We start from the raw sequence: 112,464 nt of genomic DNA, 5'->3' as shown, positions 1-112,464 counted from the left end.
GCGCCACGTCGCCTCGTAGCGTGCGAGCGTCGCGGCGGCGTCGACGTGATCGAGCGTTGCGGGCGGCGTGACCGCGTGGATACGCGCGAGCGCCGCGCCGCATTGGCGCGCCAGGTTCGGGCGGACCGCTGCGAACGCGGGATCGGTCGCAATCCGCTTGCCCAGCGTCTCGCCAGCTACGCGGTGCATCACATAAGCGTCGCCCAACCCGCCATGGCCGTCATCGCAGTCCGCGCAGACATGCGCGATGCGCGGCGCGGGCACGCCCGCCGCGACCGCGCACGCGATCACCTCGGCCTCGCGGGCGAGCGGTGCGGCCGACGGGTCAGCGGATGCGGGGGCGGGGGTGGCGGCGCGACGTCGCAGGATCAACGGTACGCGCCCGTCGGGTGTCACTGCGTCGAACGACCAGGTTTCCATGCTGGCGCCGCCGGTCAGTCGCGACAGATCGGCGATCGCGTACGCGCCGGGGGCGAGCCAGGGCGCGATCCGGCCGAGCCGCTCGGCGATGTCGTCCCTGCTCAGCCGCTCGGTCATCCGTGCTCCCGTAAAGGGGATGTAAAACCTGTGGACACGCGCTACGCAAGTTAAAAGACTCGACTTAAATCGGGAGAAGGCGATGGACTTCGATCTGCCGGCCGCACTGCGCGACTATCTGGGTACGCTCGATGCCTTCATCGAAGCCGAGATCAGGCCACTCGAGCAGGCCGACGACAACGTCCGCTTCTTCGATCATCGCCGCGAATATGCGCGGACCGATTTCGAGTGCGACGGTCTGCCGCGCCCCGAGTGGGAGGCGCTGCTCGCCGAGGCGCGGCGGCGCGCGGACGCGGCGGGGTTCCTGCGTTTCGCGATGGACCCGAAATTCGGCGGGCAAGGCGGCTCGAACCTCTGGATGTGCGTGATCCGCGAATATCTCGCCGCCAAGGGCCTCGGCCTCCACAACGACCTGCAGACCGAACATTCGATCGTCGCCAACAACCCGTTCGCGCGCATGTTCGACGATTACGGCACGCCCGCGCAGAAGGCGGAGTTCATCCCGGGCATGTTCGACGGCACGCGCCGGATCACCTTCGGGCTGACCGAGCCGGACCACGGATCGGACGCGACGCACATGGAGACGCGGGCGCAGCGCGAAACCCGCGACGGGGTGCCCGGCTGGGTGCTGACCGGTGAGAAGATGTGGACGACGGGGATGCATGCCGCGACGCACTGCGCCCTGTTCGCGCGGACGAGCGGGGAGGACGGGGCGGCGCGCGGGATCAGTTGCTTCCTCGTCCCCGTCGACCGCGCGGGCGTCGACATCCAGGAATATCTCTGGACCTTCAACATGCCGACCGACCATCCGCGGGTCCGTTTCGACCAGGTGTGGGTGCCCGACACCACGTTGTTCGGCGAACCCGAGAACGGCCTGCCGCTCGCGCAGAGTTTCGTGCACGAGAATCGGATCAGGCAGGCGGCGTCGAGTTTGGGCGCAGCGAGCTACTGCGTCGAGGAGTCGATCCGCTACGCCCGCGCGCGCAAGCCGTTCGGAGAGGAGCTGGCGCGCAATCAGGCAATCCAGTTCCCGCTGGTCGAACTCGCGACCCAGATCGAGATGTTGCGGCTGCTGATCCGGAAGACGGCCGCGGACATGGACGCCATGCCCCACGCCGAGGTCGAGCGCCGGCTGTCGGACAAGGTCAGCATGTGCAATTATTGGGCGAACCGGCTGGTGTGTGACGCCGCCGACCGCGCGATGCAGGTCCACGGCGGGATCGGCTATTCGCGACACAAACCGTTCGAGCACATCTACCGCCACCACCGCCGCTACCGCATCACCGAGGGCGCCGAGGAGATCCAGATGCGCAAGGTGGGCGCGTTCCTGTTCGGGTACATGGGCCCGCGGCGCGCCGAATTGTCGGCGCTCGACTGGTCCGACGTCGACTATCGCGCGCAGTCGCAGATCCGCCCGCGCTCGGGCGCGCAGGCATTGGGTTAGGCCGCGACGCACGGGGCTGGCACGGGCGAAATTAGCTCGACGCGAAGATTTGATCTGAAGGGAGAGGGAAGATGCTCAAGACGCGGTTCACCGAGGCGTTCGGGGTCGAACATCCGATTGCGCAGGGTGGCATGCAATGGGTCGGCAAGGCGCATCTGGTCGCCGCGGTCGCGAATGCGGGCGCGCTCGGGTTCGTGACCGCACTGACGCAACCGACGCCCGAGGCGCTTGCCGAGGAGATACGCCGCACGCGCGACCTGACCGACAAGCCGTTCGGCGTGAACCTGACGATCCTGCCGACGATCAACCCGCCGCCCTACGCCGAATATCGCCGCGCGATCATCGAGGGCGGGGTGAAGATTGTCGAGACCGCAGGCTACAAGCCGCAGGAGCATATCGACGATTTCAAAGCGCACGGCGTCAAGGTGATCCACAAATGCACCGCGGTCCGGCACGCGCTATCGGCCGAGCGGATGGGCGCGGACGCGATCTCGATCGATGGGTTCGAATGCGCCGGGCATCCGGGTGAGGACGATATTCCCGGGCTGATCCTGATCCCCGCCGCCGCCGACAAGGTACGCGTGCCGATGCTCGCCAGCGGTGGCTTCGCCGACGGGCGCGGGCTGGTCGCCGCACTCGCGCTCGGCGCTGACGGCATCAACATGGGGACGCGCTTCTGCGTGACGCAGGAGGCGCAGATACCCGACACATTCAAGGAACGCATGGTCGCCAACGACGAACGCCAGACCGACCTGATCTTCCGCACGCTCCACAACACCGCGCGCGTCATGAAGAACAAGGTGAGCGAAGAAGTGGTCGCGATCGAACGCGCGGGCGGCGCACAATTCGCCGACGTCCAGCATCTGGTCGCGGGCCGGCGCGGCGTCGCGGCGATGGAGCGCGGCGACACCGACGACGGCATCTGGTCGGCGGGGATGGTCCAGGGGCTGATCCACGACGTGCCGACGGTGAAGGACCTCGTCGACCGCATCGTCGCCGAGGCGGAGGCGATCATCGACGGTCGGCTGGCCGCGATGGCGGCGCGTTTCGCCGCGGCGGCCGAATGACGCAAACCGGGGCGGCGGGCAACGCTGCCCCCTAGCGGGCCGCTATTGTTCTGTTCTACAGCAGGGGGATAACGTGAACAGGAGCGGCGGTTGGCAGGCGACGGAGTGGCAGCGCGGGAGATGGGTGCGGCGGCTGACCTGGACCTGACCGCCTGCGACCGCGAGCCGATCCACATCCCCGGCGCGGTCCAGCCGCACGGGCTGCTGCTGATCGCCGACCCGCAAACCCTAACCGTCGTTGCCGGCGCCGGTGACATCGAAGGAAAACTGGCACCCGACTGGCTTGGCCGCTCCTTGTCCGAGCTTCTGGGGATTGATGTTGCGCAGGTGCTGGCGCGCGCCGTAGCCGGTCCGGGTGGGACCGTGATCGGCGGCGTGGTGGCCGGGTACGACGTCGCCTTTCACCGTTCCGGTGCGTACCTCTTGGCCGAACTGGAGCCGGTGGATCCCGACGCGCGCGGCGCGGCCGAGACGCTCGGCTGGCTCGATGCGACAGCCAACGGGTTCGAGCGGACCGCCACGCTCAAGGCCTTGTGCGAGCGCGCAGCGATCGCGTTTCGCGCACTGACCGGCTTCGACCGCGTGATGGTGTACCGCTTCCTCGACGACGAAGCGGGGTACGTTGTGGCCGAAGATCGCGACGCGTCGGCTGATTCGTTTCTGAACCACCATTTCCCGGCGAGCGACATTCCACGCCAGGCGCGTGCGCTGTACGTGCGCAATCGCACCCGCGTCATTCCGACGATCATCTACGATCCGCAGCCGATCCGGCCGACCGCGTTCAACAACGTTGACCTCAGCGACGTGGCGATCCGCAGTGTGTCGCCGATCCATCTGCAATATCTGCGCAACATGGGGGTGGGCGCTTCCGCGTCGATCTCGATCGTGAAGGACGGGATGCTGTGGGGGCTGATCGCGTGCCACCATCATGCACCCAGGCACTTGTCACGCGATGTGCGAACGGTGGCAGCGGCGCTCGCGGGTGGGCTGTCGCGGCAGATTACCGCGAAGGAGGAAGCCGAAAGCTACCGCGAGCGGCTGGCGCTGCGAACCGAGGAAGACACGCTGCTACCCTCGTTGTTCGACGACGAGCGGCTGGAGCGGGTGCTCGCCCGGCGACGTGAGGACATGCGTCGCATGATGGGCGCGGATGGCTTTGCCATCATCGGCGACCGGATCGAGACGACGGGGTTCTGTCCGACCGACGACAAGCTGCGCCTGTTGCGTGAATGGTTGGGCAAGCGCGAGGACGCGGGGGTTTTCTCCACCCGCGAGCTCGGGGTGGAGTGGCCCGACGCTCGCTTGCTGTCGCCGTTCACCGGCGTGCTGGCGATCACCTTGCCGCAGGAACGGCTGACGCTGCTGTGGCTGCGCGCTGAGCATGTCGAGGAGGTCGAATGGGCGGGCAATCCGCACAAGGCGGTCAAGCATGACCCGAACGCGACGCTGACGCCGCGTTCCTCGTTCGAGAGCTGGACGCAGACGGTGCGCGGCCGTGCGCGGCGCTGGACGCTGGAACAGGTCGAAGCAGCGCATCGCCTGCGCCGGATGCTGCGCGAAGCTGGCCTGCTAGGTGAATTGCGGCGGGTGAACGCCGACCTCAACCGCACGAGTGTGGACAAGGATGCCGCGCTGGCGCAGAAGGATCTGCTGATGCGCGAGGTCGATCACCGCGTTCAGAACAGCCTCCAACTCGTCGCGTCGTTCCTGATGCTACAGGCGCGCGCCGCGGGGCCGGGCGAGGTGGCGGACCAGTTGCAGGAGGCCCGGTCGCGGCTATCGGCGGTGGCGCTGGTTCACCGTCGCCTGTACCGGGACGATCAGATCGCAACGATCGACCTTTCGCGTTATCTGAGCGAGCTGCTGGACGACATGCGCGCATCGCTTGGTCGTGACTGGGGCGAGCGTCTTTCGGCGGAACTGGCGCCGGTGTTGATCCCGACCGACCGCGCAGTGAACGTCGGCCTGATCGCGGCCGAGCTTATCACCAACGCGACCAAATACGCCTATTCCGCCGATCATCCCGGGCCGATCGACATCGTGCTCGAACAGCATCGCAACAAATTGCGTTTGATCGTCGCCGATCAGGGACGTGGCAAGCAGGGCGACAATGTCGGGTTCGGCAGCCGGATGATGAGCGCGGTGGTGCAGCGGATCGGCGGCGAGGTCGAGTATCAGGACAATCAGCCGGGGCTACGCGCTGTTCTGACCGCCCCGATCGAGGAAGACTAGGCGCGTCGCTGACGCGTTCATCGAGTATCGGCGAGGGTGGGCAGCTCGCGACGTGCAGCCTCGGCATAGAGGTCGAACGTCGCCGTCGCGCCAGCGAGCATCACTTCATGCCAGGCTGTTGACTGACCCGCTCCTGCTGCGTCGATCGCCTCGCGTATCGCGCGCCATTGGCCGGGGCTATGCGCGGCGGCGAGGTAGCGTGACGGCAGATCGACGCCGACCGATCGCGCCAGCATCACCCCGCCCAGCCGCGAGCCCTCGATCACGTAGAGCGCGCCCCAGCGCGCGGCATCGTGACTGACGGAAAAGTGCAACGGCGGCGGCGGCGGCTCGCCCAGATCGGCGAGGTCGGACATCAACAAAGCGGTACGCGGCGGCAAGGTTCGCGCAAAGGTGAGCGCGCCGATCGCCGCCTCCGCTGCGGGCAGCGCGCGGGCGTGCGCGCGCAGGAACGCGCGATACGCGCGCCGATCCGACAAGTCGTAGTCGCCGAAGGCGGCGTCGACCGCGTCGTGCGACGCGCGGGTGGCGGCGCGCAGGCGTGCGACCGCGGAGGTGGTGTCAGTCGAGGCCGTTCTCCAGGAAACGTTCGGCAAGCGCGCAATGCATCGCGATACCCTTTGCCATCACCGCTTCGTCGATCGTCATGCGGGTGTTGTGGAGCGGCGGATTGGTGCGGGGATCGGTTCCCTCCGGCGCGACGCCGATGAACGCCATCGCGCCCGGCACCTCGCGCAGGACGTAGGAGAAATCCTCGCCGCCCATCATCGGCGCGGGCATGACGGACCAGCCGTGATCGCCGCTGATCTCAGCCGCCAGTGCGCGCATCAGTCCGGTGGCGCGCGGATCGTTCATCGTGACGGGATAGCCCTCCTCCAGTCCGACCTCGGCGGTGCAATCGTGCGCGGCGGCGACGTTCTCGCAGATCCGCGCGAAGGCCGCGCGCATCGCCTCGCGGGTCGCGGGCGACAGCGTGCGCAGCGTGCCCATCAGCTTGACTTCGCCGGGAATGATGTTGTGCGACGAACCGGCATGGATCTGCGTGATCGTCAGCACCGCCGGGTCCGCGACCGGCACGCGGCGCGCGACGTGATTCTGCAGCGCGGTGACGATCGCGCAGGCGACCGGGATCGGATCGACGCATTCATGCGGCATCGCGGCGTGGCCGCCGCGACCCCTGATCGTCGCGAGCACCGTATCGGTCGAGGCCAGCAACGCACCCTCGCGGCTGACGAACACGCCGGCGGGGGCATTGGGCGAGATGTGGAGCGCGAACGCCGCCTCGGGCCGGGCGACGTCGAGCAATCCGTCCTCGATCATCCAGCGCGCGCCGTGATGGCCTTCTTCGCCCGGCTGGAACATGAACACGATCGTCCCCGACAATTCGTCGCGACGCGCACACAAGGCCTTGGCCGCGCCGGCGAGCATCGCGGTGTGCGCGTCATGGCCGCAGGCGTGCATCGCGCCGGGGATGGTCGAGGCGAAGGGAAGCCCTGTTTCCTCGGTCATCGGCAACGCGTCCATATCGCCGCGAAGCAGCACCGTGCGTCCGTTCGAGCCCGCGCTGCCGGCACGACCGCCGCGCAGAATGGCGATGAAGCCTGTGGTCGAGGTGCTGTCGTGGATTTCGAGCGGGAGGCCGGCGAGCGCGGCCTTCGCCTTTTCCGTCGTGCGCGGGCAGTGAAGTCCGATTTCGGGCTCGGCATGGATCGCGCGGCGCAGTGCGATCGTGTCGGCGAGTTGTTCGGCGCCGAGTGCGCTCCAGTCGGTGCGGGTGGCGAGGGTGGCGGTCATGCGAACGGCTCCTTTGCGGCCGGTTCTAGGCGCAAGCGCCGGCCGCGCCAAGACGGCGGAAGGTCACGAACGTCACACCCCGACGCGTGCGCGCGCAGGCGCGGGTGCCCGCGCGAGCCCTATGATGTACGCGGTTATTCCGCATGTAGGACAGGGGGGGCTCGACCGCATCCGCGACTTTTTCCCTGACGGGAATGGTAAGCAGTTCTTCGGATCTAGCCACGATTGCCCACGCGCTCCCCTTCCCGGATCCGATCGGCCCGGGAAGGGGAGCGCGTCGCTCGCTGATCGAAGTAGCGTCAGCCGGTGCGCGTCAGCGTGGAAGCACGACGCAGCCGCCGCCCGCGCGGGAGCAGGCGCGCTGGGCGTCGGCCTTGTTGGCGAAGCCGCTGACCTGCAGGCGGGTGATGCCGCCGGTGCGCGCGAATGCGGGCGATCCGCCGACACGAGCACCGACACGCGACCATAAAGCGCGCGCATTGGCGTCCTCGGCGAAGGCACCGAGCTGGATGCGATACGCGCCGCCGCTAGCCTTGGGGGGCGCAGCGTGGGTGGGGGCTGGCGTGGGGGCGGGCTTGGCCGCGGCGCGAGCGGGAGCGGGCCGGGCCTGCGGGGTCGGCGCGGGACGAGCCGCGGGCTCGGGGCGCTCGCGACGTTCGCGCGGTTCGGCGCGCTCGGTCCGTTCGGGCCGCTCAGCTTGCTCGGGGCGGCCGGGTTGCGCGTAGGGGGCACCGGGGCGCGAGGCGGCGGGTGCCGTGCGCGCGGGCATCGGGCGCGTGCCGGGTTCGGCCAAGGCAACGGCCGTCGCGGGCGGAACACTGGTCGAGCGCGCGCGCGACTCGATCTGCTGCGCGAGTGCGATCCCCTGCCGGCGCTGCTCTTCGGGAATGTATTTGTCCATCTGCGCGAGGGTTTGCGAACCCTGCGGCAGCCCCTGCTGCGACGAGCGGGTGACGAGCGCGTAGGCGCGGGTCCAGTCCCGCGAAACGCCGTCGCCGTTGAACAACATCGTGCCGAGGACGAGCTCGGTGCGCTTTTCATCGCGCGCGGCCGATTTCTCCAGCCACGGCAGCGCCTCCGCCTTTTTGCCTTCCTGAAACAGCGACAACGCGTAATTGTCCGTCGCCTGCGGGTGGTTCTGCGCGGCCGCCTTGCGGAACCAGTCGGTCGCCTGCGCCTGATCGGCGGGGACGCCGCGGCCGAGCTTGTAGGCCTGCCCCAGATTGAATTGCGCGTCGGCGTCACCCGCGGCGGCGGGCGCGCGCCACTGCGCGACGGCGGCGGGATAATCACCGCGGCTCCACGCCTCGACCCCCGATTTCACGTCGGCGAACGCGGGCGTCGTCGCCATCATCGTCGCCGCCAGCATCATCAACCGCGTCTTCATCACCGCTGCCGCCCCTTTTCCTCACCGGCATCATGCCCGAGCCCGCGCGGCGGTGAAAGTGGGTTAACAACGCGCGACGACGTTAACGGTATATTGAGCCTGCGCTGGCATCCCCCTTGTCGACACAGGCGGGCGTTCGCGCCGTGGGCACGCCGCCCGCCCGGCAACCGATGAAGGCGCGCTCGCGGAGCCGAGCGCCCGGCATCGATGAAGCGGTGGGGACGATGATGGTGATGCTTTCTGCGAACGGACGCTCGGCGAAGAAATGGGCCGGGATCGGCCTGTCGGCGCTGCTGCTGGGAAGCGGCGGGCTGACGGTCGTCCAGATGATCGACCCCGCGGTCGCGACCCAGCGTACCGATCCGAAGAAGGCGGCGAGCTATGCGCGAAAGGCATCGGCGCTGCTGGGCAAGCAGAAATGGGACAAGGCCGTACGCTACGCCGAGGCGGCGGTGGTCAACAGCCCGGGCGATGCCGGCTACCGCATGATCCTGGGCAATGCGTATCTGCGTGCCGGCCGGTTCGAGTCGGCGCGCGCGACCTACGGCGACGTGTTGTCGCTGCAACCGGAGAACGGCAAGGCGGCGTTGAACCTCGCGCTCGCGCAGACGGCGCTCGGGCAATGGGATGCGGCGCGGCAGATGCTCGACGGACATGCGAGCGTGATCGCACCGACGGATCGTGGGCTCGCGATCGCGTTGGCGGGTGATCCGAACACCGCGATCGAGGTGCTGACCGCGGCGACGCGTGCGCCGGGGGCGGACACCAAGACGCGGCAGAATCTCGCGCTCGCACTGGCGCTTGGCGGACGCTGGCAGGAAGCGCGGACGCTGATCGGGGTCGACATGAGCCCGACCGAGGCCGATGCACGAATGGTCGAATGGGCGGCGTTCGCGCACCCGAGCTCGTCGGCGGCGCAGGTCGCGAGCCTGCTGGGCATCACGCCGGTGCAGGACACGGGCCAGCCGGTGGCGATCGCGCTCAACGCCGCCGTCACGCCGACGCGCGCGGCGGCCGCCGACCCGGTCGACCAGTACATACCGGGGCGCCCCGACGCCGCACAGGTGGCCGAGGCGATGCCGCAACCCGCCATCGGCGAGGTCGCCGTCGCGCACGCCGCTGCGCCTGTCACCCCCGAGCCGAAGCCCGAACCGGTGCGGATGGCCAATCTCATCGAGCAGCAGGGCAGCTACAAGGTGCGTAGCGGCGAACACGCCGTCACCGTGCATCAGCAGCGTACTGCACCACTCAAAGCGCCCGCTCCGGGACATTGGTACGTGCAATTGGGTGCCTACGAGAATGCCGCGGTAGCGCGCGACGGCTGGGCGCGCGCGTCGCGGCGCTACGCGGGGTTCGCAGCGCTCACCCCGGCGGGCATGTCGGCATCGGTCAAGGGCGCGAACTATTATCGCCTCTCGGTCGGCGGCTTCGCGCGCGCCGATGCGGACCGGATGTGCCGCGGGTATCGCATGAAAGGCGGGCGCTGCTTCGTGCGTCAGCAGGCGGGCGATCAGGTCGCCGCCTGGATCAAGGGCGGGCGGGGCGTACAGGTCGCCTCGCGCTGAGACGACCGGGCGGGGTGGTGCGAGCCGCCTAGAGCTCGCGGCCGCCCTTCCACACGCGCAGCACGCGCCCTTGCACGGGTAGGCCGTCGAACGGCGTGTTGCCCGCGGCGCCCGGAGTCGCGTCGGCATCGATCTGCCACGGGGCGTTCGGATCGAGCAGGATGACGTCGCCGGGCATACCGGGGGCGAGCGTGCCGGTCTCGACACCGAGCAGTCGCGCCGGCGCGAGCGCCAGCAATTCGGCCAGTCGTGTAAGATTCACCACGCCGTCGCGCACCAGCCCGAGCGCGAGCGGCAGCAGCGTGACCGCGCCCGCCGCGCCCGAGGTTGAATCGGCGAAGGGCAGGCGTTTCTCCTCCGGTCCGTGTGGATCGTGGCCCGAGCACAAGAGGTCGATCGTGCCGTCGGCGAGTGCGGCGAGCGCGGCGCGGCGATCGTCCTCGGACCTGAGCGGCGGGGAGAGATGCGCGAAGGTGCGAAAATCGCTCATCGCATTGTCGGACAGCAGCAAATGGGCGGGCGTGATGCCGCAACTGACGCGCACGCCGCGCGCCTTGGCGGCGCGGACCAGCGCGAAGCCGGCGGCGGTGGTGACCTGGCGGATGTGGAGCCGCGCGCCCGTTTCCTCGGCCAGCATCAGATCGCGCGCGATCGCGAGCGCTTCGGCGAGCGCGGGTGCGGCGGGCAGCCCGAGCCGGGTCGCCGTCTCGCCCGCGGTCGCGACCGCCCCGGCCGTCAGTCCGCCGTCCTCGGCATGGACGATCACCGGCAGGTCGAGGTCGCGCGCGTAGGTCAGAACGCGGTGCATGACGCCCGTATCGGCGATCCAGCCGCGCCCGGTGCCGACCGCGCGCGCGCCGGCGGAGGCGCAGATCGCCATCTCGGCCAGATCCTGCCCCTTCAGACCGCGTGTCGCGGCGGCGATCGGGTGGATCCACAGATCGGGGCGGCCGATGAGCGCGGATCGCTGGACGATGCCGGGTTCGTCGAGCACCGGCGACTGATCGGGCATCAGCGCGACCCGCGTGATGCCACCGGCGCGAAAGGCGGCGCGGTCGATCGTCGCGACGCCCACGTCGACGATGCCGGGCAGGATCAGCCTGCCGCCGCAATCGACGCGAACGGCATCGTCGGGGGCGAGACCGTCCGAAATGACGCCGTCGACGATCAGCAGGTCGCCGTTGCGCTCGCCCGTCGCCGGGCAGACGATGCGCGCGTTGGTGAGGTGCAGCGCGTTCATGCCCAACCCTCCACGCCGCGCGCGCGTCTGGTCAGCACGTCGAGGCACGCCATGCGGACCGCGACCCCCATCGCGACCTGCTCGGTGATCGCCGAACGCTCGACGTGATCGGCGACGGCCGAGTCGATCTCGACCCCGCGATTCATCGGGCCCGGATGCATGACGAGCGCGTCGGGGGCGTAGCGGTCGAGCCGTTCCATCGTGAGGCCATAGCGGAGGTGATACTCACGCACCGACGGCACATAGCCACCCGACATCCGCTCGGTCTGAAGCCGCAGCATCATCACCACGTCGGCGTGCGCGATCGCCTGATCGAAGTCAGTGAACGCGGTGACGCCCATCCGCTCGATCTCGGGCGGCATCAGCGTCGAGGGCGCGCAGACGCGAACCTCGGCGGCGAGCGCGGTGAGTGCGAGGATGTTCGATCGCGCGACGCGGCTGTGGAGCAGGTCGCCGCAGATCACGACGCGCTTGTTCGCGATGCCGCCGAGCCGGCGACGAATCGTCAGCGCGTCGAGCAGCGCCTGCGTCGGGTGTTCGTGGCGACCGTCGCCCGCGTTCAACACCGGACAATCGACCTTGTCCGCGATCAGTCGCACCGCGCCCGAGCTCATGTGGCGGATCACGATCACGTCGGCGCGCATCGCGTTCAGCGTCATCGCGGTATCGATCAGCGTCTCGCCCTTCTTCACGCTCGACTGCGCGGCGTGCATGTTGACCACGTCGGCGCCCAGACGCTTGCCCGCGATCTCGAAGCTCAACAACGTGCGGGTCGAATTCTCGAAGAATGCGTTGATCTGCGTGAGGCCGGCGAGCCGCTTGTCGGCGGTGGTCGGTGCGCGGTTGGCCTCGACCCATTGCTCGGCCTCGTCGAGCAGGAAGGTGATCTCGTGTGGTTCGAGCCCGTCGATCCCAGTCAGGTGACGGTGCGGGAACACCGCACCGCCGGGGATGAGGGTTCCGGGGCGGTGGTCCGAGTGTTGCATCGGGCGCGGTGATTATGGCGCGGGCCCGTGCGGTGCAAGGCTCGTGCGCGTCGGGCGGAGGAACGGGCGATGACGATCTACACGATCGGGTATGAAGGCGTGACGATGGAAGCATTCGTCGCGACGTTGCAGGCGGCAGGGGTGCGGCGCGTGATCGACGTGCGTGCGCTGCCGCTGTCGCGGCGCCCGGGCTTCTCGAAATCGACGCTCGCCGCCTCGCTCAAGGCTGAGGGGATCGATTACGTCCACCTGAAGGCACTGGGCACACCCAAGCCGGGGCGCGACGCGGCGAAGAAGGGCGACGTCGCGACATTGACTGCGGTATACGACGCGCAACTGGAATTGCCCGAGGCGCAGATCGCAGCTGCGCAAATGCTGGCGCTCGCCGACGAGGTGCCGAGCGCCCTGCTGTGCTACGAACGCGACCCGTGCCACTGCCACCGCACGCTGTTGCTCGGTGCGGTGGGCGAAGGCCGCGCGGTCGTCGACCTCTACGTCTAGCCGGCGACGGGCAGGCGGACGCTGCCGTCGTCGTGGCGATCGAGCGGCGAGTAGGCCACCGCGGTTTCCAGCAGCAACGGCGCGTAGAGGTGCGGGAAGAGCTGCCCCCCGCGTGACGGCTCCCACCGCAGCGCGTCGTCGGCGTAGGCGGCCAGATCGACCGCGACGATGTGGAGGTCGTCCTGCCCGGCGAAATGCTTGTCGATCGTCTCCGCCAATTGGTCGGCGGTGGACAGGTGGATGTACCCGTCCGCCAGATCGACTGGCGCACCCGCGAAGCTGCCGTCGCGTTCCAGCGCCGCCATCTGATCGCCGGTCAGTACCTTGTACGCGGTGAGGGGTTTGGTGTCAGCGTCGCTCATTCGCCATCCTCCGGTCCGGCCGCGGCATCGTCGCCGATCGAACCATCGTCCACCGGCGCGGTTTCCGCGACCCCGGCGAGTTCCTCCGCGACCATCGCCTCGGCCGCATCCTCGGGCTCGGGCTCCTCGTCGATCCGTGCGGCGGAGACGACGTGCTCGTCGTCGGCGACGTTGAACAACCGCACGCCCGCCGATCCGCGACTGATGATGCGCAGCGACGTCAGCGGCATGCGGATCATCTTCGCCTGATCGGTGACGAGCATCAGCTGGTCGGCCTTGCTCGCGGGGAAGCTCGCGACGACGGGGCCGTTGCGCTTCACGTTGTCGATGTTGGTGATGCCCTGGCCACCGCGTCCCGTGCGGCGATAATCATAGGCCGAGGAAATCTTGCCGTAACCGTTGGCGCAGACGGTCAGGATGAACTGCTCGCACCCGCGCAGCCGCTCGAACAGCGTCAGGTCCATGTCGAGATCGCCGTCGCGGTCCTTCCACGGCGCGTTACGCAGATATTGCTCGCGCTCCTCAGGCGTCGCGTCGACGCGGTGGAGGACGGAGAGCGAGATGACCGCGTCGTCGCCCTTGAGCGCGATGCCGCGAACGCCGGTCGAGTTGCGGCTCTGGAACTCGCGCACTTCCTCGGCGGCGAAACGGATTGCCTTGCCCTGCCTCGTCGCGAGCAGCACGTCGTCGCCCTCGTCGAGCAAGGCAACGCCGATCAGCCGGTCGTCGGCGTCCACGCCTTCGAACTTCATCGCAATCTTGCCGTTCGACGGCACGTTGGTGAACGCGTCCATCGCGTTGCGACGCACGCTGCCCTTGGCGGTCGCGAACATAACGTGGAGCTTGCCCCAATCCGCCTCGTCCTCAGGTAGGGGGAGGACGGTAGAGATCGTCTCGCCGGGCTCGAGCGGCAGCAGATTGATCATCGGGCGCCCGCGCGTCGCCGGGCCCCCTTCGGGCAGGCGCCACACCTTCATGCGGTAGACGCGGCCGAGGGTCGAGAAGAACAGCACCGGCGTGTGCGTCGAGGTGACAAACAGCTTGGTGACGACGTCCTGATCCTTGGTCGCCATGCCCGCGCGGCCCTTGCCGCCGCGCGCCTGCGCGCGGAACGCGTCGAGCGGGGTGCGCTTGATATAACCTTCGAGCGTGACGGTGACGACCATCTCCTCGCGCTCGATCAGGTCCTCGTCCTCGATCCCGTCGGCGGCGGCGGCGATCTCGGTGCGGCGTGGCTGCGCGAATTGATCGCGCACCTCGCGCAGCTCGTCGCGCAGCACGCCGTACAGCTTCACGCGGTCGGACAGGATCGCGAGCAGCTCGGCGATCGAGGCGGCGAGGCCTTCGAGCTCGTTGCCGATCTCGTCGCGGCCGAGCGCGGTCAGGCGGTGGAGGCGCAGGTCGAGGATCGCGCGGACCTGCGTTTCCGACAAACGGTAGCTGTCGCCGGTGACCTCGACGTCGGTCGCCTCGACCAGCCGGATATAGGGCGCGATTTCGGCGATCGGCCAGGCGCGCGACAGCAGCTTCTGGCGCGCCTCGGCCGGGCTCGCCGAGCCGCGGATGATGCGCACCATCTCGTCGAGGTTGGTGACCGCGATGACGAGGCCGAGCAAGATGTGCGCGCGCTCGCGCGCCTTGGCGAGCTCGAACTTCGAGCGGCGGGTGATGACCTGCTCGCGGAAATTCACGAACGCGGCGATGATGTCGCGCAGGTTGAGCAGCTCGGGCCGGCCGCCGCGGATTGCGAGCATGTTGGCGGCGAACGAGCCTTGCGCGGGCGTATGGCGCCAGAGCTGGTTGAGCACGACGTCGGGCGTCGCGTCGCGTTTCAGGTCGATGACGATCCGGACGCCCTCGCGGTTCGATTCGTCGCGAATGTCGCTGACGCCCTCGATCCGTTTGTCCTTGGCGGCCTCGGCGATCTTCTCGACCAGCGCGTTCTTGCCCTGCTGGTAGGGGATCGAGGTGAGCACGATCGAGCGGCGGCCTTCGCGCCCGCCGCGTTCCTCGATCGTGTGGCGTGAGCGCACGATGATCGAGCCGCGCCCGGTCTCATAGGCCGAACGCGCGCCGGCGCGGCCCAGGATGATCGCGCCGGTCGGGAAATCGGGGCCGGGAACGATCTGCATCAGCTCCTCGGTCGTGATCGCGCCGTTGTCGAGGTAGGCGAAGCACGCATCGATCACCTCGCCCAAATTATGTGGCGGGATGTTGGTCGCCATGCCGACCGCGATGCCGCCGGCACCGTTGACGAGCAGGTTGGGGAAGCGCGCGGGCAGCACGGTCGGCTCGCGTTCCGACCCGTCGTAGTTCGGTTGGAAGTCGACCGTGTCCTTGTCGAGATCCTCGAGAAGGAAGTTCGCCGCCTTCGCCAGCCGCGCCTCGGTGTAGCGCATCGCGGCGGGGGGATCGGGATCCATCGAGCCGAAGTTGCCCTGACCGTCGATCAGCGGCACGCGCATCGACCAGTCCTGCGTCATGCGCGCCAAGGCGTCGTAGATCGCGGTGTCGCCGTGCGGGTGGTATTTACCGATCACGTCACCGACGATGCGCGCCGACTTGCGATACGGGCGGTTGTAGAGGAACCCGCTCTCGTTCGCGGAATACAGGATGCGGCGGTGGACGGGTTTCAACCCGTCGCGCACGTCGGGCAGCGCGCGCGCGACGATCACGCTCATCGCGTAATCGAGATACGAGGTCTTCATCTCCTCGACGATGGAGATGGGGGCAATGTCGGACGGGTCGGCGAGGACGGTCTCGTCGGTCAAGGTGCTACGCTCTTCGCTGCTGCAATGGAAAGGCGGCAGCCTAGCCGAGCACGGCCTCCGTGACCACCCCCGCGCGCGTACGTACGTGCAGGCGCGCGCGCGGGAGCATATGAGGTCCGATCAGCGCTTGCAGGCTTTCTTGGTCGCGTTGCCGGTTTTCGAGCAATCGTAGGTCACGCTCTTGCCAGTCGAGGTCTTGGTGGCGACCATGCGGCCGCTGGTGCTGCCAGCAGCGGCTGTGCGCGTCGCTGCCATCGCCGGCTTGGTGGTGCTGGTCGCGGTGGTGCGGGCCTGGGTCGTCGTGCGGGTGGTGTGCGCTGCGGTGGTGCCGTGCGCCGACGGGGTTTGCGCAACCGCCATGCCCGCGGAAAACAGCGCGGCGGAGGAGAGGAGGGCGAAGGGCAGCGAACGGATCATGATCGTATCTCCTAAGCGTCCGGCGCTTCGACGTGCGCCTGATGCCGAATTAGAGACGCGCGCGTGACGCGGCGCTGTCGCGATCGTGACGATCGTGTAACCTCGCCATCGCACGCGGCGCCGCCCGCGATCAGGGCGCGATCTCGCTGCCGTCCCAGGCGAAGTGGCGCCCGCTGTCGGTGACTTTCAGACCGTCGATCACGTCGAGCAACTGCACCGCAGCGCGGTCGGGCTTGAACAGGTCGCGCCCCGACTGGCGGAACGGCTGCGACAGCGCGGTATCGACGGTGCCGGGGTGAAGCGCGACGACGAGCCCGCGATCGTTGCGGCGCTTGTCCTCGACGGCGAGGGTGCGGACGAGCTGGTTGAGCGCGGCCTTCGACGCGCGATAGCCGTACCAGCCCCCCAGTCGGTTGTCGGTGATGCTGCCGACACGCGCGGACAGGAACGCGAGCACGCTGCGCCCGGTCTTGGGCATGACGGGCAGGAAATGCTTGGCGACGAGTGCGGGGCCGATCGCGTTGACCGCGAACTGGCGTTGGAGCCACGCGGGGTCGAGCTCGCGGATCGCCTTTTCGGGACCGTGATCGGCATCGTGAAGCAGGCCCGTCGCGACGATCACGAGGTCGGGCGAGCCCGCACGCGCGGCGGCGGCGGCGATGCTCGCCTCATCCTCAAGGTCGAGGTGGCGCTCGCCCGGGAAGGAGCGCGCGAACGGCAGGGCGGGGACGTCCTCGTCCTCGAGTGCCCCAACCAGCGCCGCGCCGATCCCGCCCGAGGCGCCGATGACGACCGCGTTGCGGATCTCGCTCATGCTTTTTCTCCCGTTCGCGCGAAGGTCCAGCGATCGTCGCTGCTCGCCGCCGCGTCATAGGAATAGCCGTCGCTGTCGAACCCGCGCATCGCGTCCGGGTTGGTCACCTGATGCTCGACCATCCAGCGCGCCATCAGCCCGCGCGCCTTTTTGGCGTGGAAGCTGATGAACCGGCCGTCACCTTCGCGGAAGTCGACCGCGATGATGCGCGTGGCGGCGGGCAACTTGCCGTCGACCGTGGCGAAATATTCGTTCGAGGCGAGGTTGAGGATCGCGCCAGAGCCTTCCTCTTCGACGTCGGCGGCGAGCGCGTCGGCGATCCGATTGCCCCACCAATCGGTCAGCTTCTTGTGCCTTGGTGCCCAACGCGTTCCCATCTCGAGTCGATAGGGGCGCATCGCGTCGAGCGGGCGAAGGAGCCCGTAGAGCCCCGACAATAAACGCAGGTGATCCTGCGCGAAGCGGACGGCGGGCTCGTCGAGCGTCGCGACCTCGAACCCGGTGTAGACGTCGCCCGCGAAGGTGTAGATCGCGGGGCGTTCGGCCGCGTCCGCGAAGTCGCGGAAACGGTCGGCGTTGAGCTTCGCAAGCGCGGGGCTGATGTGCATCAATTCGCCGAGCTTCTTCTGCGTCAGATGCGAGGCGGCCTTCGCGAGCGTTGCGGCCTCGTCGGCGAAGCGCGGGCGGGTGGCGTCGAACGGCGCGGGCGTGTCGAGGTCGAGCGTCTTGGCGGGGGAGAGCAGGGCGATCATTCCCGACGCGCTAGCGGGCGGAACGAGCGCGTTCAATCACGGTTCAGCGCGTGCTGGGTACGTATCGTACCTTCCTTGAACCCGCGACGCAGGATCACTAGAGCATCGCGGCAGCAGGCACGCTCGCGGCCGTATCGGAGAGAATAGTCGATGAAGAGGTTCACCAACGCTTTGTTCGCAGCCGCCCTGCTCGCCGGTGGCGCGTCGATCGCGGTTCAGCCCGCGGCTGCGCAGAAGAAGGACAAGAAGGCCGAAGCGCCGGGGATGAAGCTGACCAAGGAGGTCCAGGTCCCCGCCGCCGCCGCGCAGACCGCGCTCGCCGCGAACGACCTGGCGGCCGCTGAGACGTCGATCGCGCAGGCCGAGGCCGCGGTGAAGACCGACGACGATCGCTATATCGCGGCCGCCCTGCGCCTGAACCTCGAGGCGAAGAAGATCGGCAACAACCAGGGCAGCGACGCCGCGCTCGCGGTGCCGCTGAAGGCGCTGGTCGCGAACCCGAAGACCCCGCCCGCCGATCTCGGCCGCTACAATTACGAGCTCGGCCGCATCGCGACCAACGCGAAGGACAATGCCGGCGCGGCGCAATATTTCGCGGCGGCGCAGGCAGCCGGCTACAGCAACCCCAACATGACGCTCCAGCTCGTCAAGTCGAAGGCCGATGCGGGCGACCTCGCGGGCGCGTCGACCGAGATGGACAAGGTCATTGCGGCGCAGGTCGCGGCCGGGCAGAAGCCGGGCGAGGACCTGTACCGTTTCATGATCGCGAAGAGCAATCAAAAGCGCAACGGCGCGCTGACCTACGCGTGGCTCAAGAAGTACGTCGAGGCGTATCCGACCGCCAAGAATTGGCGCGACGTCGTCACGACCTTCGGCCTGACTTCGGGGGGCGTCGCGACGCTCGACAAGGGGCAGAAGATCGACCTGTTCCGTCTGCTGCGTCACGGCAAGGCGCTGGCCGACCAGTATGACTACGAGATCTACGCGCAATATGCGTTCGACCTCGGTATTCCGTGGGAAGCCAAGACCGTGCTGAGCCAGGGCACGTCGTCGGGCAAGATCCCGTCGGGCAGCGCCAACGCGACCTCGCTGCTGGCGGCGTCGAACAAGTCGATCGGCAACGAAGGCTCGCTGTCGGGGCTGGAGACGCGCGCCAACGCGGCGGCCAATGGCAAGCTGGCGGCGAGCACCGCCGACGCGTTCTTCGGCACGGGCGACTATGCCAAGGCGGCCGGTCTGTACCGCACCGCGCTGCAGAAGGGGCAGGTCGACGCCGACGCGGTCAACACGCGCCTGGGGATCGCGCTCGCCTATTCGGGCGACAAGGCGGGAGCGCGGACTGCGTTCGAGGCGGTCAAGGGCCAGCCGCGCGCCGATCTGGCCGGTCTCTGGATCGAGTATCTCGACCATCCGCCGGTCGGCTGATTGGCTAGCATTCTGATGACATGGGAAGGGGCGGCCTGCGGGTCGCCCCTTTTCATATGCGGGTCAGGCGATCGGCACGCCGGTCTGCGCCTTGGCGGTTCGGATCGTCAGCGATGATTTGACGCTCGCGACATTGGGTGCCGCGGTCAGTTGCGTCGTCAGCAATCGCTGGAAGCTCTCGAGGTTGGGGGCGACGATCTTCAGGATGAAGTCGATCTCGCCGTTGAGCATATGGCATTCGCGCACCTCGGGGATGGTCGCGATATGCTCCTCGAACTGCGCGAGGTCCTGTTCCGCCTGGCTGCGCAGGCTGACCATCGCGAAGACGGTGATGGGATAGCCGAGCTTCGCGGGATCGCAGTCGGCGTGATAGCCGCGGATCACGCCCGCCTGCTCGAGCGCGCGGACGCGGCGCAGGCACGGCGGCGCAGTCAATCCGACGCGATCCGCCAGATCGACGTTCGTCATGCGACCGTCCTCCTGGAGCAACGAGAGGATTTCACGATCGATCTTGTCCAACGCCATAACCATTTCCTGTTTTCGCACGCACGATGACAAGTCGTGCACCGCGCGTCGCTATAGGATAATTGCGCGACAACGCAATTGTGCCATGCTGTGACATATGCGAACAAGCGTGCTGATGACGTGGACCGATCCACGGTGTAGTCGGTTACCTCGTCTGGTCGCAGCGCGATCGAGATCCATTCCGCTAGGAGGTCGCGTGCGGTTCGATGACAGTCTGAAGACGGTTCTCGCTGCCGACGTGTCGACTTCCTTCGGCGCGCGCGCCGCATTCCGCCAGCTGACCGACCTGATCGCGCGTGGTCGTGCGCCCGCCGACGACGTGCTGCTCGCGCGGTTGCGCGCGCTCGCCGACGCTGTTCCCGCGGCAACGCGTACGGCGGTGGCACGCGGGCTGGCGCTCGCCGATCCGCCCGCAGCGCTCGTTGCGCTGTTCGCACGTGACGAGCCCGAGGTAGCGGCGTCGGTGCTGCGCGCCGCGCGACTGTCGCCCGAGGATTGGGACGACCTCATCCCGCAATTGTCGCCGCTCGGGCGCAGCGTGCTGCGACAGCGCGGCGATCTGCCGCCGAGTGCGACCCGCGCGCTCGAGACGATGGGCAGCACCGATTTCGCATTGAGCGATCAGCGCCCCGCCGGTGCCTCGGTCGCGGCTGCGCCCGTCATAGCGCCCGTTTCGGCGCCGGTGGTCGCGCCCGTCGACGCAGCGGGCGACATCGCCGACGCGGCGGCCGCGCCGGGCGAGCGGTTCGAGATCGCCGATCTCGTCCACCGGATCGAGGAATTCCAGCGCGGGCGCAATACGCCCTTTCCGTTCGCGATGGCGGATGAGGCGCAGGTCGCGTCGTTCCGCTTCGAAACCGACGCCGACGGGGTCATCCGCTGGATCGACAGCGCGCCGCGCGGTGCGGTGATCGGGACGCATCTGGCGCACGCCGGGGTCGCGCGTACCGGGGTCGACGGTGTTGCCGCAGGCGCGTTTCGCAAGCGGGCCGCGTTCGCCGACGCGCGGCTGGTCATCGCAGGCGCGTCGCCGCTCGGTGGCGACTGGCGGATCGCGGGTGTCCCGGTGTTCGAGCGGAGCACGGGACGTTTTCTCGGTTATCGCGGCAGCGCGCGGCGCCCACGGATCGAGGAGGATGCGGCACGCTCCCGCCCCGCGCCGCCGGCGACGATCGACGCGCGCGGTGCCGAAGGGTTGCGTCGGTTGGTGCACGAATTACGCACCCCGACGAATGCGATCGCGGGCTTCTCCGAGCTGATCGAGCGCGAATTGCTGGGGCCGGTCCCCGAGACGTATCGCGAGCGCGCGGCGGCGATCCGCAGCCAGGTATCGGGACTGATCGGTGCGATCGAGGACCTCGACATGGCGGCGCGGATCGAGGCCGCGGCGCTCGATCTGCGCGCCGACGTGATCGCGCTGCAGTCGGTGCTGACGCAGGTGGCCGATGATCTGGCACCGCTGGCGTTGCGGCGCGGCGCCGAACTGCTGCTGCCCGACGCCGGTGACGTACGCGTCGCCGCCGATCCGATCGCGGTCGAACGGCTGCTGTCGCGGCTGACGGCGACTTTGCTCTCGGCAAGCGTCGCGGGCGAGGTAATGCGGGTGGTGGTAGCGGACGACGACGCCGACATGGTGCACGTCTCGATCGATCGCCCCGCCGCGTTCGTCGGGCGCGACGATCTTAGCCTGCTCCACCTCGACGATCAGGTCGACGACGCCGATGGCGCGCCGCTCCTCGGGGTCGGCTTCGCGCTCCGGCTCGTGCGCAATCTTGCCGCGCAGGTGGGTGGCCACCTGATGTTCGAGCCGGCGCGCCTGACCGTCGCGTTGCCGCGCGCGGCCGCGGCGCGCAAGGATGCGGCGCTTACGACGCATCCGTGACGCAGCGGTTCGCGACGCCAGTCGGCGCGACGCTACCCTGGCCCGCCTCATTCGGTCGTCGCTTCATCGTGACGATTGACACCGAGGAGGAATTCGACTGGTCGACGCCGGGCGCGAGCGACGATTTCGACGTGACCGCGATCGCGGCGCTGCCCGCGATGCACGATCGTCTGGCGGCGTTCGGGATCAGCCCGTTCTACATGGTTGATTACGTCGTCGCTGCGAACGAAGGGTCCGCCGCGGTTCTGCGCGATCTGCTGGCGCGCGACCCGGCGACGGCGATCGGCGCGCAGCTCCATTCCTGGGTCACGCCGCCACTAGGGAGCGGCGCGCGAATCGAAACATTCGCGGGCAACTTGCCGCGTGAGGTCGAAGCAGCGAAGCTAGACCGGCTGGTCGCGATGATCGAGCGTGCGCTCGGGCGCCGGCCCTGCATCTACCGCGCGGGGCGCTACGGTGTCGGGCCGAATACGTTCCAGGCGCTGGCGGCGCGCGGGTTTCGCGTCGACGCGTCGATGCGCGCGCGGTTCGATTATTCGCGCGAGGGCGGGCCCGATTTCACTGCCGTATCGCCGGGCGCGTTCGCGCTGAGCGACGACGTGCAGGGCGAAAGCGCGCTGGTCGAGATGCCGCTGTCGACGATCTACACCGGCGTGCTTCGCGCGCAGGGGCGGTGGTTGCACTCGATGCTCGGGCGCATTCCGCGCTCGCGCGGCGTGTTCGCGCGAAGTCGGCTGTTGTCGCGGGTTCCGCTGACGCCAGAGGGGACGTCCGCGCGCGAGGCGTGTCGCGCGATCGGCATCGCCGCGGCAGAGGGCGAGCGGATGCTGCAACTCACCTTTCATTCGCCGTCGCTGGTGCCCGGCCACACCCCCTATGTCCGCAACGCGCGAGAGCTGGCACGCTTTCACGCCTGGTGGGACGAGGTGCTGCCCTCACTGGCGCGGCACGGGTACGCGCCAGCCTCGTTGGACGATGTCCTGAGTGCGCTGGATGAGCACGCGGTGGGCCCGGCAGGACTCGAACCCGCAACCTAGCCGTTATGAGCGGCCAGCTCTAACCGTTGAGCTACAGGCCCTCCGCGCGCTGTCGGCAGGTAGCGTCACGCACGAGAGATTGGCAAGCGCGGACTTGCCGGAAGCGCCCGATCGATCCCTCGATCGCTATTTGCGCACGATTGCCGCGGCAGAGGACAGCACCGCCAGATCCTCCGCGAACCCCGTGGGCGTCTGACCATAACGCGGCAGCCACGCCATGCGGGTGCGCCAGCCGGGGTAGGACGCGACCACCGCGGTGACGCCACCGATCGCGGCGCCGATCCAGCGCCGGCGTTTCGGCACCAGCGCCGCGCCCGCGATCGCGGACGTGACGAAGCGCGCGGCGAGGCCGATCGGCACGATCCGGTCAGGGGCGGTCTTCTGCTTGTCGCCGGCGATCTCCCCGATCGCGAGCGCCAGCGTACCGGCGGCAACCAACGGGTTGGCGAGCAGCCTGGGCGCGCCATTGTCGGCAGGCAACTGCCCGCGCGCGGCCGCGATCGCAACGGTCGCGAGCGGGGTCATCGCGCGCTGGCCACCGATCAGGCCCATGAGGAAGGATTTGCGCATCTCGTCTCCGCCGTCGGTTTCCACCGCACACAACTCGGGGCGGGCGTTCCGGTTCAGCGACGCAAGACGGGATTGTAGCTTGTCGGGTATGAAGTGCCCTGACACGAAAAAGGGCGCCCAACGAACGGGACGCCCTTGATCAGCTGAACGGTGTTGACGAGCCGCGCTTCAGAAATTCGCGGCAGTGTCGGACACGTTGACCGTCTCCGATCCATTGTCGAACGTGGCGGCCGCGCCGGAGAGCGTCTGCCGCTCCGCCGCATTGGCCTGACCCGCCGCTTCCGCCTCCAGCTCGTTCGCCATCTGCTCGAGATTGGCGGACAATGCCTCGGCACCGTTCTCGATCGACACCGGTTCGGGTTTGCTGCAACCGCCGAGCAGAAGAAGCGCGGCGCCCGCCAGGGGAATGATCCTAGGCATCAGCACGACCCGAACCGGGCCAGATCACATGTTGGTGGTGGCGCCGTCAGCCGAGTCACGGACGTTGTCGGCCGCGTCGTGGATGTTCTCGGCAACCGCCTCGGCGTTGTCCTCGGCGAACGGGTTCGCCGTGGTGTTCGACATGTCGGCGACGTTGTCGGCCATCGCGTCCATGTTGTCCGCCATCATGTCGGCGTTGTTCTCGACCGCGGCGGCTTCCGGCGACTTCGAGCAAGCAGCAACGGACATCAGGCCGGCAGCAGCGGCAACGAGCAGGATCTTCTTCATTCGAATGCTCCCAAGCATCACAAAAATCGCGGCCGACCCCAACGCCGTCGCGAAACGCCCGAATACCCTAGCGGTTCAGGGGGTCAATAAGGAAAATTCATCGGGCGTACAGGTTGCGACGAGTGGTTGCCGACCCGGCAGCGTGCATTTGGTCACGGCCGGCTGACCGGTCCGATTTCCTCCGGCGCGTCGGCGACCACCGCGAGCATCGTCGTCCAGGCGGCGACATTCTGCTGCAATTGCGCGGGGTCGACGCGGTCGAGCGTGTCGTCGGGCGTGTGGTGGACGTCGAAATAGCGCAGCCCCGACTGATTGAGGTCGATCCCCGCCACTCCGGTCGCGATCGTCGCCTCGATGTCGGAGCCGTCGCCGCCGGGCCCCGTGCCGCGAACAATCCCGAGCGGCGCGAGCGCGCTGGCCAGGCGGTCGGCGACCGGCGTGGCCGACGATGGCAGAGTCGTCTCGAACCGCCAGACACGATCGGCGCCGAAGTCGCTTTCCGCCGCGATCGCGTGACGCTCAACGCCGTGCTTCTTCGCGTAATCCTCACCACCGAAGCCGCCGACTTCCTCCGCGCCGAACCACACGACCCGGATCGTGCGGCGCGGACGCCGGCCCGAGTCGAGAATACGCTTCGCGGCTGCGGTAGTGATCGCGACCCCGCTCGCGTCGTCGATCGCGCCGGTCGCGAGATCCCAGCTATCGAGGTGCCCGCCGACCAGCACGACGCCGGCATTCGGATCGGTACCGGGCACTTCGGCGATGACGTTGCCCGATTCGTGGCTGCCGGTCTGCTGGGGGGTAAGGACGAGGCGCATCCGGATCGGCTTGCCGCGCGACGCCATCCGCTCGATCAATTCGGCGTCTGGAACCGACAAGGCGGCGGCGGGGATCGCTGCGGTGCCCGCGGGAAAGTTGGTGACGCCGGTGTGGGGCAGGCGGTGCGTGTCGGTACCGATCGAGCGGATCACGATCGCGGCCGCGCCCTTCGCGGCGGCGAGCGCGGGCCCGGTGAAGCGCGCGGGGCCGTTCGCGCCGTAGCTCGACCCGTCCTGCGTCGGCTGCATCGAGTTGCCGATATAGACGATCCTGCCGCGGATCGCGGTGGCGGGTGCGTTCAGGAACTCGGTCATGCTCGGGAAGACAGCCAGTTCGGCGGTCAACCCCTGCGCGCCGGTCGATCCGGAATTGCCTAGTGCCGCCAGCTTCAGCTTCTGTGCGAACGGCTCAACGATCTCGGCTTCCTCGGTGCCGCGGACCCAGACGGGCATCTGGTACGTCTCGATCCGCACGTTCTTGAAACCGAGCGCCTTGAGCTTGGCCGCGCCCCAGGTGCGCGCGCGCGCTTCGGCCTCGGTGCCGGCGAGGCGTTGTCCGACTTCGGTCGTCAGGCCCTCGACGATATCATAGGCGACCTCGTCCTTCAGTGCGGCGTCACGCAGCGCGGCGACCCGCGCGTCGACGGGCGCTGGCGGCGTCGGCGCGGGGCGGGTGATCGCGGGCTGGCCCGCTGGCGTCGATGCCGCCGCGGTCTGCGCCGCCACGGGGGCGGACAGGGTGATGGCGGGCAGGGCGGAAGCGGCGGTCGCCGCGAGCAGGATGCGCTTCATGGAGCGAAGGCGTAACCGGCACCTGCCGGTTTGCCAACGCCGCACGGGGGCCTTACATGCGAGCGGAACGAATTTCCCCGCAGCATCATCACGCGAGAAGGCGACCCATGGCCGTCCAGTACACCTACGTCATGAAGGGTCTGACCAAGACCTTCCCGGGCGCGAACAAGCCCGTGCTCAACAACATCCACCTGCAATTCATCCCGGGCGCGAAGATCGCGATCATCGGCCCGAACGGCGCCGGCAAGTCGACGCTGATGAAGATCATGGGCGGGATCGACACCGATTTCGTCGGCGAGGCGTGGGCGGCCGAGGGCGTGCGCGTCGGCTATCTGCCGCAGGAGCCCAAGCTCGACGACAGCAAGACCGTGATCGAGAACGTGCGGCTGGGTGCAGGTCCGGTCGCCGACATGGTGGAACGCTTCAATGCGATCTCGGCCGAGATGGGTGATCCCAAGGACGACACCGATTTCGACGCATTGATGGAGGAGATGGGCGATCTTCAGGCGAAGATCGACGCCGCCGATGGCTGGTCGCTCGACAGCCAGCTCGAACAGGCGATGGAAGCGCTGCGCTGCCCGCCGTCCGACGCGCCCGTCACCAACCTGTCGGGCGGCGAGAAGCGCCGCGTCGCCTTGTGCCGGCTGCTGCTCGAAAAGCCCGACATCCTGCTGCTTGACGAGCCGACCAACCACCTCGACGCCGAGAGCGTGTCGTGGCTGGAGAATTTCCTGAAGGAATATACCGGCAACGTCATCCTCGTCACCCACGACCGCTACTTCCTCGACAACGTGGTCAACTGGGTGCTCGAGCTCGATCGCGGGCGGTATTACACCTACGAGTCGAACTATTCGGGCTATTTGGAGAAGAAGGCCAAGCGACTGGAGCAGGAGGAGCGCGAGGAGGCCGGGCGCCAGCGCGCGATCGCCGACGAACTCGCCTGGATGCGCCAGACCCCCAAGGCGCGCCAGACCAAGTCCAAGGCGCGTATTCGCGCGTTCGACGAACTGATGGAGAAGCAGGAGAACCGCGTCGCGGGCAAGGCGCAGATCCTGATCCAGCTGCCCGAGCGTCTGGGCGGCAAGGTGATCGAGGCCAAGGGGCTGACCAAGTCGTACGGCGACAAATTGCTGTTCGACGGGCTCGACTTCACGCTGCCGCCGGGCGGCATCGTCGGCGTGATCGGTCCCAACGGCGCGGGCAAGTCGACGTTGTTTAAGCTCATCACGGGGCAAGAGCAGCCCGACGCGGGGACGATCGAGGTCGGCTCGACCGTCAAGCTCGGCTACGTCGACCAGAGCCGCGACCACCTCGATCCGAACAAGAACGTGTGGCAGGAAATCTCCGACGAGCTCGAGGTGTTCCGCTTCGGCAAGCAGGAACTGGGCACGCGCGCCTACGTCGGCGCATTCAACTTCCGCGGGCCCGACCAGCAGAAGAAGGTCGGCCAGCTCTCGGGCGGTGAGCGCAACCGCGTCCACATGGCGAAGATGCTGAAGGAGGGCGGCAACGTCCTGCTGCTCGACGAGCCGACCAACGACCTCGACGTCGAGACGCTGCGCGCGCTCGAAGAGGCGCTGGAAACGTTCGCGGGTTGCGCGGTGGTCATCAGCCACGATCGCTTCTTCCTCGATCGCCTCTGCACCCACATCCTCGCATTCGAGGGCGACAGCCATGTCGAATGGTTCGAGGGCAATTACGAGAGCTACGAGGAAGACAAGCGCCGTCGCCTGGGCGATGCCGCCGACCGTCCGACGCGGCTGGCGTACAAGAAGCTCACACGCTGATGCGGGGCGCCTCCGGTCCGAGCGATGATTTGTCGCGCTGGCTGGAGGCGGAGGGGATCGTGCCCGTCGAGGGGCCGGGCACGATCGCCGATGTGGCGCTGGTGCGCGCCCTGCTGGTCGCGGCGGCGCGCGAGGGGCGGGCGGTGAGTTATTCCGAGCTGCTGCGCGCGCTCGGCCACCGCTTCACCCGGCCGAAGATGCGCGCCTTGTGCAAGACGCTCGACGCGATCGATGCCGCGGGCGAGGAAGCCGGAGAACCGGCGCTTGCCGTGCTGGTAGTGCGCGAGGGCGATCGGCTGCCGGGGCAGGGATGGTGGACGACGCTCGCCGAACGGCTTGGCTATCGCGAAGCGTGGGAAGGCGCGGAGGCGGAACGGTTCGTCGCTGCCGAGCAAGCGAAGGCGTTCGCGTACTGGCGGGTACGCTGATCGTCAGAGATGGTTGGTTTCGACCGTCAGATTGGCGATGGTGGCAGCTGCGATGACCGTGCCGAACTCATGCCGGACATGATCGCCGTAACCGCCGTTCATGGGCGACCATAGCTGGTGGATGGTCCGGCCGTTCACATCGATTACCCAATATTCGGGCACTCCGTGCCGGGCGTAGAGGGCCGCTTTACGGCCTAGGTCAGATTGCAATGTCGCGTCCGCAATCTCCACCACCAGCGACACGCTGGTGCCGGGAACCGGACCAGGGCCGTGCGGTTCGGCGGTGAGGAGCAGGTCGGGCTCGGGCACGTCGACGGGCGCCCACGTAACGCTGGCTTCTACCATGACGTGTAACGTCGAGCATGCGGCACGAAGGCCATCACGCAGCGCATCGTACAACGCCATTTTCGCGAGCGCGTGTGGGCGGTGTTGCGCGTTCATGTAGGTGACCTCACCGTCGATCAGCTCCGTCTTGCCGTAGCCGTCGAAGGCGCCGTCGCGATCGAGCGAGAGAAAGTCCTCGACCCGCAGCTTCACGCGCGTCGGCACGTTGGTGATCGGCACATGCTCGGTCATGCGAGCGAAGCTATCATGGACCCGTTCGGGTTCCAATCGCACCTCAATCGAGCAGGTGGAGCGGTAGCCGCGCGGCGACGACCTCGCGCAGGACGAAGCCCGATTCCATGCTGGTGACGCCGGGCAGTCGCGACAGTTCCTCGCGGTGGACCTCGGCGAAATGCGCGAGGTCGCGCGCCTGGACGGTGACGAGGTAATCGTAGGATCCCGACATCAGGTCGCAGCGCACCACCGAAGGGCTTTCGGCGATCGATGCTTCGAACGCGTCGAGCACGTCCTTACGCTGGCTTTCCAGCGTCATCTTGATGTGGACGGTGGTGCCGAGGCCCAACTGGCCGAGATCGAGCCGCGCGGCGTAGCCGGCGATCACCCCGCTTTCCTCGAGCGCGCGTTGCCGCCTTGCGATCGCGGTGGCGCTGCGCCCGATCCGCTCGGCGAGGGCGAAGGCGGTCGCGCGCGCGTTTTCCACTAGGGCGCCGAGCAGGCGGCGGTCGATCCGGTCGAGCGGTTCGGAATGCTGCGTCATCGGCATTTATGATGCAGGAAACGGGCGGTCATCGGCAAGTCGCGCGCGCGCTTTGCCGGGAATTGGCGCAACCGTCGCCGTAAAAGGCGGCAAACGTGAGGAGAGTCGCGATGCGCGTCGGTGTGCCCAAGGAAATCAAGAATCACGAATATCGCGTCGGCCTGACGCCGGGTGCGGTGCGCGAATATGTCGCGCACGGGCACGAGGTGCTGGTGCAAGCGGGTGCCGGGCTCGGCATCGCGGCGTCGGACGACGTTTACCGCGCGGCGGGTGCGGAGATCGTCGACACCGCGCAGGAAGTGTTCGCGTGCGCGCAGATGATCGTGAAGGTCAAGGAGCCGCAGCCGAGCGAGTGGGTCCAGCTGCGCGACGACCAGATCCTGTTCACCTACCTCCACCTCGCCCCCGACCCCGAGCAGGCCAAGGGGTTGATGGCCTCGGGCGTGACCGCGGTCGCGTACGAAACCGTCACCGACGCGCGCGGCCAGCTCCCGCTGCTCGCGCCGATGAGTGAGGTCGCGGGCCGGTTGTCGATCGAGGCGGCGGGGCACGCATTGAAGGCTCCGAACGGCGGGCGCGGCGTGCTGCTGGGCGGCGTACCGGGCGTGCAGCCGGGCCGCGTCGTCGTGCTGGGCGGCGGTGTCGTCGGCACGCACGCGGCGCGCATGGCGGTCGGCCTGGGTGCCGAGGTTACGATCATCGATCGCTCGATCCCGCGGCTGCGCGAGCTCGACGAGCTCTTCGCCGGTCGCGTCCGCACGCGCGTCTCGACGCTCGAATCGATCGAGCAGGAGATCGCCGAGGCCGACGCGGTCATCGGCGCGGTGCTGATCCCCGGTGCGTCGGCGCCCAAGCTCGTCACGCGTCCGATGCTCGCGCACATGAAGCCGCGCGCGGTGCTGGTCGACGTCGCGATCGACCAGGGCGGCTGTTTCGAAACCAGCCACGCGACGACGCACGCCGAGCCGACCTACGAGGTCGACGGTGTGATCCATTACTGCGTCGCCAACATGCCGGGCGCGGTGCCGCTGACGTCGAGCCACGCGCTCAACAACGCGACGCTCCCCTACGGCCTCGCACTCGCCGACAAGGGCTATGCGGCGTGCGAGGAAAATCCGGGGCTGATGGAGGGTCTGAACGTCCGCGGCGGCAAGATCGTCAACAAGGTCGTCGCCGACGCACTCGCCTGACCGACCGCCGATCGACGGGTAAGGGGGCGGCGTGTTTCCGACACGCCGCCCCTCTCGTATCAGCGCCGCTTGCCCGCGGGTTTGAACAGTGCGTTGAGATAATCCGCGAGCCGGACGCCACCCATCTCTAGCCGCTGCTCCAGCCGCGCCTTCATCTGGTAGATATAGCCGTACGACAGCGCCGGATCGGTCGGGTAGATCTGGTCGCGCAGCGCGGTGTCTTCGGCGATCCAGACGTTCGGGTCGATGCTCGCCCAGGCGCGGCGATCCGCCGGGGTGATCCGCGCGCCGAGCCACGCGCTCAGTTCGGTGTACGACAATTGCTCGTCGTCGATCAGCGCCGAGTCCCATACCGAGTGGAGGTTGGTCGGGCGGCCGAAGAACGTCACCGATACCTCGTTCCCTCCCTTGTCGGTACCGTTGCCGGCGTGGAGCGGCTGGTGGAGATCGCCGACGATGTGGATGATGAAGCGGAGTGCCGCCTGACGTTCGGCGAGTGGCTTGCCCGTATCGCGCACGACCGCGCTGAAGCGGCGCAGCGCGGTGACCGCGTCGCCCTCGGGCGGCGGCGTGACCTCGGCATAGGTCTTGCCCTTGGGCACCGTCACGTAATGCCACGGCGTCGAATCGTGCTGCCAGTAGGGCGCCGGATCGGCGCGCATGAAGTCGGGCCAGTTTGACGCCTCCGCCATCGTCTCGACGCCCAGGATGCCACGGACGCCCGCGCGCGCATCGGGGGTGAGCAGAGGCTCGGCGATCGCGCCGACGACGCGGTGGCCCGTCTTTCCCCAGGCAAGGGCGGGGCTGGGCAGGGCGAGGAGTGCCGAGACGGCGAGGGCTAGGTAACGCATTGCAATGCCGTGACCGACAAATGTGACGACGGCATGATCGCGCGCGTCGCACCACTGCAATCTCAGGCTCGGTATTGGACGCCGTGGCGTCGTTTCTGCGGCGGAACAGTTACGCCGCCTGCCGGGTTGATCACGCCGTGACCGGGCGGGAGCGATCCTGCCTGGGCCGCAATGGTCGGGCGCCGCGCGCCCTTGTTCGGGAGGATGTATGAAGAAGATTCATTTCGGTCTGGCGCTGGCGATGGCCGCAGCCCCGCTCGCCGCGTGCAGCGAGCGTGCGCAGGAGCAGACCGCGCAGGCCGCCGACGCGATCGGTGACGATGCCAAGAACGTCGGATCGCGCGCCGCCGCCGCGACCGACCGCGCCGCCGATGACGTGGCCGCCGCCGCCGACCGTGCCGGCGAGAAGCTCGACCGCGCGGGCGACCGCGCCGCTGCCGCGACCAAGAATGCGGCCCGTGACGCCGACGCGGCCGCCGACCGTGCGGGCGAAAAGATCGATCGCGCTGGCGACCGCGCCGCCGACCGCACCGGTGCTGCGCTCCAGAATGCCGGCGCAGCGATCCGCGACTAAGACGACGCAACCGGCGGCGTGATCGTCACGCCGCCGGTCGGTTGTTGGTGATGCGCCTGCTGAGCGTTGGGGTGAATCTGGTCAACTTGGTAAGGCGACCCCGAGACGGTCGTGTCGGAACCACGCTTCGATACGAGATGTGAGCCCGGAGCAAGCTGGAGGCCACACTCTCCTCGGTGGTGAATATTGCGGCACCAACCATGCAGAAGTTTAGAAATCTGCGCTCAGCGACATCCTGCAATGGCGGAAAGTGCTGGCCTTGCGAGGCGAACCAATCGTAGCAGAGATAGGAGCTTCCCGAGGGAGGTGGTGGACGCACTTGGGCTCGAACCAAGGACCCGCTGATTAAGAGATCGCTACTGTTTAACCTCAGTTGACACTGCCTGACGTAATTAGCCATTTTGGCTCAACCTAAAGCGGGTTTTCGATGCTGTTGTGTCAATTGGCGTTAAGCAACGTAACTTTGAGGTAAGTGAGCAACTGGCACATTACTGGCACCAGCGTTAGTCAGCGTATCCTAATGAACGCTCTCGATACGGTTTGTAGATACGCCGCTGTCCTGCCGGATAGGGAGGAGTGTGAGGCGGTCGTTAGTTGCCGACGTCGATGGTCATCATGACCCTTCAATACTATCTGCGAACGTTCATCATGTTCCTTATGTAGTCACCTCGCCGCTTGTGACTGTCCGATCTGGCCAACCCTCTACGTGGTCGCACGCCTAATTGCAGGGCATGATGCCTGTGGCGTACATAGCGTCTTTAACGACTCGAGATCGTAGCCGTGGTGCTGCGCAGCGACTAAGCCTCGCGCATGTCAGCAAGCAGTCCCGCCGCTCCCGTGTGGTCGCTGACTTCGCCAGAGGCCATGAAGAAGCACAACCCTCGGCCTTTCGCATCAGCCATCGCGTGGAGCTTGGTGCTTATGCCGCCATCGGTAACGTCCGACCAGGCGACCGATCTCTCTGTTGTTCACTCGCGCAACCGATAGCGTCAGCTTTGTTTTTAGAGTAGGCCGCGTCAATAACGATCCTCTTCGGCTCGATTCCATCGCCGTCAGCTCGTCAAAATGCGCGCGGACACGACTGGCGCACCATGGCGCTTCCATCGTCTGTGTACCATCTCCTGCGGACCGAAGACTACGGGTGCACTTCGCCAGCGAAGCTCGTTCTTGTTGACGAAGACAAGGCCGCTGAGCACCCGCCGGTACCTCACCCCGTGCTTGCCGTGTCATTTGTAACAGGACGGCCGCAGCCGTTCCGCTTGCTGGCTCGTCAGCCCCAGCGGGTTGCTCGGTGCGGGCGCCTTGCGGAGCTTGGGTCAGGGAGTAACTCTGCCATCAATAGATCTCGACACTAAGAAAAGCCATGGCGTCTGAGCTGTCGCTGATTCTTTTTGAAGTGTTAGTTTGCCTTTATCATGGATGGGCCCTCGGCTTCCTACATCCCTTTGGTGAAGGAGGTGTTATGGTTGCACAAAGGTTGACAAACAAGTTTGTAGAGTCAATTCTGTGGATTCCAGGTGAAGGTGAGGTGCTAGATACCATAAGTCCGGACTTCGTATCTTGAAGCGACCTACAGGGCGTCATTCCTGGATACTACGACGTTCATTTAAGGGGTCCACAAGAAAGCTTACGCTTGGTCCACTTTCGCGTTTCTCGCTACAAGAGGCGCGTGAATGGGCGCTCAGCATAAATCAATCCTTTGATTGCGGCGTTGATCCCACGGAAGAGTCTCGCAGACAGGAGGCTGAGCGGCAAAGGCTGGCTGAGCGAACTTGTGATTGGCTATTCGCGCAATACATGATGCACGAAGGTAATCAGCGGAAGTCAGCGCGGGAAAAGCTTCGCCTGTATAATCGAGATGTGAAGCCGTTTATCGGTGATAACATCTATTTCCATATCACACACAAAGACTTAGCCAATATATTACAGGCGAAGTTAGCAGTAGCCCCTATCGCTTCGAACCGCCTCGAGAGTCTTTTAAAGCGTTTGTTTCGGTGGGCCACTACCAAAGGTCGTCATGTCACGGACCTCACGGTAGATCCTTCTGAGCACCTTACAAAGTTTGCTCTTTCCAAATCTCGCGAGCGGGTCATGGTGGATCAAGAGTTGAAGCTGTTTGTCAATGTCCTTAACAAACTTGAATCTTCATTCACTGATCCTCTGATCGTGGCATTGTACACCGGTGCTAGGCGTGGGGAGGTGTTCGGCCTTAGGTGGGCTGAGCTTAATCTTGATCGAGGAGAATGGATCCTTCCAAAATCACGCACTAAGAACGGTCAAGAGCTTCTTCTGCCGTTGTCGCAGCCGACAGTAGACCTGTTGGATAAAGCGGCAAGTAAGCGTGAGCCGAGGCAGCAACTCGTATGGCCTACACGTTTGAACCCTCAAAAGCCCATGAGCGGATTTAGTAAGATCACGAAGACGCTCAACGAGCTGATGGAAAAGAGTGCAAACAATAACGGAATCTATTTTGAGCCGATTACGATACATGATATTCGACGGTCTGTCGGAACTGGGATGAACGGATTGTTAAACGACGATGGACATCCGGTGATTCCACCTCATGTGGTAGAACGTGTACTTAATCACAAGTTGCCCGGCTTACAGGCTGTCTACAATCGCCACAATTACTACGCTGAGAAAAAAGCCGCTTTGCGAGTGTGGGCAGAGCATTTGGAAGCCTTGCGTAAGGGCGGAGCAGATTAGACTATTTTCGCAGCGTTCAAGTGGCAACGAGTGCGAATGTGACCAATTGCCATCATTTGCGGTGACGCGTGCCGCCTGGATCTGACGTGACCTCCGCCTTTCGTCCAGCGGTAAGCAGAGCCTGAGTTGTCGCGCATGAGTGCAGGTGAAGCAACGGGTGGGGTCAACCCCGCCCGTTGCTGTTCGAGTTCGGCAGCGAAGGCTGTCGGAGTGGCATAACCCACCGACGAGTGGGGTCGTTCGGTGCTGTAGTCGTCGACCTAGCGCGCCAGGGTCGAGCGGGCTTGGCTGATGGTGAAGAACAGCGTCTCGTTGATCAGCTCGTCGCGCATGCGACCCTTGAAGCTCTCGATGAACCCGTTCTGCGTGGGCTTGCCCAACGCGATGTAATGCCACTCGCTGCGGGCAGCCATCGGAATCTACCCCTGCGTTTCGGGGGAGTGCTCAAGTCACGCGCGATCAAGTGCAACAGAGGACACTATCGATGTCGAGCCAACAGGTTCTCATCCTGACGCTTAAAAGGTTGGCGACGTGGCACCACCCGCTGCGGCATCTCTCCTAACCCTCTGCTGCGGCGTTTCTTTCCTGCTGATTTCACGTCTCGGCTGTGTTCAGCGCATCCTGACCCTCGGTTGCGACGCCCTAATTGAGTTACGCCGTATAGCAACTTGAGAGAAAAGTAAGTTTCTTCGTTTTCGTATGCAGATTGGGAACATCGGAGGCTTAGAAGGCTACTGCGCCCAGCCTTCGCTACATTGCCCTTCGCGAAGGCCTCGGACACACCGTGCTTGCATAGCATGCATGCACCAACCCAAAGTAGAGTGGAATATAATGTCTTTTTCAGTGCTTTTGTCTTCAGACCCAGTAAATCTGTATACAGTTCTACAGGCAACTTACACGCCGCGCCAGGTAAACGAGCTCGCCGGTATTCTGGAACAGGGGAACGTCGGATTCTCCGACCTATATGAAAGCCTGAACCTTGGTTTTGGTAGAGATCTTAACGTGGCCTACGCGCTGGGGATGATGGTGTTTTCTTCCGCTTCGAAGGCGGGCTTCCCGATGAATATGGTAAGTAAGCCAGCTAGTTCGTTGATCATTCATGGGCTCAAACATCTCGTGGGTGGGGTCGAAAGTGGAACCATCTTGTAGAGAATCGCTTGCAGGCGGGAGCTCCGGATTGTTTTGGGAAGGATGATGCTCAGCAGCACACGCAACGAGCTTATGAGCTGCTCGGTGTTCACGAACGAGCGACCAATCGATTTATGGCGTTTGATGGTGAACGTATCTTTACTGCTGCAGGCGCAGACGCGCTTTTCGATGGCGTACATCGTTCCGCAATCTCGGTGCTTGACGTCTTGCCGATCGCACATCGATTGTCGACTTACAGAGAGGGCGCGCTCTTCACGATACTGAAGAAGCAGGGTTAGGCGAAGCATGCAACATTCGGTCGTCAGGTAGGTGAGCTGAGGGTCGAGCTCTTTCGAGAGTTGCACCCCCCTCGTCGACTCTTGGCGGCCACTGCATGTAAGCGGCCGCTCGTTCAGACGGCAAGGCAGGCGGCTTGAACGCCTTACGTTGATGGAAAGCGGCTCGTCGGCTTGAGGACGACCGCGAGCGTCAAGCCGCCGTTCGTTCAGGTGAAATTGACTGAGCTTCGGACGTTTGAAGGTGGTGGAAGGCAGCCTGTCCGCTTTCAGGCAGTCCACTGCGGTACGCTGCCGTTTGTTCAGGAGGGGGCACGGGGTCTCGAACGCCCATCGGTCGTGGGAAGCGGCGTGGCCGCTTCTGGGCCGGACTCGCGAGAAAGCGGACGATTGTTCGCGCAAGAAAAGGGCTTCAGACGTCCGCGGATGGTGAAGAGCGGAATGGCTGCCGGGCGTTTGATGCGAGATCCCGCTGTTCGTTCAGCCGATCCGACTTGCTCCACGGAAGGGCCTAGCAGCAGCTCAATCTTGATACGCTTGCCGGGAAAGCGTGGCTGCTGCTCGGCACGGGTGCGCTCGACTTGAACATGGACCACGCCCCTGTTCACGTCTCGCTCAAGGGCGATCCCGTCGCGATCGTCGACCCGTGTGCATGAAGGGGGGCAATCGACGACCGGTCCGACGCCAGACGCCGCGGCAGTCGTTGCGACGTAGCCGCTACACTCCACAAGGTGGCGCGGTTAGGCGACCCTTAAGGTCAACTGGCGCGAACATCGCGCCGCGTCTTACCCTGCTGCCTCGTCGGTAAGTTCCCGGTCGGTTCCGAACTTTGACTTGGCCGGCATAACGTTAATTCCTTGCCAAACACAAAACCGAAGGAGGCACGCTGCCAGGAAATGGGCAACAAGACGCAATCGTCGCTGCCTACCTTCACTCACATGTGAGTTTCCGCTTGCCTCAAAAGCGAGGAGCGGTCAGGATGCGGAGCAAGGGCGTCGATAAGCGCCGGCAGGACAGGGAGCGGATGATGAGGGCACTGGTACCTTTTGGCGCGTCGTTGATGGCACTCGCTTGGTCGGGCGCAGCATCTGCGCAAACCCCGGAAACGGGTCAGGCCGCCGCCCCGGCGGCACAGCAGCCAGCCACGACCGGGCGCACCGGCGCCGCCGACGATCAGGACGCAGCGATGGGCGACGACATCGTTGTGACCGCTCAGCGCCGCGCGGAGAACCTGATGCAAACGTCGGTCGCTGCTTCGGTCCTCTCGGGCACCGATCTCGCCAACAAGGGCGTGCTAAATGTCGACGCGCTGCAGTTTGCGACCCCAAGCGTGGTCGTCAACAATTTCGGCCAGGGCAACAACTTCAACGTTCGCGGAATCGGCAAGGCCGAGGGCAACACGCAGACGACCACGGGCGTCATCAATTATCGCGACGGCGTGCCGTCATTTCCCGGCTATTTCCAGCAGGAGCCGTATTTCGACGTCGCCAACATCCAGGTGCTGCGTGGGCCGCAGGGCACGATTGTCGGGCAGAACGCGACGGGTGGCGCGGTGTTCGTCAACACCAACGATCCGATCATCGGCGGCAAGGTGACGGGCTACGTTCAGGGGCAGGTTGGCAATTACGCGGACGTCGGATTGCAGGGCGCGGTCAACCTGCCGGTCAGTGACACACTGGCGGTACGCGTCGCGCTCTTTGGCGAGCGCCGTGACGGCTTCTACAACATTACCGGACCGGCACGAAAAGACGCCAACAATGACCTGTGCATGGCAGCGGGACGCGTCAGCATCTTGTGGAAGCCGGTGGAAGGGCTGTCGATCCTGTCGAAGACCGACGTGGATTACCTCGACATGGGTGCCTATCCGGCGAGCCCGTACCTCAACAACTTCCGCGTGTTCCCCGGCACCAACACGCCCAACCCTAACTACCGCGACTTATTCGACATCTCTGCCAACTCCCCGCAGGAGGCGCGAGACAAGTTCATCCGTTCGATCCTGAAAGTCGATTACGAATTCGAGAGCGGGCTGAAGCTGCGTTCGGTGTCGGGCATTCAGAACGGCAATACGCGCTACCGTGCCGACCTCGACGGCACGGCGGCCGCGAACGTGACCTTCTTCGACAACGTGACCGAGACGCAGTTTACGCAGGAGTTCAACATCATCTCGCCGGACAATCGGCGGCTGACCTATATCGTCGGCGCGTTCGGCGTGTGGAACACCTATTTCTTCCTGCCGCCGTTCCAGTTCACGACGGGCGCACCCGCGGGCAATCCGGCGACCGAATACCGGCTCGACGGCCGCAACCCGACGCGCTCGCTCGCAGCGTTCGCGCAGGTCGGCTTCGAGATCACGCCCGATCTGAAGCTGGAGGCGGGCGGCCGCTACACCGACAGCAAGTCGACCAACCACGTCGACGTGCGACAATACGGCGTGCCGCTCAGGTCGTCGCAGGAAACGTCGTCGGACGATTTTTCCTACAAGGTGTCGCTCGGCTGGAAGGTCAATCCAAACCATTACCTCTACGGCTTCGTCGCGACCGGCTTCCGCCCCGGCGGGCTGAATGTGCCAGTCGGCCTCGGGAACCCGGCGCCGTTCGAGCCCGAGAAGGTCACGTCGTATGAGGCCGGATGGAAGGCGACGCTGCTGGACGGCAAGCTGCGCACGACGCTGACCGGCTTCTACAACGACTACAAGAACTTCCAGGTCACGATTGGTTATCCCGATTTTCCGACGTTCGGGATCGAGTTGAACGTCCGCGACAAGACCAAGATCTACGGCGCGGAGGCCGAGGCCGAACTGCGGCTGGGCCGCTTCTCGCTCAACGCAGGGGCGAACGTGCTCCACAGCAGCGTCGGTCGCTTCTTCGCGGTCGACTCGCGCGTGCCGCCGGTCGGTGCCGCGATCCTGCCGTGCAATCCGCAGACCGGCCCGGCACGCGCGTCGTGCGTCGACCTGAATGGTCGCGAGCAGACCTACGCACCAAATTTCACCTTCAACGCGGGCGCCGAATACCGCTTGACCGTTGGCGACGACACGATCGTTCCGCGCGTGAACTATGGCCATGTCGCGCCGCAATGGGCGACGCTGTTCGAGAACAATGCACTCGGCGATCGGTTGGAGGCGCGCAACATCTTCAACGCGCAACTCGCGTGGGAGCACGGCTCGTTCATCGTCACTGCCTACGCCACCAACCTGTTCGACCAGCATTATCCCGGCGCGCTCAACAGCCGGCTCTATTTCGCCGGGCCGCCTCAGCAATATGGCGTGAAGCTGTTCAAGTCGTTCTGATGCGCATCGCGCCGCCAACCTTCCACGCCAACGGACATAACAGATGCAGCATTATCGGCTGACCGTGGATAAGTTCCTCGATCACGCGGCCAAGTGGCACGGTGCGCGCGAGGTGGTGGAGGCGCGGGCAGACGGCTCCATGCGGCGGACGAGCTACGCCGGCCTGCGCGCGCGCAGCAACCTGATGTCGGGCGCGCTGCTGGCACTCGGGCTCGAGCCGGGCGACCGTGTCGGAACACTCGCGTGGAACACGATCCACCACCTCGAGCTCTACTACGCCGCAATGGGGGCGGGGCTGGTGTGCCACACGCTCAACCCGCGGCTTTCCGCCGATCACCTTTCCGCGATCATCGATGAAGCCGAGGACAAGGTGATCGCGGTCGCCGCCGACCTGCTGCCGCTGGTCGCGCCGGCGCTGGCACGCTGCCGCAGCGTGCGCCAGGTGATCGTGCTCGACGACGAGGGCGTGCCCGTCGACCTGCCGGTACCAGTCGCGGGGTACGAGAAGCTGCTCGCGCGCGCCGGTGTACCCGCCGAGTGGGGCGTATTCGACGAGGAAAGCCCGGCCGGACTGTGCTACACCTCGGGAACGACGGGGAAGCCAAAGGGCGTCACTTACACCCACCGTTCGAACTACCTTCACACGCTGCGCGCGTTGCAGGCCGACGCGGTCGGGCTGACCGCGCGCGAGACGCTGCTGCTCGCGGTGCCGATGTTCCACGCCAACGGCTGGGGCCTGCCGTTCGCCGCACCCGCGGTGGGCGCGAAGCTGGTGCTGCCAGGACGCACGCTCGATGGCGCAAGCCTCGCGCGGCTGATGCGCGACGAGGGTGTCACGCTGGCAGTGGGGGTACAGACGGTATGGCTCGGCGTTGCCGACCATCTGGAGCGCGGCGGAGAGACGCTGCCCGACCTCGCCCGCGTCGTGATCGGCGGTTCGGCGTGCCCCGACGCGCTGCTCGAGCGATTGGGTGAGCGCTTCGACGCCGAGATCCAGACGAGCTGGGGCATGACCGAATTGTCGCCGGTCGGTGCGATCGCACCGCCAGGCGTGCCGAGCACGGGTGCGGGCCGTGCTCCTCTGGGACTGGACCTGAAACTGGTCGACGGTGACGGCGCGACCCTGCCGGAGCAGCGCGGGGTCGAAGGGCGGTTGATGGTCAAAGGACACAGCGTGGTCGAGCGCTATTTCGGCGGTGAGGAAAGCGTGCTCGACGCCGAAGGATATTTTGACACGGGCGATCTGGCGACGATCAACACGGACGGCAATCTGACGATCAATGGGCGTGCCAAGGACCTGATCAAGTCGGGTGGCGAGTGGATCAACCCGTCGGAGATTGAGGCGATCGTCGGTGCGCATCCGAGCGTCCGCCACGTCGCGGTGGTGGCGCGCGAGGACGTGAAATGGGGCGAGCGCCCGGTGCTGGTCGTCGATGTCGACGCGGCACAAGCCGGCGACGCGCGCGGGCTGATCGAGCTGCTGCGCGGGCGCGTGCCCGACTGGTGGCTGCCCGATCAGGTCGCCGCGGTTGACGCGATGCCGCTCGCCGCGTCGGGCAAGATCGATAAGGTGCGGTTGCGCGACGATCTGGCGAACGGACGCATCAGCGCGGCGACGGCGCGCTGACGCGCAGGACGCGGCCCCCCGATTAGGGGCCGCGCCGCGTCAGCCGCAGCCTTCTGTCTTCGCCGGCAAGGTCGGCGCGGCGAGGCCGACGTTCCAGTTCCACGCCTGCTTGCCGCTTGCGCGCCGGCGGCACATCACCGTCTCGTTTAGCTCGAACATGCCCGGCATCAGCGCGGTCTTGCCACGCGGCGCATTGGTGATGTGCAGGAACGCGCGATCCTGCCCGAACGCGGGCCAGGCGGGGGCGCCCCGGCTCACCGGCACGCCCGTCGTGGCGAAGCTCGCCCAATAATCGGTCATCGCGTTCGACAGCGCATGTTCAGCGGGCGTGTCGGGCATCGCGGGCCAGTTCGGCCCGGCAGGCTTCACCGTGCCGAACACATAGGGCAGCTCGCTCGCATGAAAGGCGTGCAGGTCGGCCGCGTCCATCGCGGGATAACCGTGGTCGAACAGGTAGAGATAGGCGTGCTGTCCGACGGCCTGCTGCTTGCGGGCGAGGCGCTCGGCGGTCCAGCCGTAGAGCGCGTCGCGTGGTGCTTTGAGGATGCTCTCCTTGTAACCCGCCGCCGGGTAGAGTTGCAGGAACGCGTCGGCCATGTCGCCGTAGCGCGCGCGGATCGTCTTCTCATACTCCGCCGACGACGCAGGCGCCTTCGCCGCCAGCATACGCAGCGAGCGGATCTCGCCCTGGTTGAACCCGGTCAGGATCGGAACCGCGGCCTGTTTGCCCTCGTCGAACGTCGTCGTCATCTGTGCCGGCATCACGTCGCCGTCGACTGTTGCGATCGGAAAAAAACCGAGCGCGGCGGCACGGTCGGTCAGTTCTTGTGCGCCCAGCGCGCGCAGGCTGGCGAGATCGGGCGCCTGCACGCCTGCCTGCAGCATCTGCCCCATCGCCTCGCCCGAGGGCATGCCGTAGGCGGCGCGGCGCAGTTCGGGCAGCGAGATCATGTACGCGCTCTCCGCCACCGCCTTGTTGAACAGCCCGCGCGCCTGGGGGCTCTCCATGAGGAACATGACGCTGAGCGCACCGGCCGATTCGCCTGCGATCGTGACATTGCCCGCGTTCCCGCCGAACGCCGCGATGTTGCGCTTGACCCATTGAAGCGCGGCGATCTGATCGAGCAGGCCGTAATTGCCCGACACGTGCTGCCCGCTCTCGCGGCTGAGCGAGGGATGCGCCATCCAGCCGAGCGCGCCGAGGCGGTAGTTGATCGATACCACGATGACCCCGCGCTTCGCCAACGCGCTGCCGTCGTAGGTGACCTCGCGGCTCGACCCCGCGACCAGCGAGCCACCGTGGATCCACACGAACACGGGCGCCTTGGCCGCATTCTTCGGCGTCCAGACATTGAGCGACAGGCAGTCCTCGCTCGTCGGCAGCGGCGCGGGCGGGGTGTAGACGTTGGGCGTCTTGGATGTCGGCTGGATGCACGCCGGACCGAAGTCGGTGGCTGCGCGCACCGTCGTCCATGCGGGTGCGGGAACGGGCGGTTTCCAGCGAAGGTTGCCGATCGGTGCCTGCGCGTAGGGAATGCCCCTGAACACGCGGATGTCGCCATCGAACGTACCCGCGACCGGACCCGCCGGCGCACGTACCATTGGCGCAGACTGCTGAGCGACGGCAGCCGGCGCGGCGAGCAGCGCACCAGCGGCTAGGAACAGGCGGCGATAGCTCATGCGGTGATGCTCCCATTGGTGCCGCGCAACCGGCGCGCGAGCGCGAGAAAGATGACGACGGCGAGGACGTAGAAGGGGGCGAGCGAGTAGAGCGCGAGTTGCAGCGCGTGCGCGTGCCCGCCCGCGGCCAGCCGGTCGCTCGCCCAGCCGACGTAGGTCGGGCCGAGACCGAGCCCGACGAAATTCATGACCAAGAGCAGCAGCGCGCCCGACATGACGCGCTCGTCGGGGCGGACCTCCTCCTGCACCAGCGCGACCGAGCAGGAGAGATAGAAATAGTTGAACAGCATGACGATCGTCAGCAGCGCGAGCGCGAGCGGCCAGCCAGGCGCCCAGACGAACGCGACGTAGAAGGGCAGCGCGACCGCGAGCGAGATCGCGGGGGCAAGCGCGTAGACGGTGCGCGAGCGGGCAACGAAGCGGTCGATCACGCGTCCCGACACCAGCATCCCGCCACCCATGCCGATCACCACGACGAGCGCGTACCAGACCGCGACATCGGTCAGCAGCATGCCCTTCTCGCGCATCAGGAACAGCACCGCGAAATTGCCGAGGCCGTAGGTGACGAACTGCGTCGCCCCGCTGCCGAGTGCGGCGAGCATCAGCGTGCGATGCGTGAAGAACATCCGCATCGTGCCGATGAACGGCGCCTTCCCGACGCTGGCCGCGGCATTGCCGTGGTCCATGCCGCCGCGCACCGGATCGCGCAGCACCAGCTTGACCGCGATCGCGGTGACGATGCCGACCACGCCGATCGAGACGAACGCGTCGCGCCAGTTGAACAGCGTCGCGATCGTCGCACCGAACGCGATCCCGATCGCAGCACCGATCGCGGGACCCAGGTTGAAGATCGCGAGCGCGGTGCCGCGCTTATGCGGCGGGAAGCTGTCGGTGATGAGCGCGTAGGACGGCGGCACGCCGCCCGCCTCGCCGAAGCCGACGAGCATGCGCGCGCCGACCAGTTGCGCGTAATTGCCCGCCATTCCGCAGCCGATCGTCGCCACGCTCCAGATCCCGCAGGCGAGCGACACGATCGACACGCGGTTGGTGCGATCGGCGAGCCAGCCGACAGGGATCGCGATGAAGCAGTAGAACATCGCGAAATAGAGCCCACCGATCAGCCCGAGCTGCCCGTCGCTGACGTGCAGCGTGTCCTGGATCGGCTTCGCCAGGATGCCGAGCAGCTGTCGGTCGAGGAAGTTGATGACGTAGACGAAGGTCAAGAGCGCCAGCATCACGCGCGGATGGCGCGGCAATCCCGCGATCTCGCGGGGGGCGATCCGCACGTCGGGACGCACACCGGCGACATCACCGCCCGGCAATGCGGCATTGATCGAGCTGCTCATGCGCATGCTCTCCTCTCCAGTTATTGGACACAGCATGCGCGTGATCGGAAGCTCATGTCAACAAACGCTATCGTGTGTGTGAATGTTGCTGTGCGCAGCTGATCGCTTGACGCTCGTGCACGGTGGTTGGCACAACTGGGCACGTGACCATCGCACCCACACCCAAGCGCCGTTCCAAGAAGGCAGAACAGCGCGCCGAGATGACCGAGCAGATCCTCGATGTGGCGGAAGAGCTGTTCTCGCGCCACGGTCTGCACGGCGTGACACTGAAGGACGTGGCCAAGCGCGTCGGCGTGCACCACACGCTGCTCAATTATTATTTCACCGACAAGAAGGCGCTGTTCGACGCGGTATTCGCGCGCCGCGCGGTGGTGACGAGCCAGACGCGGATGCGCGCGCTCGACGATTACGAGGCGGCGTGCGGGGGCGCGCCGACGATCGAGGGCGCGCTGCACGCCTTCCTCGACACCGACCTCGACCTCTATATCGAGGGAGGCGAGGGGTGGAAGAACTACGCCGCGCTCGGTGCGCAGGTTGCCAACACGCCAGAATGGGGCGCGGAGTTGATGGACGAGTATTTCGATCCGGTCGTGCTGCGGCTGATCGGGTTGCTCGAGCGCGCGCTGCCCGACTGCCCACGCGAGGACATCCTATGGGGCTATCACTTCGTCACCGGCTCGCTGATGCTGACGCTCGCGCGCACGGGCCGCATCGATAAACTATCAGGCGGCTTGTGCCGCTCCGACGATTTCCTCGCGGTCAAGCAGCGCATGGCGACCTTCATGGCCGCCGGTTTTCGTGCGGTGTGTGGGGCAACGGGGAAGTAATCTCACGCGTGTACACTCACTAGCTTGATAGCCAACTAAGCTGCTGGTAGCGGTGTCGGCCTGAATGGCTTGGGGGACGGCATGGCGAAGTTGGATGGTCGCGTGGCGATCGTGACGGGAGCAGGTGGCGGACTCGGGCGTGCACACGCGCTGTACCTTGCTCGACAGGCGCGAAGGTGGTCGTCAATGACCTCGCGGCGGACGTAGCTGGATCGGTGGTGGACGAGATCAAACTCGCCGGTGGTGAGGCGCGCGCCGCCGTCACCACGGTGACCGACGAAGCCGGTGTGACGGTGATGGTGAATACGACGCTCGAGCGTTGGGGCCGTGTCGACATCCTCGTCAACAATGCCGGCATCCTGCGCGACAAGAGCTTCGCGAAGATGTCGATCGCCGACTTCCGCCTGGTGGTCGACGTTCATCTGATCGGCGCGGCGATCTGCACCAAGGCGGTGTGGGAGACGATGCGCGCGCAACGCCACGGGCGGATCGTCATGACGACCTCCTCGTCGGGACTGTACGGCAATTTCGGCCAGGCGAACTACGGCGCGGCAAAGATGGCGCTCGTGGGGTTGGCCCAGACCTTGGCGATCGAGGGCGAGAAATACGATATTCGCGTCAACTGCCTCGCGCCCACCGCGGCGACCGGCATGACGCACGACGTGCTGCCGGAAGAAAGTCTGCGCCTGCTGGCGCCCGAACTGGTCAGTCCGGGCCTGCTCGCGCTCGTGTCCGATGAGGCGCCGAGCCGAGCGATCTTGTGCGCGGGTGCTGGGCACTTCGCGGCCGCTCACGTGACCCTCACGGAGGGCGTCTATGCAGGTGCAGGTGACGTTGCGGGCGAGACGTTGCAGCGCGAGTGGTCGCGCGCGTCGTCCCGCGAAGGTGAGATCGTGCCTGCTTACGGCTTCACGCAGGCCGAGCGGGAGGTGGCCGCGGCCACACGGACCTGAGTGTAGGGGGCGTTACAAACACAGGTGATTGGGAAACGGAAGATCGTCGCTCGCGACTGAAATGCTAGGCGTGATCGCGATCAAGCGCTTGCCCGATCAAAGCAAAGGCGTGCTCACCTGAGCGGGCATGAGCGTCACGCGAGACTTTTGGTGGGAAGCGGCTCGGCGGCGGCCTAAAGAAGCAGAAATTCGTTCAGGTCGCGGGAACGGGTGCTCAAATGCCCGTTGGTGCAGGCATGCGCCCGGACTCGCTCATCGCCGAGATACACGCCCAGTCGGGCCTCCCGGCGCTGCGCGAGCGCAAGAAGGACGGGGACGTCTTCCTGATGATCCATCCTTTGTGGCGGTTCGATGGTGATTTCGGATCCGACCTCGCCGGCGGCGCTACGGTCAAGTTCGTGGACACCTTCAACCTCGAACGGCGTCCGCTTCGTGCCATTGAAATGGCGCAGCTCGACAAGGCAGTCTGATCGTTCGAGTCACCGGAGAGCTTGCGTCCGCCGGATCATCGAGCCCAGCGAACATCGGGCGACGATGCTGCACGGGTTGTGCAGCGAAGGTCCGGTGGCGAAGCACGCCTTTACGTTCCGCGGTACGCACCGGGATCACGACTTCCACCACGACATGCACGACGTGACCGAGCAGATCGAACGGCTGGCCATGATGGTGCTGCTGCTGCTGTTCGGGGGCGCGCTCGTCAGCGGGCTCCTGTCCGCGGTGTCGTGGCGCGAGGCGGCGGTTGCCAGCGCCATCATCCTCGTGATCCGGCCGATCACCGGCCTGATTGGTCTCGCAGGCCTGAGGGCCGAGCGGTCCGAGAAGCTGACGCTCGCGTTTTTCGGCATCCGGGGCGTCGGCTCGATCTATTACCTGGCCTACGGCCTCAATCATGTGAGCGTTGCAGACGCTGATCGCCTCTGGGGATTGCTTGGCCTTGTTGTCTTGTTCTCGGTCGTCTTGCACGGACTGACTGTGACGCCGATCATGCGCTCATTGGATCGCCAACAGGGTCGTGATCCCGACCGTGACGATCCAATTGACTCCGAAAGGGCCGATCACGGCAAGGTCGCCGGATCTCGTCCGTGAGGCTGCAGGGGTCAGCGCTAATTCATCAGCCCACCGGCACGAAGCGCGTCTTCAATGATCCGGCGTACGTCGACTGCTGCCCTGTCGTTCGTTTCGGGGTGCAGCCGCTGGGCTCGCGTGACCCGTGGCGCGAGGCTCGCGCCGATGCCGATCGGGGAAGTATCCTGTTGCGTTGGTCGATCTACCTTCTGCCGCTGGGAAACAGTGTCGCCAGTCAAACCCCAGAACTCCGCAAGGCGCCGCGACGACGAGATCGCGACGTCGAGCATGTGCGGGCCGGCAACCTCGAATGGGTCCGCGCCGCCCGCGTCGAGCGGAGTGCCGTGGCCCATGCCGGAGATGCTGTAGGCCTCGATCACGATCCGGCCGTCCGCGTCCCGCCAGGCACGATGGGGGTAGCCGTCGACCAGATCGGCATTGGACGAGCCTCTCGCCACGCCGTGCAGCGGAAGCCACTGGTCGACGATCGCCTCGGCGTTGCCCGGGTTGACGGTCAGGTCACCAGTGCCGTGCCACACCGAGATCGTGGGCCAGGGTCCGTCGTGACTTGACGCGCGACGGACGAGTTCGGCCAGAGCGGCGGGTCGGTTCGTGCCGCGGGCCCGCATCACGCCGAACGCTTCCTGCACGCTGGTCGCACAGCCATAGGGCAGACCGGCGATGATCCCACCGCCGGCGAACGTCTCGGGATAGGTCGCGAGCATCACTGACGCCATCGCACCGCCTGCCGACAGCCCGGTGACGAAGACGCGGGACCGGTCGATGCCGTGGCTGGTCACCACCGCCTCGATCATCTGGCGGATCGACGACGCCTCTCCGATGTCCCTCGCGATGTCGCCTGGCTCGAACCAATTGAAGCACAGGTTGGCGTTGTTGGTGCGGATCTGCTCCGGGTAGAGCAGCACGAACCCATTTCGGTCGGCAAGCCGCGACCAGCCTGACCCGCGATCGTACGCTTCTGCGGTCTGCGTGCAGCCATGCAGCACCACCACAAGCGCGGGATGCTCCGATAGAGTCGCCGGTACATGGATCCGCGCGCGGAGCCCGCCGGGGTTTTTACCGAAGTCGGTTAGCTCAGTCAGCCGCTCGACATCCTCATTGGGATCGCGCCCGTCGTACCATCGTGTCGAGGGATCAAGTAAGCGGCGCATCCTTCGGCTCCTCGGCAGCTTCCGATCAATCTGCTGCGTTGCAGCATATGGCGACGGCCGAAGCGGCGGCAAGGCGGATGCGTCAGAGTACGGGCGGTTCGGCCACTCGCAGTCGGCAACCACCATAATCTCGAGAACTGTGTCTTTCGGCAACAAGGTGGCCAACAGCCTGACCTATGCGCGCTATCGTCGATAGTGTGAACGAGCGACCGCTATAGCGGTAGGTCAAGGCGCCACGGAACGGCCGATTGTGGGTCTAGCCGTGGTTCGAGAGCAGCTAACTAACAGTGAGCTGCTCTTACCCAAAAAACCAAAATAATCTCACTTAAAAGCGTGTGAAAGCAGCCACTTACGCGGAGTAAGCTTTCAAAAGACAGCGCCACTGAGCATTCGGCTCTTACCCCGAGCAACGAAGTGGTGCCACTTCGTGAGCCTAGAAACCACACTAAGTCATTCAAAACATGGAGGAAAATGGTGGACGCACTTGGGCTCGAACCAAGGACCCGCTGATTAAGAGTCAGCTGCTCTACCAACTGAGCTATGCGTCCATGACCGGTGAGAAGAAGCGGCTTGGTGTGTCGCTTCCGATCGGGAAGCGCGCCTCTACATCGGCTGTTTGATTCTGCAAACCCCTTTTTTGCAGAAATTCGCGTTTTCCTTCGGTCGGCGTCACCAATGCCGCTTGCGGCGCGTGGTGTGGTCGATCCCCATCAGGATGCCGAGCGAGATCAGCACCGTCATCTGCGCCGAGCCGCCGAAGCTGACGAGCGGCAGTGGGATGCCGACGACGGGCGCCAGCCCCATCACCATCATGAGATTGATCGCAACGTAGAAGAAGATGGTGGTCGACAGCCCGGCGGCGACCAGCTTGGCAAAGCGGCTTTCCGCGCGGACCCCGACGTTGATGCCCCAGCGTATCACGAGCAGGAAGGCGGCGATGATGAAGACGCCGCCGAGCAGTCCCCATTCCTCCGCCATGGTTGCGAAGACGAAATCGGTCTGTCCCTCGGGCAGATAATCGAGGTGGCTCTGCGTGCCGTTCATGAACCCCTTGCCGAAGATGCCGCCCGATCCGATCGCGATCTTCGACTGGCTGATATGGTAGCCGGTCCCCAGCGGGTCGCTTTCGGGATCCATGAAGATCAGCACGCGATTGCGCTGATAATCGTGGAGCGCGAAGGTGAAGGCGAGCGGGGCCGCGATCGCGAGCGCGGCGGCGCCACCCAGGAACAGGCGCAACGGCACGCCCGCCAGGAACATGACGGTCGCGCCGCCCGCGCAGATCATCAACGCGGTGCCGAGATCGGGCTGGAGCATCACCAGCGCCGCGGGCACGCCGATCAGCACCGCGACCGGCCAGATCGCGACGAACTTGCGCGTCTCGGCCGCGGGCAGCATCTCGTAGAAGCGCGCCGCGGCGAGCACGATGCCGATCTTCATCAATTCGGACGGTTGCAGGCGGATGAAGCCGAGGTCGAGCCAGCGTTGGCTGCCGCCGCGAACCGCACCGAGCAACTCGACGAGCAGCAGCGCGACCACCAGTGCGCCGTAAGCCGGAAAGGCGAGATTGCGCCACCACGATAGCGGGACGCGCGACAGCACGATCGACCCGGCGAGGAAGACGAAGAAACGTACGCCCTGCGGCAGCGCCCAGGGGCGAATACTGCCGTTCGCGGCCGAGTAGAGCACCACCAGCCCGAAGCAGCCGATCCCCGTCACGAGCAGCAGCGTCCGCCACGGCAGGATCGCGAGCGACGATGGGACGATCGATCTCACCGCGGGGTACCCGCGGTCGGCGTCGCGGGCGTCGACATTTGCGCGGGTGGCGGCAGGTTGCGGCTGCCGGTATCGTCGTCGGGCTCGGGCGAGCCGGTCTGCGCCGGCCCTGCGCCGCTCGCGATATCGCGTTCGACCGCGGCCTGGCTCGCGTTCTGGATGTCGGTTTCCACCTCCACCGCGCGGGCCTCGGTCGGGGCGGGCGCATCGGTCTCGGTTGCGGCGGCCTGCGCGGGCGGGGTCGTGTGCGCGGCGCGGTAGGCCGCCTCCTGCGCCGCCATGCGCGTGCGGATGTCGCCGCCCCACGTCGGCTCGACCTCGGCCAGCGTCTTCATCGCGCGTTCGCGGTCGAACAGATAGGTCATGATGTCGCGCCCGATCAGCGGCGTGTCGAGGTTGCGGACGGTGTGTCCGTTATGTTCCAGCACGACGGCGGCGGCGTAGCGCGGATTGTCGTAGGGCGCGAAGCAGACGAACAGGGCGTGGTCGCGCAGCTTGAACGGCAATTGCCCGTTCTTCAGCACGCCCGAGCGGCGTTCGGCCATCGTGATGCGGCGCACCTGCGCGGTGCCGGTCTTCGCGGCGAGGCCGACGCCGGGGATCTGCAGCTTCGCCGCGCCGCCGGTGCCACCCAGATTGACCACCCCGTTCATCGCCTCACGGATGATGCGGAAATGGTCGGGGTCGATCGCAAGCGGCTGCGCCGCGGGCTTGAACGGGTCGCGCAGGATCGTCGGGACGAGCGCCTTGCCCGACGCCATCCGCGCCGCCATCACCGCGAGCTGGAGCGGGTTGGCGAGGACGTAGCCCTGGCCAATCGAGGCGTTGACCGAGTCGGCGGCCGTCCAGTTCGTCTTGTACTTGCGCCGCTTCCACGCGCTGTCGGGCACCGTGCCGTAGCGCTGCGTCGCGAACGGCAGGTCGAACTTCTGCCCGAGGCCCAGCGCGCGCGCGACGGGGGCGATCTTGTCGTAGCCGACCCGGCGGACCATCTCGTAGAAATAGATGTCGCAGCTCTGCATGATCGCGTTCTTGAGATCGAGCGGGCCGTGACCACCGCGTTTGTGGCAGTGGAACACGCTGGTGCCCAATCGCATCGCCCCCGAGCAGAAGACGCGCTCGCTCGGGTTTACCCCCGCGGCCATCAACGCCAGCCCGTTCATCGGCTTGACGGTCGAACCCGGCGGATAGAGCCCCTGCGTCACCTTGTTCATCAGCGGGACGTGATCGTCCTTCGACAGCATGTCCCACTCGAGGTGGCTGATCCCTTCGGAAAAGCTGTTGGGATCGTAAGCGGGCATCGACACCATCGCCAGCATCTCGCCGGTCAGGCAGTCGAACACCACGCATGAACCGGAGTTCGTGCCCAGCCGCCGCGCGGCATATTCCTGCAATCCCGCGTCGATCGTCAGCCGAACGGTACGCCCAGGCTCGTCCTTGCGGGTCGCCAGTTCCTGCACCAGCTTGCCGCGCGCGGTAACCTCGACACGCTTTGCCCCGGCCTTGCCGCGCAGCAGCGGCTCGAGCGTCTTTTCCAGCCCGTCCTTGCCGAGCTTGAAGCCCGGCGTGACCAGCAGCGGATCACGCGTCGCGCGATATTGCTCGGCAGTCGGCGCGCCAACGTAGCCGGTCAGGTGCGCGACCGCGGCCCCGGCGGGATAATTGCGCGCGAAGCCCCGCGTCGGGGCGACGCCGGGCATTTCGGGCTGGCGCACATAGACTGCGGCGAAGCGTTCCCAGTCGATGTTCTCGGCCACCGGAACGGGCTGGAACCCCGCCGCCTTCTTCAGATCCGCCTCGATCCGCAGCATGTCCTCGTCGGTGAGCGCGAGAAGCTTGCGCAGCGCCGCGAGCGTCGCGTCCTTGTCGACAATACGATCGGGGATCAGGTCGACGCGGAAATCGGTGCGGTTGTTCGCGATCGGCTGACCGTGACGGTCGACGATCCAGCCGCGGCGCGGCGGGATCATCGTGTTGTTGACGCGGTTGCTCTCGGAAAGAAGATTATAGCGCTCGTTCTCGGCCACCGACAGCCATGCCATCCGGCCGACGAGCAGCCCCCCGACGCCGAGCTGCCCCGCGCCCAGCAGCCACGCGCGCCGCGAGAAGCTGAACGCCTGCATCGATTCGGTCAGGACGCGCGGACCGCGCAGCATCAGCGCCCCCGTCGCGCATCGACGCGCGCGATAAGAAAGGCGACCGCCGGGAACAGCAGGATCGACAAGATGACCTGCACGCCGAGCGCGACGTCGACATGCGCGCCGAGCGGCGTGGCGGCCAAACGTCCGCCCGCGAGCGCCACCGCGATCGCCAGTGCCGCGATCACCCAATTCTGCCAAAAATCGCGCAGTCCCGACCTCGCTTCCAGCGCACCGACCAGGAAATAGGCGAGCGTCCACAGCAGCATTGCGCTGCCGACCGGCTGGCCGGAGACGAGATCATCGAACAGGCCGAGGAACGCGGGCGCCCAGCGCCGGATCGCGAAGGGCGCGAGCAAACGCCAAGACAGCAGGGCGAGCAGCCCGAACGGCGGCAGCAGCGACAAGGTCGCGCCGAACGGCAGGATCGTCAGCAGCGATCCGATCATCACCGTCGCCCACGGCAGCAGCCGCGCGCTGCCGAGTGGCATTGGTTCGCGAAAGGGAGGGGCGCTTGCCATCAGGGGATCGCGGACGCGGCGGGAGAGGGCGAGGGTGCCGCGCCGGGGGTCGGCGCGGGCGCGGGAAGCGGCGGCGGCGCGTAGACGCCGCGGACGGTGACGAGATCGAACGCGTCGGGGCGCGCGAACGGCTTCGCGATCGCCGTCTCGGCGCCACCGCGCAGCGCGCGCGCGACGAGTACGCCGGGTCCGAAGATGCCGCCGCTGCCCGAACTGACGAAGACGTCGCCGGCCTTGAAGTGCGCGTCGTCGGTGTCGATCACGCGAATGTCGACCAGTCCGTCGCCGCGCCCGGCGGCGAGCGCGGGCAGGCCGTCGCGCAGCCGGCGGACGGGGACGATGCTCTGCGGATCGGTCAGCAGCAGGACACGCGCGGTGTTTGGCCCGGCCTCGAGCACGCGACCGACGAGGCCTTCGGGACCCTGCACGGGCTGGCCTTCGCGCACGCCCTGCCACGTGCCCGCATTCAACAGGCCGTAACGGCGCGTGCTCGTCGCGCTGGTGCTGACGATCCGCGCGGTGACGATGACGGACGGTTGCAGATCACGCACGGCGAGCAGGCGCCGCAGGCGCGCATTTTCCAGTTGCGCCAGATGCCCGGCGACCAGCGCGGGGCGCGCGCGCGCCAGCTGCGCGACGAGCGCCGCATTCTTGTCGTGGACATCGAACCACGACGCGATCGCGTCGGGGATACCGGACACGCCGTCGACCGCCACCGCCACCGCGCTCGACACCGGCGCGGTTACCTCCGCGATCGTTGCGCGCGCGGTCGAGAAGGCGACCGGGTTCAGCAGCGACAGCGCGAGCAGCACCGCACCCACAACCCCGCCGGCGATGGCGAGGATGTAGCCGAAGAACACACCATATTGCGCCCGTCGCGAGAAACCCGGGCGCCGATCCCGCGGCGGCGCCATGTCGATGCGGGTCCGATCAACCGTTCTGGAGCACGGCGCGGAACATCGGGTCCTCCAGCGCGCGCCCCGTGCCGATCGCCACGCAGATCAGCGGATCGTCCGCGATCGTGACGGGTAGCCCCGTCTCGTCGCGCAGTACCTCGTCGAGCCCCTGCAGCAGCGCGCCGCCACCGGTCAGGACGATGCCCTGGTCGACGATGTCGGCCGCGAGTTCGGGCGCGGTGTTCTCGAGCGCGATCCGCACGCCGTCGACGATCGCGGCGACCGGCTCGCTGACCGCCTCGGCGATCTGCGCCTGGGTGATCGGGATTTCCTTGGGCACGCCGTTGACGAGGTCGCGACCCTTGATGAAGACCGTCTTGCCGATCCCGTCGACCGGCGGCTTCGCGCAGCCGAGTTCCTGCTTGATCCGCTCGGCCGTCGCCTCGCCGATCAGCAGATTGTGGTTGCGGCGCACGTAGGAGACGATCGCCTCGTCCATCTTGTCGCCGCCGACGCGCACCGACGTCGTGTAGGCAAGACCGCGCAAGGACAGCACCGCGACCTCGGTCGTGCCGCCGCCGATGTCGACCACCATCGATCCGACCGGTTCGGTCACCGGCATGTCGGCGCCGATCGCGGCGGCCATCGGCTCCTCGATCAGCCAGACCTGGCTCGCGCCCGCGTTCTGCGCGGCGTCGCGGATCGCGCGGCGTTCCACCTTGGTCGAGCCCGAGGGGACGCAGATCACGATCTCGGGCCAGCGCATGAAGCGGCGCTGACCGTGCACCTTCTCGATGAAATATTTGATCATCTGCTCGGCGACGTCGATGTCGGCGATCACGCCGTCGCGAAGCGGGCGAATCGCCTCGATCGTGCCCGGCGTCTTGCCCATCATCAGCTTGGCGTCGTCGCCGACCGCCTTGACGCGCTTCTGCCCGTTGATCGTCTCCACCGCCACGACCGACGGTTCGTTGAGGACGATACCGCGGCCGCGGACGTAGACGACGGTGTTCGCCGTTCCGAGATCGATCGCCATGTCGTGCGAGGACATCTTGAACAAGCGCGAGAAGACCATGTGAGATGCATTCCGTATGGCGCCGTTGGCCGGCGGTTCTTGCCTGTGCCCGGCCCTCGAAGCCGCCATGGCGGCTTCGCGACAGCAATCTTTCGGGTCGCGGGATGCCGCCGCTTGGGCTAGTGCCTGCGCGGTGTCAATACGTCGTCTGCCCGAGCATTTAGTCAACCGTATCGCTGCCGGTGAAGTGGTGGAAAGACCGGCCAGTGCGTTGAAGGAATTGGTCGAGAACGCGGTCGACGCGGGCGCGACCCGCATCGCGGTCGAGTTGTCGGCGGGCGGGGTCGAGCGGATCGCGGTGGCCGACGACGGTTGCGGCATGACGCCCGACGAGATCGCGCTCGCGCTGGAACGTCACGCGACATCGAAGCTGCCGCACGAGGATATCGACCGCGTCATGACGCTGGGTTTCCGCGGCGAGGCGCTGCCCTCGATCGCGAGCGTCGCGCGCGTGACGATCGAGAGCCGCCCGCCGGGTGCCGAGGGTTGGGCGCGCACGGTCGACAATGGCGCGGTGGTACGCGAGGGGCCCGCGGCGCTCCCGCCCGGCACGCGCGTGGTGGTGGAGGGATTGTTCGCGCGCGTGCCCGCACGGCGCAAGTTCCTGCGCTCGCCTCGCGCCGAATACGGCGCCTGTCTCGACGTCGTGCGTCGGCTCGCGCTCGCGCGGCCAGAGATTGCCTTCGCGGTCGAGCATGACGGCCGCCGCGTGTTGAGCGTCACCGCGCAGCACGATCGCCCGGCGCGCGTCGCCGCGCTGACCGATCGCGCGCTCGCCGACAATGCGGTCGCGATCGATTTCCAGCGCGACGAGGTGATGCTGGGCGGGGTCGCGGGGCTGCCGACCTTCCATCGCGGTGTCGCCGACCATCAATATCTCTTCGTCAACGGCCGCCCGGTGAAGGATCGCCTGCTGCTCGGCGCGCTGCGCGGCGCTTATGCCGAGATGATGCCGCGCGACCGTCACGCGGTGGTGGCGCTGTTCCTCGATCTGCCCGCCGATCTGGTCGACGTGAACGTCCACCCGGCGAAGACCGAGGTCCGCTTTCGCGATCCCGCGATGATCCGCGGGATGATCGTCTCAGGGCTTCGCCGCGCGCTTGACGAGGCGGGGCACCGCGCGGTCCAGCGCCCGAGCGAGGACGCGCTCGCGATGTGGCGACCCGAGCCTGTCACGCCGACGGTCTTCGTGAACGCGCAGGAGAGTCTGATCGGGCCCGGCCCCACGCTCGCGCCGTCATATGTCAACGAGCGACGCTCGAGTTTCATCGCCGCACCGCTGCAGGCGCGGGCCGAGCCCGCCTGGGCCCCGCCGCCCGAGACGACCGATCATCCGCTCGGCGTCGCGCGGGGGCAGGTGAGCAAGACCTATATCGTCGCGGAGGCGGCCGACGGGCTGGTGCTGGTCGACCAGCATGCCGCGCACGAACGGCTCGTGCTCGAACGGATGCGTCGCGCGCTCGCGGGCGGCACCGTCGCGAGCCAGGCGTTGCTGCTGCCCGAGGTGGTCGAACTGGAGGAGCCGGCGTGCGACCGGCTGGAGGCGCGGATCGGCGAGCTGGGCGAACTCGGCCTCGTGCTGGAACGCTTCGGTCCGTGCGCGATGCTGGTGCGCGCGACGCCGGCGCTCCTCGGCAGCGCCGACCCCACGGGGCTCGTCACCGATCTGGCGGACGAATTGGCGGCGTTCGACGAGGCGCTGTCGCTGCGCGAGCGGCTCGACGCGATCGCGGGGACGATGGCGTGCCACGGATCGGTACGCGCCGGGCGCGTGCTGGCGGTGGCGGAGATGAACGCGCTGCTGCGCGAGATGGAGGCGACGCCGCATTCGGGCCAGTGCAATCACGGCCGGCCGACCTGGGTGAAACTGGCGCACGGCGACATCGAGAAACTGTTCGGGCGGCGTTGACCGACCAATTGTAGGACTCCGCGTGGTGCAACTTGGCTCTAGCATAACCTAGATTATCGCGGCATCAAAGCTGTCATGAGCGACATCGTGATGCCCCCTCGCGACCAGTTCCTCCGCGAAGAAACCATTCGCGGCGGCATGGACCTGCTGTTCTTCAGCAATACGCGGCACCTGCGTCACGCCGACGACACGCTCGCCGCGCTGGGGCTGGGGCGGGCGCACCACCGGATCATGTATTTCGTCGCGCGCCAGCCCGGCATCAACGTGACCGCGCTGCTCGCCATTCTGGGCATCACCAAGCAATCGTTCGGGCGCGTCGCCAAGCAATTGATCGCGAAGGGTTTGATGGAACAGCACACCGGCGACCGCGACCGGCGGCAGCGGCTGCTGAGGCTGACGCCGGAGGGCGCAAAGCTGGAAAAGGCGATCTTCGACGATCTGCACAACAATGTCGCGCGCGCCTACAAGGCGGCGGGCGGCGAGGCCGTGGCGGGACTGTGGGTGGTGCTGCAACACCTGATGGGCGAGGAAGCGCGGGTCCAGTTCCGCGCGGTTCAGGGGCTGTAGATCTCGCACGCCGACGGGAGCGTCCCCCGACGATCCTGTCGGATAGGCGGTGTGCCACGACGGCACGTCGGCCCTCGTTAATCTCCGGGAAACCCTATCCCGCTTCGCGCATTCTACCGCGCAACACGTTCCCGTCGTCGCAAGGTGATGCCATGAAACAGCTTTTTCCCGTGATCCTCGCCCTGATCCCGTTCTCGGCCGTCGTCTCGGCGGTGTTGATGAACCCGTAAGGTGTCTGCCGCCACGGCGGCGCACGACGTAAACAAAAAGGGCCGCTCGGTATCCCGAGCGGCCCTTTTTTCGTTGCCGGAACGGCGTGAGGGCTTAGCCCTGCGCCTGATCCTGCTGAACCTCGGCGGTGGCGCCGGGCTCCGCATTCAGGTCGTACGCCTCGACGAAACCGCCTTGGTCGCGACCTTCCTCGAAGACCTGCTGCATGACGTCGACGCCCGACGCCTGCATCTCGGCCTCTTCGGGCGAGCGCGCGACGTTGACCTTGACGTTCACCACGACCTCGGGGTGCAGCTGCACCTTGACGTCGTACAGGCCGATCGCCTTGATCGGGCGATCAAGCACGACTTGGGCTTTGGTGACCTTGTAGCCCTCGGCGACTAGCGCCTCGACCAGATCGCGCACCGCGACCGAACCGTAGAGCTGACCGGTGTTCGACGACTGGCGGATCAGCGTGATCTGCGCGTCCTTGAAGTTACCGGCTTCCTTCTCGGCGTCGCCGCGGCGTGCCGCATTGTCGGCCTCGATGCGGGCGCGGTTGGCCTCGAACACCTTGCGGTTGGCTTCGTTGGCGCGCAGCGCCTTCTTGCGCGGCAGGAGGAAGTTGCGGGCGAACCCGTCCTTCACCTTCACCACGTCGCCGATGGCGCCGAGCTTCTCGACGCGCTCGAGCAGAATGACGTCCATGTCTGCTACTCCTTACTTCACGATGTAGGGCAGCAGGCCCAGGTGACGCGAACGCTTGATCGCCTGCGCGAGCTCACGCTGCTTCTTGGCCGACACGCTGGTGATGCGCGAGGGCACGATCTTGCCGCGCTCGGACACGAAGCCCTGGAGCAGACGGACGTCCTTGTAGTCGATCCGGGGCGCATCCTTGGCGCTGAACGGGCACGACTTGCGACGACGGAAAAACGGACGGGCCATTACGCGAACTCCTCCTCACGGCGGGGGCCACGGTCACCGCGGTCGCCGCGATCACCACCACGCTCACCGCGGTCGCCGCCACGCTCGCCGCGGTCGGCACGACGCTCACGGTCGCGTTCCTGCTTGCGCATCATGACGGTCGGACCCTGCTCCAGCTCGTCGACGCGGACGGTCATGTAGCGGATGATGTCTTCGTTGATGCCGGCCTGACGCTCGATCTCGGCGACGGTGTCACCGGGTGCGTCGATCTCGAGCATCACGTAATGCGCCTTGCGGTTCTTCGCGATGCGGTACGCGAGGCTGCGCAGACCCCAATTCTCGGTCTTCACGACGCGACCACCGTGGTCGGTCACGATCTTGCTGGCGTTTTCAGCCAGCGTGTCCACCTGCGCCTGTGCCAGATCCTGGCGCGCAAGGAACACGTGCTCGTAGAGAGCCATGTGCTACCTTCTATGTTGGCCGATCGCTGACGGACGCCCCATGCGCACCGCCCCTCCGGCTGTCGTCTTCAAACAAGCGAAGGGCGGGACGGCCATGCCATCCCGCCCGAAGCGTGTTGTCCGTTACCCGAGCTTGCGCCGTGACGCAAGCCGGGGCGGAAGACCGGTTCAGCGGTAGATCCGCGTCACCACCGTGCGCACCGTGCCGCCACGATCCGAGACGAGCACCGCGTCGCGGCCCGAGCGCACCCAGCGGTAGCCGCGCGGCGGGGCATAGAGGCCGCGACCGCGGAACTGCCGATAATCGATCTGCGCGTAATTGGGGGCGTAGCGGCGATCGAAACGCTGGCCGGCGCGCCAGTTGCGTCCGTTGTTCGCCTGCGTCGTCACCGTGCGCTGGACGACGGTGCCGTTGCGACGCTCCTTCACCGTGGTGACGGTGCGGGTCTGTGCCTCGGCCGAGGCAGCGACGATCGGCGTCAGCGCGACCGTGGCGGAAATGGCGGAAAGGATGATCTTCTTGAACATGATCTTGGCTCCCGTTGTTCGCGGCGGCGTCATCCGCCGTCGAGAACCAAATTAGGAACCGCGTGTCGCGTTCCCGTGTCGCAGCCTGCGCTTATTGGTCGCAAATTGTCGCTTTTCGGCGATGAAACTGAACGGTCCGTCAGAAAGCGGGCGTTTTCCCGTGCCTCAACCAATTCGCAAGCGGCGCGCGTCTAGGTCGTCGGGCATGAAGATGCCTCACACCTTCCACCGCATCGCGCCGGATGATCAGTCGCGCGCGTTACCGTGGCTGCTGGTCCTGCTCGTCTGCGCGGCCGCTGCGCTGTGGGTCGGCTGGATCGGGTTCGAGGCGTCGGACGACTCGCTCTACTGGCAGGGCGCGATGAAGGTGATGACGCAGCCGCCGTTTCCGGGCGACAACCACTGGACGACGCGCTTTCCGCTGACGCTCACCTTCGCTGCAATGCTGCGCGCGATGGGGCAGGGGTTCGCCGCGTTCGCGGTGACCGCGATGATCTTCTACGCATTGCTGGTCGCGGTGACGGGCGCGTTCGCGGCCAGGGTCGCGGGCGCGCGCGCCGGATGGATCGCGGCGCTGCTGACCGCGACGCTGCCGGTGATCGTCAGCCACGCGACGACCGTATCGGTCGATCTGATCGAGGCGGCGGCGCTGATCCTCGGCATCATGCTGCTGGGCGGCGCGCGCGCGGATCGCACCGGCTATCTGCGCGGGGTTGCGGCGGGGGTAGCGTTCGGGGTGGCGGTACTGTGCCGCGAGACGAGCGTGCTGCCCCTGGTGGGATTGGTGCCGCTGTTCGCGCTCGGTCGCCCGGTGCCGCGCGGGGTGCTGATCGCGGTGGGTGTCGGCGTCGCGATCGTGCTGGGGGGCGAGGTGCTGTATCAATGGGCGCTGACCGGGGACCCGCTGCGCCGCTACACCATCGCGTTCAATCACGACGATCACATCGACCGCGCGGCGAACATGGAGGGCAATTTCCTGCTGTGGCCGCCGATCGACCCGCTCCTGGTGCTGCTGGTCAACGACGATTTCGGGCTGCTGTTCTGGATCGCGGGCGCGGCGGTGGGGCTGGGAGCGTGGGGCCTCGTGCCGCGCGAGCAGCGTCCACGGATGGTGGTGCTTGCTGCGATGGCGGGGGCGATGTTCCTGCTGGTCGCGGTGCTTTACGGCAAACTGGTGCTCAACCCGCGGTACTTCACGCTCCCCGCGCTCGCCGCGGTGGTGATCGTCGCGATTTGGGTGGCGCGGCTCCCGGCCGTCTGGCGAACGGTGGTGTTGGTCGCGATCGTGTCGAGCAACCTGCTGTTGATGGGGGTCGGCAACGCGCATCCGCGCTGGGTGATGGAGGCGATGGTCGAGGCGTCGGCCGCGCACCCGCGCGAGGTGATCGCGGCCGATCCGCAAACGGTGCGTCGCGCGCTGATCCCGATGCTGTACGCCGGACGCGAGAACCTGCGCTACGCCCCCGCGCGCGCCGGCGGGCTGGAGATCGCCGCCGCCGATCACGCGCCCGCCGGCCGGGTGATCGCGCGTTACCCCTCGCCCCCGACGCGCGTTGGCGCGATCCTGCGCGCGCTGGGGCTCGAGCCGCTCGTGCCCGGCGCGATCGCGCGGCGGATGTTCGCACCCAGTCCGGAGGCCGTGCTGGTCCGCCGCTCCAGTTGACCGCTATCGCCCCCGCGCCTAGCAGCGCAGCCCTTCACGCATGGAGAGGGCGATGCGCGCATTCATTTTCCCCGGACAGGGCAGCCAGGCAGTCGGGATGGGCAAGCCACTCGCCGATGCGTCGCCGACCGCGCGCGCGGTGTTCGAGGAGGTCGATGACGCGCTCGGCCAGCATTTGAGCCGCGTGATGTGGGAAGGCCCCGCCGACGACCTCACGCTGACCGAGAATGCGCAGCCCGCGATCATGGCGAACGCGATCGCGACGTTGCGGGTGCTGCAACACGAAGGCGGCGTGCGTCTGGCCGAGAAGGCCGATTACGTCGCGGGCCATTCGCTCGGCGAATATAGCGCGCTGTGTGCGGCCGAGGCGTTCGACCTCGCGACGACCGCGCGGCTGCTCAAGTTGCGCGGGCGCGCGATGCAGGCGGCGGTGCCGGTCGGCGAGGGCGCGATGGCGGCGCTGCTCGGCGCCGATGTCGAGAAGGCGAGCGTGATCGCGGGCGCGGCGGTCGATTCGATCCTCGCCGAGGGCGGCGCGGAACTGGTCTGCACCGTCGCCAACGACAATGATCCCAGCCAGGTCGTGATCTCCGGCCACCGTGCCGCGGTCGAGCGCGCGGTCGCGCTGGCGAAGGAGATGGGGGCGAAGCGCGCGGTGCTGCTCCCTGTGTCCGCGCCATTCCACTGCGCGCTGATGGCGGACGCGGCGACCGCGATGGAGGCAGCACTCGCCGAGGCCGACCTTCGCGCGCCGCTCGTCCCGGTGTTCGCCAACGTCGATGCCGCCGCGGTCGCCGATCCGGGCGCGATCCGGCGCTTGCTCGTCGAGCAGGTGACGGGGCGCGTGCGTTGGCGCGAATCGGTGCTCGCGATGGCCGAGGCCGGGGTGACCGAATTCGTCGAGTTCGGCGGCAAGGTGCTGGGGCCGATGGTCAAGCGGATCGTCCCCGACGCGACCGTCACCAGCGTGGTGACGATGGACGACGTCGAAGCGGTGTTGAAGAACCTTTAAAGGAGAGCCGGAATGTTCGATCTGTCAGGCATGACCGCGCTGGTGACCGGCGCATCGGGTGGCATCGGTTCGGCGATCGCGCGCGGGCTCGCGGCGCAGGGCGCGCGGCTGGCGGTGTCGGGTTCCAACCTCGACAAGCTGGAGGCGTTTCGCGCGACGCTGGAGGGCGATCACGTCGCGGTGCCCGCGAACCTGTCGGACGCCACCTCGGTCGATGGGCTGGTGCCCGCCGCGGTGCAGGCGCTGGGCGGGCGGCTCGACATCCTCGTCAACAATGCGGGCGTCACGCGCGACAACCTCGCGATGCGGATGAAGGACGAGGAATGGGACTCGGTGATCCGCGTCAACCTCGAGGCCGCGTTCCGGCTGATCCGTGCGGCCGCCAAGCCGATGATGAAGCAACGTTTCGGCCGCATCGTCTCGATCACCTCGGTCGTCGGGCAGACGGGCAATCCCGGACAGGCCAATTACGCCGCATCGAAGGCGGGGCTGGTCGGCATGTCGAAGGCGCTGGCGCAGGAGCTCGCCAGCCGCAACATCACGGTCAATTGCGTCGCGCCCGGCTTCATCCGCTCGGCGATGACCGACGTGCTGCCCGAGGCGCAGAAGAGCGCGCTCGTCGGCCGCATCCCCAACGGCGATCTCGGCACCGGGGAAGACATTGCCGCGGCGGTCGTCTATCTAACATCGAAGGAGGCGGGCTACGTCACCGGCCAGACGCTGCACGTCAACGGCGGCATGGCGATGGTGTGATCCGCCGGGGCGAGCGGATGCGGCGGTGCGGGGCGGAAGCCCGGTGAACGTCGCACTTGTCACGAAACGCTCCCCGTTCTACCTGCGTTCAGGAAGTTACTGACCCCCCAAGAAGAAGAGGGATTACCATGAGCGAGACTGCCGACCGCGTGAAGAAGATCGTCGTCGAGCACCTCGGCGTCGAAGCCGACAAGGTGACCGAGGATGCCAGCTTCATCGACGATCTGGGCGCGGACAGCCTCGATATCGTCGAGCTGGTGATGGCGTTCGAGGAAGAGTTCGGGGTCGAGATCCCCGACGACGCCGCCGAGAAGATCACGACCGTCAAGGACGCGATCACCTATATCGACGAACACAAGGCCTAAGGGTTCGGGGAACTTATCCGCTGACCCCGGAGAGCCGGGATTTGAGCGGCTCCCCATCCTCGGCTAGAGGGCGGGGAGCCGTTTCGGTTTGAGAAGACACCCGCGCGCACGATGCGCCGCGCGCCAGGGGTGAAGAAGGAATGCCTATGCGTCGCGTCGTCGTCACCGGTCTCGGCCTCGTCACCCCGCTCGGTGCGGACGTGGAAACGGCATGGGCCAATCTCATCGCCGGCAAGTCGGGGGCGGGGCCGATCACGCGCTTCGACGCGTCGAACCAGAAGTGCCGCATCGCGTGCGAAGTGAAGCCCGCGGGGCACGAATTCGGCTTCGATCCCAACAAGCGCGTCGACCACAAGGTCCAGCGCCAGGTCGACCCCTTCATCGTCTACGGCATCGATGCGGCGTGCCAGGCGCTCGAAGACGCCGGGCTGACCGAGATGAGCGAGGCCGAGCGTTACCGCGCCGGCGCGTCGATCGGCGCCGGGATCGGTGGCCTGCCGGGGATCGAGAGCGAGTCGATCGTGCTGCATGAAAAGGGGCCGAGCCGCGTCTCGCCGCATTTCGTCCATGGGCGACTGATCAACCTCATCACCGGACAGGTGACGATCAAATACGGGCTGATGGGCCCGAACCACGCGGTCGTCACCGCCTGCTCGACCGGCGCGCACTCGATCGGCGACGCGGCGCGGATGATCGCGATGGACGACGCCGACGTGATGCTCGCAGGCGGAGCCGAGGGTGCGATCTGCCCGCTCGGCATCGCCGGGTTCGCGCAGGCGCGCGCGCTGTCGACCGCGTTCAACGACCAGCCCGAGAAGGCGAGCCGCCCGTACGACAAGGACCGCGACGGGTTCGTGATGGGCGAGGGCGCGGGCGTCGTCGTGCTGGAAGAGTACGAGCGCGCGAAGGCCCGCGGCGCGAAAATCTACGCCGAGGTGATCGGCTACGGCCTGTCGGGTGACGCCTATCACGTCACCGCGCCGCACCCCGAAGGGTCGGGCGCGTACCGCTCGATGGAGATGGCGCTGCGCAAGTCGGGCTTGGCGCTCGAGGACATCGATTACATCAACGCGCACGGCACCTCGACTCCGCTCGGCGACGAGCTGGAGCTGGGCGCCGTCCGGCGGTTGTTCGGCGACGCGATCGGCGGATTGTCGATGAGCTCGACCAAGTCGGCGATTGGCCACCTGCTGGGCGGCGCGGGTGCGGTGGAGAGCATCTTCTGCATCCTCGCGATGCGCGACCAGATCGTGCCGCCGACGCTCAACCTCGACAATCCCAGCGACAGCTGCGCGGGCGTCGACCTCGTGCCGCACACCGCGAAGAAGCGGCAGGTGCGCGCGGTGCTCAACAATTCGTTTGGGTTCGGCGGCACCAACGCCAGCCTGGTGATGAAGCCGGTCTGAGGTAACGCCGACGATGCGCCGTCCCGGTTGTCTGGCGCTGATCGCCGGTCTCGTCCTGATCGTCGCGGCGGCGTGGGTGCTGCTCGGCTGGTCGGGCAGCGGGCCCGCGCGCAAGCCATTGACCGTCGAGATCGCGCAAGGCGCGAGCCTCGCCGGCGCCGCGGATCGACTGGAGCAGGCGGGCGCGATCCGTTCCGCCGCGCGCTTCCGCTTGCGCGCGCGCCTGTTCGGCGGGTCGGGTTCGATCAAGGCGGGTGAGTTCGCGATCCCCGCGGGCGCGAGCGAATCGGATATCCTGTCGATTCTCCAGGGCGGCAAGGCGGTCCAGCGCCTCGTCGTCATCCCCGAAGGGCTCCCATCGGTGATGGTGCGCGACAAATTGATGGCGGCCGATGCGCTGACCGGCACTGTCGCCGTACCCGCCGAGGGGTCGGTACTTCCCGACGGTTACTCGTTCGAGCGCGACGAGGCACGCACCGCCGTTCTCGCGCGGATGCAGGCGGCGATGAAGCGCTACGTCGCGCGAGCCTGGGCAAAACGCCGCCCGACCACGGTCGCGAAGACGCCGCAGCAGGCGGTGATCCTCGCCTCGGTCGTCGAGAAGGAGACGGGCAAGCCGTCGGAGCGGCGGATGGTCGCGGCGGTCTATTCCAACCGGCTGCGCCTCGGCATGCCGCTTCAGGCCGATCCGACCGTCATCTATCCGATTACCAAGGGACGCCCGCTCGGCCGGCGTATCCGCGTGTCGGAACTGCGCGCGAAGAACGGCTACAACACCTATGCATCGCCGGGGCTGCCGGTCGGGCCGATCGCCAACCCGGGGCGACTGTCGATCGACGCGGTGCTCGACCCCGCGGAAACCAAGGCGCTGTATTTCGTCGCGGACGGCACCGGTGGGCACGTTTTCGCCAACACGCTGGCAGAACACAACGCCAACGTGAAGAAATGGTACGCGATCCGCCACGCGCGCGGGGAGATGTAGCCAGTTGCGCTCAGCGTTTGCGCGCCAGCCAGACTGTTCGGTTGCCGCATGACGGGTCAGCCGAAACATGCGCGACTAGCTCGAAGTTTGCGGCGTCTAGTAGCGTGCGGTACTCGTTGGCAGACAGGCTGCCGTGGTACAATGGCGTGCCTTCCAGCTCGCCGATCGCCTCACCTTCCTCATCGCCGCTGGTGAACATCAGTGGTGCGCCCGATTCGGCATGGGCGCTGAAGCGCGCGAACATCCGGCGCTGATCGATCGGTGACAGATGAAACAAGCTGTCCCACGCGAGCAGACCGTCGAACCTCCGTGACAGATCGAGCGCGCGCATGTCGGTCTCGTAGATCGGCGTTCCGGGCAGGTTCTGCCGGAACAACGCCGCCATGGCTGGGGTCGCCTCGACCCCGAACAGCGCGAAGCCCCGCCGCAGCAGTTCACGGCCGATCGGGATGCCGGAGCCGCACCCGATATCCAGAATCGATCCGCCGATCGGAATCAAGGAGCAGCATCGCTCCAACCAGCCCCATTCGGCCGTCAGCGATGGCTGGCGAAGCGACGCCCATGCCGCGCCGTGACGCTGATAAACGTCAATGACGGCGGGCACCGCTTCGTCAGTCATGCCTGATTGTTTGCGAAGCGGTGTATTCGTCCCGAAAGCACGGGAGTAGCTAACGCGAGCGAAGGCGCTTCGTGAGGCGTCTGTCGCGGCGCGGGCGGCCTCACCCCCGAAGCGACGCCGCCTTCTTCGCGCGCTCGGTCACCTCGGGCAGCGTGCCTTCGGTAACCCAGCTGCCACCGACGCACAGGACGGGATCGAGCGCGAGCCAGTCGGGGGCATTCTTCGCGCTGATCCCCCCGGTCGGGCAGAACTTGCACTGGTAGAAGGGCGCGGCGAGCGCCTTCAGCGCCTTGACCCCGCCCGAGGTTTCGGCCGGGAAGAACTTGAAGTGGGTGAGGCCGAGGTCGAGCCCGCGCATGATGTCGCCCGCGGTTGCGATGCCGGGCAAATACGGCACCTTGCTGTCGATGATCCGTTCGCTCAAGCGGTGCGACAGGCCAGGCGAGACGATGAATTCCGCGCCCGCGTCGATCGCCTGGTCGAACTGATCGGGCGAGACGACCGTGCCTGCGCCGACGATCGCGCGCGGCACCTGCTTCATCTCGCGGATCGCGTCGAGCGCGGCGGGCGTGCGCAGCGTCACCTCGAGCACGCGCAGGCCGCCCGCGACCAGCGCTTCGGCAAGCGGACGCGCCTGCGCCGCATCGTGGATCACCAGCACCGGGATGACCGGCGCGGTCTGCATGATGTCCTGGATGTTCATGTGTGCTCCTGCGCGAAGGCGGCCGCGGCGCCGAACAGGCCGGGCTGGGGATGGGTGATGAGCTTGACGGGGATCGCGGCCATCATCTGCTGGAACCGCCCCTTGGCGACGAAACGCTGGTCGAAGCCCGAACGAAGCAGCTTGTCCTTGATACGCAGCCCGAGCCCACCCGCGATCACGACGCCCTTCGCACCGTGCGCGAGCGCGAGGTCGCCCGCCACCGCGCCGAGTGCGAGACAGAAACGGTCAAGCGCGGCGAGCGCGAGCGAATCGTCGCCGTCCAGCGCGTCGGTCCAGATCTCCTTGTCGGTCCGCTCGCGGATCGCGCGACCCTCCAGGCTCGCCAGCGTCTCGTAGATCGCGACGATCCCGGGGCCGGCAACGATCCGCTCGGTCGATACGCGCGTGAAGGTACGGCGCAACCGCTTGAGGATCGCGTCCTCGATGGGGTCGAGCGGGGCATAATCCACGTGTCCGCCCTCGGTCGGCAGGACCAGGTATTTGCCGTCGGCCTTGAACACCTGCGCGACGCCCAGACCCGTGCCGGGCCCGCAGACGGTGGTGACACCCTGCGCGGGCAGAAGCGTGTCGGGGCCGCAGAGATGCTCGAAATCTTCGGGCGGCAATTGCGCCACCGCGTGGCCGACCGCGCCGAAATCGTTGATGATCGTCCACATATCCGCGCCCAGCCGTTCGGGGATCAGCGACGGGCGGATCACCCACGGATTGTTGGTCAGGCGGATGACGTCGCCGGTAATCGGCGAGGCGACCGAGATCGCGGCGGCGTTGGGCACCGGGCGGCCGAGGCCAGCGGCGAACGCCTGCCACGCAGTCTGGAGGCTGGCGAAATCGGCGGTCTTGAGCGTGACGGGCTGGCCGAGGGCGAGGACCTGACCCCCTTCGACCTCGGCGATCGCGAAGCGCGCGTGGGTGCCACCGATGTCGACTGCGACGACCTCGCTCACAGCATTGCTCCCGCCAGCATCGCACTCGCTCCCTTTTCCGCCTCGTCCGCCTGCCCGCGGAACATCCCGAACAATTCGCGCCCCATGCCCGACGGTGCGGGCGGCGGCGTCGGCCGCTCGCGCGCCGCCAGCGTCGTCGCCTCGACCAGCACGTCGAGCGTGCCCGACACCGCGTCGACGCGCACCACGTCGCCGTCGCGGATCAGGCCGATCGCGCCGCCGACACCCTGTGCGTTGGGAAGCGCCTCGGGGCTGACGTGGATCGCGCACGGCACCTTGCCGCTCGCCCCCGACATGCGCCCGTCGGTGACGAGCGCGACCTTGAATCCGCGATTCTGGAGCACGCCGAGCGGCGGGGTGAGCTTGTGGAGTTCGGGCATCCCGTTCGCGCGCGGCCCCTGGAAGCGGACGACGACGACCACGTCGCGGTCGAGCTCGCCCGCCTTGAACGCCTCGATCACGTCGAGCTGATCGTCGAACACGCGTGCTGGCGCCTCGACGATCCAGCGATCGCGCTCGACCGCCGATACTTTGATACAGGCGCGACCGACATTCCCCTGTAGGATGCGCATCCCGCCATCGGGGGAAAAGGGCGCGGAGGCGGGGCGGAGGATCGTGTCGTCACCGCTCGCGCCCGGCGCACGCCAGCCGAGCGCGTCGCCGTCGAGCACGGGCTTCTCTGCGTAGGCCGACAAATCGTCGCCCGCGACCGTCATGATGTCGCGGTGGAGGTGCCCGCTCGATAGCAGCTCGCCGATGACATAGGGCATCCCGCCCGCAGCCTCGAACCCGTTCACGTCGGCGGAGCCATTGGGATAGACGCGCGCGAGCAACGGGACCGCAGCGGAGAGACGATCGAAATCCTCCCAGTCGATCACGATCCCCGCCGCGCGCGCGATCGCGGGGACGTGGAGCAGGTGATTGGTCGACCCGCCGGTTGCGAGCAGGCCGACCGCGGCGTTGACGATCGCTTTCTCGTCCACACACAATCCCAGCGGGCGGTAATCCTCACTCGACGTGCCGATCGCGGCGAGGCGGTGGACCGCGGCGCGGGTCAGCGCCTGGCGCAGCTTGGTACCCGGATTGACGAAGGCGGCGCCGGGCATGTGGAGGCCCATCACCTCCATCATCATCTGGTTGGTGTTGGCGGTGCCGTAAAAGGTGCAGGTCCCCTGGCTGTGATACGCGCCGATCTCCGCCTCGAGCAGTTCCTCGCGCCCCGCCTCGCCGACCGCGAAGCGTTCGCGCACCGCGGCCTTTTCCTTGTTGGGCAGGCCCGAGGGCATCGGACCGCCGGGCACCATCACCATCGGCAGATGCCCGAAGCGCAGCGCCCCCATCAGCAGCCCCGGCACGATCTTGTCGCAAATGCCGAGCAGCGCCGCGCCCTCGAACGTGCCGTGTGACAGCGCGATCGCGGTCGACAGCGCGATCGTGTCGCGGCTGAACAGCGACAGCTCCATGCCGGGATACCCCTGCGTCACGCCGTCGCACATCGCGGGCACGCCGCCCGCGACCTGCGCCGTCGCACCGACCTCGCGCGCCCAGACCTTCATCTGCTCAGGGTAGCGGTAATAGACCGCGTGCGCGGACAGCATGTCGTTGTACGAGGTGACGATGCCAATGTTCATCGCGGTCCCGCCGCGCATCGCCGCCCGATCCTCGGGCGTCCCGGCATAGGCATGGGCGAGGTTCGCGCAGCCGAGCCGCGGGCGACCGATCCACGTCTCGCGCTCGCGCTCGATCAAATCGAGGTAGGCGCGGCGGGTGTCACGCGAGCGCGCGACGATACGGTCGGTGACGGCCTGTACGGCGGGGTTCATCGTTGCAGTTTTCCGTTCGCCCTGAGCTGATCGAAGCGTGCTTCTAGTGGCTCAGGGCGACAGGGCAATCTACTACGTGGTGTTAGGGTGCCCAGTGGATATCGACCGGCAGCTCGACGTCGGCGAGGACGCGGCCGATCGGGTAGGGCGAGCCCGCGCCCTCGCTGATCGCATCCTCGATCACCTTGCGCTTCGCGTCGCCCGTCACCGCGATTAGTAGCGCGCGCGCGGTGATGATGCCCGCGCGGCTCAGCGTCACGCGCGCGACGGGCGCCTCGGGCGGCAGGGGATCGGGCATGACGCCCAGCGCGCGGCGCTCGCGCGGACCGTTCAGTGCCTCGTCGAAATCGGGGCCGGGGAAGATCGACGCGGTGTGCCCGTCGCCGCCGACGCCGAGCACGCACAGATCGAGCGGCCAGTGCAGGTCCTGCATCAGCGCGTCGGCCGAACGCCCCGCCGCCTTGTAGTCGTCGGTCGCCTTCGGCACGACCGGGATCACGCGCGCGCCCTTCGGGATGAACGTCTTGCCGAGCGCGGTGACGTTCGACAGCGGGTCGCCCAGCGGCACGATCCGCTCATCGCTCGGGATGATCGTCACGCGCTTCCAGTCGAGCTTCGCCTTGGCGAGCTTCTCGTACGCGGGCAGCGGGGTCTTGCCGCCCGCGAGCGCGATGACCGCCGAGCCGCGCGCGTCGATCGCGCTCTCGATCACGAACTGAATGTCGCCCGCGACCGCGTCGGCCAGTTCGGCCGCGTCGTCATATTCCCACCATTCGATCTCGGTCGTCATACACTCTCACTCACATGAATTGGGGCAGGGCGCAGGCGCGCTCAATCGTCCTGCCAGGTCACGCCGTCGCGCTCGGTCAGCGCGATCGCCGCCGAGGGTCCCCAGGTGCCCGCGGGATAATGTTTCGGCTTGGTGCCGTTCGCGGCCCAGCCGGCGCGGATCGCATCGGTCCACATCCACTGCGCCTCGACCTCGTCGCGGCGCACGAACAGCGTCTGGTCGCCCTCGATCAGGTCGAGCAGCAGCCGTTCGTAGGCGATACGGCGGCGCGTGCCCGCGAACTCGGCGTCGAGACTGAGCTTCAACGGCACCTCGCGCAGGCGCACGCCGTCGCGGTCGAGACCCGGCTCCTTCGCCATCACCAGCAGCTCGATATATTCCTCGGGCTGGAGGCGGATGACGAGCGTGTTGGGCTGGAGCAACCCGCCGCGGCCCGAGAACATCGAGTGCGGCACGGGCTTGAACTGGATCGCGATCTCGCTGCGGCGCTTCGCCATCCGCTTGCCGGTGCGCAGGTAGAAGGGCACGCCCTGCCAGCGCCAATTGTCGATGTGCGCCTTGACCGCGACGAACGTCTCGACGTCCGAATCGTAGCCGAGTTCGGCGTCGTAGCCCTTGACGACCTTGCTGCTGACCGCGCCTTCCTCATACTGGCCAGTGACGGTGTTCTGCGGCACCTCGGCCGGCGTCATCACGCGCAGCGAGCGGAACACCTTGGCCTTCTCGTCGCGGATGTCGTCCTTGCTGTAGCGCGCGGGCGGCTCCATCGCGACGAGCGCGAGTAACTGCAGGATGTGATTGGTGATCATGTCGCGCAGCGCGCCCGCACCTTCGTAATAACCGGCGCGATCCTCGAGCCCGACCGTCTCGGCGATCGTGATCTGGACGTTGTCGATCCCTTGCGCGTTCCACACCGGCTCGAAGAAGCTGTTGCCGAAGCGGAGCGCGAGGATGTTCTGCACCGTCTCCTTGCCGAGATAGTGGTCGATGCGGAAAATCCGGTCCTCGGGAAAGACCGCGGCGACGGTGTCGTTGATCTCGCGGCTCGAGGCGAGGTCGTAGCCGAGCGGCTTCTCCAGCCCGATCCGCACTGTGTCACCCGCGAGCCCGACCTTTTCCAACCCCTTCACCGCCGGCTCGAACAGCGACGGCGCGGTCGACAGGAAGATCGCGAGCCCGCCCGACACGTCGCCCACCTTGTCGGCGAGCGCCTGAAAGGTCGATTCGTCCGACAGGTCGGCGGGCTGGAAGGCGAGCCGCTGGAGGAAGGAGGCGATCTTCTCCGCATCCTTGCGGTCGTCGCTCAACTGCGCGTCGAGCGCGGCGCGCGCGATCTCGCGGAAGCTGTCATCATCTTCGTCGCCGCGCGCCGATCCGGTGATCGTCAGCCCCTCGGGCAGCAGCCCGTCGGCGTGTAGCCCGTAGAGCGAGGGAAGCAGCATCCGCTTCGACAGATCGCCCGTCGCCCCGAACAGGAGGAGCTTGCCGACTGGATTGCGCTGCATGTTGGCTCCGAGACTTGGGCCCCGGCGGTACCTGTCGGCACGCGGGGGCGAGTTGACCGATGTTTGCCCGCGTTAGCGCGCGAGACCTGCCAGCGGGTGCAGACCCGCCATCAAATTGAGGTTCTGCACCGCCGCGCCGGCTGCACCCTTGCCGAGATTGTCGAGCGTCGCGACCAGGCGGAGCTGGCGCAGATCGGCGTTCCCGAAGACGTGAAGCGTCATCCGGTCGGTGCCCGCATCGTCCTCGATCGCGATCGTCGCGGGCGCGTCAGTCGACACGCGGACGAGATCGCACGCCGCATAGGCATCGCGCAGCGCCTGCTCGACCCCGTGCTGGTCCGCCCCCGGCGAAAGCTGCGCGAGGTGAAGCGGTACCTCGACCACCATACCGCGATAGGTGTTGGCGACCGCGGGCTGGAACACCGGGCCGTGCGACAGGCCCGAATGGCGCGTCATCTCGGGCACGTGCTTGTGACCGAGCGCGAGCGCGTAGGGGCGAAAGGCGGTGGTCGCCGCGCCGCCCTCGAACTCGGCGATCATCGACTTGCCCCCACCCGAATAGCCCGACGTCGCGTTGACGGTGACGAGCGCGTCGGCGGGCAGGAGCCCGGCGCGGACCAGCGGGCGGACGAGCGCGAGAAAGCCCGTCGGATAACAGCCCGGATTGGCGACGAAGCGCGCCTGCGCGATCCGCGCCGCCTGGTCGGGTTCGAGCTCGGCAAAACCGTAGGTCCAGCCGTCCGCGACGCGATGCGCGGTCGAAGCGTCGATCACGCGGGTCGTTGCATTGTCGATCATCGCCACCGCGTCGCGCGCGGCATCGTCGGGCAGGCAGAGGATGACGATGTCGGCATCGTTCAGCGCTGCACGGCGCGCCGACGCATCCTTGCGGCGCGCGTCGTCGAGGACCAGCAGCGACACATCGTCGCGGCCCGACAGCCGCTCTCGGATTTCCAACCCGGTGGTGCCGACCGCGCCGTCGATGAAGACCGAGGTGCTCACGCAGGCATCACGACGTCGGCGTCGACGTAGCCGACCAGATCGGCGTCGACCACGATCCCCCAGGCGACACCGCCGGTCAGGTCGAGCAGGTCGAATGGCTGACCCGCGGCAAGCGGAGCGAGCGCCGCCGCATCTTGGCCGCGCCCCGCGCGCAGTTCGGCTGCACGCGTCACGACCCGGCGGAGCGGGGCGGCATAATGCGGCGCGAACACACGATCGGCGAGGCGAACATCGGCGATGTCGGCCCGCACGGCGTTGGTGCGTGGATCGAGTGGCCGTGACGGACCGTCGAGCGCGAAGGTGCGGCGGGCGACGCGCTGGCGGTCGAGGGGCGTGTCCCCGCTCGCGACCGTGCCGGCCGCGTGCGCCTGTGCCGGCTCGTCAGGCGTTGACTGCGGCCCTGACGGGTGCGGTATGGCCGTCGCCGTCGCCGATGAACTGCCCGAACTCCTCAAGAAAATCTGCCCCTTCGGATGTGCGTGCGACGAAGATGTTGCGCTTGTCGCTGTCGTCGCGTTGGCGGCGCAGATAGCCGAGCGTCCCCAGCCTGTTCAAGGCGCGAGTGACGACCGGTTTCGATACGTTAAGCGCGCGCGCCAATCCCCGCACGGTATGCGGCCCGGGCCGCAGATACACCACCAGCAACAACGCCATCTGTCGATTGGTGAGATCGGGCTCCCCCGACCGTACATAATCGACCAGCGCGTTCATCCACTGGCTGAGTTCGGGCTGAATAAGACTTGCCACTTCCTCGTCCCGATCATTCGCGCCCCCGGAAAGGCTCCGGGTCTGTTGCGATGCTTAACGTCCTGTCAGCGCACTGGTTTCAGCATCGTCATGAAATTGGCGCACCCCCGTCGCCGATCGTGAACGGGTCGCCGCGGTTGATTGCGCGGGCGCTCTGGCTTATGTCGCCGCGCGTCGCGCCGCGATGGCGCCCCCGTCCAGAAAAGTGCTCGTCCGCTCCATGTTCACGTTCTTGCTCGTCATCCACGCGGTTGTCGCCGCCGCGCTCGTCACGGTTATCCTGATGCAGCGCTCGGAAGGCGGCGGCTTGACGTCGAGCGGCAGCCCCTCGGGTCTGATGTCGGCGCGCGGCGCGGCGGATTTCCTGACACGTGCCACCTCGGTGCTGGCGGGCGCGTTCATCCTGCTGTCGATCCTGCTCGCGTTCCTGGCGGCGAACCGCAACGCGACCTCGGTCGACACCTCGCTCCAGCGGCGCGCCCCGGCCGCCGCCGCGGCGCCGGCACCGGCGGGCCAGGACGCGCTGTCGGACGCGGCGCGTAACGCCGCCGCCGCGGCGCCCGCGCCCGCCGACAACGGCGTTCCGCTCGCCCGCTGATCAGCCTTCGGATTGTCTAGGTGTCGACGTCGCCTAGGGCGTCGGCATTCGGTTCATCGTGATTTTCGCCGCGCGTGGGTGACCGCGCGCTTGTGGTCGTTCGTATTTCAGGGTTAGGCGTTTATCCCCATGGCGCGGTTTATCTTCATCACCGGCGGCGTGGTTTCCTCGCTCGGCAAGGGTCTCATGGCGGCGAGCCTCGCTGCCCTCCTCCAGACGCGCGGCTACCGGGTTCGCATCCGCAAGTTCGATCCGTATCTGAACGTCGATCCGGGCACGATGAGCCCGTATCAGCACGGCGAGGTCTACGTAACGGACGACGGTGCTGAGACCGACCTCGATCTCGGCCACTACGAACGCTTCACCGGCGTGTCGTCGCGCCAGTCGGACAACGTCACCTCGGGCCGCATCTACAAGACGATCATCGAACGCGAACGTCGCGGCGATTACTTGGGCGCGACGGTGCAGGTGATCCCGCACGTCACCGACGCGATCAAGGCGTTCGCGCTCGCGGAAACTGACGACGTCGATTTCGTGCTGTGCGAGATCGGCGGCACCGTCGGCGACATCGAGTCGCTGCCGTTCATCGAGGCGATCCGCCAGCTCAAGAACGAGCTCGGTCGCGGCAACGCGATCTCGATCCACGTGACGCTGGTGCCGTACATCGCCGCGGCGGGCGAGCTGAAGACCAAGCCGACGCAGCATTCGGTGCGCGAGATCGCGGCGCTCGGCGTCCAGCCCGACGTAATCGTCTGCCGCTGCGAACAGCCGCTGCCGATGACCGAGCGTGCGAAGATCGCTCTGTTCTGCAACGTCCCCGAGAGCGCGGTCATCCCCGCGCTCGACGCGAAGAGCATCTACGCGGTGCCGCTGCAATATCACGGCGAGGGGCTCGATTCGGAGGTCCTGCGCGCATTCGGGATAACGCCGTCCTCGGCGCCCGATCTTTCCCGCTGGGAACAGATCGTCGAGCGGCTGGAGCATCCCGAAGGCGAAGTGACGATCGGCGTCGTTGGCAAGTACGTCGGGCTGCAGGACGCGTACAAGTCGCTGAACGAGGCGCTCGTCCACGGTGGCATCGCCAACCGCGTCAAGGTCAACATCCGCTGGATCGACGCCGAATTGTTCGAGGGCGACGAGGCGGAGATCGCCGCGCATCTCGAGCCGTGCCACGCGATCCTCGTCCCCGGCGCCTTCGGGTCGCGCGGCGCGGAAGGGAAGATCGAGTCGGTGCGTTTCGCGCGCGAACGACGCGTGCCCTATTTCGGCATCTGCTTCGGCATGCAAATGGCGTGCGTCGAGGGTGCGCGCGATCTCGCCGGCATCGCCGATGCGTCGTCGACCGAATTTGGACCGACGCCCGAGCCCGTCGTCGGGCTGATCACCGAATGGATGGGCGAGCGCGGGCTGGAGAAGCGCGCGGCGGACGGCGACATGGGCGGCACGATGCGGCTGGGCGCCTATCCCGCGAAGCTCGACGGCAACAGCGTCGTCGCCTCCGTCTACGGCGGGCAGGAGATCGAGGAGCGTCACCGCCACCGCTACGAGGTCAACACCGCCTATCGCGAGCGTCTGGAGGCGGGCGGGCTCGTCTTCTCGGGCATGTCGCCCGACGGCATGCTGCCCGAAATCGTCGAGCGGCCCGATCATCCCTGGTTCGTCGGGGTGCAATTCCATCCCGAATTGAAGTCCAAGCCCTTCGATCCGCATCCTTTGTTCGCCAGCTTCATCGCCGCGGCGGTGAAGCAGAGCCGCCTCGTCTGAGGGGCGGCGCAGAGGACCGTTCAACCCATCCCGGTCAAGCTGTCGTTCATCGCTTTGCGGTATGCGACGGCTTGATCGAGGCGCAGTGACCATGCTGTAGCCCGGTCCATAGGGATCGGTGGGGATCGTATCCATGTCATTCGCAGCAACGGCGGCCGCTGGCCTGCCGCAGCCGGCACGTTCCGCAATCTGCTCGGCACGACAGGCCGGGCCGAGGCATTTCCTGCCGCCCGATACCGATCGATCGATCCTGTCGTTGTTGTTCGATCTTGGCCTGACGCGTCATTTCATGGGTCACGTCGTGCTGACCGCCGCCGGTCTGGCGGTACTCCGCGTCATCACCGGCTAAGCTACCGGCAAACAAAAGGCGCCCGGGCGAATGCCCGGACGCCTCCACGAGGCCTCGAAAGGGAGCAAAGAGGCGCCGAACCGATCGGCCCGTCCGTCAGGCGGCCTGCGCCTCGTCCGTGGCCGGCTTGTTCTCGACTGCGGCAAGCGGCGCGCCGGTGCGAACTGCGATCTTCTTCGGCTTCATCGCCTCGGGCACTTCGCGCACCAGATCGATCACCAGCAGACCGTCGTTCAGCCGCGCGTCCTCGACGAACACGAAATCGGCGAGCTCAAAACGACGCTCGAAACTGCGGTTGGCGATGCCGACGTGAAGGAAGCTCGGGCCCTCGGCCTTGTCATCCTTCTTACCGGCAACCAGCAGCAGGTTCTGCTGCGCGGTGATCTCGATCTCGTCGCGGCTGAACCCGGCGATCGCCAGCGTGATGCGATAACGGTCGTCCGCGATCCGCTCGAGGTTGAACGGGGGATAATTCTCGGATGCGCCGCGCGCATTGGCCTCGATCATGTCGAACAGACGATCGAACCCGATGGTCGAGCGGCGATAGGGGGTAAGGTCGAAGCGCATCTCAAATCCTCTTAGAATGAGCGAGTTGAAAAGCGGCGTCCGGGTGTCCGCGACGCCGGCATCGTACGGCCCGACTGCGCGGCACCGCACGGTATTTCAGATGGTGGCGCGGCGAAGCGTTTCAAGCCTTCGCTAAACATCTACTTGATTGATCGGCTTTCCGATCCCCCGTTACGCTGCGCAGCGATAAAAGGGGATCACCGCCATGTCCGTCACGCTCGCGTTGCTCGCGCAAGTCGCCGCCCAGGTACCGGCCGATCCGTCAACCACGCCGGCACCGTCGAGCGCGGCGCAGGAAGGCGCCGACGAGGCAGGCCGCCTCGGCACCGCACAGCAGGGCGGCGGCGACATCGTCGTGACCGCCCGGCGTCGCGCCGAGACGGTGCAGCAGGTGCCGATTGCGATCTCGGTCATCGGCGGGCAGGCACTCGCCGACACGGGCGCGTACAACGTCAACCGGTTGACGCAATTGCAGCCGTCGTTGCAATTCTATTCTACCAACCCGCGCAATTCGGCCGCGAACATCCGCGGATTGGGCGCGCCGTTCGGCCTCACCAACGACGGGATCGAGCAGGGCGTCGGGATCTACGTCGACCAGGTCTATTACAGCCGCATCGCCTCCGCGACGTTCGACTTCACCGATACCGAGCGGATCGAGATCCTGCGCGGGCCGCAGGGGACGCTGTACGGCAAGAACACGACCGCGGGCGCGATCAACATCACGACGCGCAAGCCGAGCTTCACGCCCGAAGCGCGGGTCGAGCTGACCGCGGGCAATTACGCCTTCGTCCAGGCAAAGGCGTCGGCGTCGGGGCCGCTCGTCGACGACAAGCTCGCGGTGCGGCTGTCGGCGTCGGTGACGCGCCGCGACGGCACGGTGAACAACGTCCGGACCGGCGTGCGCGTCAACGCGCAGGACAATCAGAGCCTGCGCGGACAGCTCTACTGGCACGCGACCGACACGCTCGACCTGACCTTGTCGGGCGATTACAATCACCAGAACCCCGATTGCTGCGCGCAATATTACGTTCGCACCGGCGCGACGCAGCGGCCGGTCGCGCGGCAATATGCAGCGCTCGCCGCCGCATTCGGGTATCGACCGCCGTCGCTCAACCCGTTCGACCGCGTAACCGATCTCGACACCCCCTTGCGCGCGCGGCAGGAATTGGGCGGCATGTCGCTGGTCGGCGAACTCGATCTCGGCAGCGCGTCGCTCACCTCGGTCAGCGCGTGGCGCAAATGGGACTGGAAACCGTCGAACGACCGCGACTTCATCGGGCTGCCGATCACCACCGTGTCGGCCAACCCGTCGCAGCAGGAGCAGGTCAGCCAGGAACTGCGCATCGCCTCGAACGGTCGCCGCACGATCGATTACGTCGCGGGACTGTTCTACTTCCACCAGACGATCGATACGCAGGGGCTGCAGGTGCAGGGATCGGCGGCGAGCCGCTGGCTGCTCAACCCGCCGGCGGGCGGATGCACCGCGACCAGCACCGCCAACGCGTGCAATCCCGCGGTGCTGAACGGCCTGACCTCGCGCAACACGATAGGGTTCAGCAACACCAGCGCGGCCGCGTTCGGCAAATTAACGTGGCACATCGCCGACCGGCTATCGATCGCGCCCGGCCTGCGCGTCAATTACGACCGGAAGAGCGGCGACTACGTCTCGGCTGTGACGACGGGCACCGGCGCGACGCTCGATTGCTCGGTCGCTGCGCAGGCGGCGAGCGGCATGACGCGCGACCGCTGCGGCGTCCTCGCGCCGCAGAGCTACCAGCCCAAATTCGACGACTGGAACGTGTCGGGCGACGTCACGCTCGCCTATGATCTGACATCCGACAATCATTTCTACGCGACCTACGCGCGCAGCTACAAATCGGGCGGGATCAACCTGTCGGGCCTGCCGCTCGGCGCCGACAACCTGCCGCTGCTCGCGACCGCGACGGTCAAGCCCGAGACGGTCAATCACTATGAGCTGGGACTGAAGAACCAGTTCTTCGATCGGCGTGCGACCATCAACGTCGCGGCGTTCTGGACCGACATCTTCGACTATCAGGCGACCGTCACCAACAGCCAGTTGAGCGTGCTGCGCGGCTATCTGGCGAATGCCGGGCATGTCCGCACGCGCGGGGTCGAGATCGATTCGGCGTTCCGCCCGACCAGCCGGCTCAACGTCTACGCCAATGCCGCCTATACCGACGCCAGATACGTCCGCTTCATCGACGCACCGTGCCCGCCGGAATTGTCGGGTGGCACCGCGCTGCCGATCGTTAACGGTCAGATCGTCGGCACGCCCGCGGCGGCGGGGACGCCGGGCAACAGCCTGCCGTTCTGCAACGTGTCGGGGCAGCGTATTCCCGGCGTGTCGAAATGGGCCTTCTCCTACGGCGCCGAATACGGCGTGCCGACCAGTTTCGGCGGCAACGAGGGCAACCTCTATCTCGGCTACGACGGCAGCTACCGATCGAACTTCTCTTCCAACTCGTCGGAGTCGATCTACACGCAGGTCGACGGCTATTCGATCTCGAACGTTCGCGTCGGCTATCGCGAGGGGAGCCGGCTCAACGTGTTCGGCTGGGTGCGCAACGTCTTCGACCAGGATTATTTCGAACTGCTCGCGACGCAGTCGGGCAACACCGGCCTCGTCGTCGGACAGCCCGGTGATCCGCGCACTTATGGCGTCACCTTCTCGGCATCGTTCTGATGACCGTCGTCCGGCCCCGGCGGCGCCCGGGGCGGACGGCATCACGCCCGGTCACGCGCACGGCGGGCGGCGTTCAAGTGTTCCAGGGTTGTTACAAAGCAAACGCCCGGGCCGTTTCCGACCCGGGCGCCTGCGTGACGATGAACTCGTCAGCCCCCTAATCCTGCATTCCGCCCGCACGCCTCGTTGTTCACGAAGCGGGGCTGGTCTGCTTTCCCCGAACCACGGCTTCTGCCTGTGTGCCAGTGCGATGATTGCTAGGTGACGCCCGCCGACCTGTCGACTGTTATGAACGGGCGAGAAACCGAATGTGGCGATGCTGTGTCGTATTCGCCACAGCCCGGTTGCGCCGCCGCCGCGCTCCTGCCCGTTGCCAGCGCGCCGCCCGCATCCTAGAGCGACCGCCATGTTGCTGTCGCGCTACGAGAGCATGATCGCGCGCCGGTACCTGCTGCCCGGCCGCGGTGAACGCTTCATTGTCCTGGTCGCCGGGTTCAGCCTGGGCGCGGTGATGCTGGGCGTCGCCGCGCTCGTCATCGTCATGAGCGTGATGAACGGCTTTCGCGCCGAGCTGTTCGACAAGATCGTCGGTCTGAACGGTCACGCGGTAGTGCAGGGGGTGGGCGGGCGCCTGCCCGACTGGCAACAGGTGGTGCGAGAAGCGCGCGCGACGCCGGGTGTGACCGAAGCGACCCCGCTGATCGAGCAGCCGCTGTTCGCCACCTATAACGGCCGCGCCGAATTCATCCTGCTGCGCGGCATGCGGACGCAGGATATTCGCCAGAACGCGACGATCCAGTCGAAGGTGGTGGTCGGCAGCCTGTCGTCTGTGACGCCCGGCAGCAACAACGTCGCGATCGGTGCGCGGCTGGCGGAGGCGCTGGGCGCGACGATCGGGTCGCAGATCACGATCTGGAACCCGCAGGGGCAATCGACCCCGTTCGGCACCGTGCCGCGTCAGGTCAGCTACACCGTCGGCGCGATCTTTGAGGTCGGGATCTACGACTATGACAAGGCGTACGTCATCATGCCGATCCAGGATGCGCAGACGCTGCTGCTGATGGGTGATGCGGTCAGCATGATCGAGCTCGAGACGCAGAATGCCGACCGCGTCGGCGAAATCCTCGCCCCGCTCGCGCCCAAGGTGCAGGGTGACGCGATCATCCGCGACTGGCGCCAGTTGAATGCCGAACTGTTCGACGCGCTGGCGGTCGAGCGGGTCGCGATGTTCGTGGTCCTGTGCATCATCATTCTGGTTGCTGCGTTCAACATCGCCAGCTCGCTGATCATGCTGGTTCGCGCGAAGACGCGCGACATCGCGATCCTGCGGACGATGGGGGCGAGCCGGGGGGCGATGCTGCGCATCTTCATGACGGTCGGCACGACGATCGGCGTGCTCGGCACGATCGCGGGGCTCGTGCTGGGGTCGGTGTTCCTCTTCTACCGCCAGGCGGTGGTCAATTTCGTCCAGTTCGTCACGGGGCAGAATCTGTGGGATCCCTCGATCCGCTATCTGACCGAGCTGCCGTCCAAACCCGATCCGGTGGAGATCGTCGCCATCGTCGTCATCACGCTCGTCATGACCTTCCTCGCAACGATATATCCGGCCTACAAGGCGGCGAGTACCGATCCGGTGCAGGTGTTAAGGTATGAGTGACGTCGCAGAGGGCATCGGCCGGCGCATCGGAGCCGCCCCGGGAGCAATCGGCGCTGGCGGCTTCGCCGTGACCAACGGCGGCGGTGTTGAAGCGAGCGGTCCCGTGCTCGAAACCCGCGGCCTCGCGCGCAGCTTCACCCAGGGCTCGGAGACGATCCACGTGCTGCGCGGCGTGAACCTGTCGATCGCGCCGGGCGAGATCGTCGCGCTGCTTGGCCCCTCCGGTTCTGGCAAGTCGACGATGCTTCAGGCAATCGGGCTATTGGAAGGCGGGTTCGAGGGCTCGATCCGCATCGCGGGCGAGGAGGCGGCGCGGCTCGATGCGAAGGGCCGCACCGCGGTCCGCCGCGACCGGCTCGGCTTCGTGTATCAATTCCACCACCTGCTCGCCGATTTCAACGCGATCGAGAACGTGATCCTGCCGCAGCTCGTCCACGGTGACGATCGCGCCGCCGCGGAAGCGCGCGCGACCAATCTCCTGACGGTTCTCGGGCTCGGCCATCGCCTGACGCATCGCCCGTCGCAGCTCTCGGGCGGCGAACAGCAGCGCGTCGCGGTCGCGCGCGCGCTCGCCAATCGCCCCGCGTTGATCCTCGCGGACGAACCGACCGGCAATCTCGACGAACACACCGCCGACGTGGTGCTTGCCGAATTCCTGCGGCTGGTGCGCGAGGAAGGCTCGGCCGCGCTTGTCGCGACGCACAACGAGCGGCTGGCGGCGCGGATGGACCGGGTGGTGCGGCTGCACGAGGGTCAGTTGCAGTGAGCGCGTGGCGCGAGGCGGTGACGCTCTCGGGCCGACACGTCACGCTCCGCCCGCTTTCGCGCCGTGACCGCGACGCCATCGTCACCGCGCTCGCCGACGTGGGCCCAAGCTTCGCGACGATCGTCCCTGACGCGACCACCATCGATCGTTGGTACGACGCGATCGAAGAACAGGTCGCGGCGGGGCGCGCGCTGCCCTTCGCCGTCCTCGACGCGAATGGCGCGGTCGCGGGCGTCACGCGCTTCCTGCGGATGAACGAGGCGCATCGCCGCGTCGAGATCGGCGGCACCGTCTACGCCCCGCGCGTCCAGCGGACCGGCGTCAACACCGAGGCGAAGCGGATGCTGCTCACCCACGCCTTCGACATTCTCGGCTGCCAGTGCGTGCAGCTACGCACCAACGTGCTCAACCGCGCTTCACGCACCGCGATCGAGCGGCTCGGCGCGCGGCTCGACGGAACCTTGCGCGGACACATGGTCACGCCCGAGGGCGAGGTGCGCGACAGCGCGGTCTATTCGATCATGGCGCACGAGTGGCCGCAGGTGCGGCGCAATCTCGACCAGCTGATGCGAGGGGAAGCACGATGACCGCGATCACCGACATGCCCATTATCGACCTGACCGTCACCGCCGCCGACGGATCGCCGACCGGGCTCGACCAATGGCGCGGCAAGGTGCTGCTGATCGTCAACACCGCGTCCAAATGCGGCTTCACCCCGCAATATGAGGGGTTGGAGGCGCTCCACCGTGACCTCTCGCCACGCGGGTTCGAGGTGCTGGCGTTCCCGTGCAACCAGTTCGGCGCACAGGAGCCCGGCGACGCGGACGAGATCGCGAACTTCTGCTCGCTGACTTACGACGTGACCTTTCCGGTTTTCGCCAAGATCGACGTCAACGGCAAGCGCGCCGACCCGCTGTTCGAGCGGTTGAAGGCCGACGCGCCCGGCGTGATGGGGACAAAGGCGATCAAGTGGAACTTCACCAAGTTCCTGATCGACCGTGATGGGCGAACCGTGCGCCGCTACGCGCCCACCACCAAGCCCGAGGACATCCGCCGCGATATCGAGGCGCTGCTCTGATCGCCTAGCCCGGCACCGCGAACGCGCTCGCGCCCTTGCGGTGGTCGGCCGCGGCGGTGATCGAGGTCACGCCGCCGAACACGAAACTTATGCCCAGGATATAGCCAGGCAGCGTCAGCGCGGAGAACGGCACCGTCGCCAGGATGAACAGCGCGAGCAAGATGTTGATGATGCCCAGCGCGATCAACATGCCGCGCCCGCGTGTCAGCCGGAAACCGTACACCAGCTCGAGCACCCCGCGTACGCCCAGCCAGACCGCCACCATCAGCGTCAACGACAAGGCACCCGTCGCGGGCTCGAGCAGCATGATCAGCCCAACAATCACCGACAGCGCGCCGAACACGATCGTGTAGCCGCGATGCGCAGAGCCCCGCCCGAAGATCGACGCCGCGATCGCGAACCCGCCCGCGACGAAGAAGAACGCGCCGATCACGACGGTCGCCGCGTAGGTCGCCGCGAACGGCGCGGCGAACGCCGCCACCCCCAGCAGGACCGACACGATGCCGTAGGCCATGATCCAGCCCCAGCCCGCACCGGTTTCTCCATCGGTCACTCGTCCGTCGCCGCGCAGATCCGTCATCGCACTATCTCCTGGTTGCGCCGCCGAACGGGCGCCGCGCGCGCCGGTTCCGCAGGGATCATCCGCTTTGACCGGTTCGATGCTGGTCGAATCGCTCGCGCGCGCCTAGGTTGCAGCGATGCCGCATTCCGGGTTCGTGCCGCTCCGCATCTTTTCCTGCTACACCATGCTCGACGGCGCGATCGATCCGAAGGCGATCGCCAAGCGCGCGGCGAAACTCGGCTTTCCCGCCGCCGCGCTGACCGACCGCAACGGTCTCTATGCCGCGATGGCCTTCTCCGATGGCGCGTTCGCCGCGGGCGTCCAGCCCGTGATCGGCACGATGCTGGGCATCTGCCGCCCCGATATGCCGGAGGGTAGCGCGCCCGTGGTCGACTGGATCGCGCTCTACGCGCAGGACACGACCGGCTACGACAATCTGTGCGCGCTTGTCAGCCAGGCGCATCTCGACCGCCCGCTCGAACACGCCCCGCACGTCGGCTTCGACGCGCTGGAGCGGCACGCCGCCGGCCTTCTCGCGCTGACCGCGGGCGGCGAGGGTGCGCTCGCGCGCCTGTTCGCCGAGGATCAGCCCGCGCGGGCCGCGGCCTATGCCGATCGCCTGCTGTCGCTGTTCCCCGACCGGCTCTACGTCGAACTTGTCCGCCGCGGTGACGCGATCGAGGACGCGGCGGAGGAGGCTCTGATCGAGCTCGCTTATGCGCGGAACCTCCCGCTCGTCGCGACCAACCCGTCGTGCTTCGAGGAAGCGAGCTTCGGCGAAGCGCACGACACGATGCTGTGCATCGCGAACTCGACCTATGTCGAAACCGAGGATCGCCCGCGCAGCTCGCCCGAGGCATGGATGAAACCCGCCGCGGAGATGCGCGCGCTGTTCGCCGACCTGCCCGAGGCGATCGACAACACGCTGGTCGTCGCGCAGCGCTGCGCGGTGGCGGCGCCCAAGCGCAAGCCGATCCTCCCCAGCCTCGCGGGCGACCGCGAGGGCGAGGCGGCGATGCTGCGCGACCGCGCGCGCGAGGGGCTCGAGGCTCGCCTCGTGCGGATCGAGGAATTGGCGCAGGCGGCGGGCGACGCCGCCGAGCCGCTCGCGCCCGACTGGAAGCAGGGGTACCGCGACCGGCTCGAGTTCGAGCTCGACGTCATCATCCAGATGGGTTTCCCCGGCTATTTCCTGATCGTCGCCGACTTTATCCAGTGGGCGAAGTCGCACGACATTCCGGTCGGCCCGGGGCGCGGATCGGGTGCGGGCAGCGCGGTCGCCTGGGCATTGACGATCACCGATCTCGACCCGATCAAGCTCGGCCTGCTGTTCGAACGCTTCCTCAACCCCGAGCGCGTGTCGATGCCCGACTTCGACATCGACTTCTGCGAAACGCGGCGCGGCGAGGTGATCCGCTACGTGCAGGAGAAATACGGCCGCGATCAGGTCGCGCAGATCATCACCTTCGGTAAGCTGAAGGCGCGCGCGGTGTTGAAGGACACCGGCCGCGTGCTGCAGATGAGCTACGGGCAGGTCGACCGCCTCGCCAAGCTCGTGCCCAACCACCCGACCGATCCCTGGGACCTGAAGCGCGCGCTCAACGGCGTGCCCGAACTCGCCAAGGAATATGCCAACGACAATCAGGTCCGGCACCTGCTCGACCTGGCGACGCAATTGGAGGGCCTGCCGCGCCACTCGTCGACGCACGCCGCGGGCGTGGTGATCGGCGACCGGCCGTTGGCGCAGCTCGTGCCACTCTACCGCGACCCGCGCTCGGACATGCCGGTGACGCAGTTCGACATGAAGTACGTCGAGAGCGCGGGGCTGGTGAAGTTCGACTTCCTCGGCTTGAAGACGCTGTCGGTTCTGAAGAAAGCGGTGCAACTGCTTGCCAAACGCGGCATTTCGATCGATCTCGACGCGCTCGCCTGGGACGACGAGGCGGTCTACCGGTTGCTTCAGAGCGGCAACACCGTGGGCGTGTTCCAGCTCGAATCCGAGGGCATGCGCCGCACGCTGTCGGCGGTGCGACCGACCAATTTCGGCGACATCGTCGCGCTCGTGTCGCTCTACCGCCCGGGTCCGATGGACAATATCCCGTCGTTCGGTCGCCGCAAGCAGGGCACCGAGCCGATCGAATATCCGCACGCGCTGCTGGAGCCGATCCTCGCTGAGACCTACGGCATCTTCGTCTACCAGGAACAGGTGATGCAGGCCGCGCAGGTGCTCGCGGGCTATTCGCTCGGCGGCGCCGACCTGCTGCGCCGCGCGATGGGCAAGAAGGTCAAGGCGGAGATGGACGCGCAGCGCTCGATCTTCGTCGCCGGGTGCCAGGAAGTGAACGGGATCCCCAAGGCAAAGGCGAACGAACTGTTCGACTTGATCGACAAGTTCGCGGGCTACGGCTTCAACAAAAGCCACGCCGCCGCCTACGCGCTGCTCGCGTATCAGACCGCGTGGCTGAAGGCGCACCACCCGCACGAATTCTTTGCGGCATCAATGTGTTACGACCTGCACTTAACTGACAAGCTCGCGATCTTCGTCGAGGATGCGCGGCGGATGAACGTCGAGCTGCTGCCGCCGTGCATCAATGCCAGCCAGGCCGAGTTCGACGTGGAGCCGACCGCCGACGGTGGCCTCGCGGTGCGCTTCGCACTCGCCGCGCTCAAATCGGTCGGCGAAGGCGCGATGGAGCGGCTGGTCGAGGCGCGCGCGCAGGGCGGCACGTTCAAGAACCTGTCCGACCTCGCCGAGCGGGTCGACCCGCGCCTGATCAACAAGCGGCAGCTGGAGACGCTGGCGGCCGCGGGCGCGTTCGACGGGCTCGAACCCAATCGCGCGGGCGTTCACGCGGTCGCGGAGACGATCCTCGCAGTGGCGGCGAGCGCGCATCACGGCCGCACCAGCGGGCAGGGCGGCCTGTTCGGCGAGGAAAGCCACGCCGGCGACGTGATCAAGCTGCCCACGACGGCGCGCTGGAGCCTGAGCGAGCGGATGGAGCAGGAGAAGGACGCCTTCGGCTTCTATTTCTCGGCGCACCCGGTCGATCGGCACCGCATGCTCGCCAAGATGCACGGCGCGCGCACCTTCGCGTCGCTCGGTGAGCTTCACATCGCCGATGGAGCGCGCGTCGGCGCGACGCTCGCGGTGCTGGTCGAGGAAGCGCGCTGGCGCACCTCCGCGCGCGGGCGGCGCTATCTGATGGCGACGCTGTCGGACGCGACCGGGCAGTTCGCGGCGACCTGTTTCGAGGACGGCACCACCGCCGACCTGGAGGAGGCGGCGCGGATCGGCGGGTGCGGGTTGCTGACGGTCGAGCTCGATCGCCGGCCTGGCGAGGAAACGCCGCGCGTCAGCGTCAAGGCGATCAAGCCGTTCGAGACGCTGGCGGCGACGACACGCTTCGCGCTCGAGGTGACGCTGAACGACGCCGCCGCAATCCCCGCGCTCGCCGCGCTGATCGGGGAGCGGCGCGGGCAGCGCGGCAAGGTGACGCTGAATGTGCCGGTGCCCGAGGCGGTAGCGGGGGGCGGCACCGCGCGCGTGCTGCTCGGGCACGATTTCTCGCTCGACGCCGAACTTGCCGAGCATATCGAGGCACTGGCGGGCGTCGCCGCGGTCAGTTTCGACGTCGAGGAGGTCCGCCTGCGCGCGGTCGGCTAGCACGACGTGCCCGGCCCATCGGCCTAGAACAATTCGCCCTGCGCGCCCGCGGGCGGGCGAAAGCGCGAGCAGTCGAGGTTCAGCCGGCGGCGCTCGTCGCTGAACCCGTGTTTCGCACGCGCGATGCGGAACCGCGTGCGCAGCAATTCGGCCCATACGCCTTGCCCGCGCATCCGCGTGAAGAAGCCGGGATCGTTGTCCCGGCCGCCCCGCAGCGACTGGATCGTCGCCATCACCTTGCCCGCACGGTCGGGAAAATGCTCGTCAAGCCACGCGCGAAACAGCGGCGCGACCTCCCACGGCAAGCGTACCGGGATGTACGACACGCCCAGCGCCCCCGCCGCCGCCGCGGCCGCGACGATGTCCTCGACCTCGTGATCGGTCACCGCGGGGATCACGGGTGCCATGTTGACGTAGGTCGGCACCCCCGCCTGCGTCAGCCGGCGGACCGCGGCCAGCCGCCGCGCGGGCGTCGGCGCACGCGGCTCGACCGTCATCGCGATGCGCGGGTCGAGCGAGGTGATCGAGATCGCGACCGCGGCCTGTTGCTGCGCCGCCATTTCGCCGAGCAGGTCGATGTCGCGCACGACCCGGTCTGATTTCGTCGTGATCACCACCGGATGCGCGCACGCCGCCAGCACCTCGAGCAGCGCGCGGGTGATCCGCCAGTCGCGCTCGATCGGCTGATAGGGATCGGTGTTGGTGCCCATCGCGATCGGCGCGCACGAATAGCCGGGCTTGCGCAACTCCGCGCGCAGCAGCTCGGCCGCATCGGGCTTGGCGAACAGCCTCGTCTCGAAATCGAGCCCGGGCGAGAGGTCGTGGAAGGCGTGGCTCGGCCGCGCGAAGCAGTAGATGCAGCCGTGCTCGCATCCGCGATAGGCGTTGATCGAGCGGTCGAACGGCACGTCGGGGGAGGTGTTGCGGGTGATGATCGTCCGCGGATGCTCGACCGTGACGGTGGTACGGACCGGTGCGGCCGCGCCGTCGACGCCCTCGCGCGCGTCGAGCCAGTCGCCGTCCGCCTCGATCTGCGGCAGGTCGAAGCGGCGGCTCGCGACGTTGAGCGTCGCGCCCCTGATCGCCCGAGTCCTTTGTGCCGCCATGCCCCGGATCTAACCGGCGGGGCGGAACATAGCAAGAACGTTAGCGGATCAACGTTCGAGCAGGCGCGGCATCAGCTCGACGAAATTGCAGGGGCGATGGCGGCTGTCGAGCTGATCCTTGAGGATACCGTCCCACGCGTCCCTGACCGCGCCGGTCGAGCCGGGCAGCGCGAAGATGTAGGTGCCGCGCGCGACGCAGGCGCAGGCGCGGCTCTGCACGGTCGAAGTGCCGATCGTCTGGTACGACAGCCAGCGGAACAGCTCGCCGAAGCCCGGGATCATCTTGTCGGCGACGCGCTCGACCGCCTCGGGCGTCACGTCGCGCCCCGTCACCCCGGTGCCACCGGTCGTGATGATGCAGTCGACCTCGGCATCGTCGATCCAGCGGTCGAGTTGCGCGACGATGTCGTCGGCGTCGTCGCGCAGGATCACGCGGTCGGCGAGCACGTGCCCCGCCGCCTCCAAACGCTCGACCAAAGTGTCGCCCGAGCGGTCATCGGCCAGACCGCGCGTGTCGGATACCGTCAGCACGGCGATGCGGACGGGCAGAAAGGCCCGGCTCTCGTCGATCGGCACGCGGTTACTCGGCGCGGGTCGAGGAGGCGGGGCTGACCGCGCCGTTGATCGCGATCGCGGTGTTCGGCGCCTGCGCGTTCATCCGCACCGCGGTCGCACCGGGCAGGCCGGGGAAGCGCGGCCACATCCCCTGCGCCAGCGCGGAACGGCTGGGCGAGGCGGCCTTGCCGCCCTGCGCCTCGTACATCCAGTAATTGCGCAGCACGGTCACGACATAGCCGCGCGTTTCCCAATAGGGGATGCTCTCGATGTAGAGCAGCGGATCACCGCCGTCGCGGACGATGCCGTTCCATTCGCCGACGTGCTGCGGCCCGGCGTTGTACGCGGCGATCACCTTGGGCAGCAGCCCGCCGGTCATGCCCATGTCGCGTAAGCGCTCGATATGGCGCTGCCCGATGTCGATGTTGGTCGAGGGGCGGGTGAGCGCGGCCTGATCGACCGTCATCCCGCGCTCGCGCATGTAATCGGTCGCCGCGGCGGGCATGATCTGCATCAGGCCGTACGCGCCCGCGGGGCTCTTCACCTTCGCGCGGAACCCCGATTCCTGCAGCGTGTGCGCGTAGACCAGCGCCTTGTCGATCCGCCAGCCGCTGTCGGGGGTCCAGCTCGGCTGCGGGTAGCGCGCCTCCGCGGTCGCGGTCACGCCCTGCGGCATGTTGTGCGCCATCCACACGGTGGTCGCGGGCAGGTCGAGCTGTTCGGCGAGCCGGGTCAGGCTGGCGAATTCGGCGGGTGCGCCGATCCGCGCCTGCTGGCGCAGCACGCTGTCGGCTTCCTCGTCCTCGCCGATCTCGATGAGCGCCGCGGCGACGCGGACGTTGGGGCGACGCTCGAGCGCGGCCCAATCGCCCGAAACGCCGCTCGCGTCGCGCTGCGGCCGCGACTTGGCCAGGTCGATCCCTAGCGCCTGCCGCGCGAGCAGCCCGTAAAAGGTTTCGTTGAACTGCGACGCCTGTTTCAACCGCGCCTCGACCTTGTCGGGTCGGCCGCACATCATGTCGGCGCGCGCGGCCCAGTAGAGCGCGGTCGCGCGCAGGTCGGTGTCGGGAGCGCGCGCCGCGACATTCTCGAACGCGGGGCCCGTCGCGCCGCAATCCTTCTGCCGCCATGCCGCGAGCGCCCCGGTCCAGCGCGCCTGGATCGTCCAGTCACCGACGCCGTTCTCGGCCTTCGCCGCCAGCGCGCGCGCCTCGCGGTCCAGCCCCTGGAGGAAATAGATCCACGCGATCCGCGCCTGCCACTCGGTCTGCGCCTCGGGCGACAGGCCCGGCGTCTGGTCGAGCAGCGCCTCCGCCTCGGCGCCCATGTCGGCCTTGATGAACGGCTGCATCCGCGTGGCGAGATCGGCGGCGATAAGGTCGCTCTTGGTCGCCTTGGCGCGTCCGCGGACGGGCGCGCCGTCGTTCCAGATCAAGCGTTGCTGCACCGGCAGCGGCGGCAGTTCGGTCACGCCGCGCAGCTTCGCGATCCGCGCGATCTGGTCGGCCTGCGGCAGTTCGGGCGCTTCGTTGATGAGTTTGAGCAGCGCGTCGGCCTCGACCTTGGGGCTGCCCTTGGCGGTGTATAATTCGGCGCGCGCGTAGGTGTGCAGGGGGCCGGGCGCCATGCTGTCGAGCGCGATCTGCGCGTCGCTCCACCGGCTCTCGCGGATCGCGGCGAACACGGCGCGGTAACCGTCGCGCTGTTCGGGGGTCAGTTGTGCGGGGATAGCGGCACCGCGCGCGGCGGTTGCCGGCTCGGCCAATGCGGTCGACGCCATCGCGCTCGACGTCAGCACGGCCAGCCCGCACGCGGCCACCGCGCCCGCGCGTTTCAGACCCATTCTCACGACGCCAGCCCCTTGTTCAGCAAGATCAGATCCTTCCACGCCTCGGCCTTGCACGCCGGCCGGTCCAGGAGGACGCGGGGGTGATGGCTCGCCACGACACGCGTGCTTCTTCCATTCTTATGGTTAAAGGCGTGCAAACGCTCGCGCGCGCCAGCGACGTTCGTCGCCAGAACGGCACGGGTCGCCGCATCGCCCAGCAGCAGCAGATGGGCGGGCGCGGTGAGCGACAGGTGTTGGCGCGTCACCTCGCCCAGTCGTTGCTCCAGATCACGCGGCACACGCCCGATCGTCGGCCGGCGCACGCAGACGGAGGCAAGCAGCACCTCGTCGCGCGACAGCCCGATCGCGCGCAGCATGTTGTCGAACAGCCGGCCGATCTCGCCGCCGAGCAACGTGTCGCGATCGCCGCGTTCGGGGCAGTCGACCAGCACCATCAGCGCGGCATCCGCCGGGCCGGCCGCGGCGATCGCCTCGCCCGACCAGATCGCATCGGGCGCGTCGCGACCCATGCGCCACGTCGTGAATTCCGCCAGCGTCGTGGGCAGCACCGCGGGCGAGGCCGCGGCGGCGGGCGCGGCGGAGGCGCCACCATCGCCCGCCGCGCGACTGACGATCGCCGCAGGCTCGTCCGAACCCGGTAAACTGTTCCGGCTCAACCAGTTGACGGGCGCGTCACCCACCACCACGTCGACCCCGGCGGCACGCCACCAGTCGAGCGTGCTTGCCGCCAGATCGGTCCAGTCTTCACTGGCCCAGTCGATATGTTGATCTGCCCCCATTGCTGCCGTGCATAGGATGCGTGGTTGACGCGAAGGTCAAGTTACTGGCACCGCAGCATGGCCAGGATGGTGCTGCGGTGCGACGAGGAGCGCGCCCGCGCGAGAGGAGATTGTGAAGTGAGCGATCGCGAATCGATGCCGTACGACGTGGTGATCGTCGGCGCCGGCCCGGCCGGCCTGTCGGCGGCGATCCGCATCAAACAACTCGCGGCGGAAAAGGACGCCGATATCTCGGTCTGCGTGCTCGAAAAGGGCTCGGAGGTCGGCGCGCATATCCTGTCGGGCGCGGTCATCGACCCTCGCACGCTCGACGAATTCCTGCCCGACTGGCGCGACGACGGCTGTCCGCTCGCAGAGGTTCCGGTCACCGAGAATATCCACTGGGTGCTGACCAAGACCAAGAAGGTCAATTTGCCGCACCTGTGGACGCCGCCGTTCCTCCACAACAAGGGCACCTATACCGGCAGCCTCGCCAACCTCTGCCGCTGGCTTGCGGGCAAGGCGGAGGAACTGGGGGTCGAGATCTTCCCGGGCTTCGCCGCCGCCGAGGTGCTGTTCAATGAGGACGGCAGCGTCAAGGGCGTCGCGACCGGCGACATGGGCGTCGCGCGCGACGGCACGCACAAGGGCGACTATCAGCCCGGGCTGGAGCTGCACGCGAAATACACCTTCTTCTCCGAGGGTTGCCGCGGACACTTGTCAAAGGAGCTGATGCGCATCTTCGATCTGCGCAGCCATTGCGACCCGCAGGTTTACGGCCTGGGCATCAAGGAACTCTGGGACATCGATCCCGAACTGCACACGCCGGGCAAGGTCATCCACACGCAGGGCTGGCCGCTCAGCGAAACCGACGGATCGAACGGCGGCGGCTGGATCTACCACCAGGCGAACGGTCAGGTGTCGATCGGCTTCGTCACCTGGCTCAACTACACCAACCCCTACGTCTCCCCGTTCCAGGAGATGCAGAAGTGGAAGACCCATCCCGAGGTCGCCGCGCTGCTTAAGGGCGGCAAGCGCGTCAGCTACGGCGCGCGTGCGATCTCGGACGGCGGGCTGCAGTCGATCCCGAAGCTCGTCTTCCCCGGCGGCGCGCTGATCGGCGACAGCGCGGGTTTCCTCAACGTGCCGCGGATCAAGGGCACGCACACCGCGATGAAGTCGGGCACGATGGCCGCCGAGGCCGCGGTCGACGCGATCCTGTCGCAGCGTCAGGGCGACGAACTGACCGCCTACCCGCAAGCCTTCGAGACGAGCTGGGTCAAGAAGGAGCTGTCGATCGTCCGCAACGTCGTTCCGCTGGTCAAGAAGTTCGGTGACTTCATGGGCTCGGGCCTCGCGGGCATCACGATGTGGGCCGAATATCTCGGGCTCAAGATGCCGTTCACGCTCCACCATCACCCCGACCACGAGACGCTGTGGCGCAAGGACATGGTCAAGAAGGTCGATTATCCCAAGCCCGACGGCGTGCTGACGTTCGACAAATTGTCCTCGGTGTTCCTGTCGAATACCAACCACGAGGAGGATCAGCCCGTCCACCTGACGCTCAAGGACGCGTCGGTGCCGGTCGCGCACAATCTGCCACTCTACGACGAACCCGCGCAGCGTTATTGCCCCGCGGGCGTTTACGAGATCGTGGGCGAAGACACGCACGATCCCCGTCTGGTGATCAACGCGCAGAACTGCGTCCATTGCAAGACGTGCGACATCAAGGACCCGACGCAGAACATCAACTGGGTCGTGCCCGAAGGCGGTGGTGGACCCAATTACCCGAACATGTGACCTTGTCCGAATTCCCCGTCGTCGCGGTCGTGCGGCGACGGGCTTGATGCTCTTGACCGGTCTGCTGCTGGCATCGCCGCTCGCCGCGCAGACCAACGTCGCCGATACCGGAACGCTCGAGCGCGCGACGCCCTCCCTCGGCGACGATGCGGTTGCGGCCTATATGCGCGCGCGCGTCGCCGATGCGGACGGGCGCGTGGCGCTCGCCGCGCGCGATTACGACGCCGCATTGCGCGGAACGGCGGCCGATCCGCTCGTCGCAATCCGCGCGTATCGCGAGGCGGTGCGCGCGGGCGATTATCCGCTCGCTGATCGTGCCGCGGCGGTATTGGCCGCGCGTGGCGTGTTGCCGAGCGACGCGCCATTGCTGGCACTCGCAGCGGCCGCGCAGGCGAAGGACCGCGCCGCGATCGCGCGTGCGTTCGCCGCGCTCGATGCGACCCCGCTCAGGATCCTCTCCACGCCGCTCAAGGCCTGGGCCGCTTTCGACGATGGCCAGGACCCGCTCGCGACGCTCCCGACCGACGCCGTCGCGCGGCGCTTCGCGCAGGAAAGCCGCGCGCTGGTCCTGATCGCGCAGGGGAAGGGGGCGGAGGGTATCGCCGCGCTGCGCCCGCTCCTCGGCAACGATCAATCCAGCACCGACACGCGGATCGCGGCGGCGCGGCTGCTGATCGGGCGTGGGCAGAAAGCGGCGGCGCGCACGCTCCTCGTCGGCGACGCGCCGCCGGTCATGGCGCTGCGCGACCGGCCGAAGGCGCGCGTCGCGCCGGGGCTCGACTTCGGCATATCCTGGCTGCTCACCCGCGTCGCGTCCGACCTCGCGGCGGGGAAGCCCGGCGGGATCGGCTATACGCTCGTCCAGTCCGCGCTGCGGGTCGATCCGGGTAACGACCGCGCCCGGCTGCTCCTCGCCGGCGCCTTGTCGACCGACGGCGCGACCGATCGCGCGCTCGCGGTGCTCGATCAAGTAGACCCCCGCGGCATCTATGCCGAGCCCGCGCTGTCGGGTCGGGTCCAGATCCTCGCGCAGGCGGGACGCGAGGAAGAGGCGTTGCGTCTCGCCCGCCCGCTCGCCGACGCGCGAGATGCGGCGCCGGGCGCGCAGCAGCAACTGGCCGACCTCTACCTCCAGCGCGATCGCGCGTCGGACGCGGTGCCGCTCTACCGGCGACTGGCCGAACGTGGCGGAGCGGACTGGTCCGACTGGCTGCAATATGGCGCGGCGCTCGACCGGGCGGGCGACTGGCCGGCGGCGCGCACCGCGCTCGAACAGGCGTACGCGCGCGCGCCCGATCAGCCGCTGGTGCTCAATTATCTCGGCTACGCGCTTGTCGAGCACGGTGAGCGGATGGCGGACGCGCAGGCGATGCTCGAGCGCGCGGCGCACCTGCGCGGCAACGATCCCGCCATCACCGATTCGCTCGGTTGGGCTTTGTTCCGCCGCGGCGACGTGTCGCGCGCGCTGCCGCTGATCGAGCGCGCCGCCGCCGCCGACCCGACCAATGCCGAGATCGGCGAGCATCTCGGCGACGTCTACTGGCACGTCGGTCGCCGTTTCGAAGCGCGCTATGCCTGGACCGCGGCGCGCGCTACGGCCGACACGCCCGCGGTCGCCGAACGCCTGGCCGGAAAGATCGCGACCGGCTTGTAAGAAGGAAGCACCGTGTCGGACCAGCGAACCGTCGAGCGCGCGCCGGCGAAGCTCAATCTCGCGCTCCACGTCCGCCGCCGCCGCGACGACGGCTATCACGAGCTCGAGACGTTGTTCGTCTTCGCCGCCGACGGCGACACCGTGACCGTCACGATCGGCGCACCGTCGCTGTCGATCATCGGCCCGTTCGCCGCGGGACTGGACGCAGGCGCGGACAATCTCGTCACCCGCGCCGAGCGCGCGTTCGCGCGTGAGTTCGCCGTCGCCGCGACTCACGCGATCACACTCGACAAGCATCTGCCGATCGCGTCTGGCATCGGTGGCGGCTCCGCCGACGCCGCGGCGACACTGCGCGCGCTGGCACGGCTCCACCGCGTCTCGCCGACCGACGCGAGGCTGTTCGCGATCGCCGCGTCGCTCGGCGCCGACGTGCCCGCCTGTCTGCTCGGCCGTGCTGCAATCGGTCGCGGCAAGGGCGAGGCGCTCGAGGAGATCGAGGGGCTGGGCGACATGCCCGCGCTGCTGGTCAACCCGGGCGTCGCGGTGTCGACCGCCGCGGTCTTTGCGCGCTGGGACGGGTGCGATCGTGGCGCAATGGCGGACGGCGACGCGCCCGCCGCCGCGCTGGCGGGGCGCAATGATCTGCAACCGCCCGCCGTGCAGGTCGCGCCGGTCATCGAGGATGTACTCGCGCTGCTCGGCGCGCAGCCGGGGGTCCGGCTCGCGCGGATGTCCGGGTCGGGTGCGACCTGCTTCGCGCTGTTCGCCGACATGGCCGCGCGCGATCGCGCTGCAGAGGCGATCGCGGCGGCGGAGCCCGCATGGTGGCGACTGGCAACGGTGATCCGGTGATCCGCTTGACCGTCACCGGCGGGGTGGCCCGGATCGCGCTCGATCGCGCCGCGGTGCGCAACGCGCTCCCCGTCGGCGCGTGGCACGATCTTGCGACCGCCGCCGCCCAGGTGCCCGAGGACGCGCGCGCGGTGATGCTGGCGTCCGACGTACCGGGCATCTTCTGCGCCGGCGCCGACCTCGCCGATCTCGCGCGGCTGAGCGACGACGTCGCCGCCCGCGGCACCTTTCGCGAGGCGATGCGCGCCGGGATCGAGGCGATTGCGGCGCTCCCCATGCCCGTCGTCGCGGCGGTCGAGGGCGGGTGCCACGGCGCCGGGGTCGCGCTCGCGCTCGCGTGCGACGTGATCGTCGCGACGACCGACGCGCGTTTTGCGATCCCGCCCGCGCGGCTCGGCATCGGTTATCCCGCCCCCGACGTCGCCCGGCTGGTCGCGCGCGTCGGGCGGGGGCAGGCGGCGCGGCTGCTGTTCACCGCGGCCCCGGTCGACGCCGGCGAAGCGCAGCGGATCGGCCTCGTCGACTTGCTGGGAGAGGCGACGGAGGTGGTCGCGCAGATTGCCGCCAATGACGCGGCGGCGCTGCGGCTGCTCAAGCACGCGATCACCGACCCAGCGAGCCCCAATCACGACCGTCTGTTCGAACGCTCCTTCGCCTCCGCCCGCTTCGCCAAGGGTGTTGCGACCTACAGAAAACCTTGATTCCGGCCATTTGTTCACCACTTGTTCGTATGGAACAAAGTGTGTACACGAGCAGGAACGCGTTGAACGTCACGCGCGGGTGCTCTAGCAAAAGGGATCGGCAATGGCCGCCAAACTTCAGGTGATCGATACCGGCATGGCAACCGCGACTAACGACCGTCAAAAGGCGCTCGACGCCGCCCTCGCGCAGATCGACCGCGCGTTCGGCAAGGGCTCGGCGATGAAGCTCGGGCAGAAGGAAGCGATGCAGGTCGAGGCGATCTCGACCGGCTCGCTCGGGCTCGACATCGCACTCGGCGTCGGCGGGCTGCCGCGCGGCCGCGTGATCGAGGTGTATGGTCCCGAGAGCTCGGGCAAGACGACGCTCGCGCTCCACGTCATCGCCGAGGCACAGAAGAACGGCGGCACCGCCGCCTTCGTTGACGCCGAACACGCGCTTGATCCCGTTTACGCCAAGAAGCTGGGCGTCAACATCGACGAACTGATCGTGTCGCAGCCCGACACGGGTGAGCAGGCGCTGGAGATCACCGACACGCTCGTCCGCTCGAACGCGATCGACGTGCTGGTAGTCGATTCGGTCGCAGCCCTCGTCCCGCGCGCGGAAATCGAGGGCGAGATGGGCGACAGCCACGTCGGCCTCCAGGCGCGCCTCATGTCGCAGAGCCTGCGCAAGCTGACCGGCTCGATCAGCCGCTCGCGCTGCATGGTGATCTTCATCAACCAGCTGCGCATGAAGATCGGCGTGATGTACGGCAACCCGGAGACGACGACGGGCGGCAACGCGCTCAAATTCTACGCCTCGGTCCGCCTCGACATCCGCCGCACCGGCGCGATCAAGGACCGCGACGAGGTGACGGGCAACGCCACCCGCGTGAAGGTCGTCAAGAACAAGGTCGCGCCGCCGTTCAAGCAGGTCGAGTTCGACATCATGTATGGCGAGGGCATCTCGAAGATCGGCGAAATCCTCGACTTGGGCGTCAAGGCCGGGCTGGTCGAGAAGTCGGGCGCGTGGTTCTCCTACGACAGCGTCCGCATCGGGCAGGGGCGTGAGAACGCCAAGAACTTCCTGCGCGAGAACAAGGAGATGGCGGAGCGTCTCGAAAAGGCGATCCGCGCACGCACCGACGCGGTCGCCGAGGAGATGATGGCGGGCCCGTCGGAGGACGACGACATCTGATCGGGGCAGCCGCCCACCACGATCATCGCGCGGCCCGCCGGCAACGGCGGGCCGTGTTCGTTTCGGCGACATCCAAGTCGCGCTTTTTCGATGCCACCCGGCTCGCCTGTCTTCGTGAGCGACCCCCTCGCGCAGTCTGGCGCAATCGACGGAACGATCAGCGATCGTTCGCCACATCGCCGCCCGGGCCCCGCGCACCCATGGACAGTAGCGCGCCGTTATGATCTCTGCGACTGTCTTCCCCCGTCAGGCGGCGCTTCGCTCATGATCAGGCTTCCATCCGCATGACCACCGCCGGCGACTGGAGCGGCAAGGTCGGCGACGTCTGGGCGGACGAATGGCCGCGGACCGAGCGTAGCTTCGCCGATCTCGCGCCGCGGCTGACGCAGGCGATCCTGTCGGTCGCGCCCGAACGCGGATGCTTCCTCGACCTGGGCTGCGGGATCGGCAGCACCGCCGCCGCGATCGCCCTCGCGCGTCCCGCCGCCCGCGTCGACGGTATCGACCTGTCCGCGCCGATGATCGCGGTCGCCAATGCACGCCACGCGCGCGCCAACCTCCATTTCGCAGCAGGCGACGCATTGACCGCGGCACTCCCCACCGCCGACCTCGTCTTCTCGCGGCACGGCGTCATGTTCTTCGCCGATCCGGTCGCCGCCTTCGCGCATCTGCGCCGTCGCGCCGCACCCGGTGCCCCGCTCGTCTTCTCCTGCTTTCGCGCGCGGCAGGAGAATGAATGGGCGCGCGTGCTCCAGGACGCGATCGGGCCAGCGCCGGCGGCGGCTGCGGGCTACGCGCCCGGGCCGTTCGCCTTCGCCGACCGCGATTTCGTCGCCGATCTGCTCGCGGCCGCCGGCTGGCGGGTCGAACGCGTCGACGCCGTCGATTTCACCTATGTCGCGGGCGAGGGGGAAAGCGACACCGCCGCGATCGACGACGCGCTCGCGTTTTTCGCGCGCATCGGCCCCGCCGCGCCCGCGATCCGTGCGACGCACGGTGACGAGCGTCTCACGCTTCGCGCGCGGATCGCATCGCGGCTCGCGCGTTATGCGACCGACCGGCGCGTGGCGATGCCCGCTGCCGCCTGGATCTGGACCGCACGCGCCGAAGGGGAGCCCGCATGACCGTCATCGTCCACCATCTCGAGAATTCGCGCTCGCAGCGCGTGTTGTGGATGCTCGAGGAACTCGGCCTGCCGCACGAGGTGAAGCGGTACGAGCGCAACAAGAAGACGATGCTCGCGCCACCCGAGTTGCGCCGCGTCCATCCGCTCGGCAAATCGCCGGTGATCCAGGACACCGACGACGGCGATCGCGTCGTCGCGGAAACGGGGGCGATCGTCGAATATCTGGTCGACAAGGCGGACGGGAAACTCGGAGCCCCCGCGCGGCGCGACGACGCGCTCGCCTATCGCTTCTGGCTCCACTACGCCGAGGGCTCGCTGATGCCGCCGCTGCTGCTCAAGCTGGTGCTCGGCCGCATCCCGCTGATGGGCAAGCCGGCGACCAAGCGCATCCAGCCGATGATCGACGTCCATCTCGACTTCGTCGAGCAATCGCTCGCCGATCGTCCGTGGTTCGCGGGCGATCAATTGACCGCCGCCGACATCATGATGAGCTTCCCGCTCGAGGCCGCGCGCAGCCGCGCCGGGCTCGACCAGAGCCGCCCCAACACGATCGCCTGGCTCGAAAAGATCCACGCGCGCCCGGCCTATCAGAAGGCGTTGGCGGAAGGCGGCCCCTACGCTTATGCGTGAATGAATTGAGCGCGTTAGCCACCCATTAACCACCGGTCGATAGGCCGGCTATCATGATCCCGGTCCGGCCATCGCGCTCGCTCGTCGTCGATCTCGCCTTCGCGGCCGTGTTCGGCGTGATCGGCTGGCTCTGCCTCGTCTACGCGCGCGCCGACTCGCCGGTCGCCTTGGTGTGGTTACCCAACGCGCTTCTCGTCGGCGTGCTGATGCGGTCGGCCGGCCCGCGGTTGCGGCTGTTCGCGTTGAGCGGCGCGGTCCTGCTGATCGTCGCGTTGCTGTCGACGCATCTCCCGCTCGCGCAGGTCGTCGTGCGGCTGAGTGTCAACATGACCGAGGTGCTGATCCTCGTGCTCGGCATGCGGCGCGCGGGGCGCGGCGCGCGCCTCGACACACTGCGCGAACTCGGTCGCTTCACGCTTCTGGCGGTCGCCGCGCCGTTCGCGCTCTCGCTTCTGGTGATGGGTGCGTTCTGGTCGAGTGGCGCCGCGTTCGCGATCGGCACCGGGCTGACCTGGGCCGGCGCGCACGCGCTTGGTCTGCTGCTCTTCACCCCGCTCGTCTGCGTGATGTACGACGCCTTCGCCGGCGATCGCCGCGAGATCCGTGCGCAGCGCAATCGGATCGCGTGGTTCATGGGTGCGGCGTCGGTCGTCACCATCCTGCTGTTCGCGCAGTCGCGTTACCCGCTGCTGTTCATGACCGGCCCGATCGTCATGCTCGCCGCCTTGTGGCTCGGCCGTTTCGGCGCCGCCTTGACCGTCGTCATGCTCGCGATCGTCGCCTCGGTCGCGACCTTCCTCGACGTGGGTCCGATCACGCTGGAAAGCGGCGGGGCACAGAGCCGGATGCTCGTGCTGCAGCTTTTCCTCGCCGCCAATTTCTGCATGGGCCTGCCGGTCGCGGCGATCCTCGACCGGTTGCAGCGCGCGCGCAACGACCTGCGCACGCGCAACGACAACGCGCACGCGATGCTCGCGAACATGCAGGAGGTGCTCTACCGCGTCGATGCCGAGGGGCGCTGGTCGTTCCTCAACCCGGCGTGGGAGCGGCTGACCGGGGTGCCCGTCGCCGACGCGATCGGCACGCACGTGCGCCAGGTCATCCATCCCGCGGACCTGCCGGTCCTGACCGACATGCAGGCGCGCTACGCCGCGCGGACGCTCGAGGGGCAGGTCGGGCGGCTGCGCATCATTCGCCGCGACGGCGAGATCCGCCAGGTCGACGTCAGCGCGCGCATGGTCCGCGACGCCGCCGGCGGATCGTTCGTCACCGTCGGCTCGCTCCACGACGTGACCGACCGGCTCGCGTTCGAGCAGGCGCTGCGCGAGAGCGAGCATCGCTTCCAGACGCTCGCCGATCTCGCCCCCGTCGGCATCTTCCGCACCGATGCGAAGGGCGGGCTCACCTACGCCAACCGCGCGTGGTACGCGCTCGCGGGGCAGACGCCCGAGGAGGCCGCGGGCGACGGCTGGGCGCGTGTGGTCCACCCCGACGATCTCGCGCGCGTCGCCGCCGACTGGCAGACGACCACCGCGAACAGCGGCAATTATCGCGGCGAATTCCGCTTCGTCCACGCCGACGGCACGCTGATCTGGGTCGACGCGATGACCGCGGTCGAGCGCGACCTGTTCGCGTGTCCGGTCGGGCACATCGGCGTCACCATCGACATCAGCGAACGTACCTTCGCCGCCGCCGCGCTCGCCGACAGCGAGGCGCAATTGCGCCTGCTCGCCAGCAATGCGACCGACGCGGTGTTCCGCCTCGCGCTCGACGGCACCTGTCTCTACGCCTCGCCCTCGGTCGCAGAAGTGATCGGCGCGCGTCCCGAACACCTGCTCGGCGCGTCGATGCTGTCGCGTTTCCACCCCGATGACGACGCGATCGTTCGCGGCGCGTACCAGGATCTGTCGCGCGGCATCATCGACAAGATGGTGGTCAGCTACCGCTCCGAACCGGTCGACCGACCGGGGACGTGGCGCTGGCTCGAGGCGAATTGCGGGCTGGTCCGCAATCCGGCGAGCGGCGCCGCGCAGGAGATCATCGTCTCGATCCGCGACGTCACCGCGCGCAAGGAACTCGAACTGCAACTCGCCGCCGCGCGCGACGCTGCCGAGATCGCGGGTGCCGCGAAATCGACCTTCCTCGCGAACATGAGCCACGAGATCCGCACCCCGATGAACGGCGTGATCGGCGCGACCGAGCTGCTGCTCGACGGCGATCTCGCGCCCGAACAGCGCGCGCGCGTGCAGGTGATCGCCGATTCGGGCCGCGCGATGATGCGGCTGCTCAACGACATTCTCGACCTGTCGAAGATCGACGCGGGACAGATGCAGATCGCGGCCGAACCGGTCGACCTGCGCCACGCGCTGCGCGGCTGCGCGAAACTGATGGCCCCGCTCGCCGAACAGAAGGGGCTGGCGCTCACGTGCGAGATCGCGGACGCGATCCCGCCGCGGATCGAGGGCGACGGGCTGCGGCTGCGCCAGATCATCCTCAACCTCCTCGGCAATGCGGTGAAATTCACCGCTGCGGGCTCGGTCGCGCTGCGCGCCGACGTTCAGCGTGACGAGGCGGGCGAGTGGCTGGAAATCGAGGTGCGCGACACCGGGATCGGCATCGAGCCCGCGCGCCACGCCGCGATCTTCGACAAGTTCATGCAGTCGGACGAATCGACCGCGCGCCGCTACGGCGGGTCGGGGCTCGGCCTCGCGATCGGGGCGCAGCTCGCGCGGCTGATGCGCGGATCGCTCGGCATGACCAGCACGCCGGGCGAGGGGAGCAGCTTCTTTCTGCGCGTCCCGCTCGTCGCCGCGGCCGGGGGGCCGGCGACCGTGCCGGCGCCCGCGGCACTGCCCGCACCCGGTCAGGCTCGCGACCTCCGCGTGCTCCTCGCCGAGGATCACCAGATCAACCAGATGCTCGCCTCCGCGATGCTCGAACGGCTCGGCGCGCGCTGCGTCATCGCCGCCGACGGCGCGGCCGCGGTCGACGCGGTGACGCAGGCGCAGGCGGCGGGCGACCCGTTCGCGCTGGTGCTGATGGACATGCAGATGCCCGAGGTCGACGGGCTCGAGGCGACGCGGCGGTTGCGCGCCGCCGGCCACACGCCCGCCGCACTCCCGATCGTCGCGCTCACCGCCAACGCCTACGCCGACGACATCGATCTTTGCCTCGCCGCGGGGATGCAGGCGCATCTGGCGAAGCCGTTGCGGCTGGCGGACCTTCAGCAGGTGCTCGACCGCTGGGGCCGCGCCGCCGCCCCCGATCCGCGCAACGTGCTCGACGCGCTGTCGACGCTGATCCGGCGCGGCGCATTCGAGGAAGCGACGCTGATCGAGATTTCGGCACACCTGCGCACGCTCGCCAACAGCGGCGCGTCGCCGCTCGCGGATGCGGCCGCCGGCGTCGAACAGGCGGTGTCGGGCTGCGTCGGCGACGATCTGCCCGCGGTGCTCGAACGCGGGCTGACCGCGCTCAACCACGCGGCCTGACCTCACCCCCCTGATCTCACCCCAAGGAGTAATATCGCGGCGGCGCCGGAACGTGCACAAGCGGATCATCGAGAGGGCATCGACCCTCCCCACCAGATCCAACGGAGCCGAACCATGATCCGCCAGACCCTGACCGCCGCCGCCGCCGTCGCCGCCCTGTTCTCGGGTGCCGCGCACGCCGACACCGGGCGCAGCAACCCCTCGCGTCCCGTCCTCGTCCGCACCGCGATGGACGGCAGCACCGTCTGCCTCAAGACCGCCGAGAGCGCGGGCTGCGCCACCTACCAGGCCGCGCTGCTGCGCACCGTCGGGCAGAAGGCGGCGGCGTCGCGGACCAACATCTCGGTCAACGACCTCGGCCGCCGTCAGCTGAGCGCCCTGATCGCCAGCATCAACTGATCATCCGCTGCCGCACGGGCACCACCCGCTGACCGGACGTCATTACCGCTTTGCTAACCACTGCTGCCGTAAGGGCCTGCCGAGTGCACCCCAATATGGGTGCGTAGCCGGAGCCCGTACCATGTCCGCCCCCGTCTCGAACCTGGCGATCGTCGTCGACGATCATCCGATGTGCCGCCAGGCGACTGCGATGGCGCTGGGTGTTGCGGCACCCGAGCTGACGGTGGTGGAAGCGGCATCGCTGGCGGAGGCGACCGAGCGGGCAGGGGAGGCCACGCTGATGACGCTCGATCTCGCGCTGCCCGACAATCGCTCGGTGCTGGGCGTTCCGGCGCTGCTCGATCGCTTTCCGCACCTGCGGATGCTGGTCATCAGCGGCGCGCTCAATCCCGATATCGAGCAGCAGGTCGCGGCGACCGGCGCGCACGGCTACCTCTCCAAATCGACGCCGATCTCGGTGATGGTGGAGGCGATGCGCGCGGTGATCGCGGGGGGGACGTGGTTCTCCTTCCCGATCAGCGAGGCCGCACTTCCCGCCGACAGCGATTTCGTCCGCCTTTCCTCGCTCACCGGCGCGCAGGCGCGCGTCTTGAACGCGATGGAGAGCGGCCGCTTCAACAAGCAGATCGCGTTCGACCTGGGTTTGTCGGAGATCACGGTGAAAGCCCATGTGAAGGCGATCCTGAAGAAGCTGGCGGTGCCCAACCGCACGCAGGCCATCCTCATGCTACAGCGAGCCCAGTCTTGAGCCTCCCGCGCCCCGCCACGTCTGCCGCCACGTCTGCCGCCCCGCTGATCGACCCCGCGCAGTTGCGCGAGTTCGCCGAGTTCCTGCCCGGCGCGCAGGTGCTCCAGCTCATCCGCACCTTCACCAACGAGATGCAGACGCGGCCGTCGATGGTGCTGCATCTCGCGCGCGAAGGCGATTTGACGCGCGCGCGCGCGGCGGCGCATTACCTGAAAGGCGCGGCGCTCAGCGTCGGCGCGCGGCGGATCGCGCTGCTCGCGGACACGGTCGAACATGCCGGCGACGACGTGATCGTCGAGCACGCACAGGAACTACCCGGCTGCGCCCTCGACACGCTCGGCGAGCTGGAAACGGTGCAGGCAACGTTGCGCGCCGCCTGATGCGTCAGCGCCGCGCCGCCGCGGTCGCGGCGCGCGTCGCGGTGAATTCGGACGTCGCGCTCCACGTCGGCCAGACGCCCGCGTGGCTCAATTGCACGCCCATGTCGTGGAACAGGTCGACGTCCTGCGCCGCACCGACGAGGTTCCAGTCGGCCGACCAGCGGTCGCACGTCTTGTGGTAACACGCCATGTAACCGTCGAGCCAGCGCTGCCCCGCCGCCGTCCCGCCGGCGCGCAGGTCGGGCGCGCCACCCAGCGCCATCAGCAACAGCGACGGCACGCCGCGGCGGACGACCGAGAAATGGTCCGCTCGGTAGAACAGCCCGCGCTCGCTGAACGTCTCGGGCGTGATCGTGCGGCCCTGCGTCGCCGCGGCGCGCGCCAGCAGGTCGTCGAGCGAACTCTGCCCCTTGCCCACCAGGATGACGTCGCGCGCCGGCCCCGCGGTCTGCAGGATGTCGAGCGTCAGATTGGCCGCGGTGAGCGCGAGCGGATAGACCGGGTGCGTCGCGTAATATTCCGAACCGAGCAGCCCGCGCTCCTCGCCGGTCCACGCGGCGAACACCAGGCTGCGGTCGGGCGCGGGCATCGCCTTGAACTGGCGCGCGAGCTCGACGATCCCGGCGACGCCCAGCGCGTCGTCGTTCGCGCCGGGGCGCAGCGTCGCCCCACTCGCGTCCGCCGGTCCCTCGCCGTACGCGTCCCAGTGCGCGCCGAACATCACGCTCTCGCGCGGCCGCGTCTTGCCGGGGATCTTGGCGAGCACGTTCGCGCTCTCGATCCGCTCGACCGACACGGGCGCACTGGCGGAAAAGGCGATCTTCATGTCGACCGGCCTGAACGACGCCTGCCGCGCGGCGATGCGCAAGCGGGGAAGGTCCAGCCCCGCGCCCTTGAACAGCCGGTCGGCGGTGTCGTGGTCGATCCACCCCTGCAACGGCACGCGCGGGTCGTTAGCAGCCCGGACGATGTCGTAATTCTCGCCGTTCGACGCGTTCACCGTCGACCACGGATAGCCCGCGCCGCCGGTGTCGTGGACGATCAGCGCGGCGGCCGCACCCCGCCTCGCGGCCTCCTCGAACTTATAAGTCCAGCGCCCGTAATAGGTCATCCGCCGGTCGCCGAAGCGGCCCTTGGCGTCATCGCCCGCCTGCGCTTCGAAATCGGGGTCGTTGACCAGGAACACCGCGACCTTGCCCTTCAGGTCCTGTCCCTTGAAATCGTCCCACTTCGCCTCGGGCGCGGACACGCCGTAGCCAACGAACACCATCGGCGCGTCGGCGATTGCGACCATGGGCGCGTCGCGCACCGTCGTCACCGCGATCTCGCGCCCCTGCGTCAGCGTCGTCGTGCCCGCGCGCATCGTCGCCCCGGTGCCGATCCGCGTGTGGATCATCGGCACCGTCTGCGTCCACGCGCCGTTCGCGCCGCCGGGTTCGAGCCCCATCGCCTTGAACGTCGTGACCAGCCAGTCGACCGTCGCCTTTTCGCCCGCGGTGCCCGGCGCGCGCCCGCCGAACGGCGCCGAGGCGAGCGTCTTCACCGTGTCCGACAATCGCGCCGGATCGGTCTGCGCGGCGGCAGCGGTCGAGAGCAGCGCCGCGACGACGCCGGCGAGGAGAGGGTAGCGCATCAGCGAAGCCTTTTGACGAGGGCGCGGCCTTCGCGCCGCTCGATCTGGAAATTGGGCACCGATTCGACCAGGTCGGACAGGCGCTTGAACCCGTAATTGCGCACGTCGAACGACGAACGGTTGGCGGCGAGCTGCCCCATCGCCGACAGGCTGACATAGCCCTTCTCGTCGCGCTTCGACGCGTCGTACGCGTCGATCAGCAGCTTGAGCAGTTCCTGGTCGACCGGCGGCTTGGCCTTGCGCGCCGGTGTCGCGCGCGCGCCGATCGCGGGCGGCAGCGTGTCGGACAGCGACGAATCGGTCGCGGAAGTATCCGCGGGTGCCTCGGCGACCGTGGCCGGTGCGGCGTCGGCACCGTTCGCCTGTTCCAGCGCGGCGACGTCGATGAAACGGCTGCACGCCTGGCGGAACCCCTGCGGCGTCTTGGCGGTGCCGAAGCCGTAGACCGGCAGCCCGTCCTGGCGGATGCGCGTCGCCAGCGGCATGAAATCGCTGTCCGACGACATGATCCCGAACCCCTCGACGCGCCCGCGAAACAGCAGGTCCATCGCGTCGATCGTCATCTTCATGTCGGTCGCGTTCTTTCCCTTGGTCAGATCGAACTGCTGCTGCGGCTCGATCCCGTGGCGCACGCTCATGTCGCGCCACCCCTTCAACCCGGGCTTCGACCAATTGCCGTAGACGCGGCGGATGTTGACCGTGCCGAGCTCCGCCAGCACCGTCAGCACGGGGTCTAGCGCGTGCCACGACGCGTTGTCCGCGTCGATCAGCAGCGCGATGTTGCGGGTGGGGGTGTCGTCGGTCGGCATGGGTGCGGGTGTCGCCGCCCACCGCGCTGCCGTCAATGCGTCATCGCCGGTGCGGCCGGTTCGGTCCACCCGACCCGGCCACTGGTCAGTCGCCCGTCGCTTAGTCGCTCGTCGCGGCCCGGTCGCTGCGTTCGGCGACGCCGGCGTCGATCTTGTCCTGTTTCTCTGCACCGGCCGACCCGTCGGGATCGTCGACCTGTTTCAGATCGGCTTGCGATCCGACGTCCTGTGCCAATCGTCCGCCCGCGCTCGACGGCGTCGCGTCGCCTGCGGGGATCATGCCCTCGATCACGTCCTTGTCGTCGTGGTCGCGTGCCGACTGGGTGCGGGGATGTTCTGCCATGGTCCGTCTCCTTCGCGGGCAAGAACGACCCGTGTCCAGCGCGCGTTCCTCATGCCTCGGGATAAGAGATTGCGATCACCTCATATTCGCGCTCGCCCGCGGGCAGCGCGACGCGGCGCACGTCGCCGACCGCCGCGCCGCGCAGCGCACGCGCCAGCGGCGCGTTCCACCCGATCATCCCCTTGCCCGCGTCGGCCTCGTCGTCGCCGACCAGCGTCAGTTCGCGTTCGTGATCGTCCTCGTCGACGATGCGCGCGGTCGCGCCGAAATAGATTCGCGATCGGTCGGGCGCGGCGGCGGGATTGACCACCTTCGCCGCCTTCATCCGCCGGGACAGCCAGCCGAGCCGCCGGTCGATCTCGCGCAGACGCTTGCGTCCGTAGATATAATCGCCGTTCTCGCTGCGATCGCCGTTGCCCGCCGCCCAGGCGATCGTCTCGACCAGCTTCGGCCGCTCGGTCGCGAACAATTGCTCATACTCGCGGCGCAGCACCGCATAGCCCGCCGGGGTGATGTAATTGGGTCGATCCATCCGCGCGCGACTAGCGCAACGGGCGCGCGACCGTCACCCCGTCGATCCACCCGCCGATCAACCCGTCCGGCTGCGCCCGAGATACCAGCTCAAATTCGCCGGGCCGCGGCTCTTCGCGCGCGCCGGGTTCATCAGGTCGTACACGACCGCATTCTCCAGCACGCGCTGCACGTAATTGCGCGTCTCGTTGTACGGGATCGCCTCGACCCAATCGACCATGTCGACCGCGCCGGTGCGCGGGTCGCCGTTGGCGCGCAGCCACTTGTTCACGTTACCCGGCCCCGCGTTATACGCCGCGATCGCGAGCGGGTAGCTGCCGTACAGGCCGAAGATGCGCTGGAAATAGCTCGACCCCAGCATGACGTTGTAGCTCGTGTCCGCGGTCAGCCGCGCCGGGTCGTAGGGCAGGCCCAGCTTGCCCGCCTGTTCGCGCGCGGTTGCGGGCATCAACTGCATCAGCCCGCTCGCGCCGACGGGGCTGCGCGCCTCGCGGTCGAACTGGCTTTCCTGCCGGCTGACCGCGTGGATCATCGTCCACTGGCTCTCGTATCCGCCCGGCACCGGCACCGTGGGAAACGCGACCGCGCTATATTGCGTCAACCCGTTCTGCATCGCGCTGCGCCCGACCAGCACCGCCAGGTCGGGGCGGCCGAGCTGGCGCGACAATTCGTCGGCCAGCAAATGGTCGGTGTCGCTCGTCGCATCGGCGGCGATCAGGCGGATGAACGCGGTCTGGTCCTGCCGCTGCCCGGTCTGACCCAGGAACTGCGCCGCGCGCACCGTTTCGCGGTTGAGGAACGCCGCGCGGACCGCCGGATCGATCTGGCGCGGCGGCAGCGCGGGCGGAGCGACCAGCGGCTGGCGCATGTGCTCCAGCGCCAATTGCCCGTAATATTGGTCGCGGTAGCCCCCGGCGCGCGCGAACAGCCCCGCCGCCTCGGGCTTGCCCGCCGCCTCCGCCGCGCGCGCGGCCCAGTAGAACCCCTTGGCGCGCGTCTGCGGTGACTGGCTCGCCTCACCGTAACGCTGGAACAGGAACGCCGCGTCGGCGGGCCGGCTGAGCTTCATCAGCGCAGTCTGCCCCGCGAGCCACGCGAGGCTCGTGTAATCGTCGCGCTCGCCATACGGCTTGGTCGAAATGTCGGTGCCCGTCGGATAAGCGTCGTCGATCTGCCGCGCGATGTCGTACGCGGTCTGCCATTGCCCGTCCGCCGCGGCGCCGCGCGCGTTGGTCAGCAACACCTCGTAGAATTTCTCGACGTTGCCCGGGCGGATCAGCGCGGAGCGCGTCCGCGCCAGCCAGCCGCGCGCGCTCGGCGACGCGCCGCTGTTGCGCAGCCACACCGCCTTGTCGGCGATATAGCCCGCGTCGCTCGCCCCCGCGGCGTCGTTGACCGAGGCGAGCGCGGAGGCGTTCGCGTCACCGGTGCGGAACGCCAGCCGCGCCTCGAACAGCGGGCGCGCGCCCGCGCTCGTCAGCGCGATCTGCCGCGCCGCCGCGCCGGTCTGGCCCTGCCACAATAGCGTGTCCATCCGCGCGTCGTGATCTGCCGGGGTCAAGGCGCCGGCAAAGCCCGTCAGCACCGCGCTCTCGTCGGTCGGCGACAGCGCGCCGCTGCGCCAGGCCGCGCGCGCCGCGGCATAGGCCTCGACCGTATTGCCGCTCGCCTGATACGCCCGCGCGCACGCCAGCCAGCCGGTGCCGGTCAGCGGCGGGAACCGGCGGCAGAAGGCGATGACGCTCGCCGGCGCGGCGTAACCGGTCGCCGCCTGCTTCTCGGCCGCCCGGCGATTGGCGGTCTGGTTGGGCCAGCCGGGATGCGCGAGCAGGAACGTGGCGTAGGTGTCGAACGGCAGCGAATCGCTCTGCTGCAGCACCTTCCACTGCGCGACCGCCTGCGCGAGCCCCGCGGCCTGCGCCTGCGGGTCCGGCTGCACCCCCGCCTGGCCCGTGAACGGCGCCACTGGACCAACCTGGCTCTGCGCCAGCAACAGCGCCGCCCCAAACCCCACCGCGATACCGATCAATGCGCCCGCCTTCATCACCATTCCAGATCGGTGGACAGGATAGCGATCCAACCCGTATCTGTCCTGAACGACTTCACATTTTCACCGCGGCGAAGAGAGCGTCTACCCCATGTTCACAGGTTCGATCCCCGCGCTGGTGACCCCGTTCGACGACGACGGCGCCTTCAACGAACGCGTCTACCGCGATTTCGTCGAGTGGCAGATCGCCGAGGGCTCGTCCGCGCTGGTGCCGTGCGGCACGACCGGCGAGGCGGCGACGCTGACCAAGGAGGAGCAGTTCGCGATCGTCCGCGTCTGCGTCGATCAGGCGCGCGGGCGCGTGCCGGTGATCGCGGGCGCGGGCTCGAACGACACCCGCGTCGCTCGCGCCAATCTGGTCGCCGCGAAGGAAGCCGGCGCCGATGCCGCGCTGATGGTCCCGCCTTATTACAACCGTCCGGGGCAGGAGGGCATCTTCCGCCATTTCGAGGCGCTGGGCGCGGACGCGCCGCTGCCGATCGTCCTCTACAACGTGCCCGCGCGCACCGTGACCGACATCCTGCCCGACACGCTCGCGCGGATCGTACAGGCGTTCCCGCACGTCTTCGTCGCGGTGAAGGACGCGAGCGGAGTCATCACCCGCGTGTCGCAGCACCGCGCGAGCCTGGGCGACGGCTTCTGCCAGCTTTCGGGCAACGACGATCTCGCACTCGCGTTCAACGCGACCGGGGGCACGGGCTGCATCTCGGTCAGCGCGAACGTCGCGCCGCGGCTGTGCGCCGACTTCCAGGCGGCGTGTGCCAGCGGCGATTGCGCGGCGGCGCGCACGCTCCACGACCGGCTGTTCCCGCTCCACACGTCGCTGTTCACCGATGCCTCGCCCGGCCCGGTCAAATACGCGGTCACGAAACTGCGCCCCGATTACCCGCGCGGACTGCGGCTGCCGATGACGTGGCCCGGCGAAGCAGCGCAGGCGGCGGTCGACGCCGGCCTCGCACACGCGGGGCTGTAACGGTGCGGGGCGGGGAGCAGATGACGCGACCCGCCCCAGGAAGGAAAGACCGATGATCGCGGCACTGCTCCTCCAGGCCGCGGTCGCGGGCCCGGTCCTTCCGCACCCCCGCTCGGTCCTGTCGCGCGAGTGCCCGAAGGCGCAGCCGGGCGACACCGACGTCGTCGTGTGCGGGCGCGGGCAGGAGCAGTTCCGCCTGCGCGCCACGCCCGAACGGTATTCGACCGATCCGCAGGCACTGTCCGATGCCGCGATCAGGATCGGCGACAACACCGTGCAGGCGGATACCGAGCAGGTCGGGGTCGGCGGCTTCCCCAGCAACCGCGTCATGCTGCGGCTCAAACGTCCCTTCTGACCGCGTGCGATGGGGCCGGTCGCCTCTCGCCCGCGCCCAATCGTAACGATCGCCCTTTGCCGCTGGCGGCCCTTGTGCCTACATCGCCGCCATGTCGCGTCCCAAGCCTGCCACCTTCGACAAGAAGAAGATCGTCGCCGAGAACCGCCGCGCGCGGTTCGACTACGCGGTCGACACCGTCTACGAGGCGGGGATCGTCCTGACCGGCACCGAGGTGAAGTCGCTGCGCTTCGGCGAGGGGTCGATCGCCGAAAGCTACGCCGAGGTGCGCGGTGACGAGGTCTGGCTGGTCAATTCCAACGTCCCCGAATTCAGCCACGGCAACCGCTTCAACCACGAGGCGAAGCGCCCGCGTAAACTCCTGCTTCACGAGCGGGAGATTAACAAGCTGCACGGCGCGGTCGCGCGCGACGGCATGACGCTCGTCCCGCTGACCGTGTATTTCAACGGGCAGGGGCGCGCGAAGGTGGAACTGGCGTTGGCGAAGGGCCGAAAGGCGCACGACAAGCGCGAACACATCAAGGAGCGCGAGTGGAAGCGCGACGCGGGGCGCATCATGCGCGACCACGGCTGATGGCATCGCGGCCGATGACGGCGTGGGACCGGTTCGCGGCGTGGAGCAGGCGCAACCTGCCGACGCGCGAATCGATGGAGAAAAGCCGACTGCTCCGCCCGGTCGCGCACCGCGTGCTCGCGCCCGAACTCTGGCGCTTCACCCGTCGCTCGGTGCCGCGCGGCGTCGCGCTCGGGATGGTCGCGGGCATCCTGTTTCCCGTCGGACAGATCGCGATCGCCGCGCTGATCGCGCTGCCGTTCCGCGCCAACGTGCCCGTCGCCGCGCTCACCACCTTCATCACCAATCCGCTGACGACGCCGTTCATCCTGTTCGCCGCCTATCAGATCGGCGCCTGGCTGCTGCGCACCGACGCGCCCGCGGTCGCGCAACCGGTGACCGAGGCGGCGACCGGCTGGTTGCAGTGGATCTGGAACGCCGGCCCGCCGCTCGTGCTCGGGCTGCTGCTGATCACCACGGTCTGCGCGTTGCTCGGCTACGGTCTGGCGGCACTCGGCTGGCGATCGTGGATCGCGCGCAAGTGGCGTCATCGCCACCATCACCACCACGACTGACGGTCGTCGCGCGGCCGTCCTCGCCCGCCGCGATTAAGCGACGCGGGGGAGGCTGGCGCGCTCCCTTGCCCGAGCCTAAGGAATGGTCATTCCTCCGTACGGGTGATTGTTCATGCGTCGTTCGATCCTGTTTCCTGCACTTTCCGCCGCCGCGCTGATCCCCGCGGCGCTTCTCGCACAGACCGCGGCGCAGCAGCCCGCCCCCGCGGCTGACGAGCCCGCGCGCACGGGCCCGCGCTACGGCACCTTCGGCTTCGACACCGCGGGCATGGACCGCTCGGTCAAGCCCGGCGACGACTTCTACGATTTCGCCAACGGTACCTGGGCGAAGACGACGCAGATCCCGGCGGACGAGGCCAATTACGGCGCCTTCTCCGTCCTCGCCGACCTGTCGCGTCAACGCACCCGCGGCTTGCTCGAGGCCGCGCGCGGCAGCGGCAATTCGAAGATCGGTCAGGCCTATTCGACCTTCCTCGATACCGCCGCGATCGACCGCGCCGGGCTCGCACCGATCCAGCCGTGGCTCGCGAAGATCAAGGCGGTCGACAAGTCGGGCTATGCCGCGTTGCTGGCGGAGGCGGATCGCAACGGCGTCGACACGCCCTTCGGCGTCTATGTCGCGCAGGACGACAAGGATCCCGACCATTACGCGGTCAGCGTCTCGCAGGCCGGGCTCGGCATGCCCGACCGCGATTACTACCTCAGCACCGATGCGAAGCTCGC

103 protein-coding genes, 2 tRNA genes and 3 pseudogenes (2 of these 108 running past the window's edge) are annotated in these 112,464 nt (G+C 67.6%); 53 read left to right on the top strand and 55 right to left on the bottom strand.

Annotated elements, in window-relative coordinates; genetic code table 11:
- A protein-coding gene (locus tag KZ810_RS10095; RefSeq protein WP_219768941.1) for a phosphotransferase family protein crosses the window boundary here: on the bottom strand, window positions 1-537 show its 5' portion. It extends 492 nt beyond the left edge of the window; only the first 537 of its 1,029 coding nucleotides appear in the window; the start codon lies at window positions 535-537; its stop codon lies off the left edge, out of view.
- Between the two features lie 82 nt (window positions 538-619).
- Here KZ810_RS10095 and KZ810_RS10090 point away from each other — a divergent pair, with 82 nt between their 5' ends.
- The 3 genes from KZ810_RS10090 (at window position 620) to KZ810_RS10080 (ending at window position 5,280) form a co-directional block, all read left to right on the top strand.
- Window positions 620-1,981: an acyl-CoA dehydrogenase family protein gene (locus tag KZ810_RS10090; RefSeq protein WP_219768940.1), complete on the top strand. Its 1,362-nt coding sequence runs from the start codon at window positions 620-622 to the stop codon at window positions 1,979-1,981.
- A gap of 71 nt (window positions 1,982-2,052) precedes the next feature.
- On the top strand, window positions 2,053-3,048 hold the full coding sequence (locus KZ810_RS10085) for an NAD(P)H-dependent flavin oxidoreductase (RefSeq protein ID WP_219768939.1): 996 nt from the start codon (window positions 2,053-2,055) through the stop codon (window positions 3,046-3,048).
- 105 nt (window positions 3,049-3,153) lie between these two features.
- Window positions 3,154-5,280: a histidine kinase dimerization/phosphoacceptor domain -containing protein gene (locus KZ810_RS10080; protein WP_308461531.1), complete on the top strand. Its 2,127-nt coding sequence runs from the start codon at window positions 3,154-3,156 to the stop codon at window positions 5,278-5,280.
- A gap of 17 nt (window positions 5,281-5,297) precedes the next feature.
- Here the strand turns inward: KZ810_RS10080 and KZ810_RS10075 are convergent, their stop codons facing one another.
- The 3 genes from KZ810_RS10075 to KZ810_RS10065 form a co-directional block, all read right to left on the bottom strand.
- On the bottom strand, window positions 5,298-5,876 hold the full coding sequence (locus KZ810_RS10075) for a biliverdin-producing heme oxygenase (protein WP_219768938.1): 579 nt from the start codon (window positions 5,874-5,876) through the stop codon (window positions 5,298-5,300).
- Complete coding sequence (locus tag KZ810_RS10070) at window positions 5,842-7,074, bottom strand: M20 metallopeptidase family protein (RefSeq protein WP_219768937.1); 1,233 nt, start codon at window positions 7,072-7,074, stop codon at window positions 5,842-5,844. The genes KZ810_RS10075 and KZ810_RS10070 overlap by 35 nt, the downstream gene beginning before the upstream one ends.
- Window positions 7,075-7,387: 313 nt before the next feature.
- Window positions 7,388-8,461, bottom strand: a complete 1,074-nt coding sequence (locus KZ810_RS10065; RefSeq protein ID WP_219768936.1) for an SPOR domain-containing protein — start codon at window positions 8,459-8,461, stop codon at window positions 7,388-7,390.
- Between the two features lie 233 nt (window positions 8,462-8,694).
- Here KZ810_RS10065 and KZ810_RS10060 point away from each other — a divergent pair, with 233 nt between their 5' ends.
- Window positions 8,695-10,026, top strand: coding sequence for an SPOR domain-containing protein (locus tag KZ810_RS10060; RefSeq protein WP_219768935.1), 1,332 nt, complete (start codon window positions 8,695-8,697; stop codon window positions 10,024-10,026).
- A 28-nt stretch (window positions 10,027-10,054) separates the two neighbouring features.
- Here the strand turns inward: KZ810_RS10060 and KZ810_RS10055 are convergent, their stop codons facing one another.
- Both KZ810_RS10055 and KZ810_RS10050 read right to left on the bottom strand, forming a co-directional pair.
- Window positions 10,055-11,266: a dihydroorotase gene (locus tag KZ810_RS10055; protein ID WP_219768934.1), complete on the bottom strand. Its 1,212-nt coding sequence runs from the start codon at window positions 11,264-11,266 to the stop codon at window positions 10,055-10,057.
- Entirely contained in the window at window positions 11,263-12,252 is a 990-nt protein-coding gene (locus KZ810_RS10050) for an aspartate carbamoyltransferase catalytic subunit (protein ID WP_219768933.1), read from the bottom strand. The genes KZ810_RS10055 and KZ810_RS10050 overlap by 4 nt, the downstream gene beginning before the upstream one ends.
- A gap of 69 nt (window positions 12,253-12,321) precedes the next feature.
- On the opposite strand from KZ810_RS10050, the gene KZ810_RS10045 reads away from it, so the two are divergent.
- A complete protein-coding gene (locus tag KZ810_RS10045; protein WP_219768932.1) occupies window positions 12,322-12,753 on the top strand; it encodes a DUF488 domain-containing protein in 432 nt (143 codons plus the stop codon).
- On the opposite strand, the gene KZ810_RS10040 is transcribed toward KZ810_RS10045, so the two are convergent.
- From KZ810_RS10040 to yaaA, 5 genes are all read right to left on the bottom strand, one after another.
- Window positions 12,750-13,115 (bottom strand): DUF952 domain-containing protein, encoded by a 366-nt coding sequence (locus KZ810_RS10040; RefSeq protein ID WP_219768931.1) that lies wholly within the window; start codon window positions 13,113-13,115, stop codon window positions 12,750-12,752. The genes KZ810_RS10045 and KZ810_RS10040 overlap by 4 nt on opposite strands.
- Window positions 13,112-15,886, bottom strand: coding sequence for a DNA gyrase subunit A (gene gyrA / locus KZ810_RS10035; protein WP_219768930.1), 2,775 nt, complete (start codon window positions 15,884-15,886; stop codon window positions 13,112-13,114). Before gyrA ends, KZ810_RS10040 begins: the two co-directional genes overlap by 4 nt.
- Before the next feature lie 120 nt (window positions 15,887-16,006).
- On the bottom strand, window positions 16,007-16,303 hold the full coding sequence (locus KZ810_RS10030) for a hypothetical protein (RefSeq protein WP_219768929.1): 297 nt from the start codon (window positions 16,301-16,303) through the stop codon (window positions 16,007-16,009).
- Window positions 16,304-16,433: 130 nt separating this feature from the next.
- Window positions 16,434-17,117 (bottom strand): SDR family NAD(P)-dependent oxidoreductase, encoded by a 684-nt coding sequence (locus KZ810_RS10025; RefSeq protein WP_219768928.1) that lies wholly within the window; start codon window positions 17,115-17,117, stop codon window positions 16,434-16,436.
- A complete protein-coding gene (gene yaaA / locus KZ810_RS10020) occupies window positions 17,114-17,869 on the bottom strand; it encodes a peroxide stress protein YaaA (RefSeq protein WP_219768927.1) in 756 nt (251 codons plus the stop codon). Before yaaA ends, KZ810_RS10025 begins: the two co-directional genes overlap by 4 nt.
- A 150-nt stretch (window positions 17,870-18,019) precedes the next feature.
- On the opposite strand from yaaA, the gene KZ810_RS10015 reads away from it, so the two are divergent.
- The gene (locus KZ810_RS10015; protein ID WP_219768926.1) at window positions 18,020-19,294 is read left to right on the top strand and encodes a hypothetical protein; all 1,275 of its coding nucleotides are present in this window, start codon (window positions 18,020-18,022) and stop codon (window positions 19,292-19,294) included.
- Window positions 19,295-19,357: 63 nt separating this feature from the next.
- On the opposite strand, the gene KZ810_RS10010 is transcribed toward KZ810_RS10015, so the two are convergent.
- The gene (locus KZ810_RS10010; protein WP_219768925.1) at window positions 19,358-19,819 is read right to left on the bottom strand and encodes an Lrp/AsnC family transcriptional regulator; all 462 of its coding nucleotides are present in this window, start codon (window positions 19,817-19,819) and stop codon (window positions 19,358-19,360) included.
- 196 nt (window positions 19,820-20,015) lie between these two features.
- On the opposite strand from KZ810_RS10010, the gene KZ810_RS10005 reads away from it, so the two are divergent.
- Both KZ810_RS10005 and KZ810_RS10000 read left to right on the top strand, forming a co-directional pair.
- Entirely contained in the window at window positions 20,016-21,701 is a 1,686-nt protein-coding gene (locus KZ810_RS10005; RefSeq protein ID WP_308461530.1) for a sensor histidine kinase, read from the top strand.
- Entirely contained in the window at window positions 21,698-22,738 is a 1,041-nt protein-coding gene (locus tag KZ810_RS10000; RefSeq protein WP_219768923.1) for a polysaccharide deacetylase family protein, read from the top strand. The genes KZ810_RS10005 and KZ810_RS10000 overlap by 4 nt, the downstream gene beginning before the upstream one ends.
- Here KZ810_RS10000 and KZ810_RS09995 read toward each other — a convergent pair.
- The 5 genes from KZ810_RS09995 to KZ810_RS09975 form a co-directional block, all read right to left on the bottom strand.
- Window positions 22,707-22,779 (bottom strand) — tRNA-Ile (locus tag KZ810_RS09995). The genes KZ810_RS10000 and KZ810_RS09995 overlap by 32 nt on opposite strands.
- Window positions 22,780-22,864: 85 nt before the next feature.
- Window positions 22,865-23,308 carry a DUF4126 domain-containing protein gene (locus KZ810_RS09990; RefSeq protein ID WP_219768922.1) on the bottom strand — a complete coding sequence of 148 codons (444 nt, stop codon included), beginning with the start codon at window positions 23,306-23,308 and terminating at the stop codon, window positions 22,865-22,867.
- A 168-nt stretch (window positions 23,309-23,476) separates the two neighbouring features.
- On the bottom strand, window positions 23,477-23,728 hold the full coding sequence (locus tag KZ810_RS09985; protein WP_219768921.1) for a hypothetical protein: 252 nt from the start codon (window positions 23,726-23,728) through the stop codon (window positions 23,477-23,479).
- Between the two features lie 24 nt (window positions 23,729-23,752).
- On the bottom strand, window positions 23,753-24,016 hold the full coding sequence (locus KZ810_RS09980; protein WP_219768920.1) for a hypothetical protein: 264 nt from the start codon (window positions 24,014-24,016) through the stop codon (window positions 23,753-23,755).
- A 152-nt stretch (window positions 24,017-24,168) separates the two neighbouring features.
- The gene (locus tag KZ810_RS09975; RefSeq protein ID WP_219768919.1) at window positions 24,169-25,626 is read right to left on the bottom strand and encodes a M20/M25/M40 family metallo-hydrolase; all 1,458 of its coding nucleotides are present in this window, start codon (window positions 25,624-25,626) and stop codon (window positions 24,169-24,171) included.
- 107 nt (window positions 25,627-25,733) lie between these two features.
- Here KZ810_RS09975 and ettA point away from each other — a divergent pair, with 107 nt between their 5' ends.
- The gene (gene ettA / locus KZ810_RS09970) at window positions 25,734-27,413 is read left to right on the top strand and encodes an energy-dependent translational throttle protein EttA (RefSeq protein WP_219768918.1); all 1,680 of its coding nucleotides are present in this window, start codon (window positions 25,734-25,736) and stop codon (window positions 27,411-27,413) included.
- Window positions 27,413-27,841, top strand: a complete 429-nt coding sequence (locus KZ810_RS09965; protein ID WP_258044697.1) for a ribose-phosphate pyrophosphokinase — start codon at window positions 27,413-27,415, stop codon at window positions 27,839-27,841. Before ettA ends, KZ810_RS09965 begins: the two co-directional genes overlap by 1 nt.
- 3 nt (window positions 27,842-27,844) lie before the next feature.
- On the opposite strand, the gene KZ810_RS09960 is transcribed toward KZ810_RS09965, so the two are convergent.
- Window positions 27,845-28,417, bottom strand: coding sequence for a Uma2 family endonuclease (locus tag KZ810_RS09960; protein ID WP_219768917.1), 573 nt, complete (start codon window positions 28,415-28,417; stop codon window positions 27,845-27,847).
- A 43-nt stretch (window positions 28,418-28,460) separates the two neighbouring features.
- Window positions 28,461-28,943, bottom strand: a complete 483-nt coding sequence (locus tag KZ810_RS09955) for an Lrp/AsnC family transcriptional regulator (RefSeq protein ID WP_219768916.1) — start codon at window positions 28,941-28,943, stop codon at window positions 28,461-28,463.
- A gap of 110 nt (window positions 28,944-29,053) precedes the next feature.
- Between KZ810_RS09955 and ald the strand changes: the two genes are divergently transcribed.
- On the top strand, window positions 29,054-30,133 hold the full coding sequence (gene ald, locus KZ810_RS09950; protein WP_219768915.1) for an alanine dehydrogenase: 1,080 nt from the start codon (window positions 29,054-29,056) through the stop codon (window positions 30,131-30,133).
- Window positions 30,134-30,192: 59 nt separating this feature from the next.
- On the opposite strand, the gene KZ810_RS09945 is transcribed toward ald, so the two are convergent.
- Window positions 30,193-30,984 carry a S1/P1 nuclease gene (locus KZ810_RS09945; RefSeq protein WP_219768914.1) on the bottom strand — a complete coding sequence of 264 codons (792 nt, stop codon included), beginning with the start codon at window positions 30,982-30,984 and terminating at the stop codon, window positions 30,193-30,195.
- A gap of 208 nt (window positions 30,985-31,192) precedes the next feature.
- Between KZ810_RS09945 and KZ810_RS09940 the strand changes: the two genes are divergently transcribed.
- The 3 genes and pseudogenes from KZ810_RS09940 to KZ810_RS09935 all read left to right on the top strand — a co-directional run bounded on the left by KZ810_RS09940 (window position 31,193) and on the right by KZ810_RS09935 (window position 34,264).
- Window positions 31,193-31,558 (top strand): hypothetical protein, encoded by a 366-nt coding sequence (locus KZ810_RS09940; protein ID WP_219768913.1) that lies wholly within the window; start codon window positions 31,193-31,195, stop codon window positions 31,556-31,558.
- 1,557 nt (window positions 31,559-33,115) lie between these two features.
- Window positions 33,116-33,286, top strand: a pseudogene (locus KZ810_RS17435) (Arm DNA-binding domain-containing protein); the annotation flags it as partial.
- Between the two features lie 69 nt (window positions 33,287-33,355).
- Window positions 33,356-34,264 carry a tyrosine-type recombinase/integrase gene (locus tag KZ810_RS09935; RefSeq protein WP_258044695.1) on the top strand — a complete coding sequence of 303 codons (909 nt, stop codon included), beginning with the start codon at window positions 33,356-33,358 and terminating at the stop codon, window positions 34,262-34,264.
- 185 nt (window positions 34,265-34,449) lie between these two features.
- Here KZ810_RS09935 and KZ810_RS09930 read toward each other — a convergent pair.
- Together KZ810_RS09930 and KZ810_RS09925 are read right to left on the bottom strand one after the other, a co-directional pair.
- A pseudogene (locus KZ810_RS09930) lies at window positions 34,450-34,662 on the bottom strand (integrase core domain-containing protein); the annotation flags it as partial.
- Between the two features lie 699 nt (window positions 34,663-35,361).
- A complete protein-coding gene (locus KZ810_RS09925; protein WP_219768911.1) occupies window positions 35,362-35,970 on the bottom strand; it encodes a hypothetical protein in 609 nt (202 codons plus the stop codon).
- Between the two features lie 745 nt (window positions 35,971-36,715).
- On the opposite strand from KZ810_RS09925, the gene KZ810_RS09920 reads away from it, so the two are divergent.
- Together KZ810_RS09920 and KZ810_RS09915 are read left to right on the top strand one after the other, a co-directional pair.
- Entirely contained in the window at window positions 36,716-38,977 is a 2,262-nt protein-coding gene (locus tag KZ810_RS09920) for a TonB-dependent receptor (protein WP_258044694.1), read from the top strand.
- A 43-nt stretch (window positions 38,978-39,020) separates the two neighbouring features.
- Entirely contained in the window at window positions 39,021-40,604 is a 1,584-nt protein-coding gene (locus KZ810_RS09915; protein WP_219768910.1) for an AMP-binding protein, read from the top strand.
- Between the two features lie 39 nt (window positions 40,605-40,643).
- Here KZ810_RS09915 and KZ810_RS09910 read toward each other — a convergent pair whose 3' ends face one another.
- Together KZ810_RS09910 and KZ810_RS09905 are read right to left on the bottom strand one after the other, a co-directional pair.
- Window positions 40,644-42,284 carry a carboxylesterase/lipase family protein gene (locus KZ810_RS09910; protein ID WP_219768909.1) on the bottom strand — a complete coding sequence of 547 codons (1,641 nt, stop codon included), beginning with the start codon at window positions 42,282-42,284 and terminating at the stop codon, window positions 40,644-40,646.
- Complete coding sequence (locus tag KZ810_RS09905; RefSeq protein WP_258044693.1) at window positions 42,281-43,630, bottom strand: spinster family MFS transporter; 1,350 nt, start codon at window positions 43,628-43,630, stop codon at window positions 42,281-42,283. The genes KZ810_RS09910 and KZ810_RS09905 overlap by 4 nt, the downstream gene beginning before the upstream one ends.
- Before the next feature lie 200 nt (window positions 43,631-43,830).
- Here KZ810_RS09905 and KZ810_RS09900 point away from each other — a divergent pair, with 200 nt between their 5' ends.
- The 4 genes and pseudogenes from KZ810_RS09900 to KZ810_RS09885 all read left to right on the top strand — a co-directional run bounded on the left by KZ810_RS09900 (window position 43,831) and on the right by KZ810_RS09885 (window position 46,496).
- Window positions 43,831-44,457 (top strand): TetR/AcrR family transcriptional regulator, encoded by a 627-nt coding sequence (locus tag KZ810_RS09900; RefSeq protein WP_219769078.1) that lies wholly within the window; start codon window positions 43,831-43,833, stop codon window positions 44,455-44,457.
- Between the two features lie 81 nt (window positions 44,458-44,538).
- Window positions 44,539-45,410 (top strand): annotated as a pseudogene (locus tag KZ810_RS09895) (SDR family NAD(P)-dependent oxidoreductase).
- A 218-nt stretch (window positions 45,411-45,628) separates the two neighbouring features.
- Window positions 45,629-45,880 (top strand): hypothetical protein, encoded by a 252-nt coding sequence (locus KZ810_RS09890; RefSeq protein WP_219768907.1) that lies wholly within the window; start codon window positions 45,629-45,631, stop codon window positions 45,878-45,880.
- A 64-nt stretch (window positions 45,881-45,944) separates the two neighbouring features.
- A complete protein-coding gene (locus tag KZ810_RS09885; protein ID WP_308461529.1) occupies window positions 45,945-46,496 on the top strand; it encodes a cation:proton antiporter domain-containing protein in 552 nt (183 codons plus the stop codon).
- Window positions 46,497-46,513: 17 nt separating this feature from the next.
- Here the strand turns inward: KZ810_RS09885 and KZ810_RS09880 are convergent, their stop codons facing one another.
- The 7 genes from KZ810_RS09880 to KZ810_RS09850 all read right to left on the bottom strand — a co-directional run bounded on the left by KZ810_RS09880 (window position 46,514) and on the right by KZ810_RS09850 (window position 54,053).
- Window positions 46,514-47,812, bottom strand: coding sequence for an extracellular catalytic domain type 1 short-chain-length polyhydroxyalkanoate depolymerase (locus KZ810_RS09880; RefSeq protein ID WP_258044692.1), 1,299 nt, complete (start codon window positions 47,810-47,812; stop codon window positions 46,514-46,516).
- Between the two features lie 307 nt (window positions 47,813-48,119).
- A tRNA-Lys gene (locus KZ810_RS09875) sits at window positions 48,120-48,195 on the bottom strand.
- 121 nt (window positions 48,196-48,316) lie between these two features.
- Complete coding sequence (rodA, locus tag KZ810_RS09870) at window positions 48,317-49,414, bottom strand: rod shape-determining protein RodA (RefSeq protein WP_373369155.1); 1,098 nt, start codon at window positions 49,412-49,414, stop codon at window positions 48,317-48,319.
- A gap of 5 nt (window positions 49,415-49,419) precedes the next feature.
- Complete coding sequence (gene mrdA, locus KZ810_RS09865; protein ID WP_219768904.1) at window positions 49,420-51,579, bottom strand: penicillin-binding protein 2; 2,160 nt, start codon at window positions 51,577-51,579, stop codon at window positions 49,420-49,422.
- Entirely contained in the window at window positions 51,579-52,082 is a 504-nt protein-coding gene (locus tag KZ810_RS09860; RefSeq protein ID WP_219768903.1) for a rod shape-determining protein MreD, read from the bottom strand. Before KZ810_RS09860 ends, mrdA begins: the two co-directional genes overlap by 1 nt.
- Window positions 52,082-52,996: a rod shape-determining protein MreC gene (locus KZ810_RS09855; protein WP_219768902.1), complete on the bottom strand. Its 915-nt coding sequence runs from the start codon at window positions 52,994-52,996 to the stop codon at window positions 52,082-52,084. The genes KZ810_RS09860 and KZ810_RS09855 overlap by 1 nt, the downstream gene beginning before the upstream one ends.
- Window positions 52,997-53,012: 16 nt before the next feature.
- Window positions 53,013-54,053 carry a rod shape-determining protein gene (locus KZ810_RS09850; RefSeq protein WP_219768901.1) on the bottom strand — a complete coding sequence of 347 codons (1,041 nt, stop codon included), beginning with the start codon at window positions 54,051-54,053 and terminating at the stop codon, window positions 53,013-53,015.
- Between the two features lie 133 nt (window positions 54,054-54,186).
- On the opposite strand from KZ810_RS09850, the gene mutL reads away from it, so the two are divergent.
- Window positions 54,187-55,962 carry a DNA mismatch repair endonuclease MutL gene (gene mutL / locus KZ810_RS09845; protein ID WP_219768900.1) on the top strand — a complete coding sequence of 592 codons (1,776 nt, stop codon included), beginning with the start codon at window positions 54,187-54,189 and terminating at the stop codon, window positions 55,960-55,962.
- Between the two features lie 75 nt (window positions 55,963-56,037).
- Complete coding sequence (locus KZ810_RS09840; RefSeq protein ID WP_219768899.1) at window positions 56,038-56,529, top strand: MarR family winged helix-turn-helix transcriptional regulator; 492 nt, start codon at window positions 56,038-56,040, stop codon at window positions 56,527-56,529.
- A gap of 324 nt (window positions 56,530-56,853) precedes the next feature.
- Here the strand turns inward: KZ810_RS09840 and rplI are convergent, their stop codons facing one another.
- The 4 genes from rplI to KZ810_RS09820 form a co-directional block, all read right to left on the bottom strand.
- The gene (gene rplI / locus KZ810_RS09835) at window positions 56,854-57,447 is read right to left on the bottom strand and encodes a 50S ribosomal protein L9 (protein ID WP_219768898.1); all 594 of its coding nucleotides are present in this window, start codon (window positions 57,445-57,447) and stop codon (window positions 56,854-56,856) included.
- A 12-nt stretch (window positions 57,448-57,459) separates the two neighbouring features.
- Complete coding sequence (gene rpsR, locus KZ810_RS09830) at window positions 57,460-57,684, bottom strand: 30S ribosomal protein S18 (protein ID WP_010163758.1); 225 nt, start codon at window positions 57,682-57,684, stop codon at window positions 57,460-57,462.
- Window positions 57,684-58,124 (bottom strand): 30S ribosomal protein S6, encoded by a 441-nt coding sequence (gene rpsF / locus KZ810_RS09825; protein WP_219768897.1) that lies wholly within the window; start codon window positions 58,122-58,124, stop codon window positions 57,684-57,686. The genes rpsR and rpsF overlap by 1 nt, the downstream gene beginning before the upstream one ends.
- 168 nt (window positions 58,125-58,292) lie before the next feature.
- Window positions 58,293-58,652 (bottom strand): RcnB family protein, encoded by a 360-nt coding sequence (locus tag KZ810_RS09820; protein WP_219768896.1) that lies wholly within the window; start codon window positions 58,650-58,652, stop codon window positions 58,293-58,295.
- A 205-nt stretch (window positions 58,653-58,857) separates the two neighbouring features.
- Between KZ810_RS09820 and KZ810_RS09815 the strand changes: the two genes are divergently transcribed.
- The 6 genes from KZ810_RS09815 (at window position 58,858) to mltG (ending at window position 64,833) form a co-directional block, all read left to right on the top strand.
- A complete protein-coding gene (locus tag KZ810_RS09815) occupies window positions 58,858-60,315 on the top strand; it encodes a glycosyltransferase family 39 protein (RefSeq protein ID WP_219768895.1) in 1,458 nt (485 codons plus the stop codon).
- Window positions 60,316-60,367: 52 nt separating this feature from the next.
- The gene (gene fabD, locus KZ810_RS09810) at window positions 60,368-61,327 is read left to right on the top strand and encodes an ACP S-malonyltransferase (protein ID WP_219768894.1); all 960 of its coding nucleotides are present in this window, start codon (window positions 60,368-60,370) and stop codon (window positions 61,325-61,327) included.
- Window positions 61,328-61,339: 12 nt separating this feature from the next.
- Complete coding sequence (fabG, locus tag KZ810_RS09805; RefSeq protein ID WP_219768893.1) at window positions 61,340-62,080, top strand: 3-oxoacyl-[acyl-carrier-protein] reductase; 741 nt, start codon at window positions 61,340-61,342, stop codon at window positions 62,078-62,080.
- A 128-nt stretch (window positions 62,081-62,208) separates the two neighbouring features.
- Complete coding sequence (locus KZ810_RS09800; RefSeq protein WP_017979028.1) at window positions 62,209-62,445, top strand: acyl carrier protein; 237 nt, start codon at window positions 62,209-62,211, stop codon at window positions 62,443-62,445.
- A gap of 146 nt (window positions 62,446-62,591) precedes the next feature.
- The gene (fabF, locus tag KZ810_RS09795; protein ID WP_219768892.1) at window positions 62,592-63,851 is read left to right on the top strand and encodes a beta-ketoacyl-ACP synthase II; all 1,260 of its coding nucleotides are present in this window, start codon (window positions 62,592-62,594) and stop codon (window positions 63,849-63,851) included.
- Window positions 63,852-63,864: 13 nt separating this feature from the next.
- Window positions 63,865-64,833 (top strand): endolytic transglycosylase MltG, encoded by a 969-nt coding sequence (mltG, locus tag KZ810_RS09790; RefSeq protein WP_219768891.1) that lies wholly within the window; start codon window positions 63,865-63,867, stop codon window positions 64,831-64,833.
- A gap of 10 nt (window positions 64,834-64,843) precedes the next feature.
- Here mltG and KZ810_RS09785 read toward each other — a convergent pair whose 3' ends face one another.
- The 9 genes from KZ810_RS09785 to KZ810_RS09745 all read right to left on the bottom strand — a co-directional run bounded on the left by KZ810_RS09785 (window position 64,844) and on the right by KZ810_RS09745 (window position 72,951).
- Complete coding sequence (locus tag KZ810_RS09785) at window positions 64,844-65,452, bottom strand: class I SAM-dependent DNA methyltransferase (protein ID WP_219768890.1); 609 nt, start codon at window positions 65,450-65,452, stop codon at window positions 64,844-64,846.
- A gap of 100 nt (window positions 65,453-65,552) precedes the next feature.
- Window positions 65,553-66,155 carry a bifunctional 4-hydroxy-2-oxoglutarate aldolase/2-dehydro-3-deoxy-phosphogluconate aldolase gene (gene eda, locus KZ810_RS09780; RefSeq protein WP_219768889.1) on the bottom strand — a complete coding sequence of 201 codons (603 nt, stop codon included), beginning with the start codon at window positions 66,153-66,155 and terminating at the stop codon, window positions 65,553-65,555.
- Window positions 66,152-67,120, bottom strand: coding sequence for a glucokinase (gene glk / locus KZ810_RS09775; protein WP_219768888.1), 969 nt, complete (start codon window positions 67,118-67,120; stop codon window positions 66,152-66,154). Before glk ends, eda begins: the two co-directional genes overlap by 4 nt.
- A complete protein-coding gene (gene edd / locus KZ810_RS09770; protein WP_219768887.1) occupies window positions 67,117-68,943 on the bottom strand; it encodes a phosphogluconate dehydratase in 1,827 nt (608 codons plus the stop codon). The genes glk and edd overlap by 4 nt, the downstream gene beginning before the upstream one ends.
- An 82-nt stretch (window positions 68,944-69,025) precedes the next feature.
- On the bottom strand, window positions 69,026-69,733 hold the full coding sequence (gene pgl, locus KZ810_RS09765) for a 6-phosphogluconolactonase (protein WP_219768886.1): 708 nt from the start codon (window positions 69,731-69,733) through the stop codon (window positions 69,026-69,028).
- A 41-nt stretch (window positions 69,734-69,774) separates the two neighbouring features.
- Complete coding sequence (zwf, locus tag KZ810_RS09760; RefSeq protein WP_219768885.1) at window positions 69,775-71,238, bottom strand: glucose-6-phosphate dehydrogenase; 1,464 nt, start codon at window positions 71,236-71,238, stop codon at window positions 69,775-69,777.
- 72 nt (window positions 71,239-71,310) lie between these two features.
- On the bottom strand, window positions 71,311-72,240 hold the full coding sequence (gene argC, locus KZ810_RS09755) for an N-acetyl-gamma-glutamyl-phosphate reductase (protein WP_219768884.1): 930 nt from the start codon (window positions 72,238-72,240) through the stop codon (window positions 71,311-71,313).
- A complete protein-coding gene (locus KZ810_RS09750) occupies window positions 72,237-72,491 on the bottom strand; it encodes an SH3 domain-containing protein (protein WP_219768883.1) in 255 nt (84 codons plus the stop codon). The genes argC and KZ810_RS09750 overlap by 4 nt, the downstream gene beginning before the upstream one ends.
- Before the next feature lie 130 nt (window positions 72,492-72,621).
- The gene (locus KZ810_RS09745; protein WP_219768882.1) at window positions 72,622-72,951 is read right to left on the bottom strand and encodes a MarR family transcriptional regulator; all 330 of its coding nucleotides are present in this window, start codon (window positions 72,949-72,951) and stop codon (window positions 72,622-72,624) included.
- Window positions 72,952-73,207: 256 nt separating this feature from the next.
- Between KZ810_RS09745 and secG the strand changes: the two genes are divergently transcribed.
- From secG to KZ810_RS09730, 3 genes are all read left to right on the top strand, one after another.
- Entirely contained in the window at window positions 73,208-73,585 is a 378-nt protein-coding gene (gene secG, locus KZ810_RS09740) for a preprotein translocase subunit SecG (RefSeq protein WP_219768881.1), read from the top strand.
- Window positions 73,586-73,714: 129 nt separating this feature from the next.
- Window positions 73,715-75,349, top strand: coding sequence for a CTP synthase (gene pyrG, locus KZ810_RS09735; RefSeq protein ID WP_219768880.1), 1,635 nt, complete (start codon window positions 73,715-73,717; stop codon window positions 75,347-75,349).
- Window positions 75,350-75,482: 133 nt separating this feature from the next.
- Window positions 75,483-75,698 carry a hypothetical protein gene (locus KZ810_RS09730; RefSeq protein ID WP_093002297.1) on the top strand — a complete coding sequence of 72 codons (216 nt, stop codon included), beginning with the start codon at window positions 75,483-75,485 and terminating at the stop codon, window positions 75,696-75,698.
- 96 nt (window positions 75,699-75,794) lie between these two features.
- On the opposite strand, the gene KZ810_RS09725 is transcribed toward KZ810_RS09730, so the two are convergent.
- On the bottom strand, window positions 75,795-76,265 hold the full coding sequence (locus tag KZ810_RS09725; protein WP_219768879.1) for an Hsp20 family protein: 471 nt from the start codon (window positions 76,263-76,265) through the stop codon (window positions 75,795-75,797).
- Window positions 76,266-76,470: 205 nt separating this feature from the next.
- Here KZ810_RS09725 and KZ810_RS09720 point away from each other — a divergent pair, with 205 nt between their 5' ends.
- From KZ810_RS09720 to KZ810_RS09700, 5 genes are all read left to right on the top strand, one after another.
- A complete protein-coding gene (locus tag KZ810_RS09720; RefSeq protein WP_219768878.1) occupies window positions 76,471-78,969 on the top strand; it encodes a TonB-dependent receptor in 2,499 nt (832 codons plus the stop codon).
- Between the two features lie 406 nt (window positions 78,970-79,375).
- Window positions 79,376-80,626 (top strand): lipoprotein-releasing ABC transporter permease subunit, encoded by a 1,251-nt coding sequence (locus KZ810_RS09715; protein WP_219768877.1) that lies wholly within the window; start codon window positions 79,376-79,378, stop codon window positions 80,624-80,626.
- Window positions 80,619-81,392: an ABC transporter ATP-binding protein gene (locus tag KZ810_RS09710; RefSeq protein WP_258044686.1), complete on the top strand. Its 774-nt coding sequence runs from the start codon at window positions 80,619-80,621 to the stop codon at window positions 81,390-81,392. Before KZ810_RS09715 ends, KZ810_RS09710 begins: the two co-directional genes overlap by 8 nt.
- A complete protein-coding gene (locus KZ810_RS09705; protein ID WP_219768876.1) occupies window positions 81,389-81,979 on the top strand; it encodes a GNAT family N-acetyltransferase in 591 nt (196 codons plus the stop codon). The genes KZ810_RS09710 and KZ810_RS09705 overlap by 4 nt, the downstream gene beginning before the upstream one ends.
- Window positions 81,976-82,470: a glutathione peroxidase gene (locus KZ810_RS09700; protein WP_219768875.1), complete on the top strand. Its 495-nt coding sequence runs from the start codon at window positions 81,976-81,978 to the stop codon at window positions 82,468-82,470. Before KZ810_RS09705 ends, KZ810_RS09700 begins: the two co-directional genes overlap by 4 nt.
- 4 nt (window positions 82,471-82,474) lie before the next feature.
- Here KZ810_RS09700 and KZ810_RS09695 read toward each other — a convergent pair whose 3' ends face one another.
- On the bottom strand, window positions 82,475-83,050 hold the full coding sequence (locus KZ810_RS09695; RefSeq protein ID WP_219768874.1) for an HdeD family acid-resistance protein: 576 nt from the start codon (window positions 83,048-83,050) through the stop codon (window positions 82,475-82,477).
- Window positions 83,051-83,168: 118 nt separating this feature from the next.
- On the opposite strand from KZ810_RS09695, the gene dnaE reads away from it, so the two are divergent.
- Window positions 83,169-86,696 carry a DNA polymerase III subunit alpha gene (gene dnaE, locus KZ810_RS09690; protein WP_219768873.1) on the top strand — a complete coding sequence of 1,176 codons (3,528 nt, stop codon included), beginning with the start codon at window positions 83,169-83,171 and terminating at the stop codon, window positions 86,694-86,696.
- A gap of 23 nt (window positions 86,697-86,719) precedes the next feature.
- Here the strand turns inward: dnaE and KZ810_RS09685 are convergent, their stop codons facing one another.
- Genes KZ810_RS09685 through KZ810_RS09670 form a run of 4 tightly spaced genes read right to left on the bottom strand, consistent with a single transcriptional unit; the run spans window position 86,720 to window position 90,985 of the window.
- Window positions 86,720-87,802: a PA0069 family radical SAM protein gene (locus KZ810_RS09685; RefSeq protein ID WP_219768872.1), complete on the bottom strand. Its 1,083-nt coding sequence runs from the start codon at window positions 87,800-87,802 to the stop codon at window positions 86,720-86,722.
- 48 nt (window positions 87,803-87,850) lie between these two features.
- Window positions 87,851-88,378, bottom strand: coding sequence for a molybdenum cofactor biosynthesis protein B (gene moaB / locus KZ810_RS09680; protein ID WP_219768871.1), 528 nt, complete (start codon window positions 88,376-88,378; stop codon window positions 87,851-87,853).
- Between the two features lie 4 nt (window positions 88,379-88,382).
- Window positions 88,383-90,200: a lytic transglycosylase domain-containing protein gene (locus KZ810_RS09675; RefSeq protein ID WP_373369154.1), complete on the bottom strand. Its 1,818-nt coding sequence runs from the start codon at window positions 90,198-90,200 to the stop codon at window positions 88,383-88,385.
- A 2-nt stretch (window positions 90,201-90,202) separates the two neighbouring features.
- On the bottom strand, window positions 90,203-90,985 hold the full coding sequence (locus KZ810_RS09670; protein ID WP_219768870.1) for a uracil-DNA glycosylase family protein: 783 nt from the start codon (window positions 90,983-90,985) through the stop codon (window positions 90,203-90,205).
- A gap of 135 nt (window positions 90,986-91,120) precedes the next feature.
- Between KZ810_RS09670 and KZ810_RS09665 the strand changes: the two genes are divergently transcribed.
- The 11 genes from KZ810_RS09665 (at window position 91,121) to KZ810_RS09615 (ending at window position 103,922) form a co-directional block, all read left to right on the top strand.
- Window positions 91,121-92,764, top strand: coding sequence for an electron transfer flavoprotein-ubiquinone oxidoreductase (locus tag KZ810_RS09665; protein ID WP_219769074.1), 1,644 nt, complete (start codon window positions 91,121-91,123; stop codon window positions 92,762-92,764).
- 46 nt (window positions 92,765-92,810) lie between these two features.
- Window positions 92,811-94,418 carry a tetratricopeptide repeat protein gene (locus KZ810_RS09660; RefSeq protein ID WP_219768869.1) on the top strand — a complete coding sequence of 536 codons (1,608 nt, stop codon included), beginning with the start codon at window positions 92,811-92,813 and terminating at the stop codon, window positions 94,416-94,418.
- 12 nt (window positions 94,419-94,430) lie between these two features.
- Window positions 94,431-95,270, top strand: a complete 840-nt coding sequence (locus KZ810_RS09655; protein WP_219768868.1) for a 4-(cytidine 5'-diphospho)-2-C-methyl-D-erythritol kinase — start codon at window positions 94,431-94,433, stop codon at window positions 95,268-95,270.
- The gene (locus KZ810_RS09650) at window positions 95,240-95,971 is read left to right on the top strand and encodes an enoyl-CoA hydratase/isomerase family protein (protein WP_219768867.1); all 732 of its coding nucleotides are present in this window, start codon (window positions 95,240-95,242) and stop codon (window positions 95,969-95,971) included. Before KZ810_RS09655 ends, KZ810_RS09650 begins: the two co-directional genes overlap by 31 nt.
- A 103-nt stretch (window positions 95,972-96,074) precedes the next feature.
- The gene (gene recA, locus KZ810_RS09645; protein ID WP_219768866.1) at window positions 96,075-97,148 is read left to right on the top strand and encodes a recombinase RecA; all 1,074 of its coding nucleotides are present in this window, start codon (window positions 96,075-96,077) and stop codon (window positions 97,146-97,148) included.
- A 284-nt stretch (window positions 97,149-97,432) separates the two neighbouring features.
- The gene (locus KZ810_RS09640; RefSeq protein ID WP_219768865.1) at window positions 97,433-98,272 is read left to right on the top strand and encodes a class I SAM-dependent methyltransferase; all 840 of its coding nucleotides are present in this window, start codon (window positions 97,433-97,435) and stop codon (window positions 98,270-98,272) included.
- Window positions 98,269-98,904: a glutathione S-transferase family protein gene (locus KZ810_RS09635; RefSeq protein ID WP_219768864.1), complete on the top strand. Its 636-nt coding sequence runs from the start codon at window positions 98,269-98,271 to the stop codon at window positions 98,902-98,904. Before KZ810_RS09640 ends, KZ810_RS09635 begins: the two co-directional genes overlap by 4 nt.
- 53 nt (window positions 98,905-98,957) lie before the next feature.
- Window positions 98,958-102,395, top strand: coding sequence for a PAS domain S-box protein (locus KZ810_RS09630; RefSeq protein ID WP_219768863.1), 3,438 nt, complete (start codon window positions 98,958-98,960; stop codon window positions 102,393-102,395).
- Window positions 102,396-102,509: 114 nt separating this feature from the next.
- On the top strand, window positions 102,510-102,794 hold the full coding sequence (locus tag KZ810_RS09625) for a hypothetical protein (RefSeq protein ID WP_219768862.1): 285 nt from the start codon (window positions 102,510-102,512) through the stop codon (window positions 102,792-102,794).
- 121 nt (window positions 102,795-102,915) lie between these two features.
- Complete coding sequence (locus KZ810_RS09620) at window positions 102,916-103,542, top strand: LuxR C-terminal-related transcriptional regulator (protein WP_219768861.1); 627 nt, start codon at window positions 102,916-102,918, stop codon at window positions 103,540-103,542.
- Window positions 103,539-103,922: an Hpt domain-containing protein gene (locus KZ810_RS09615; RefSeq protein ID WP_219768860.1), complete on the top strand. Its 384-nt coding sequence runs from the start codon at window positions 103,539-103,541 to the stop codon at window positions 103,920-103,922. The genes KZ810_RS09620 and KZ810_RS09615 overlap by 4 nt, the downstream gene beginning before the upstream one ends.
- 4 nt (window positions 103,923-103,926) lie before the next feature.
- Here the strand turns inward: KZ810_RS09615 and KZ810_RS09610 are convergent, their stop codons facing one another.
- From KZ810_RS09610 to KZ810_RS09590, 5 genes are all read right to left on the bottom strand, one after another.
- On the bottom strand, window positions 103,927-105,555 hold the full coding sequence (locus KZ810_RS09610; RefSeq protein ID WP_219768859.1) for a M28 family peptidase: 1,629 nt from the start codon (window positions 105,553-105,555) through the stop codon (window positions 103,927-103,929).
- Window positions 105,555-106,364 (bottom strand): NYN domain-containing protein, encoded by an 810-nt coding sequence (locus KZ810_RS09605; RefSeq protein ID WP_219768858.1) that lies wholly within the window; start codon window positions 106,362-106,364, stop codon window positions 105,555-105,557. Before KZ810_RS09605 ends, KZ810_RS09610 begins: the two co-directional genes overlap by 1 nt.
- A 100-nt stretch (window positions 106,365-106,464) precedes the next feature.
- A complete protein-coding gene (locus KZ810_RS09600; protein WP_219768857.1) occupies window positions 106,465-106,707 on the bottom strand; it encodes a hypothetical protein in 243 nt (80 codons plus the stop codon).
- Window positions 106,708-106,756: 49 nt separating this feature from the next.
- Window positions 106,757-107,239 carry a transcription elongation factor GreB gene (gene greB / locus KZ810_RS09595; RefSeq protein WP_219768856.1) on the bottom strand — a complete coding sequence of 161 codons (483 nt, stop codon included), beginning with the start codon at window positions 107,237-107,239 and terminating at the stop codon, window positions 106,757-106,759.
- A 57-nt stretch (window positions 107,240-107,296) separates the two neighbouring features.
- Window positions 107,297-109,288: a lytic transglycosylase domain-containing protein gene (locus KZ810_RS09590; RefSeq protein ID WP_219768855.1), complete on the bottom strand. Its 1,992-nt coding sequence runs from the start codon at window positions 109,286-109,288 to the stop codon at window positions 107,297-107,299.
- Window positions 109,289-109,376: 88 nt separating this feature from the next.
- On the opposite strand from KZ810_RS09590, the gene dapA reads away from it, so the two are divergent.
- The 5 genes from dapA to KZ810_RS09565 all read left to right on the top strand — a co-directional run.
- A complete protein-coding gene (dapA, locus tag KZ810_RS09585; RefSeq protein WP_219768854.1) occupies window positions 109,377-110,258 on the top strand; it encodes a 4-hydroxy-tetrahydrodipicolinate synthase in 882 nt (293 codons plus the stop codon).
- 52 nt (window positions 110,259-110,310) lie between these two features.
- Window positions 110,311-110,613 carry a hypothetical protein gene (locus tag KZ810_RS09580; RefSeq protein WP_219768853.1) on the top strand — a complete coding sequence of 101 codons (303 nt, stop codon included), beginning with the start codon at window positions 110,311-110,313 and terminating at the stop codon, window positions 110,611-110,613.
- A 91-nt stretch (window positions 110,614-110,704) separates the two neighbouring features.
- The gene (gene smpB, locus KZ810_RS09575) at window positions 110,705-111,187 is read left to right on the top strand and encodes an SsrA-binding protein SmpB (RefSeq protein ID WP_019514965.1); all 483 of its coding nucleotides are present in this window, start codon (window positions 110,705-110,707) and stop codon (window positions 111,185-111,187) included.
- A gap of 14 nt (window positions 111,188-111,201) precedes the next feature.
- A complete protein-coding gene (locus tag KZ810_RS09570) occupies window positions 111,202-111,741 on the top strand; it encodes a DUF2062 domain-containing protein (protein ID WP_258044684.1) in 540 nt (179 codons plus the stop codon).
- 112 nt (window positions 111,742-111,853) lie between these two features.
- Window positions 111,854-112,464: the 5' portion of a M13 family metallopeptidase gene (locus KZ810_RS09565; RefSeq protein ID WP_219768851.1), read on the top strand. 1,441 nt of this gene lie beyond the right edge of the window; the window shows 611 of its 2,052 coding nt (coding positions 1-611); its start codon is at window positions 111,854-111,856; its stop codon lies off the right edge, out of view.

This window comes from Sphingomonas citricola (assembly GCF_019429535.1).
Taxonomy (GTDB): Bacteria; Pseudomonadota; Alphaproteobacteria; order Sphingomonadales; family Sphingomonadaceae; genus Sphingomonas; species Sphingomonas citricola.
Note: the sequence above shows the minus strand (reverse complement) of the source record. Positions and strands in the feature narration are given on the sequence as shown.

What these genes read in the sequence shown, in the direction of transcription:
- KZ810_RS10090 (WP_219768940.1), top strand. Translation starts at nt 620, where the DNA reads ATGGACTTCGATCTGCCGGCCGCACTGCGCGACTATCTGGGTACGCTC.
- KZ810_RS10085 (WP_219768939.1), top strand. Translation starts at nt 2,053, where the DNA reads ATGCTCAAGACGCGGTTCACCGAGGCGTTCGGGGTCGAACATCCGATT.
- KZ810_RS10070 (WP_219768937.1), bottom strand. Translation starts at nt 7,074, where the DNA reads ATGACCGCCACCCTCGCCACCCGCACCGACTGGAGCGCACTCGGCGCC.
- KZ810_RS10065 (WP_219768936.1), bottom strand. Translation starts at nt 8,461, where the DNA reads ATGAAGACGCGGTTGATGATGCTGGCGGCGACGATGATGGCGACGACG.
- KZ810_RS10060 (WP_219768935.1), top strand. Translation starts at nt 8,695, where the DNA reads ATGCTTTCTGCGAACGGACGCTCGGCGAAGAAATGGGCCGGGATCGGC.
- KZ810_RS10055 (WP_219768934.1), bottom strand. Translation starts at nt 11,266, where the DNA reads ATGAACGCGCTGCACCTCACCAACGCGCGCATCGTCTGCCCGGCGACG.
- KZ810_RS10050 (WP_219768933.1), bottom strand. Translation starts at nt 12,252, where the DNA reads ATGCAACACTCGGACCACCGCCCCGGAACCCTCATCCCCGGCGGTGCG.
- KZ810_RS10045 (WP_219768932.1), top strand. Translation starts at nt 12,322, where the DNA reads ATGACGATCTACACGATCGGGTATGAAGGCGTGACGATGGAAGCATTC.
- KZ810_RS10040 (WP_219768931.1), bottom strand. Translation starts at nt 13,115, where the DNA reads ATGAGCGACGCTGACACCAAACCCCTCACCGCGTACAAGGTACTGACC.
- KZ810_RS10030 (WP_219768929.1), bottom strand. Translation starts at nt 16,303, where the DNA reads ATGATCCGTTCGCTGCCCTTCGCCCTCCTCTCCTCCGCCGCGCTGTTT.
- KZ810_RS10025 (WP_219768928.1), bottom strand. Translation starts at nt 17,117, where the DNA reads ATGAGCGAGATCCGCAACGCGGTCGTCATCGGCGCCTCGGGCGGGATC.
- yaaA (WP_219768927.1), bottom strand. Translation starts at nt 17,869, where the DNA reads ATGATCGCCCTGCTCTCCCCCGCCAAGACGCTCGACCTCGACACGCCC.
- KZ810_RS10015 (WP_219768926.1), top strand. Translation starts at nt 18,020, where the DNA reads ATGAAGAGGTTCACCAACGCTTTGTTCGCAGCCGCCCTGCTCGCCGGT.
- KZ810_RS10010 (WP_219768925.1), bottom strand. Translation starts at nt 19,819, where the DNA reads ATGGCGTTGGACAAGATCGATCGTGAAATCCTCTCGTTGCTCCAGGAG.
- KZ810_RS09990 (WP_219768922.1), bottom strand. Translation starts at nt 23,308, where the DNA reads ATGCGCAAATCCTTCCTCATGGGCCTGATCGGTGGCCAGCGCGCGATG.
- KZ810_RS09985 (WP_219768921.1), bottom strand. Translation starts at nt 23,728, where the DNA reads ATGCCTAGGATCATTCCCCTGGCGGGCGCCGCGCTTCTTCTGCTCGGC.
- KZ810_RS09980 (WP_219768920.1), bottom strand. Translation starts at nt 24,016, where the DNA reads ATGAAGAAGATCCTGCTCGTTGCCGCTGCTGCCGGCCTGATGTCCGTT.
- KZ810_RS09975 (WP_219768919.1), bottom strand. Translation starts at nt 25,626, where the DNA reads ATGAAGCGCATCCTGCTCGCGGCGACCGCCGCTTCCGCCCTGCCCGCC.
- ettA (WP_219768918.1), top strand. Translation starts at nt 25,734, where the DNA reads ATGGCCGTCCAGTACACCTACGTCATGAAGGGTCTGACCAAGACCTTC.
- KZ810_RS09965 (WP_258044697.1), top strand. Translation starts at nt 27,413, where the DNA reads ATGCGGGGCGCCTCCGGTCCGAGCGATGATTTGTCGCGCTGGCTGGAG.
- KZ810_RS09960 (WP_219768917.1), bottom strand. Translation starts at nt 28,417, where the DNA reads ATGACCGAGCATGTGCCGATCACCAACGTGCCGACGCGCGTGAAGCTG.
- KZ810_RS09955 (WP_219768916.1), bottom strand. Translation starts at nt 28,943, where the DNA reads ATGACGCAGCATTCCGAACCGCTCGACCGGATCGACCGCCGCCTGCTC.
- ald (WP_219768915.1), top strand. Translation starts at nt 29,054, where the DNA reads ATGCGCGTCGGTGTGCCCAAGGAAATCAAGAATCACGAATATCGCGTC.
- KZ810_RS09945 (WP_219768914.1), bottom strand. Translation starts at nt 30,984, where the DNA reads ATGCGTTACCTAGCCCTCGCCGTCTCGGCACTCCTCGCCCTGCCCAGC.
- KZ810_RS09940 (WP_219768913.1), top strand. Translation starts at nt 31,193, where the DNA reads ATGAAGAAGATTCATTTCGGTCTGGCGCTGGCGATGGCCGCAGCCCCG.
- KZ810_RS09935 (WP_258044695.1), top strand. Translation starts at nt 33,356, where the DNA reads ATGATGCACGAAGGTAATCAGCGGAAGTCAGCGCGGGAAAAGCTTCGC.
- KZ810_RS09920 (WP_258044694.1), top strand. Translation starts at nt 36,716, where the DNA reads ATGAGGGCACTGGTACCTTTTGGCGCGTCGTTGATGGCACTCGCTTGG.
- KZ810_RS09915 (WP_219768910.1), top strand. Translation starts at nt 39,021, where the DNA reads ATGCAGCATTATCGGCTGACCGTGGATAAGTTCCTCGATCACGCGGCC.
- KZ810_RS09910 (WP_219768909.1), bottom strand. Translation starts at nt 42,284, where the DNA reads ATGAGCTATCGCCGCCTGTTCCTAGCCGCTGGTGCGCTGCTCGCCGCG.
- KZ810_RS09905 (WP_258044693.1), bottom strand. Translation starts at nt 43,630, where the DNA reads ATGAGCAGCTCGATCAATGCCGCATTGCCGGGCGGTGATGTCGCCGGT.
- KZ810_RS09900 (WP_219769078.1), top strand. Translation starts at nt 43,831, where the DNA reads ATGACCGAGCAGATCCTCGATGTGGCGGAAGAGCTGTTCTCGCGCCAC.
- KZ810_RS09890 (WP_219768907.1), top strand. Translation starts at nt 45,629, where the DNA reads ATGCCCGTTGGTGCAGGCATGCGCCCGGACTCGCTCATCGCCGAGATA.
- KZ810_RS09885 (WP_308461529.1), top strand. Translation starts at nt 45,945, where the DNA reads ATGCTGCACGGGTTGTGCAGCGAAGGTCCGGTGGCGAAGCACGCCTTT.
- mrdA (WP_219768904.1), bottom strand. Translation starts at nt 51,579, where the DNA reads ATGCTGCGCGGTCCGCGCGTCCTGACCGAATCGATGCAGGCGTTCAGC.
- KZ810_RS09860 (WP_219768903.1), bottom strand. Translation starts at nt 52,082, where the DNA reads ATGGCAAGCGCCCCTCCCTTTCGCGAACCAATGCCACTCGGCAGCGCG.
- KZ810_RS09855 (WP_219768902.1), bottom strand. Translation starts at nt 52,996, where the DNA reads ATGGCGCCGCCGCGGGATCGGCGCCCGGGTTTCTCGCGACGGGCGCAA.
- KZ810_RS09850 (WP_219768901.1), bottom strand. Translation starts at nt 54,053, where the DNA reads ATGGTCTTCTCGCGCTTGTTCAAGATGTCCTCGCACGACATGGCGATC.
- KZ810_RS09840 (WP_219768899.1), top strand. Translation starts at nt 56,038, where the DNA reads ATGAGCGACATCGTGATGCCCCCTCGCGACCAGTTCCTCCGCGAAGAA.
- rplI (WP_219768898.1), bottom strand. Translation starts at nt 57,447, where the DNA reads ATGGACGTCATTCTGCTCGAGCGCGTCGAGAAGCTCGGCGCCATCGGC.
- rpsR (WP_010163758.1), bottom strand. Translation starts at nt 57,684, where the DNA reads ATGGCCCGTCCGTTTTTCCGTCGTCGCAAGTCGTGCCCGTTCAGCGCC.
- rpsF (WP_219768897.1), bottom strand. Translation starts at nt 58,124, where the DNA reads ATGGCTCTCTACGAGCACGTGTTCCTTGCGCGCCAGGATCTGGCACAG.
- KZ810_RS09820 (WP_219768896.1), bottom strand. Translation starts at nt 58,652, where the DNA reads ATGTTCAAGAAGATCATCCTTTCCGCCATTTCCGCCACGGTCGCGCTG.
- KZ810_RS09815 (WP_219768895.1), top strand. Translation starts at nt 58,858, where the DNA reads ATGAAGATGCCTCACACCTTCCACCGCATCGCGCCGGATGATCAGTCG.
- fabD (WP_219768894.1), top strand. Translation starts at nt 60,368, where the DNA reads ATGCGCGCATTCATTTTCCCCGGACAGGGCAGCCAGGCAGTCGGGATG.
- fabG (WP_219768893.1), top strand. Translation starts at nt 61,340, where the DNA reads ATGTTCGATCTGTCAGGCATGACCGCGCTGGTGACCGGCGCATCGGGT.
- KZ810_RS09800 (WP_017979028.1), top strand. Translation starts at nt 62,209, where the DNA reads ATGAGCGAGACTGCCGACCGCGTGAAGAAGATCGTCGTCGAGCACCTC.
- fabF (WP_219768892.1), top strand. Translation starts at nt 62,592, where the DNA reads ATGCGTCGCGTCGTCGTCACCGGTCTCGGCCTCGTCACCCCGCTCGGT.
- mltG (WP_219768891.1), top strand. Translation starts at nt 63,865, where the DNA reads ATGCGCCGTCCCGGTTGTCTGGCGCTGATCGCCGGTCTCGTCCTGATC.
- KZ810_RS09785 (WP_219768890.1), bottom strand. Translation starts at nt 65,452, where the DNA reads ATGACTGACGAAGCGGTGCCCGCCGTCATTGACGTTTATCAGCGTCAC.
- eda (WP_219768889.1), bottom strand. Translation starts at nt 66,155, where the DNA reads ATGAACATCCAGGACATCATGCAGACCGCGCCGGTCATCCCGGTGCTG.
- edd (WP_219768887.1), bottom strand. Translation starts at nt 68,943, where the DNA reads ATGAACCCCGCCGTACAGGCCGTCACCGACCGTATCGTCGCGCGCTCG.
- pgl (WP_219768886.1), bottom strand. Translation starts at nt 69,733, where the DNA reads ATGACGACCGAGATCGAATGGTGGGAATATGACGACGCGGCCGAACTG.
- zwf (WP_219768885.1), bottom strand. Translation starts at nt 71,238, where the DNA reads ATGCAGCGCAATCCAGTCGGCAAGCTCCTCCTGTTCGGGGCGACGGGC.
- KZ810_RS09745 (WP_219768882.1), bottom strand. Translation starts at nt 72,951, where the DNA reads ATGAACGCGCTGGTCGATTATGTACGGTCGGGGGAGCCCGATCTCACC.
- secG (WP_219768881.1), top strand. Translation starts at nt 73,208, where the DNA reads ATGTTCACGTTCTTGCTCGTCATCCACGCGGTTGTCGCCGCCGCGCTC.
- pyrG (WP_219768880.1), top strand. Translation starts at nt 73,715, where the DNA reads ATGGCGCGGTTTATCTTCATCACCGGCGGCGTGGTTTCCTCGCTCGGC.
- KZ810_RS09730 (WP_093002297.1), top strand. Translation starts at nt 75,483, where the DNA reads ATGTCATTCGCAGCAACGGCGGCCGCTGGCCTGCCGCAGCCGGCACGT.
- KZ810_RS09725 (WP_219768879.1), bottom strand. Translation starts at nt 76,265, where the DNA reads ATGCGCTTCGACCTTACCCCCTATCGCCGCTCGACCATCGGGTTCGAT.
- KZ810_RS09720 (WP_219768878.1), top strand. Translation starts at nt 76,471, where the DNA reads ATGTCCGTCACGCTCGCGTTGCTCGCGCAAGTCGCCGCCCAGGTACCG.
- KZ810_RS09715 (WP_219768877.1), top strand. Translation starts at nt 79,376, where the DNA reads ATGTTGCTGTCGCGCTACGAGAGCATGATCGCGCGCCGGTACCTGCTG.
- KZ810_RS09710 (WP_258044686.1), top strand. Translation starts at nt 80,619, where the DNA reads ATGAGTGACGTCGCAGAGGGCATCGGCCGGCGCATCGGAGCCGCCCCG.
- KZ810_RS09700 (WP_219768875.1), top strand. Translation starts at nt 81,976, where the DNA reads ATGACCGCGATCACCGACATGCCCATTATCGACCTGACCGTCACCGCC.
- KZ810_RS09695 (WP_219768874.1), bottom strand. Translation starts at nt 83,050, where the DNA reads ATGACGGATCTGCGCGGCGACGGACGAGTGACCGATGGAGAAACCGGT.
- dnaE (WP_219768873.1), top strand. Translation starts at nt 83,169, where the DNA reads ATGCCGCATTCCGGGTTCGTGCCGCTCCGCATCTTTTCCTGCTACACC.
- KZ810_RS09685 (WP_219768872.1), bottom strand. Translation starts at nt 87,802, where the DNA reads ATGGCGGCACAAAGGACTCGGGCGATCAGGGGCGCGACGCTCAACGTC.
- KZ810_RS09675 (WP_373369154.1), bottom strand. Translation starts at nt 90,200, where the DNA reads ATGGGTCTGAAACGCGCGGGCGCGGTGGCCGCGTGCGGGCTGGCCGTG.
- KZ810_RS09670 (WP_219768870.1), bottom strand. Translation starts at nt 90,985, where the DNA reads ATGGGGGCAGATCAACATATCGACTGGGCCAGTGAAGACTGGACCGAT.
- KZ810_RS09665 (WP_219769074.1), top strand. Translation starts at nt 91,121, where the DNA reads ATGCCGTACGACGTGGTGATCGTCGGCGCCGGCCCGGCCGGCCTGTCG.
- KZ810_RS09660 (WP_219768869.1), top strand. Translation starts at nt 92,811, where the DNA reads ATGCTCTTGACCGGTCTGCTGCTGGCATCGCCGCTCGCCGCGCAGACC.
- KZ810_RS09650 (WP_219768867.1), top strand. Translation starts at nt 95,240, where the DNA reads ATGGTGGCGACTGGCAACGGTGATCCGGTGATCCGCTTGACCGTCACC.
- recA (WP_219768866.1), top strand. Translation starts at nt 96,075, where the DNA reads ATGGCCGCCAAACTTCAGGTGATCGATACCGGCATGGCAACCGCGACT.
- KZ810_RS09640 (WP_219768865.1), top strand. Translation starts at nt 97,433, where the DNA reads ATGACCACCGCCGGCGACTGGAGCGGCAAGGTCGGCGACGTCTGGGCG.
- KZ810_RS09635 (WP_219768864.1), top strand. Translation starts at nt 98,269, where the DNA reads ATGACCGTCATCGTCCACCATCTCGAGAATTCGCGCTCGCAGCGCGTG.
- KZ810_RS09630 (WP_219768863.1), top strand. Translation starts at nt 98,958, where the DNA reads ATGATCCCGGTCCGGCCATCGCGCTCGCTCGTCGTCGATCTCGCCTTC.
- KZ810_RS09625 (WP_219768862.1), top strand. Translation starts at nt 102,510, where the DNA reads ATGATCCGCCAGACCCTGACCGCCGCCGCCGCCGTCGCCGCCCTGTTC.
- KZ810_RS09620 (WP_219768861.1), top strand. Translation starts at nt 102,916, where the DNA reads ATGTCCGCCCCCGTCTCGAACCTGGCGATCGTCGTCGACGATCATCCG.
- KZ810_RS09610 (WP_219768859.1), bottom strand. Translation starts at nt 105,555, where the DNA reads ATGCGCTACCCTCTCCTCGCCGGCGTCGTCGCGGCGCTGCTCTCGACC.
- KZ810_RS09605 (WP_219768858.1), bottom strand. Translation starts at nt 106,364, where the DNA reads ATGCCGACCGACGACACCCCCACCCGCAACATCGCGCTGCTGATCGAC.
- KZ810_RS09600 (WP_219768857.1), bottom strand. Translation starts at nt 106,707, where the DNA reads ATGGCAGAACATCCCCGCACCCAGTCGGCACGCGACCACGACGACAAG.
- greB (WP_219768856.1), bottom strand. Translation starts at nt 107,239, where the DNA reads ATGGATCGACCCAATTACATCACCCCGGCGGGCTATGCGGTGCTGCGC.
- KZ810_RS09590 (WP_219768855.1), bottom strand. Translation starts at nt 109,288, where the DNA reads ATGGTGATGAAGGCGGGCGCATTGATCGGTATCGCGGTGGGGTTTGGG.
- dapA (WP_219768854.1), top strand. Translation starts at nt 109,377, where the DNA reads ATGTTCACAGGTTCGATCCCCGCGCTGGTGACCCCGTTCGACGACGAC.
- KZ810_RS09580 (WP_219768853.1), top strand. Translation starts at nt 110,311, where the DNA reads ATGATCGCGGCACTGCTCCTCCAGGCCGCGGTCGCGGGCCCGGTCCTT.
- smpB (WP_019514965.1), top strand. Translation starts at nt 110,705, where the DNA reads ATGTCGCGTCCCAAGCCTGCCACCTTCGACAAGAAGAAGATCGTCGCC.
- KZ810_RS09570 (WP_258044684.1), top strand. Translation starts at nt 111,202, where the DNA reads ATGACGGCGTGGGACCGGTTCGCGGCGTGGAGCAGGCGCAACCTGCCG.